The 102,359-nt window shown below is 56.1% G+C and carries 85 protein-coding genes; 62 read left to right on the forward strand and 23 right to left on the reverse strand.

Annotated features, from left to right (window positions below):
* Nucleotides 1-369: 369 nt before the first annotated feature.
* The 11 genes from H5T67_05405 to H5T67_05455 all read left to right on the forward strand — a co-directional run bounded on the left by H5T67_05405 (nt 370) and on the right by H5T67_05455 (nt 18,678).
* Nucleotides 370-2,394 carry a glycosyltransferase family 39 protein gene (locus tag H5T67_05405; GenBank protein MBC7244753.1) on the forward strand — a complete coding sequence of 675 codons (2,025 nt, stop codon included), beginning with the start codon at nt 370-372 and terminating at the stop codon, nt 2,392-2,394.
* Nucleotides 2,395-2,869: 475 nt separating this feature from the next.
* Entirely contained in the window at nt 2,870-3,073 is a 204-nt protein-coding gene (locus tag H5T67_05410) for a hypothetical protein (protein MBC7244754.1), read from the forward strand.
* A 351-nt stretch (nt 3,074-3,424) separates the two neighbouring features.
* Nucleotides 3,425-4,483, forward strand: coding sequence for an amidohydrolase family protein (locus H5T67_05415; protein ID MBC7244755.1), 1,059 nt, complete (start codon nt 3,425-3,427; stop codon nt 4,481-4,483).
* A 48-nt stretch (nt 4,484-4,531) separates the two neighbouring features.
* Nucleotides 4,532-5,518, forward strand: coding sequence for an aspartate carbamoyltransferase (pyrB, locus tag H5T67_05420; GenBank protein ID MBC7244756.1), 987 nt, complete (start codon nt 4,532-4,534; stop codon nt 5,516-5,518).
* A 19-nt stretch (nt 5,519-5,537) separates the two neighbouring features.
* On the forward strand, nt 5,538-6,983 hold the full coding sequence (gene pyrF / locus H5T67_05425) for an orotidine-5'-phosphate decarboxylase (GenBank protein MBC7244757.1): 1,446 nt from the start codon (nt 5,538-5,540) through the stop codon (nt 6,981-6,983).
* A gap of 59 nt (nt 6,984-7,042) precedes the next feature.
* Complete coding sequence (locus H5T67_05430; GenBank protein ID MBC7244758.1) at nt 7,043-7,972, forward strand: dihydroorotate dehydrogenase; 930 nt, start codon at nt 7,043-7,045, stop codon at nt 7,970-7,972.
* Complete coding sequence (locus tag H5T67_05435) at nt 7,959-8,801, forward strand: dihydroorotate dehydrogenase electron transfer subunit (GenBank protein ID MBC7244759.1); 843 nt, start codon at nt 7,959-7,961, stop codon at nt 8,799-8,801. Before H5T67_05430 ends, H5T67_05435 begins: the two co-directional genes overlap by 14 nt.
* A gap of 193 nt (nt 8,802-8,994) precedes the next feature.
* Nucleotides 8,995-9,912, forward strand: coding sequence for an ABC transporter permease (locus H5T67_05440; protein ID MBC7244760.1), 918 nt, complete (start codon nt 8,995-8,997; stop codon nt 9,910-9,912).
* Nucleotides 9,913-9,972: 60 nt separating this feature from the next.
* Nucleotides 9,973-12,432, forward strand: a complete 2,460-nt coding sequence (locus tag H5T67_05445; protein MBC7244761.1) for a M28 family peptidase — start codon at nt 9,973-9,975, stop codon at nt 12,430-12,432.
* A gap of 105 nt (nt 12,433-12,537) precedes the next feature.
* Nucleotides 12,538-13,725 (forward strand): PD40 domain-containing protein, encoded by a 1,188-nt coding sequence (locus H5T67_05450; GenBank protein ID MBC7244762.1) that lies wholly within the window; start codon nt 12,538-12,540, stop codon nt 13,723-13,725.
* Between the two features lie 75 nt (nt 13,726-13,800).
* Nucleotides 13,801-18,678, forward strand: coding sequence for a M20/M25/M40 family metallo-hydrolase (locus H5T67_05455; GenBank protein MBC7244763.1), 4,878 nt, complete (start codon nt 13,801-13,803; stop codon nt 18,676-18,678).
* Between the two features lie 115 nt (nt 18,679-18,793).
* Here the strand turns inward: H5T67_05455 and H5T67_05460 are convergent, their stop codons facing one another.
* From H5T67_05460 to H5T67_05485, 6 genes are read right to left on the reverse strand one after another with little or no spacing between them, the layout of a single operon-like run.
* Complete coding sequence (locus H5T67_05460; GenBank protein ID MBC7244764.1) at nt 18,794-20,074, reverse strand: efflux RND transporter periplasmic adaptor subunit; 1,281 nt, start codon at nt 20,072-20,074, stop codon at nt 18,794-18,796.
* A 57-nt stretch (nt 20,075-20,131) separates the two neighbouring features.
* The gene (locus H5T67_05465; protein MBC7244765.1) at nt 20,132-21,442 is read right to left on the reverse strand and encodes an efflux RND transporter periplasmic adaptor subunit; all 1,311 of its coding nucleotides are present in this window, start codon (nt 21,440-21,442) and stop codon (nt 20,132-20,134) included.
* Between the two features lie 55 nt (nt 21,443-21,497).
* On the reverse strand, nt 21,498-22,469 hold the full coding sequence (locus H5T67_05470) for an ABC transporter ATP-binding protein (protein MBC7244766.1): 972 nt from the start codon (nt 22,467-22,469) through the stop codon (nt 21,498-21,500).
* Nucleotides 22,460-23,428, reverse strand: coding sequence for an ABC transporter ATP-binding protein (locus H5T67_05475; protein ID MBC7244767.1), 969 nt, complete (start codon nt 23,426-23,428; stop codon nt 22,460-22,462). The genes H5T67_05470 and H5T67_05475 overlap by 10 nt, the downstream gene beginning before the upstream one ends.
* 25 nt (nt 23,429-23,453) lie before the next feature.
* A complete protein-coding gene (locus tag H5T67_05480; protein MBC7244768.1) occupies nt 23,454-24,584 on the reverse strand; it encodes an ABC transporter permease in 1,131 nt (376 codons plus the stop codon).
* A gap of 10 nt (nt 24,585-24,594) precedes the next feature.
* On the reverse strand, nt 24,595-25,209 hold the full coding sequence (locus H5T67_05485) for a helix-turn-helix transcriptional regulator (protein MBC7244769.1): 615 nt from the start codon (nt 25,207-25,209) through the stop codon (nt 24,595-24,597).
* 312 nt (nt 25,210-25,521) lie between these two features.
* Between H5T67_05485 and H5T67_05490 the strand changes: the two genes are divergently transcribed.
* The 17 genes from H5T67_05490 to H5T67_05570 all read left to right on the forward strand — a co-directional run bounded on the left by H5T67_05490 (nt 25,522) and on the right by H5T67_05570 (nt 44,705).
* Nucleotides 25,522-28,575 carry a hypothetical protein gene (locus H5T67_05490; protein MBC7244770.1) on the forward strand — a complete coding sequence of 1,018 codons (3,054 nt, stop codon included), beginning with the start codon at nt 25,522-25,524 and terminating at the stop codon, nt 28,573-28,575.
* A gap of 57 nt (nt 28,576-28,632) precedes the next feature.
* Complete coding sequence (locus tag H5T67_05495) at nt 28,633-29,550, forward strand: diacylglycerol kinase family lipid kinase (GenBank protein ID MBC7244771.1); 918 nt, start codon at nt 28,633-28,635, stop codon at nt 29,548-29,550.
* Between the two features lie 27 nt (nt 29,551-29,577).
* A complete protein-coding gene (locus H5T67_05500) occupies nt 29,578-31,308 on the forward strand; it encodes an alkaline phosphatase family protein (protein ID MBC7244772.1) in 1,731 nt (576 codons plus the stop codon).
* Nucleotides 31,309-31,392: 84 nt separating this feature from the next.
* Nucleotides 31,393-32,220: a dTDP-4-dehydrorhamnose reductase gene (gene rfbD, locus H5T67_05505; protein ID MBC7244773.1), complete on the forward strand. Its 828-nt coding sequence runs from the start codon at nt 31,393-31,395 to the stop codon at nt 32,218-32,220.
* Complete coding sequence (locus H5T67_05510) at nt 32,213-33,163, forward strand: glycosyltransferase family 2 protein (GenBank protein ID MBC7244774.1); 951 nt, start codon at nt 32,213-32,215, stop codon at nt 33,161-33,163. The genes rfbD and H5T67_05510 overlap by 8 nt, the downstream gene beginning before the upstream one ends.
* 118 nt (nt 33,164-33,281) lie before the next feature.
* The gene (locus tag H5T67_05515) at nt 33,282-34,103 is read left to right on the forward strand and encodes a glycosyltransferase family 2 protein (GenBank protein ID MBC7244775.1); all 822 of its coding nucleotides are present in this window, start codon (nt 33,282-33,284) and stop codon (nt 34,101-34,103) included.
* Entirely contained in the window at nt 34,090-35,634 is a 1,545-nt protein-coding gene (locus H5T67_05520; protein ID MBC7244776.1) for a glycosyltransferase family 39 protein, read from the forward strand. Before H5T67_05515 ends, H5T67_05520 begins: the two co-directional genes overlap by 14 nt.
* A gap of 42 nt (nt 35,635-35,676) precedes the next feature.
* Nucleotides 35,677-36,624, forward strand: coding sequence for a ribose-phosphate pyrophosphokinase (locus tag H5T67_05525; GenBank protein ID MBC7244777.1), 948 nt, complete (start codon nt 35,677-35,679; stop codon nt 36,622-36,624).
* Nucleotides 36,625-36,628: 4 nt separating this feature from the next.
* Complete coding sequence (locus H5T67_05530; GenBank protein ID MBC7244778.1) at nt 36,629-38,176, forward strand: radical SAM protein; 1,548 nt, start codon at nt 36,629-36,631, stop codon at nt 38,174-38,176.
* Between the two features lie 55 nt (nt 38,177-38,231).
* Complete coding sequence (gene add, locus H5T67_05535) at nt 38,232-39,251, forward strand: adenosine deaminase (GenBank protein MBC7244779.1); 1,020 nt, start codon at nt 38,232-38,234, stop codon at nt 39,249-39,251.
* Nucleotides 39,248-40,030: a peptidoglycan editing factor PgeF gene (gene pgeF, locus H5T67_05540; GenBank protein MBC7244780.1), complete on the forward strand. Its 783-nt coding sequence runs from the start codon at nt 39,248-39,250 to the stop codon at nt 40,028-40,030. The genes add and pgeF overlap by 4 nt, the downstream gene beginning before the upstream one ends.
* Before the next feature lie 215 nt (nt 40,031-40,245).
* The gene (locus tag H5T67_05545) at nt 40,246-40,695 is read left to right on the forward strand and encodes a hypothetical protein (GenBank protein ID MBC7244781.1); all 450 of its coding nucleotides are present in this window, start codon (nt 40,246-40,248) and stop codon (nt 40,693-40,695) included.
* Nucleotides 40,696-40,801: 106 nt separating this feature from the next.
* Nucleotides 40,802-41,977, forward strand: a complete 1,176-nt coding sequence (locus H5T67_05550; protein ID MBC7244782.1) for an FprA family A-type flavoprotein — start codon at nt 40,802-40,804, stop codon at nt 41,975-41,977.
* Between the two features lie 73 nt (nt 41,978-42,050).
* The gene (locus H5T67_05555; protein MBC7244783.1) at nt 42,051-43,037 is read left to right on the forward strand and encodes a hypothetical protein; all 987 of its coding nucleotides are present in this window, start codon (nt 42,051-42,053) and stop codon (nt 43,035-43,037) included.
* A 212-nt stretch (nt 43,038-43,249) separates the two neighbouring features.
* Nucleotides 43,250-44,074, forward strand: a complete 825-nt coding sequence (locus H5T67_05560) for a pyrroline-5-carboxylate reductase (GenBank protein MBC7244784.1) — start codon at nt 43,250-43,252, stop codon at nt 44,072-44,074.
* Entirely contained in the window at nt 44,071-44,325 is a 255-nt protein-coding gene (locus tag H5T67_05565) for a YggT family protein (protein ID MBC7244785.1), read from the forward strand. Before H5T67_05560 ends, H5T67_05565 begins: the two co-directional genes overlap by 4 nt.
* 62 nt (nt 44,326-44,387) lie before the next feature.
* Nucleotides 44,388-44,705, forward strand: a complete 318-nt coding sequence (locus tag H5T67_05570) for a YggU family protein (GenBank protein ID MBC7244786.1) — start codon at nt 44,388-44,390, stop codon at nt 44,703-44,705.
* Nucleotides 44,706-44,744: 39 nt separating this feature from the next.
* Here H5T67_05570 and H5T67_05575 read toward each other — a convergent pair whose 3' ends face one another.
* From H5T67_05575 to H5T67_05590, 4 genes are all read right to left on the reverse strand, one after another.
* Nucleotides 44,745-46,865, reverse strand: a complete 2,121-nt coding sequence (locus tag H5T67_05575; GenBank protein MBC7244787.1) for a PD40 domain-containing protein — start codon at nt 46,863-46,865, stop codon at nt 44,745-44,747.
* Nucleotides 46,866-46,883: 18 nt separating this feature from the next.
* Nucleotides 46,884-48,089 (reverse strand): FAD-binding oxidoreductase, encoded by a 1,206-nt coding sequence (locus tag H5T67_05580; GenBank protein MBC7244788.1) that lies wholly within the window; start codon nt 48,087-48,089, stop codon nt 46,884-46,886.
* Nucleotides 48,090-48,172: 83 nt separating this feature from the next.
* Complete coding sequence (locus H5T67_05585) at nt 48,173-48,958, reverse strand: hypothetical protein (GenBank protein MBC7244789.1); 786 nt, start codon at nt 48,956-48,958, stop codon at nt 48,173-48,175.
* Nucleotides 48,880-49,542, reverse strand: a complete 663-nt coding sequence (locus tag H5T67_05590; GenBank protein MBC7244790.1) for a rhomboid family intramembrane serine protease — start codon at nt 49,540-49,542, stop codon at nt 48,880-48,882. The genes H5T67_05585 and H5T67_05590 overlap by 79 nt, the downstream gene beginning before the upstream one ends.
* Before the next feature lie 118 nt (nt 49,543-49,660).
* Between H5T67_05590 and miaB the strand changes: the two genes are divergently transcribed.
* From miaB to H5T67_05605, 3 genes are all read left to right on the forward strand, one after another.
* On the forward strand, nt 49,661-50,926 hold the full coding sequence (miaB, locus tag H5T67_05595; protein ID MBC7244791.1) for a tRNA (N6-isopentenyl adenosine(37)-C2)-methylthiotransferase MiaB: 1,266 nt from the start codon (nt 49,661-49,663) through the stop codon (nt 50,924-50,926).
* 121 nt (nt 50,927-51,047) lie between these two features.
* On the forward strand, nt 51,048-51,545 hold the full coding sequence (locus H5T67_05600) for an aminoacyl-tRNA deacylase (GenBank protein ID MBC7244792.1): 498 nt from the start codon (nt 51,048-51,050) through the stop codon (nt 51,543-51,545).
* Nucleotides 51,546-51,598: 53 nt separating this feature from the next.
* Entirely contained in the window at nt 51,599-52,333 is a 735-nt protein-coding gene (locus H5T67_05605) for an HAD family hydrolase (protein MBC7244793.1), read from the forward strand.
* A gap of 49 nt (nt 52,334-52,382) precedes the next feature.
* On the opposite strand, the gene H5T67_05610 is transcribed toward H5T67_05605, so the two are convergent.
* Nucleotides 52,383-53,552, reverse strand: a complete 1,170-nt coding sequence (locus H5T67_05610) for a galactokinase (GenBank protein MBC7244794.1) — start codon at nt 53,550-53,552, stop codon at nt 52,383-52,385.
* A 156-nt stretch (nt 53,553-53,708) separates the two neighbouring features.
* Between H5T67_05610 and H5T67_05615 the strand changes: the two genes are divergently transcribed.
* The 4 genes from H5T67_05615 (at nt 53,709) to H5T67_05630 (ending at nt 58,526) form a co-directional block, all read left to right on the forward strand.
* The gene (locus H5T67_05615) at nt 53,709-55,961 is read left to right on the forward strand and encodes a S8 family serine peptidase (protein MBC7244795.1); all 2,253 of its coding nucleotides are present in this window, start codon (nt 53,709-53,711) and stop codon (nt 55,959-55,961) included.
* Nucleotides 55,962-56,116: 155 nt separating this feature from the next.
* The gene (locus tag H5T67_05620; GenBank protein ID MBC7244796.1) at nt 56,117-57,043 is read left to right on the forward strand and encodes a UTP--glucose-1-phosphate uridylyltransferase; all 927 of its coding nucleotides are present in this window, start codon (nt 56,117-56,119) and stop codon (nt 57,041-57,043) included.
* A gap of 7 nt (nt 57,044-57,050) precedes the next feature.
* Nucleotides 57,051-58,121 (forward strand): site-2 protease family protein, encoded by a 1,071-nt coding sequence (locus H5T67_05625; GenBank protein MBC7244797.1) that lies wholly within the window; start codon nt 57,051-57,053, stop codon nt 58,119-58,121.
* A gap of 69 nt (nt 58,122-58,190) precedes the next feature.
* Nucleotides 58,191-58,526, forward strand: a complete 336-nt coding sequence (locus H5T67_05630) for an isoamylase early set domain-containing protein (protein MBC7244798.1) — start codon at nt 58,191-58,193, stop codon at nt 58,524-58,526.
* Nucleotides 58,527-58,905: 379 nt separating this feature from the next.
* On the opposite strand, the gene hxlB is transcribed toward H5T67_05630, so the two are convergent.
* The 4 genes from hxlB to H5T67_05650 form a co-directional block, all read right to left on the reverse strand.
* Nucleotides 58,906-59,460: a 6-phospho-3-hexuloisomerase gene (gene hxlB / locus H5T67_05635; protein MBC7244799.1), complete on the reverse strand. Its 555-nt coding sequence runs from the start codon at nt 59,458-59,460 to the stop codon at nt 58,906-58,908.
* Between the two features lie 54 nt (nt 59,461-59,514).
* Nucleotides 59,515-60,837: an aspartate aminotransferase family protein gene (locus H5T67_05640; protein ID MBC7244800.1), complete on the reverse strand. Its 1,323-nt coding sequence runs from the start codon at nt 60,835-60,837 to the stop codon at nt 59,515-59,517.
* A 75-nt stretch (nt 60,838-60,912) separates the two neighbouring features.
* A complete protein-coding gene (locus H5T67_05645; protein MBC7244801.1) occupies nt 60,913-61,977 on the reverse strand; it encodes an alcohol dehydrogenase catalytic domain-containing protein in 1,065 nt (354 codons plus the stop codon).
* 39 nt (nt 61,978-62,016) lie between these two features.
* On the reverse strand, nt 62,017-62,913 hold the full coding sequence (locus H5T67_05650; protein ID MBC7244802.1) for a DeoR/GlpR transcriptional regulator: 897 nt from the start codon (nt 62,911-62,913) through the stop codon (nt 62,017-62,019).
* Nucleotides 62,914-63,273: 360 nt separating this feature from the next.
* Between H5T67_05650 and H5T67_05655 the strand changes: the two genes are divergently transcribed.
* From H5T67_05655 to H5T67_05690, 8 genes are all read left to right on the forward strand, one after another.
* On the forward strand, nt 63,274-64,053 hold the full coding sequence (locus tag H5T67_05655) for a DeoR/GlpR transcriptional regulator (GenBank protein MBC7244803.1): 780 nt from the start codon (nt 63,274-63,276) through the stop codon (nt 64,051-64,053).
* Nucleotides 64,054-64,077: 24 nt separating this feature from the next.
* Complete coding sequence (locus H5T67_05660; protein ID MBC7244804.1) at nt 64,078-64,893, forward strand: hypothetical protein; 816 nt, start codon at nt 64,078-64,080, stop codon at nt 64,891-64,893.
* A gap of 21 nt (nt 64,894-64,914) precedes the next feature.
* Nucleotides 64,915-65,949, forward strand: coding sequence for an amidohydrolase (locus H5T67_05665; protein ID MBC7244805.1), 1,035 nt, complete (start codon nt 64,915-64,917; stop codon nt 65,947-65,949).
* The gene (locus H5T67_05670; protein MBC7244806.1) at nt 65,946-67,478 is read left to right on the forward strand and encodes a sugar ABC transporter ATP-binding protein; all 1,533 of its coding nucleotides are present in this window, start codon (nt 65,946-65,948) and stop codon (nt 67,476-67,478) included. Before H5T67_05665 ends, H5T67_05670 begins: the two co-directional genes overlap by 4 nt.
* Nucleotides 67,475-68,458 (forward strand): ABC transporter permease, encoded by a 984-nt coding sequence (locus H5T67_05675; GenBank protein MBC7244807.1) that lies wholly within the window; start codon nt 67,475-67,477, stop codon nt 68,456-68,458. Before H5T67_05670 ends, H5T67_05675 begins: the two co-directional genes overlap by 4 nt.
* Before the next feature lie 3 nt (nt 68,459-68,461).
* On the forward strand, nt 68,462-69,502 hold the full coding sequence (locus tag H5T67_05680) for an ABC transporter permease (GenBank protein ID MBC7244808.1): 1,041 nt from the start codon (nt 68,462-68,464) through the stop codon (nt 69,500-69,502).
* A gap of 88 nt (nt 69,503-69,590) precedes the next feature.
* Nucleotides 69,591-70,595, forward strand: coding sequence for a substrate-binding domain-containing protein (locus H5T67_05685; protein ID MBC7244809.1), 1,005 nt, complete (start codon nt 69,591-69,593; stop codon nt 70,593-70,595).
* Nucleotides 70,596-70,688: 93 nt separating this feature from the next.
* Nucleotides 70,689-72,215: a hypothetical protein gene (locus H5T67_05690; protein MBC7244810.1), complete on the forward strand. Its 1,527-nt coding sequence runs from the start codon at nt 70,689-70,691 to the stop codon at nt 72,213-72,215.
* Between the two features lie 93 nt (nt 72,216-72,308).
* Here H5T67_05690 and H5T67_05695 read toward each other — a convergent pair whose 3' ends face one another.
* Nucleotides 72,309-72,593 (reverse strand): hypothetical protein, encoded by a 285-nt coding sequence (locus H5T67_05695; GenBank protein MBC7244811.1) that lies wholly within the window; start codon nt 72,591-72,593, stop codon nt 72,309-72,311.
* Here H5T67_05695 and H5T67_05700 point away from each other — a divergent pair.
* The 5 genes from H5T67_05700 (at nt 72,581) to tsaA (ending at nt 77,615) form a co-directional block, all read left to right on the forward strand.
* Entirely contained in the window at nt 72,581-73,069 is a 489-nt protein-coding gene (locus tag H5T67_05700) for an AbrB family transcriptional regulator (protein ID MBC7244812.1), read from the forward strand. The two genes, H5T67_05695 and H5T67_05700, sit on opposite strands and share 13 nt — an antisense overlap.
* A 20-nt stretch (nt 73,070-73,089) precedes the next feature.
* Nucleotides 73,090-73,602, forward strand: coding sequence for an AbrB family transcriptional regulator (locus H5T67_05705; GenBank protein MBC7244813.1), 513 nt, complete (start codon nt 73,090-73,092; stop codon nt 73,600-73,602).
* Nucleotides 73,603-73,610: 8 nt separating this feature from the next.
* On the forward strand, nt 73,611-75,218 hold the full coding sequence (locus H5T67_05710) for an L-lactate permease (GenBank protein ID MBC7244814.1): 1,608 nt from the start codon (nt 73,611-73,613) through the stop codon (nt 75,216-75,218).
* Nucleotides 75,219-75,349: 131 nt separating this feature from the next.
* On the forward strand, nt 75,350-77,185 hold the full coding sequence (locus tag H5T67_05715) for an alkaline phosphatase family protein (protein MBC7244815.1): 1,836 nt from the start codon (nt 75,350-75,352) through the stop codon (nt 77,183-77,185).
* Nucleotides 77,169-77,615: a tRNA (N6-threonylcarbamoyladenosine(37)-N6)-methyltransferase TrmO gene (gene tsaA / locus H5T67_05720; protein MBC7244816.1), complete on the forward strand. Its 447-nt coding sequence runs from the start codon at nt 77,169-77,171 to the stop codon at nt 77,613-77,615. The genes H5T67_05715 and tsaA overlap by 17 nt, the downstream gene beginning before the upstream one ends.
* Here the strand turns inward: tsaA and H5T67_05725 are convergent.
* The 4 genes from H5T67_05725 to H5T67_05740 are packed head-to-tail and all read right to left on the reverse strand — an operon-like array spanning nt 77,612 to nt 81,007.
* The gene (locus H5T67_05725; GenBank protein MBC7244817.1) at nt 77,612-79,135 is read right to left on the reverse strand and encodes a CCA tRNA nucleotidyltransferase; all 1,524 of its coding nucleotides are present in this window, start codon (nt 79,133-79,135) and stop codon (nt 77,612-77,614) included. The two genes, tsaA and H5T67_05725, sit on opposite strands and share 4 nt — an antisense overlap.
* Entirely contained in the window at nt 79,132-79,710 is a 579-nt protein-coding gene (locus H5T67_05730; protein ID MBC7244818.1) for an NUDIX domain-containing protein, read from the reverse strand. Before H5T67_05730 ends, H5T67_05725 begins: the two co-directional genes overlap by 4 nt.
* A gap of 53 nt (nt 79,711-79,763) precedes the next feature.
* Nucleotides 79,764-80,321, reverse strand: coding sequence for a 2-oxoacid:acceptor oxidoreductase family protein (locus H5T67_05735; GenBank protein MBC7244819.1), 558 nt, complete (start codon nt 80,319-80,321; stop codon nt 79,764-79,766).
* The gene (locus tag H5T67_05740; GenBank protein MBC7244820.1) at nt 80,321-81,007 is read right to left on the reverse strand and encodes a hypothetical protein; all 687 of its coding nucleotides are present in this window, start codon (nt 81,005-81,007) and stop codon (nt 80,321-80,323) included. Before H5T67_05740 ends, H5T67_05735 begins: the two co-directional genes overlap by 1 nt.
* Nucleotides 81,008-81,294: 287 nt before the next feature.
* Between H5T67_05740 and pdxA the strand changes: the two genes are divergently transcribed.
* Nucleotides 81,295-82,263, forward strand: coding sequence for a 4-hydroxythreonine-4-phosphate dehydrogenase PdxA (gene pdxA, locus H5T67_05745; GenBank protein MBC7244821.1), 969 nt, complete (start codon nt 81,295-81,297; stop codon nt 82,261-82,263).
* A 60-nt stretch (nt 82,264-82,323) separates the two neighbouring features.
* Here the strand turns inward: pdxA and H5T67_05750 are convergent, their stop codons facing one another.
* The gene (locus tag H5T67_05750) at nt 82,324-83,328 is read right to left on the reverse strand and encodes a glycosyltransferase family 9 protein (GenBank protein ID MBC7244822.1); all 1,005 of its coding nucleotides are present in this window, start codon (nt 83,326-83,328) and stop codon (nt 82,324-82,326) included.
* A 107-nt stretch (nt 83,329-83,435) separates the two neighbouring features.
* Here H5T67_05750 and H5T67_05755 point away from each other — a divergent pair, with 107 nt between their 5' ends.
* The 3 genes from H5T67_05755 to H5T67_05765 all read left to right on the forward strand — a co-directional run bounded on the left by H5T67_05755 (nt 83,436) and on the right by H5T67_05765 (nt 87,238).
* Nucleotides 83,436-84,185: a CPBP family intramembrane metalloprotease gene (locus tag H5T67_05755; protein MBC7244823.1), complete on the forward strand. Its 750-nt coding sequence runs from the start codon at nt 83,436-83,438 to the stop codon at nt 84,183-84,185.
* 115 nt (nt 84,186-84,300) lie between these two features.
* Nucleotides 84,301-86,793: a penicillin-binding protein 1C gene (pbpC, locus tag H5T67_05760; protein MBC7244824.1), complete on the forward strand. Its 2,493-nt coding sequence runs from the start codon at nt 84,301-84,303 to the stop codon at nt 86,791-86,793.
* 109 nt (nt 86,794-86,902) lie between these two features.
* On the forward strand, nt 86,903-87,238 hold the full coding sequence (locus H5T67_05765) for a nucleotidyltransferase domain-containing protein (protein MBC7244825.1): 336 nt from the start codon (nt 86,903-86,905) through the stop codon (nt 87,236-87,238).
* 74 nt (nt 87,239-87,312) lie between these two features.
* Here H5T67_05765 and H5T67_05770 read toward each other — a convergent pair whose 3' ends face one another.
* A complete protein-coding gene (locus H5T67_05770) occupies nt 87,313-88,110 on the reverse strand; it encodes an MBL fold metallo-hydrolase (protein ID MBC7244826.1) in 798 nt (265 codons plus the stop codon).
* Nucleotides 88,111-88,224: 114 nt separating this feature from the next.
* On the reverse strand, nt 88,225-88,371 hold the full coding sequence (locus H5T67_05775) for a hypothetical protein (protein ID MBC7244827.1): 147 nt from the start codon (nt 88,369-88,371) through the stop codon (nt 88,225-88,227).
* Nucleotides 88,372-88,700: 329 nt separating this feature from the next.
* Between H5T67_05775 and H5T67_05780 the strand changes: the two genes are divergently transcribed.
* The 10 genes from H5T67_05780 (at nt 88,701) to H5T67_05825 (ending at nt 102,271) form a co-directional block, all read left to right on the forward strand.
* Complete coding sequence (locus H5T67_05780) at nt 88,701-89,576, forward strand: energy-coupling factor transporter ATPase (GenBank protein MBC7244828.1); 876 nt, start codon at nt 88,701-88,703, stop codon at nt 89,574-89,576.
* The gene (locus tag H5T67_05785; protein ID MBC7244829.1) at nt 89,573-90,448 is read left to right on the forward strand and encodes an energy-coupling factor transporter ATPase; all 876 of its coding nucleotides are present in this window, start codon (nt 89,573-89,575) and stop codon (nt 90,446-90,448) included. Before H5T67_05780 ends, H5T67_05785 begins: the two co-directional genes overlap by 4 nt.
* Nucleotides 90,432-91,316, forward strand: a complete 885-nt coding sequence (locus tag H5T67_05790) for an energy-coupling factor transporter transmembrane protein EcfT (GenBank protein MBC7244830.1) — start codon at nt 90,432-90,434, stop codon at nt 91,314-91,316. Before H5T67_05785 ends, H5T67_05790 begins: the two co-directional genes overlap by 17 nt.
* A 32-nt stretch (nt 91,317-91,348) precedes the next feature.
* On the forward strand, nt 91,349-91,903 hold the full coding sequence (locus tag H5T67_05795) for an ECF transporter S component (GenBank protein MBC7244831.1): 555 nt from the start codon (nt 91,349-91,351) through the stop codon (nt 91,901-91,903).
* A gap of 17 nt (nt 91,904-91,920) precedes the next feature.
* A complete protein-coding gene (locus H5T67_05800) occupies nt 91,921-92,688 on the forward strand; it encodes a type III pantothenate kinase (protein ID MBC7244832.1) in 768 nt (255 codons plus the stop codon).
* 546 nt (nt 92,689-93,234) lie between these two features.
* Nucleotides 93,235-94,038 carry a type III pantothenate kinase gene (locus H5T67_05805; protein MBC7244833.1) on the forward strand — a complete coding sequence of 268 codons (804 nt, stop codon included), beginning with the start codon at nt 93,235-93,237 and terminating at the stop codon, nt 94,036-94,038.
* A gap of 101 nt (nt 94,039-94,139) precedes the next feature.
* Nucleotides 94,140-100,004: an Ig-like domain-containing protein gene (locus tag H5T67_05810; GenBank protein MBC7244834.1), complete on the forward strand. Its 5,865-nt coding sequence runs from the start codon at nt 94,140-94,142 to the stop codon at nt 100,002-100,004.
* 152 nt (nt 100,005-100,156) lie between these two features.
* Nucleotides 100,157-100,837: a hypothetical protein gene (locus H5T67_05815; protein MBC7244835.1), complete on the forward strand. Its 681-nt coding sequence runs from the start codon at nt 100,157-100,159 to the stop codon at nt 100,835-100,837.
* Between the two features lie 3 nt (nt 100,838-100,840).
* Entirely contained in the window at nt 100,841-101,896 is a 1,056-nt protein-coding gene (locus H5T67_05820) for a flippase-like domain-containing protein (GenBank protein MBC7244836.1), read from the forward strand.
* Nucleotides 101,897-101,998: 102 nt separating this feature from the next.
* The gene (locus H5T67_05825; GenBank protein ID MBC7244837.1) at nt 101,999-102,271 is read left to right on the forward strand and encodes a TMEM165/GDT1 family protein; all 273 of its coding nucleotides are present in this window, start codon (nt 101,999-102,001) and stop codon (nt 102,269-102,271) included.
* The last annotated feature ends 88 nt before the right edge of the window (nt 102,272-102,359 follow it).

Below are 102,359 nucleotides of genomic sequence, written 5' to 3' on the forward strand. Positions count from 1 at the left end.
GCCAGATCGGCCATAGGCGGTGCTCCTCCTGGTGCAGTTGTTTCCACAATTCTTTTACCACAGGAGCACCCCCTTTTGTCAAAATCGCCTGTACCACCTGGTAACGATCTGTTGGCGCAAGCGCACCCGAGTTTTGACAGTAACTGTGCACAATGCCAAAATTCACATCACTTGTTCGTAGTGAGCGCTTCAGCGCTCACTGAACGCACTGAAGTACGTACTACGAACTCGTTCGAATGAAGCGAAATGCTAAGCGCCGCACTTGCTCACCTACTGCACACCTCTTCACTTTGACAACAACCATGTACTCCGCTACAATTTCATTGTGTCTAGTTTTTAGCAAGCGCTTCAGCGCTAAAAGTGTATGAAATGCATACCGCAAACCATCTTGCAAAACCACGCCGCGATCACCAGTTGCTCGTAGCCATCATATTTCTGGCTGCTGTCTTGCGCTTTTATCAACTGGACAGCCAGAGCCTGTGGTACGATGAGGGTTTTAGCGTTGCTTTAGCCAAAGCATCTTGGGCCGAAGCTATTGCCTGGACAGCCCAAGATGTGCACCCACCCCTATATTACCTGTTGCTTCACCTTTGGATTCGCCTATGCGGTGATCACGCATTCGCTGTGCGCACATTCTCCGCTCTGTGCGCTATTGCCACTTTGCCACTCATCTATGTCATGGGCAAGCGCATCCTGGGACAGACAGTTGGCCTGACTGCTGCCTTCCTTGCTACCTTTTCCCCACTGGGGCTCTATTATTCCCGTGAAACGCGCATGTACACCCTCGCTACATTCCTGACCCTCCTTGCGAGCTACCTGCTCCTGCGCATTACCGCAATACCTTGCCCTCGAAAGCAGCGCATCTTTTTATGGGGTGCCTACTTGCTCACATCGCTGGCAGCAGCCTATGTCCATTACTTCGCTTTGCTTGTCCTCGTTGCACACGCTCTCTATTTTGGCGTGTGGTGGCTGTCGGTTGGATATCCCCCCTCCTACTTGCAAGAAGGGCTAGCGGTCCTGCTTTTGGGGATGGCGGGTTACAGCCCTTGGGTCTCGGTCCTCGTCAACCGCTACCTGTACGACACCGGTTACTGGGCAGCGAGCATGCCCTTCTTGGCCGCCTTGCGTCGTGTCCTCATCAGTCTCAGCGTTGGCGAGACCACGCCGGAGCATCTCGCCTGGCCTGTGACCATCGGCTACCTCGTTTTGCTACTCATAAGTGCGCCACAACTCCGTCAAGCACAGACCAAATCTGGTGCGAGACACACGCTACTTTTCCTCTGGATGTACTTGATCGTGCCTGCCCTGCTGATTGCTTTCCTCTACTCGCACAAGCCGCGCATCAGCCCACGCCATTCCATGCTCCTCTCGCCTGCATTCCTCTTGCTCCTCAGCACCACTCTCGTTCAGTTTGCAGCAAGCAAGTTTGTAGTAAGCGCTTCAGAACTCAGGGGGTCAGCATCAAGCGCTGCAACAGTTATAAGGCAAGCAATTAGCCTATTGGTGGCATTCACAGCCATCTGCTTCGTATTGGCAACCTCTGGCTACGCTGCCTACAACCTTTTCTTCAACTCTGCCATGCGCCGACCAGATTTTCGTGGAGCCGTCTCCTATATCCGCGAGCACCGCAAGCCGGACGAGGCAGTCCTACTCATCTCTGGGCACATGTTCCCCGTCTTCGATTACTACTGCCCAGGCTGTGAGCGCTACCCTATCCCTGATGACCCACTGCTGCGGGTGGACCACATGGTAACCCTCCAAGTCATTGAACAGCTAAGTGCTATCACCACGGGGAAAAGCGGAGTGTGGCTGTTGCTCTGGCAGGATCATGTAGTAGATCCGCACCATTTCGTGTCCGATCTCTTGCTCAGGCAGGGCACGGAATTGCGCGTGCCCTCCTTCCATGGTGTTGGCTTGCGCCACATCCAATTATCTCCGGCGGCCAAGTTTGTCTGGGAATCCAACGTTGTCATGCTGGTCAACGCTCGCTGGCGGCATGGCATTACCCTGCTTGAGGCGCGTGTCAACCGCTTGACCTTTCACCATGGGGATACGCTTCAATTAACCCTCTTTTGGCGTGCTGATAACCCAATCAGCGAATCGTACACGGTATTCACCCACGTGCAACGCCTTGAAGCACGCACCCAACACGATGGATACCCCGCCAACGACTCTCGACCAACGTACACCTGGCGTCCAGGGGAAGTCATCGAGGACCGCCACATGATCGAAATTCCGTCCTGGCTCCCTCCTGGGGAATACAACCTGATTGTTGGTTTGTACAACCGCTTTGTCGAGGGCATGCCCCGCTTGGGCGTGCTCGACGAACTGGGCAATGAAAAAGACTGTCTTGTCGTTCTGACGCAGGTAAACATTCTGCCAGATAGGTCATAAACACAAGGGCGTCCCTGCATTCAAGAGCCTTACTCAGCCCCGTGCGCGTGCTGATGGATGAACCACGTGCAGTTTGACAAGCAGTTCCATCCAATGTATTATTGCCCAAATATATTCTATTCATAAGTACCCTCCTAGGCGCACTTTGCCTGCTAGTTTTCCCGCTTTCCTGCCCCGACCCATACGAACCCAACCATAACTTCTCCGGGCAGGAAATGGCACTGGTTATCCACGGTCATGTATAATCTATACCATTCTGGCGGTCCAGGGTTGGCTGGCGTAACCATCCGCTGGGAGTGCATCACCTATCCCGACCAAGCAGACTAAACTGTGACAGATGACAATGGCTACTACGAATTTGACCCCCCATCCCTTTTCGGAGGCCCCAATCCCTGTAAAGGTTTCAGCATCATATCAGGGCTACATATTCGATCCACCCAGAGGCAATTGTATATGGTACCTTGGTGGCTATCAGGTGGTAGAAGCGAATTTCGTTGCCCTCCCGCACACGCCAACACCAACCCCTGTTATCCACACGCCGACACCAACACTGACCCCCGTTCACACGCCAACCCACACGCCCACAAGCAATCGCCCGCCTCCGAGTCCTGCAGGACTGATCTCGCCTGAGCATTGTGCTTTGCTTCCTCTACACCGATCCATTGTTTCTTACCGCTAGTCGTAAAACAGTAGACCAGATGCAATCCAGTCCGATATTTGTCTATTCGCTGCCATTTGTTGACGGTCAAGACTCAACAACTTGCCCCAAAACTGAACTACATCCCCACATAATGCGTCAATTGGACAAATCCAGCACTTTGTGCTATACTTTGCCAAAGTAGGCAATTCGCAGATCCAAACTGAAGGACTGAGCACATGCAATTGTTATACGTTTGCCATGTGCATAGCATGAGGAGCAAAGGAGCACTCGTACGAGTGCTCTCTTTTTGCGTTTCCAACGAATTCACACCCTTCCTATCGGCGGACCCAGTGTCCGCCTTTTTTATGCCTAGTCCCTGGGAGTGTAACTATGCCGATCGTTGAACTGCCCGGGCTCATTGATGCCCACGTGCATTTGCGCGATCCTGGAGGAACGCACAAAGAAGACTTTTACACCGGCACCTGTGCCGCTCTGCACGGCGGGATAGTGGCTGTGCTCGACATGCCCAACAACATACCTCCCCTCACGGATACTTCAACCTTGGCCGAAAAGAAACGCCGCGCAGCAGAGAAAGCCGTCTGCGACTATGGCTTCTTCGTTGGGGCAAGCACGGACAATGCGGATGCCGTGGGTAACTTGCGCGATGCAGTGGGATTGAAGATGTACCTGAACGAAAGTTATGGCCCCCTGCGTCTGGAGCAGCTTCCCTTGTTGATGAAACATTTCCAATCCTGGCCCAAAGGGCGCCCGATCGCAGTCCATGCCGAAGAGCATATGGTCGCCGTGGCCATTGCACTGGGTCAACTCTATGGACAACACGTTCACATTTGCCATCTCAGCCGACGGGCAGAGATGGAACTAGTGCGGAGAGCAAAAGAACGAGGATGGAAAGTAACCTGCGAGGTCACGCCTCACCACCTCTTCTTGAGCGAAGAAGACCAACGAGCACTCGGGGCATTGGCCTACATGAAACCAACCTTGGGCAGCGCTGAAGACCGCCAAGCCTTGTGGGACAACTTGGATATCATTGATGTGGTGGCAACCGATCACGCGCCACATACTTTGGAAGAGAAAAAGAGCGCCCAGCCACCACCTGGCGTCCCAGGCTTGGAGACCATGCTCCCTCTCATGCTCACCGCTGTTGCTGAAGGGAGGCTTTCCCTGGATCGTCTGGTGTCTCTGACCAGCACCGGGCCAGCCAGAGTATATGGACTGCAGCCACAGCAGGACAGCCGGGTAGTAGTAGACACCGACGCCTGTTATGAGATTGACGCCTCCCATCTCTTCACCAAGTGCAGCTGGACCCCCTTTCAGGGCTGGCAAGTGAAGGGCCGTGTGCTCCGCACCTATGTGCGGGGTACCTTAGCCTACGAAGAAGGGCGTATCCTGGTTGCGCCAGGTTATGGCATTCAGATAGGTTTGTACTAACTCGCGCATTGCGCGTCGAGATGAATCCAATATAATTAGGAGGTAAGCATGCAGAACAACGCAAAAATCTACGGACGCCGTGGAGCACTCTCTAACACCTCAGCGCGTGACTATTTCGTCGGCCGGGACATTCTATCCGTGAAGCAATTCGACCGCGATCGCTTGGAGTATTTGTTCGCGCTCGCGGAAGAGATGCGCATCCTGGTGCAACGAGAGGGCTCGTCTAACATCTTGCGCGGGCGCGTCTTGGCCTGCCTATTCTATGAGCCGAGCACACGCACTAGTTCCTCATTTGTCGCCGCGATGTCTCGGCTTGGGGGAAGTGTGATTCCCATCAACGAGGTGCGCTTCTCGTCGGTCATGAAAGGCGAGTCCCTACCCGATACCGTGCGCTCGCTGGAATGCTATGCCGATGCAATTGTCCTGCGTCACCCTGAAGTTGGGTCGGCTCAAATCGCCGCCGACGCCGCGCATAAGCCGGTGATCAACGCAGGCGATGGCATCGGCGAGCACCCGACACAGGCTTTGCTCGACATCTTCACCATCGAAGAAGAGTTAGGCGGGATTGATGGGCTTACGGTGGGCATGCTCGGAGACCTCAAATACGGTCGCACGGTCCACTCGTTAACCCGTCTGCTCAGCCTTTTCGATGTCAAATTGCGCTTTATCTCGCCCGATTCACTACGCCTGCCCAGAGAACTGATTGAGGAACTGGACGCCACAGGCATCCCCTATCTGGAAACTGCGGATTTGAACAAAGTCATAGGTGAGTTGGATGTGCTTTATGTAACGCGAGTGCAAAAAGAACGCTTCGCCGACCCAGCCGAGTATGAGAAAGTCAAAGACTACTATATTATCACACCAGACATCATGCGCCGTGCTAAGGAACGCATGATCCTCATGCATCCCCTGCCTCGGGTGGGGGAAATTGACCCGGAAGTGGATAAAGATCACCGTGCCGCATACTTCAGACAAATGGAAAACGGCATGTATATCCGCATGGCCCTGCTTGCAGCCGTGCTGGGCAAGGGATAGAGTGTAGAAAGGAGAACGGGTGCAGCCAAAAAAATCCTTTCTCGAAAAACTAAATGAACGCATCACAAAAGCCAATTCCCTTCTGTGCGTCGGCTTGGACCCAGATATGCGCCAATTACCCAAGCCCATGCGCCTTGCCGATGACCCCCTCTTTGCCTTCAACAAATGGCTTATCGAGCTGACGGCGTCCTACGCCTGCGCCTTCAAAGTGAATAGCGCTTTTTACGAGGCAGAGGGTGCAAGTGGTTGGCAAACCTTGCAGCACACGATCGCCATCGTCCCACCCGAAATACCGGTCATCCTGGATGCCAAGCGCGGCGATGTGGGGCCTTCATCCGAAGCCTATGCCAGAGCTGCTTTCGATGTGTTGGGCGCGGATGCCGTGACCGTGAATCCCTACTTGGGAGGCGATGCTCTGCTGCCCTTCATCAGCCGTCCACAGCATGGCGTGTTCGTGCTGTGCCATACATCGAATCCTGGTGCTGAGACAATTCAAGGAATGTCATGTCACGGGCGTGCCCTCTACGAACGCATCGCTGAGTTAGCACTGTCGTGGAACACGAACGGCAACGTGGGGCTGGTGGTGGGTGCCACTTACCCCAAAGCCCTGCGCCGATTGCGCGAACTCGCACCACAGATGGTATTCTTAGTACCCGGTCTGGGTGCACAGGGCGGCGATGTCCAGGCAGCCATAGACGCGGGATTGAACAGGAATGGGCGTGGCATGTTGCTTAGCGTATCGCGCGCAATCATCTACGATGCACGACCTGACCAGGCTGCAGCACGATGGCGGGATGCCATCAATGCCGCCTGTGCTGCCAGGCAGATTCGCCCCAGTGTCCCCAAGTTATCCTCGCACGACGAGTTGATACTTGCATTGCACGAGGCAGGTTGCATCCAGTTTGGCACGTTTACATTGCATTCAGGCGAGATTTCGCCCATTTACATTGATTTGCGCCTGTTGGTCTCTTTTCCCTTGCTTTTGCAGCAAGTAGCCTATGCCCTAACCGCTTTGCTGCGCAACCTAGACCATGACCGCATCGCCGCCATTCCCTACGCCGCTCTGCCCATTGGCATAGCCGCGGCAATAGAACTAAATCGGCCACTGATCTACCCGCGTCGCGAAGCCAAGACGTATGGCACGCGACGCAGCATCGAAGGGCAGTTTACCCCCGGCGAGCAGGCGGTGGTGCTGGATGACCTCATTACTACCGGGGACAGTAAACTGGAAGCCATTGCAGCACTGCAATCAGCCGGCCTCCGTGTAAAAGACATCGTCGTGCTGATAGACCGAGAGCAAGGAGGAGCAGAACAACTCGCCCAGCAAGGCTATCGCGTGCACAGTGTTCTGAAATTGAGCCAGGTGCTGCAGGTGCTGGTTGCGCATGGACGCATTAGTTCAGAGCAGTACGAGCAAGTGTATAACTGGCTGGACAAAAGCCGTGGAGCAAAATCTTCTGGCTAAGGCATGAAAATGTAACATCCTTTCTATCTATAGGAGTGGGCATAAAAAAGGAACTAACGATGAATTTATCTGTGCAACTATGCGGTGTGCCTCTTCCCAATCCGCTGATCCTCGCTTCAGGCATCCTTGGCACCCAGGCTGGGCTGCTGGTGCGCGTGGCGCGGGCTGGTGCAGGAGCCGTAACATCCAAATCGTGCAGCCTTCAGCCACGGGCAGGGCATCCCAATCCCACGGTGCTCGATTGGGGTGGGGGCTTGATCAATGCCATAGGATTGAGCAATCCCGGCGTCGAAGCACAAATCGCTGAACTGCGTGCGGCCAAGCAGCAGCTACGGACACTCGGCGTGCCTCTTATCGCCAGTGTTTTTGCTCATACGGTGAACGATTTCGTGGCAGTTGCGGAGCGCATGTGCCTGGCCGATCCCGACTTCCTGGAGATCAATATCTCCTGCCCCAATGTGGAAGCCGAATTTGGTCCCCCCTTTGCTGCCGACCCTCGCATGTCTGCAGCGGTCACGAGCGCGGTCAAAGCCGTCGTCAACTGCCCCCTCATCGTCAAACTCTCCCCTAATGTGTCAGACATTGCCGCAATCGCGCGGGCAGTGGAGGATGCCGGTGCCGACGCCATCGCGGCTATCAATACCCTGGGTCCAGGCATGGTCATTGACATACATTCGGGTGCGCCCATACTCGCCAATAGGGTAGGCGGTGTCTCTGGCCCGGCGATTCGTCCCATTGCCGTGCGCTGTGTGTACGATATCTATGCGACAGTGCGCATCCCGGTCATCGGCATTGGCGGCGTAACCACTGGGCGCGATGCACTGGAAATGATCCTGGCTGGAGCAACAGCAGTCGGCATTGGCTCAGCGCTTTATTACCGCGGTCTTGATGCCTTCCAACTTATCCGAAGCGAGATGGAAAATTTGATGGAAGAATGTAGCTATCGGAATCTGGATGAAATCAGAGGAATTGCCCATGAGCGACCATGAACATGACCATCAAAACTCTAGCGTATACCCTGAATACACAAAGGCCAGGGACATCCTCTCAAAAGCGGTAATGCTGCCGCGTCCGGCTCGTATCCGTCAAATTACACAAGAAAGCACGCGGGTAAAAAGTTTTGTCTTGGAGGACTGTGTCGAGTCCGTGCCGGGGCAATTCGTGATGATCTGGCAGCCCGGCTTGGATGAGAAGCCGTTCAGCCTAGCCAATGATGACCCGCTCACGATTGTTGTAGCCCAAGTGGGTCCTTTCACGACCGCGCTACACAACTTGCAGGCAGGTAACTGGTTGTGGTGGCGTGGCCCTTTTGGACGCGGGTATACGCTGCCTGCCATATATCCCGCCGATTGTAGCGACAGCAAGCAGACACTGTTGCTCGTCGGCGGGGGGTACGGCGTAGCGCCGCTCGCCTTCTTGGCGCGACATGCAAGAGCAGCAGGTTGGCCAGTGACTGCCATTGTAGGCGCGCGGACCAAAGGGGACGTCATCCTGCAAGAGCGCTTCACGGATTTGGGCTGTCAAACGCTCATTTGCACCGATGACGGCTCTACCGGGCAGCAAGGAACGGCTGTGGATCTTGCTGAAAGATTTCTGCAGCAGGCTGAGCGGGACGAAATCAGGATAGTCTATGGTTGTGGCCCCCACGCCATGTTGGAGGCATTGCGCGCCATTTGCTGCGAGCACGCCTTGCCATGCCAACTCAGTTACGAAGGCTTCATGAAGTGCGGCTTCGGCCTATGTGGGTCATGTGCCTGGCAGGGGCTGCTCATTTGCCGAGATGGCCCTGTTCTGGAGTGGTCCCCAAAGAAACCCTAAGGGGTTAGTTTGCACCCCTTAGAGCGTGGGAGGGTGTTGAAAAACCATATGGCAGGGCTATCGCCCAGCCGCAAAGCAGAGATAGTTGCTTCTGCGATCAATCAGCGCACTACAGAACTGCCGCGTGCCTTCGCCTCCCTTGCCAAATCCCACATAATCATTATACTATGCGACACAAAGGAGCATTCCATTCATGACTCGTTTCTTTTTGCGTCGCCTAGGCTCGATTCTGCTCATCAGCCTGGCCATCATATTTTTCTGCGCCCTTGGACTGCAAATGATGCGTCAGCCATTTGTGGCGTCGCGTCAACACAGCACCAACGTGCTGATGCAAGCTGTCCGCGATACCCGATCCTTTATCCATGACATGTTCTCCGGCAACTTGGGCATGGTTCAGCGTGGCAGTGGCCGCACCCGCACCTTCGTGCCGGTAACGACGGTCCTGGCGGATACCTATGTGAAGAGCATGGGGCTGCTTCTCATTTCCCTGCTTTTCGCTGCTGTGCTAGGCATCGGCGCAGGTCTGCTCGCAGCCTATTGGGAAGGCTCTCCGCTGTCACTGGGGCTGCTCACCACCACTTTGCTCGGCATCTCCTTGCCTTCCTTCTTTACCGCGCTGCTGTTGCAAGTGCTCGAAATCACCTGGTATCAGCGCACTAGAGTGCGTCTGGTGCCGGTAGGAGGATTTGGCTGGGATGCACATCTTATCCTGCCTGGGCTGGTGCTCGCGGCACGTCCGCTGGCGCAGGTAGCACGCATCACCTTCATCTCCCTGACCGAAGCTGCCCACCAAGACTATGTGCGCACTGCCCACGCCAAGGGATTGCCCAAACGTCGGGTGTGGAGCGACCACGTGCTGCCAAACGCCGCCGTACCCATCCTCACCGCCTTGGGCGTCTCGTTGCGCTTTTCCTTGGGCAGTTTGCCCGTCGTGGAATACTTCTTCGGCTGGCCAGGACTGGGCGCTACACTACTGACCGCCATCCGCATGCGCCATACGAACCTAGTTATCAGCATGGCCCTAGCACTCGGGCTGACATTTATGCTAATCAACCTATTGCTGGAACTAGCGTACCGCGTGCTCGATCCAAGAATAAGAAGCGAGGGGTAAAGAAAGATTGGAGCACGCTACCTATTTCCGCTTTTACGCTTTGCCTAGAAAAGGATAGATTTGTTTGACCGTCTGAAACGCATCATATCATCTGAACCCGACTTGACCTGGCTGGAGGCAGAAGGGCCCCAGATTGAATCGTTGCCAGAACCGCGTGCTGTCGAGCACCGACAGCCTCGCCCGCGCCTGGAAATAAACGGGCCACTGATCATCGGCAGCCTGATTGTATTCGCGTTGTTCCTCGTCGTGCTCTTTGGGCCACTTCTGGCACCGGAGAACCCGTACCTGGCTGGCCAGCGTAGCTCGATGGTCATAAACGGTCAGTTCACCACGCCGCCTTTTCCTCCTATGCCTGGCCTGCCACTGGGCACGGATGAGTGGGGACGCGACATCCTCAGCATGTTGCTCTATGGTACGCGCAACACGTTGGTTGCTTGCCTGTTTATCGCCATGGCGCGCATCTTGCTTGGTTCTGCGCTAGGCATGCTCGCTGGTTGGAATGAGGGCGGACTGCTCGACCGCCTGGTCATGGGACTAGTGGAATGGACCACTGCCCTGCCGGCGCTGTTGACCGGCATGATCCTGATCCTCGCCCTCGGCATCCAGCGCGGCATTACCGTCTTCATCGTAGCCCTCTGTTTCGTTGGCTGGGCCGAGATCGCCCAATACATCCGCAGCGAGTTTATGGTCGTGCGCCGCAAGCCTTTCATCGAGGGGGCACGCGTTATCGGACTAGATGGACTAGGCATTGCCATTCGCCACATCCTGCCCAACGTCCTGCCGTCGTTGGTGGTCATCGCCGTGCTGGAGATGGGCGCCGTGCTCATGATTCTGGGCGAACTGAGCTTTATCGGCGTATTCATCGGCGGAGGCACCTGGGTACAAGTTGGTGACACCGCAGTGGTCAACATCCCCGACATCCCAGAATGGGGAGCAATGATGGCTGGCGCGCGCCAGTACGCCCGCAGCAAAACCTGGATGGTCTTTTACCCGGCTCTGGCCTTCTTCCTGGCGGTGCTAGGCTTTAACTTGCTAGGCGAAGGCTTGCGGCGCATCGTGCAACAGCGCGGCGTCAGCACCGCCTTCATCCTGAGCAAGCGCATGGTGCTCGTCATCGCCGCCATCACTCTTGCAACGGTGTATATCGTCACTCATGTCGGTCCTGCTCCCTCCTATGCTGGACTCGCGCAGCGTTTCGATGTCCAAAACGCACTGTCCCACCTGGAAGCATTGACCGTACCAGAAATGGAGGGGCGACTGCCTGGTACGCCAGGAGCAGATGCAGCAGCAGCCTATATTGCCCAGCAATTTGCTCGCCATGGGCTGGAAACAATCAAGCCGGGTTGGGACTTTTGCTTGCCTTGGACCACACAGGTGGTAACTCCAGTCACCCAACCACTGTTGGAGATGCTCGACAGCGCTGGACAAGCGCTGCATTCGTTCCGCTACCGTGTAGATTTCGGCGTGGACATCCGCGGCCACGGTGGATCTGGAGAAGTGAATGCGCCAGTGGTCTTGCTCACTTTCGCCAAATCTTCATACAAGGCGGAGGAATTCGCAGAACTCGATCTGCGAGGTCGCATCGCGCTTTGGCTATCTAGCAATGCACCGCCTGGCTTCGTGGTAGAAGCGCTCATCCGCGGAGCTGTGGGCGTGGTCATCATTGACGAGGACATCGCTCCACGGCTGCAACTGGCACGCCAAGAGGCAGAGTATCTACGTCCGGTCGTCCTGCCCATTTTCCACATCAGCCCTGCCGCAGCCGATATTTTGCTTAGTCCAGATGGCCTGAGCATCGCAACGCTCCAAAAGACGTTGGCAGAAACAGATCCCGAAGCAGCACCGTGGACCGCATACGAACTGAGCCATCGCCTGCACATGCAACTGGAACTTTCCGCTCCCCATGAAGTAACGACAGATAACGTGCTCGCTGTATTCAGAGGTGCGGACGCCCAACTGAACAAGCAACTGGTCATTGTCTCTGCGCATTACGATAGTGCGGGCCGCCAGCCGGATGGGACTGTGTTCCATAGTGCTAATGATGGCGCCTCAGGCATTGCGGTGATGCTCGAAATTCTGCGTCTGTGGACGGAAACCGGTTTTCAGCCGCGCCGTACGATGCTCTTTGCCGCTTGGTCAGGCGGAGAATGGGAACACTCCGGTGCTCACGAATACCTTGCTGCCCAAGCACCCTATTCCATACTCAAGACCGTCGCCGTAGTGAACCTCGATGGCCTTGGCCGCGGTGGCAGCGAACTAATCGTCAGTGGTGACGAGAAACTGACCGAGCTTTTCCTACGCACTGCCGAAAGCAGTGGCATCCCGGCCAAAAGCAACACCATGCGCTATCATCCCTACTATACCGCCTTTTCAGCGCCAATGGTAGCAATAGGCTGGAGTGATGACGGCCTGCCGGCAAGCGAAGACACCTTCGACCATATCAACCCATCTCAACTCAACGCTGCCGGCCAAGCAGTCAACCTAGCCCTGATCACCTTAAGCCGTGAATATGAGTATTAGAGGAGGAAGCACGGACCATCAACGAATGCACAACGAATAAACGAATCACAGCGCCCGCCATTCGTTTGTTCGTTGCCCTATTCCTTGATGGCACCATACCCAACTATGAGCGAACGGACACAGCAAATAATCTGGATAACCATGGCTCTTATGGCCATGTGCCTGAGCGCGGTGACCATCTGGCTCTTTGCCAAGAGCCTGCAGATGAGGCCAACCCAGGCCACATCGCCATACCTTATCGCGTACATCTCGGATCGCAACGGGAAGTACCAAATATACCTCTGCGACCTGGAGGGACGCGAAATCACTTCGCCGATGCCATTTCAATCTGGCGATGTCCTTCCCGTTTGCGAGCCCCACCCACGGGCAGGCAGCGGAGGACCACGTATCGCCTTTATTCGCTTCGAAGCGCAGCTAGGAAGCATCAGCGCTACTGAAGTGGGCACACCCGGAAGCATCTATGTCGTCACCTATGGTGAGAACAAAGCGACCAAGATCAGCGGCAAAGTACCGCGTATCCTCGCCGTGGCCCCCGCCTGGTCACCCGATGGCAAGGAACTCGCCTTCGCGGGCGTAGAAGATCTCAACGGAGATGGACAGTTCACCAAAGACGAAGCCGGAATCTACCTCTGCAACGTGGAAAGAGGCGGGGTTAGACGAGTGGCTACCATTTACACCATTGGCACACGCCTTCAATGGTCGCCCGTGGAAGCCTCTCTGATCCTGCAAGCCGAGAAAACAAACGTGCCCCTGCCGGTGGCCCACCTCCTGGACCTGACCAGCGGGCAATTGATTACCAGAGATGACGCCACCATGACGGCTTGTTGGTCCCCAGATGGCCAATTCATTGCGCTCTACTCCCTTGCGGATCGCAAGATTCACGTGCTCAGCAAGGATGGCAGCGAACAATACATGATAAACGCTCCAGGCGAGTTCCTGGTTGAGTTGCATTGGTTGCCTGCTAGAGCCAGCACTCGTGCTGAAGACAAAGGTTATCTCCTAGCAGTCGTGGCGTCATCACCTAGGTCCTATTCGGGTCAACTCTACCTCAGGCCTGCATCCCCCGGAAGTAGCGAGACGTGGAAAGCCCTTACTGCTGCTGAAGCCAGTGCTGCTTATCCCGCCGCATCGCCGGATGGCCGCTACTTGGCCTATACACTGATGGCCGCACACGGCCCCACGTCTATGAGTGTAGACCTCTATGTTCTGGAGCTGGATAAAGCCCAGCCTCGCCATCTGACCAGCGACCCAGGCTTCGAAGGATTCCCAACCTGGATACCAGTGGGGAAGTGATGAGTGATAAGGAATGAGTGATGAAAGTAATGCATGAATAATTTCAGCGAACATTCAGCGCAACAGAGAAGCAGATTGCCTAATCCCAGGTGGATACCTGTCGTTGCCATCTTTTTGATGCTCTGGGCAGTAGCCCTGGGTGTGTGGTGGTCACGGCTGCAAGGAACGCCCATCCTCACACATCTGCAGCCCACGCCAGCAGCAACTGCTGCGGCTCGCCTCACGCCTCAGCCTGGAGAGGCAGCCCAACCCATTCCCGAGAGCACACCGGTCACGGTTCCTGTCGTACGCGAGGCCAAGCAAGTTGTCCGTGACGAGGATTGGATTACCCTGGCGAGATCTTTTCGCGTGGAACATGCCCTGTCCGACATTGCCGAACTCATCAGCCCGAAGTACGCTGGTCGGGCTGTCGGTTCCCCCGGGGGCAAACTGGCAAGCGAGTGGATTGCGGCCCGCTTTGCGGAATACGGGCTACAGCCAGCAGGCGACAACGGCACCTATTTCCAAGAGTTTCCCGTTCCCTATGCTGAATTAACTGCCATGCCCACCTTCCAAATCGTGGATGAGCGCGGCCAAGTGGTCGCGGAGTACCATCTTCGCGACGACTACACCATCTGGCTGGGCGGCTATGCGGATGGAGGACAAGCCGAAGGGCCTGTGATCTGGGTCAGTGATGGCAGGCACGAGGATTACAATGGGCTAAACGCTGAAGGTGCCATTGTGCTTTGCCGTTACAGATACCCAGTGGATGACGTGCTCCGTCAAGCGTTAGAGCATGGTGCCAAGGCCGTGCTGCTGGCTCGTCCGGAGAGCACCAGCTTTCCAATGCGCCGACAGGCTCATCAGGGGCCACTGTTACCTCAGGGCATACCCACATTGATTGTCGGTCAGAGAGTACTACAAGGGCTACTAGCCGACAGTGGCATGACTCTGGAGGACCTGACAATCCAATATCAATGGCGTCCTCTATCCACCCGTGTGCGCCTTAATGTGCCCCTGCGCTACGAAAAAACCGCAACAGGGCGTAATGTGTTGGGCGTGCTTCCTGGCTCCGACCCGGATGGCACACAGCAAGTCTTCATCATCGGTGCTCACTACGACCACCTCGGCGCAGACCCCGATGGCACAGTCTGGGGTGGTGCCAATGACAATGCTTCCGGTGTTGCTGTCCTCCTGGAGATCGCACGGCTGTGGCAGGAGGTGGGTTACGTACCTCAGCGTACTGTGCTGTTCGCTGCTTGGGACGGCGAGGAGATTGGCCTCTATGGCTCCAACTATTATGTCGAACACCCGCGCTATCCCTTGAAAAATACCGTAGGCATGCTGCAATTGGACATGGTGGGCGCAGGCAACGCCAAGTTGCTCATCGATGCCGGTGGCATTGTGGCAGATCAATCCCTCGTCGCCGCAGCACAGTTGGGCATTGAGGTAGAAACACAGTCCATGGGACGCAGCGATCATGCCCCCTTCGTCGGAGCAGGCGTGCCCGCAACGCTCTATATCTGGTGGGATGGGGTTGCTCCTGGGGTCATCTACCATGTCCCCGAAGACAACTTGGACAACATCGAACCAGACAAACTACAAGCCGCAGGCCAACTGGCCCATTTGGTGCTGCTCCAGTTTAGCCATGAGCAAGAGAAACTGGAGGATTTGTTTGTCCAATACGAACAAGCGATTGCGGCACGGGACGCGGATGCTCTGCATGCCATCACCTATGATCAGGATAGAGAGCTCTTGCTCTGGCAGGAAGACTGGCTGAAGGGCTTGACCCTCCGTCAGCCTGCCGAATTTAGCGCTACGGTAGGTTCAGCGTTAGTTGCGACAGATATCGCCACTGCGACGGTTACACTCCGCTATCGCTGGAAGCCCGAGCATTCCCAGGCCATGGCCAGTTTTCCCGCTAAATGGGTGCGCGATGACCATCATTGGTACTACGGCGGCCCAGCATGGGACGCAGTGCAAGGTCAGCATACGCTTGTGCAGCACTTCCAGCAGCCTGACCTAGCCCAGAGCATAGCTCAGGAGGCTGATTCACTCTATGAATTCCTCGTAGATGAGGCTGATCTGGACCTGCCAGACCCGATCGTCGTGGGCTTCTACAGCCAACCTTTCCGCAGCGGTGACCTGGCATTGCCTGGTACAGGCAGTAAGTACTTGCTGCACGCCTTGCATGCCCCACCACCGGGCTATGATGAGGCACCAGGTTGGCCGCTGAGCGACGGCATCGCCCTAAGCGACCAGGCAAGCCTGCCCACGCTCCTCTTCGAGTTTGCCTTGCAGCATACGGGCTGGCCCACACAGACCACCAGTTGGCTAGCCCAGGGTTTGTCAGATTGCCGGCGCGCTATGAGCCCAATGCTCGAAGAACAGCTCCAAAGCGAGTATATACCGCTGCTCCTTCAGGCAAACCGCAGCGGTACGCTGTGGACTGCCCAGGAGATGCCCACCCGCTATCAGATCAGTCCCCCAGAAGGGAGACTGTGGGTTGCCCAGTCCTGGGCCATGGCTCACTATCTCCTGCAAACTCATGGCTGGACGGCACTGCGATACCCTACTGCAATCAATATGGAGAGTTGGCGCACCGCTCTTCTTGCCCCCTGGCAACTGGCTGCAGAGGGCATTGAGCAGACCCTTGCAGAACGCCGTAACGCCATTCTCGCCCGTGACCAAGCAGCTTTCTTGGCTACGGTTGACCCACAGAATACCACGCTTTACCAAGAAGAAACGCACTGGTTCGAAGACCTACTGGAGCATCCGGTAGCCGAATTTGCCTACGAAAGCCAATTGCTGTCACTAACTGATCATCAGGCTACAATAAGACTCACTGCCAAATACAAACTGGCTGAGCCAGATGCATCCTCCATGAGCGTTACCTACAATGCCCATTTTGTACACAAGGACAACCGTTGGCTCTACGCGGATGTTGCTTTCATGGAGCAGCGCAGCGAGCATTTTGTGCTCAAATACCAACACCCTGACCAAGGTCGTTATGCCACCACATTGCTCGATGAAGCAGAACGCGCCTACGACCTCGTCACTGCCGATTTGGACTTTTACCCCATTCAGCCCATCGAAATCAAAGCCTATGACGACAACAGTACATTCCGCTATTCCATCTATCTGTCCATGCCCTATGCTCAGGGCTGGACGGAGCCTGGCGAGTCCATCAAGTTGGGCATTCCAGACTGGAGACAAAACGGATACAACGGCGTGGGGCGCATTATTGCGCACGAACTGACTCATACTGCCCTGTTTGCAAAAGGGGTTCAGCACGGGGGTGTGCACGAGGGTGCCGCGCAGTACGAAGCAACTCGCTACGATCCACAGTGGTTCAACCAGGAGGTACGCAAATGGCGCCGCCAAGTGTACGATTTGGTGCGCAGCAAGCGTCCTCTCACTCTAGCAGATTTGGACAACTGGCGCGAACTATCCAAGGATGATCTCCAGTTGCTCTACAGCGTGGGTTGGGACATTGTCAGTTATTTCCGGCAATGCTATGGCCGCGAAACCTTCCTGGAATGGCTGCGATTGCTGGGCACAGGCCTATCTTTCGGGGATGCCTTTGTCCGCACAACCGGCACGACATTTGCCGATTTCGACGCAGCATGGCGCGAATCCGTCTTACGAGGGCACATCTCCCCACAACTCATTGCCCTGTCATCCGAATTTGATGGCGAACTTGCGCTGCAGCATGTCTATACACTGACTCAAGCAGCATGGACAGGGCGCGAGGCAGGAACCCTCGGCAACGATGCCGCTGCCCACTACATCGCCGAGCAATTTGCTGCATTGGGACTGCAACCCGCTGGGGATAACGGGACCTACTTCCAGACCTTTGCCTTCACTCAGACAGCACTGATAACTACACCCCAATTGACCTTGATAGGACAGGATGGCCAGACACATACCCTGCAGTACCGAGTGGATTTTCGCGAATTGTTAGGAGGATGCGCAGGAGGCGGTCAGGCGGGAAGCAGCATTGTGTATGTGAAGGATCTGAAGAACGAGAATATACAACTGGGTGGGCGAGTGGCGTTGGCCCGTGCTGGTCCAGACCCGTGGACAGATGCTGAGAATGCCTTATCCCGTGGTGCTGGCGGGCTATTGCTCATCACCGACAAATGGCCCAAGGATATGTCCATCAAGACGGATGACATACACAGCCTGAGTACACCGACAATTCCGGTTTTTGAACTGACGAGGGAAGCCTTCGACTTGCTCCTTACTATCGCTGGCTATCGATCTGCGCAGCTTGAAAAGTCCCCGCCCGCTTTGCCCTTGCCCCTATCAGTGCGCATGTCCGTGCAAATAGAGAGCGCGCTGAGCAGTGCATCCAATGTCTTGGGCGTACTGCTTGGCAGTGACCCGGAACTTGCTGATGAAGTGCTGATCCTGGGAGCACACCTCGACCATGTCGGCATTCTGCCCGATGGCACGCTCTACCCCGGCGCCAATAATGACGCCAGCGGAGTCGCCGTCCTGCTGGAACTCGCCAGGCTCTGGCACGAAGCAGGCTACTACCCACGCCGCACTGTTCTGTTTGCTGCCTGGAACGCTGCTGAGCAGGGCTTGCTCGGCTCTAGGTATTATGTCGCGCATCCAGTTTATCCTCTGACCAGTACAGTGGCAGCCATTCAACTCGACATGGTTGGTCAGGGACGGGGCTATTACATCGGCGTCTATGCCGAGGAGCAACAGGATGCCATCATCCTGGCACATCTGGATAACGCCGCCACGCAGGTCGAGGGACGGTTAAACTTCAGCAAGTACGAAGGCAATAGCGATCACGAGACCTTCCATGCACTAGGCATCCCGGCGGTCAAGCTGTCCTGGGAGCGCCCCGATTACGTGCACATGCCTGGCGATACCCCAGACCTGATAGACACCCGCAAACTACAAGCCACGGGACGTGTGCTTGCCCTAACCATCATGACCTTAGCGGATCATGAATAGCCCCTACTAATCTTTCCTGACAGGAGAGATTGAATTCCCCTTTCCTAGTTTTTAGGAAAGAGATCCGGGGGGTGAGGCCCTTCCCTCTCCCCCAAATCCCTTTTGGGAAAGAGGGTTAGGGGGTGAGGCCAAACACCGCATCCCCTGCCATGCCTGGCTTGATCAGTCCCTCTGGGTTGGGCAAACGCACCTTCACGGCATAAACAGTGTTGACTCGTTCCTCCTTGGTTGCTACGTTTCGCGGCGTGTACTGTGGCTGGTCAGAGATATACACCACCCTTCCCTCAAAGCGTCTTTGTGGGAAACTGTCCACCATCACATCAACTTTCTGCCCCAGATGCACCTCCCCCAGTCGGTGCTCCGGCACATAGACGACCAGATTCACTTCGTCCAAATCCGCTAGGGTCAATAAGGTGACCCCAGGCAATACTGTCTCACCCACATTGATCATGCGCGCTACCACAACTCCATTTACCGGCGCACGCAGGGTCAACCGCTCGAGTTGCATTTGAGCGAGCCGAAGTTGTGCCTGCGCCAATGCTAGATTTGCCTCGGCTACAGCCACTTCCTCTGCCGTTGCCCCAGCCAGCAAATCGTCCAATTCAGCCTGCCCTACCGCCATTGCTGCCTCCGCCACGTGATACTTGCCTTTGGCAGCATTAGTTTTGGCCCGGTATGCAAGTGGCCTCTGCTGCATATCCTCTAGGTGCTGTACCACTGCCTTGGCAGCACGTTCATCCGCCTGGGCTGCCGCCAGCGCTGCCTCTGCCGCTTTCGCTTGAAGTTCCAATACCTGACGTTCAGTGCTGCCCCATTCAGCGTGATCAGCCTTGTATCGCGCACGATAATAATTTGCTTTAGCCTGTTCTACGTTCTGTTCAGCAAGCGCCAGTTGCGCCCTGGCTTCCAGAATTTGCTTCTGTAATTCCTGCAGCTCCTCCAGCTCGCGCTGTGCTGCCTGCCAAGCGACATATGCTTCATCCCGTTGCGCCTTTGCCATGGTCACCTGCGCTTGCTTGATAGACACTTCCTCGGCTTGTGGTTTGTTCCAGATCAACCCCAGATCAGCCTGTGCTGCCTTCACGGCAGCCTCAGCCTGGCGCACCGTCGCCTGTATAGATTGGCTATCCAACACAACCAGCATCTGCCCGACGCGCACCGCCTCTCCTGCTTGTACCCCTACCTGAACGACAGTCCCCTGGAATTCAGAAGCGATGCGCACTTCATCCGCCTCAATCACCCCACTAACTTCCAAGGTATTCTTGGCTTGCGTGCGTCCGCTACTGGGAACTATCAAGGCAACAGCCCAAACGAATAGAAAACCTGCCATCACCAGACATGCAGCACGCAACACGGAACACGCAACACGCAACACGGAGCACGCACTACGCAACACAAAAAACACCCTTCCCCTCACTTTACTCCTCACTCCTTACTTCTCACTTCTCACTTCTCACTCTTCAAACCTCGCATCTGCCGCCATGCCCGGCTTGAGCAGCCCCTCTTCATTGGACAACTGAATCTCCACTGCATAAACGGTATTGACCCGCTCTTCTTTGCTAGCCACGTTGCGCGGGGTAAATTGAGCCTGGTCGGCAATGCGCACCACTTGCCCCTCGAAAACACGCCCGGGATAAGCATATACACTCACCCGCACTTTCTGGTTGAGCGCGATCTCGCCTAGGCGGTTCTCAGGCACATACACCGTCAGCTGCACCTGCGTCAGGTCTGCTAGCGAAAGCATATTGCCTCCCGGTGCAACTACTTCGCCCACATGAACCGCGCGAGAGAGGACAACCCCATCTATTGGCGCCACGATGACCATCTGTTTCCTTTGAGCCAGCAACGCATCCAATGCTGCGCGCGCCTGCTCCACTCGCGCACGGGCAGCAGCCAATTGTTCTTCCGTAGCACCTGCCTCGTAAGCGCGCAGTTGCGCCTCTGCTAGTTCTACTGCCGCTTGGGCTTCTGTAACCGCTGCCTTGGCGGTGGCCACCTGTGCCTCCAACTGCACTGGATTCTCTAGCACAGTGCGCCAGTAGGACAAGCGCGCCTTGGCTTTTTCCAGATTGGCACTGGCGGCATTAACCCCTGCCCATGACTGCCACCAATCATAGGGTGCCAACTGCAACTCCTGTGGAAGTTTGGGCGGCGGTACGGGATACGACCAATTGTGTATCTGATCCTCGGAGTACTCCATCACATTCTTGGCCACCTCTGCCGCATCCTTCAAAGCCACCGCGCTTTCTAGGCGATGCTGGGCAGCATCAATCTGAATCTCACTGATAGCAACTTGCATCTTCAACTCCTGTGGATCATCCCGCAGCGCCTGAGCATCCGCGAGCCCCTGTAATGCCGCCTCATACGCTGCTTTTGCCTGTGCCACACGCGCTTTTGCCGCCGCAATCGCACCAGGCCTTGCCCCTGCTTCTATTTGTCTCAGCGCCGCCTGGGCCACCTCCACTTGAGCACGCACAACCTCAATCTGGCCATCTAACAGGCTCGTATCCAACGCTACCAACTCTTGCCCTACTGCTACCACATCGCCTTCGTTGACTGCAATGGACGCAACTCGCCCTCCATAGAGCGATGAGATGGCAATCTCTTCTGCCGCAATTACTCCGGATGCCTCCATGACCCCAGGCGCTGATCGCATCAACAACCCCGCATCTAAGGATGCCCTGCCTTGCAAGATGACCACCACGAACACGGCCAACAGAGCCAAGATCAATAAACTAACGATTCTGCGCTTACGCTGGGTCATACAAACATCCTCCCTGCTCATGATATCTACAAGCCATCCTCTTCTCACTCTTCTCTCAAAGTATCACAACTGGCTTTCGCTTTTTGCGCATGTTCGCAATAAATACATCCTCTAGCGAAGGCGCAATCCAATCTATGCTTTGCACGACAATGCCTTTCGCCTGAAGCAAAGAAGCAATGGCAGGCATTGCTTCCCTGGCATCTTCCACCACTGCATGTACTAACGCACCATAAAGCGCCACTTCATCGAGCGGCAATAAGCCTTGTTGTTGGGCTCCACGAAGCACTCGCATAGCAGCTTCGGCATCGCTACAAGCGATCTCTACGACTTGCCCGCGCATTTGATTGGCTTTCAGGTCAAATGGAGAGCCCAAAGCGATCAACTTCCCCTCGCTGATGAAGCCGACGCGTTGACAATGCTCCGCCTCATCCATGTAATGCGTAGTGACAAAGACAGTGGTGCCTTGCCTGGCTAAATTATAGATGAGTTCCCAAAAAGCACGCCTTGACAGTGGGTCCACACCTGCAGTTGGCTCATCCAGGAACACCAGCGCTGGTTTGTGGACGATGGCACAACCTAGCGCTAGGCGTTGCCGCCAGCCTCCAGAGAGATTTGCTGTCAGTTCGTTCTCCCGCCCCTGTAACCCTGCCATAGCCACGATTTCTTTTCCCCGCCGCTCGAGTTCCTGGGCACTTAGTCCATACACCCGCCCATAAAACTGGATGTTCTCTGCTACAGTCAAATCTCGGTACAATGTGAACAACTGCGACATATACCCGACATGAGCCTGCATTGCTTTCGCCTCCCTGGCTACGTTATATCCCAACACCTCAGCCTTGCCACTCGTGGGAGGCAACAAACCCAACAGCACACGGATCGTAGTCGTCTTTCCCGCACCATTCGGTCCCAGGAAGCCAAACACCTCCCCACGCCACACGGTAAAGCTGATGTCGTTCACTGCTGTGAACGCCCCAAAGCGCTTGGTCAAGTTCTCCACAACGATGGCAGGAGTTATGTTCATGGACATGCTCCTTCGCTAGTTGTTCGCTGGCGCTTGATCAGGAATACAAAGACTTGTTCCATGCGTGGGGCAATCCGCCGCAGGCCACTGACCGTAATACCTTGTGCTGCCAACGCTGCTTCTATCTGCGGTATCCGTCGAGCAGCATCATCCACAAAAACATGCAGCAAATCGCCATAGGTCTGAACTTCCAGCACGCCATCCAATGGGGTGATGATATCCCTTCCCACATACAGCATAGACGGCCGCAATTCGATCAGCTCTCCGGGCGCCATGCGCTTGATATCCTCTGGCGTGCCACAGGCAATCAAACGTCCCTCGTGCAACAATCCAACACGGTGACAACGTTCGGCTTCATCCATATATGGTGTGCAAACGAAGATGGTCAGCCCCCTTTCCGCACGCAAATCGGACAACAGATTCCAGAATTCGCGCCTGGAGACTGGATCAACGCCAAGTGTAGGCTCATCGAGAAACACAATCTCCGGTTGGTGCACCAGCATACAGGTCAGAGCCAGTTTTTTCTTCATCCCGCCAGACAGATGCGCCGCTAAACGCCCCTGAAACTCTTCCAAGCGTGCAAAGCGCAGCAAGCGCGGGATGCGCTCTTGCTCTTGTGCCTGTGTCAATCCATGCACGCTGGCGAAAAACTGCAAGTTTTCCAACACAGTCATGTCGCCATAGAGAGCAAACTGCTGGGGCATATAGCCAGCTCGCAGATGTATCTGCGAGAATTCCCTGACGGTATCGAAACCGGCCACTTTGGCCTCCCCTCGATCGGGGAGCAAGAGCCCATTGAGCAAGCGCAAAGTGGTCGTCTTCCCCGCTCCATCTGCTCCGAGCAAGCCAAACGTCTCACCGCGCTGCACCTCAATGCTTAATCCGTCCACCGCGCGGTTTTTTACTTTCCCGCGGCCAACAAAAGTCTTGCACAGATTGTGAGTTTCGACCATAGGCTCGCTCATAATAGTGCCGCCATTTGTTGACTGATTACTCCAGCCTCTCCTTGAACGCAGCCTGGCTGAGCCCAAAGACGATCAGCCCGTAAATCACCAAGATCAATACTTGTTGCCGGAAGAAATAGAAACCGACGCCTTTGGTCATAATGCCACGCGAAATCTGCAGAAAATGGGTGATTGGCAACAGGTCGCCTGCCAACTGTACGAGCTTAGGCATCATCGAACGTGGGAAAACATAGCCGGAGAGCATCACGCCCGGCAATAGGATCAGCGCTGAAAGTTGCTGCGCTTGCCGTTGGTTCATGGACACGGTGCTGACCAGGATACCCAAGCCGAGCGAGGAAAAAACAAATAGCAGCGACATCAGGAAATAGAGTCCCAAACTGCCCTTAAAAGGCACGTCGAACCAAAACACACCCAAAGCCAAAATGGTGCCCATGTTGATGAAGGCGATAACCACGTTCGGCAAAATTTTGCCTAGCATCAATTCCCAAGGCCTTATTGGCGTGACCAGAATCTGCTCTATCGTCCCCAGTTCGCGCTCGCGCACGATGGCCATCGCCGTAAGCATCACCGTTTGCTGCTGCAAGATCAAGCCGATCATGCCCGGCACCATGAAAACGAGGCTGCGGATGTCTGGATTGTACAGCACACGCGTGCGTACATCCAGGGGAGCAAGGGAAGAACCACTCTGCAGTCCAGAGCGTTCCAATTTCTCCGTCAACAATGTAACCGCATGAGCCTGACCCACCGTGACCGCCGCATTGAAAGCTGACTGCACCGTCATGGCATCGGAGCCATCCACTACAATAAGTGCTTGCGCATTACCGCGTTCGATAGCAGCTGCAAAGCGCGGCGGAATGACAATGGCCACACGCGCCCGCCCCTCATCAATGGCTCTGATTGCTTCGGCTTCGCTTTCTACATAGTATTGAATATCAAAGAAGCCAGAGGTCTCCATCGCTTCCAGGAACTTCCAACTGTACTGATCCCGGCTATTGTCCACCACCACTGTTGGAATATGGTCCACCTGGGTCTCTACAGCATACCCAAACAGAAAAAGGAGCACAATGGGCAAAATGAGCACAATAGCCAAGGTGCGCCGATCGCGCACCGTCTGAGTGAATTCCTTGCGGATGATCGCACGCAGCCTTTGCCACATAGCCCCCTCCTTATACCTTGAGACCCTGAAGCAATACGCTGACCAGCAATTCGGCCTGTTGGTGGCGTTGCTCTGGTGAAGGCATGGGTTCAATGCCCTGTATGTAGGGCATAGTCAGATAAATCACCATCCCCATCACCATGCGTGCGACAATGTGCACATCACAAATGCGGATTGCACCCGCCGCCATCCGCGCCTGCAAATAGTTTTCGACTTCTGCGATCAACCCCCTCGCGCCGGGAAGAAGATATCCATGAAAACCATAGCCTTGATCCCAAAGCGCGGTCAGCAGCCCCTTGATCACCACTGCGTTTTCCGCAATAGTAGCCAGCACCTCTTCTACCGCCTTCACGATCACCGCGCGGTCATCTCCATTGGCAGATGGTTTTGGGACGATGGCCGCGAGTTTGTCCTGTATCATTTGCGCCAGAGCCATGAGCAATTGCTGCTTGCTGGCAAAGTAGTTGTAGATGGTGCCCTCGGACACCTCTGCCTCCTGAGCGATTTCGCGCGTGGTTGCTTTCTCAAAGCCTTTGCGTGCGAAAATAGAGGCAGCAGCCTCGAGAATGCATCGTCTTCGCTCTGAAATACGCCGAGCCCGTCGCTCATCACCTTTGTTGCCCATATAACCCTCCTCGACAGGCAAACGCCAAATATTGAGTGAGTGCTCACTCAAATATACACCTTTGCGCTTTTTTGTCAAATCGTGCACACTGTACCATTCGTGGAGATCTCGCTTGGCTTAAAGTGCCAAGAAACAGGGACTTATCAAAACTATCCAATTTGACCACATCGCTCCAATGGGCTATAATGAGTTCATGATCGCCCATTTGGATCATATCCCAATGCACATCGTACAGCGCAAAACAATCTGGCAGCGCTATGGAGAACTCTTCAGCCTGAATGCTCCTCAAATTCGCTTATGAAAGGATAGATTATGATTCGTCGCTTCGTGATCCTCTCACTCGCTCTCCTATGCCTTTCCCTGCTATGGATTCTATTGCCAGGGCAGGCTTTTGGCTACGTGCCTGCTGACATTCAAGCACCACAGCCATCTACTTCAGATAGCCGCCCGGTGTTGCAGAAAGCACCCACACGTCAACTGCCTGCACAAATGCCTCCCTCGCGTACCGGCTACCTACCACCATCGCTCGACTTGAGCCATTTGAAGGGAAATAGACTACCATTAGAAGCCAGAGCACTATCCCTGCCCACTAGGTGGGACTGGCGTGAACAGGGTAAGGTCACGCCGGTAAAAGATCAGCAAGCGTGCAAAGCCTGTTATGCTTTCGCTGCCGTTGGCAACTTGGAATCCCGTATGCTCATTGATGGAGCTGGCCTCTATGACTTTTCGGAGAACAATGCCAAAGAATGCAATTGGGAAGCAGTGAACGACATCGGTGGCAGTTGTTTGGGCGGAAATGCTCTCATGGTGACCAATCTGTTCTCCCAAAAGGGAAGCGTCGAGGAATCATGCGACCCGTATATGGATTTCCAAACCGACTGCAATCTCTCCTGCCCCTATCAGAAAACGCTATCGGATTGGAGTATCATAAGTGGCGAAGTTCTTCCCGATGCCAATGTATTGAAATGGTATCTCTACAATTACGGTCCGTTGCAGACTACCATGTACGCAGGCTTCGGCGGAGATAATTGGGAAATCGAATTCTCGAATTACGATGGCTCCTACACTTTGTATTACCCAGGAACAGAGCCACCTAACCACAGCGTCCTGATCGTTGGTTGGGATGACACACTTGTTCCCCGCGATCGTCCCAGCCTACGAGGCGGCTGGATTGTGAAGAACAGTTGGGGCTCGGCAGGTTGGGGCGGCACTTGCGGCTACGGCTCCGAGCGTGGATACTTCACCATTGCCTATGGCTCAGCCAGCATTGGGATGAATTCCTCCTTTATTCAAGGGTGGCAGAACTATGACCCTGCAGGGCAGCTTTTATACTATGATGATGCCGGCTGGAATGAAGCCTGGGGGTATGGCAGTACAACCGCCTGGGCCTTGTGCAAATTCATCCCCGCCAGCGATACTTGGGCCAGGAGCATCGAATTCTGGACAACCGATGCAACTACCGATGTAGACCTCTATCTCTATGACACGTTCGATGGTGATAGGTTAAGCAATCTGCTCTATAGTAGAGAGAACCTGTTCTTCACCGAGGCGGGATACCATTCGGTGCACATCATACCACCTCTCCGTCTAACGGGCACCAATGACATAGTGGCGGTCGCCAAGTTCACCAATGCCGACTACGCTTACCCGGTGGCAGTTGACGCTCAGGGACCTTCAGAAATAGGCCGCACTTATCTGAGCTTCAATGGCCAAGACGGATGGTGGGAAGATGCGGGGCGGGCAGGCGCTGATGTGGGCATCCGCCTGCGCACTTCAGCGCAACCTGGTGTATATCTCGTGCTGGTTCCGCTTGCCTCCTCTGTTGCGAAGGACCAAATTTTCACCGTGGATATCCAGATTGCCGCTGGTGCCGAGCAGATCATCGTTGCGATGTTGTACCTCGATTTCAATCCGCTGTATTTGCAAGTAGTAGATGCTAGCGGGAACCCCGCGAGTGCTATTGAAGTCAATGAGGACTACTTTGACTATGTTACGAAGAATTCTGCAAACAACACCACAGGCCAGATAGATTTGTGGGCAGGTGTTGGTGTGACCAAAGAGCCACCGAGTGGCACCTTTCGTGTGGCGACGATACGCTTCAAAGCACTGTGGGGCACCGGCGGATTGAGCACGCCATTGACCTTTGTTTCGCGTAATGGTGATCCACCAATGGTATATAACCTGAATGGCGATGAAGTGCTGACAGGGGTGCAAAACGGCACAGTGACTATCAGCGGCCCAACTCCACCCGTGCCTGGAACCTTTCAGGATCCTTTGCCCATTGGTTGTGGGCAATCAACCTCAGACGATAACGCAAACTACCCAGCCAACATAAGCGATTATGGGGAATGCGGCTCTGATTTCAATGCGTCCGAAGTGGTGTATAAACTGAGCATTGACACGCCAACGACATTGAACATCACCTTGACCACAACGGCAGAGCTAGCGATGTTCCTGCTTTCTGAACCCGATCCCAACACTTGCTTCGATATGGGCGCGTACATCGAGAGGGATGTCCTTCCAGGTACGTATTACCTGGTCGTTGATGGTCTAGAAACGGGCGACTATGCCATTGACGTCCAGTGCCGTGCTTGGCAAACGCCCACGCCAACTGAACCATTGACGCCAACGCCAACCGAAACACTTACGCCGACACCAACTCATACACCAACTTCAACGCCAACGAATACACCCACACCAACTCCTACCCAAACACCAACTCGTACTGTTACACCTACACCAACCAGCACTCCTATTCGTTTCAAACTTTACCTGCCATTGGTGAGGGGAGGTTCTGGCATCTTGCTGACGCCTACTCCGACAGCTACGGCGACACGCACGCCAACCCAAACGGCTACTCCCACTTCAACCAACACACGGACTGCTACTCCTACGCCCACAACTGGGCCATCGCCGACTCCGACCGCCACCCCTGCCGGGACTTTCGAAGATCCAATCCCGGTTGCTTGCGAGGGCTTCTACAGCAACAATACCGCTGGGCATCGGGCAGTCATCAATGACTATGGTAACTGCGGCACAGGACAAGTCGGCCCGGAGGTCATCTACACGTTGCAACTCGATTCCCCATTGGCTCGCCTCGAGATAAGCCTTGGTGCATCGGCAGACCTGAGGATCTTTCTCTTCATCGGAGACAGTCCGGCCAATTGCTTTGCCGTAGTCAGCCCAGGGCTTGCACGTATACTTTATGATATACCGCGGGGCACGTACTATCTAGCCGTTGATGGCCCCACAGCCGGCAGGTACAGCATGGCCATCCATTGCACACCATTAACAGTGCACCTGTCGAGCCCTGGCGGCATTGCCTCTGTGCCTTGGCTCTTGCTAGAGCGCCCCTTGAGCAACTAAAGAAGGGGCAAGGCCGCAGGCAATTGCCCTGAGCCTTATACATGCTTGGGAGGGAGAATGAACAGAGACGAGGCCAAGATCATTGTGAACCCCGTCGCCTCAGGAGGCAAAGTAGGCAAAGCATGGCCACGCATTCAGCAAGTGCTTGCACAAGGGGGTTTGCAGTTTATCGCTGAGTTGACTCAGCACCCAGGACATGCCACGGAAATCGCGCGCCAGGCTATCGAGGCTGGTTTCTGCTATATTATCTGCGTTGGCGGCGATGGCACAGTAAACGAAGTGGTCAATGGCTTGGTTGTGAAAGGGCATGTACCTCCTGACGTAGTGCTCAGCATCATCCCTGGTGGTACAGGTTCGGACTTTACCCGCATTCTTGGCTTTGCGCGCGATCCAGCGCAGTTCTGCCGTGTCGCACTAGGCCACAACACTCGCCTTGTGGACATGGGTGAGATCCGCTGTTTCCGCGATGGGAAACCCATCACCCGCTATTTTGTCAATGTCGCCGGACTCGGTTTCGATAGCGAGGTTTGCGCCCGTGTCAATCGTATGAGCAAGCGCGTGGGTGGCACAATCCCCTACCTGACCGGTTTGGTCACCACGCTGTTCTCGTACACCAACAAAGATGTACAACTTACCTTCGACGGCGAACGCCGAGAAGGACGCTTCAACTCCGTGATCATCTGCAATGGGCAATACTTCGGCGGGGGCATGTGGATCGGTCCAAAAGCGGCCGCAGATGACGGTATCTTCGACATCGTAGTCCTGAAAGACCTCAACAAACTAGAGTTCTTAATCAACGTTCCCCGCGTCTACAAAGGCACCCATTTGACTCATCCCAAGGTGGAATCCTTTCAGGCCAAAGAAGTGCATGTGGAAGCCAGACAACGCATGTTTATTCAGGCAGAAGGCGAACTTGTTGGCGAAGCACCAGCCACCTTTCGCATCCTACCCGCTGCCTTGAACCTGCGCGTTTAGTCATTCAGGACTTGTGCCGGAGATGACATGCGCAAAGCAGTCCTGATAGTGCTCAGCTTGCTCCTATTATGTGCTGCGGGTGTTGCATCCTACAAGTGGATCAATGCCTTGGTCCTCTCTATGCATGGCTATCGCTCCCCCTTGAAAGGCAATCTAGCGCTCAACGAAGATAACACCCGTCCAGTTACCTCACAAGTCGTGGTAGTTATGGTAGACGGATTGAACTATAACGCCTCATTTCAAATGCCCTACCTGAACAGTCTGCGGCTTCGCGGTGCACATGCCAGGATGCTCGGTTACTCCCCATCGAACCTGCAAACCGCATGGACCACCCTCCTCAGCGGCGCCAGCCCCGAGCTCAACGATGCCCCGCTTTTCGACCGTAGTTACGAAGTGATTACGCCCATTGCCGTAGACCATATTTTTGCCGTATTGCGCCGCGCTGGCCTCTCTGCCGGCATTGCTGGCTTCTATTGGTGGGAAAAACTAGTGCCACCTGAATTTCTTTATGTAAAATACTATGTGGACAGCGAGGATGATGCAGGAGATCGCCAAGTCGTGGAGCGTGCCATCACGTTCCTGCACGAATTCCACCCCAACTTCCTGCTAGTGAACTTGCGTCAGGTTGATGTGGCTGGGCTACAGTATGGCGCCAATAGCGATGAATACCGACAGGCCATGCTCCGCTGCGATGAATACATCCACACCCTGGCAACAAACATGAATTTACAGCAAAGTGTGCTGATCATCCTCTCCAGCCACGGCCACCTCGACGAAGGCGGCTATGGCGGCAACGAAACAATTGTCCTCAACACGCCATTTGTCATCGTTGGACAAAACATAGTAACTGGCGATCGCGGCGTTCTGTCTCAGACTGATCTCGCCCCCACTGTTGCTGCCTTGTTGGGTGCGCCCATGCCCAACATCGCTCAGGGTCTTGTGCGGACAGAAATACTGAAGATGGAGCTTGTGGACAAGGCGGAGAAATGGCTCGCTCTTGCCCATCAAAGATATCGCTTGAGTAGCATGTACCTCTATAGCATAGGCCAGGGTTTGCTCAGTGAAACCGTCCAAGGGGATATGCTCGTCGCATATAGCTCACTGCAGGTAAAGAACTATGAAAGCGCTGCCCAATTGGCTTCGCTATCCGTAAAGCAAGCGGATTTCGAAATGATGCGGGCACGTCGTGCGCGTCTGTGGAAAGAAAGAACCAAACGCGCCGTTCCCCTTGCCTTTTTCATCTTGCTCCCTCTGTGGCTTACATGGCGGAAGCGAAGTTGGCGCACGGTCTGGATTTTTTTGGCATCCCTTCTCGCTGCTGCACTGTACCATGTCTTGTTTCTACGTCAAGGCAACGTCTATTCTTTCAGCCGCATCCCCGCCGAGGGACTGGCAGGCACGCTGCAGCCGAGCCTTAGGCGGGCGGCTCTCTGCTTGGCTATAGGGGGGCTGATCGTGGTCTGGCGCACCTGGCATGAGCGCGAACGCTCTGGCTTCGCCGTAGCCCTCTCCAGTTATGGCTATGCGCTCTTGCAACTGTATTTTATCGGCCTCTTGCTGGGTGCATGTACCCTGTGGAATGGGCTATACTTCACCTGGTATGTGCCCCATTTGACCATTGCATATATACAATTTGTAACCCTAATGCAGGCCATGCTCATCGCGGTCTTGTCCATCGCCCTGCCCATTCCCGTCTTGATCCTGCAAAAAGCACTCCTGGCCCTCACCGACAGGCTCACAAGAAGACGGCACACGTGAGCCATGTGCCATTCCATATTGTGCAAGCATCTGTGTATAATGGTATAATGCATTATGCATCACCTATCCCATCCGGAGGCACAAATGCGCATTGTAATTACTGGTAGCGCTGGACAATTGGGGCAGGCCCTGCAGCATGTACTGCATGGCGAAGATCTGTTCCTTCTCGACTTGCCTGAATACGACATCACCAACTATGCCCAAGTGCGACGCGCCATCACTTCGTTCCGCCCACAAGTAGTCATTCATGCTGCCGCTTTCACCGATGTAGATGGCTGCGAATTAAATCCCGAGACAGCCTACCGCGTGAATGCCTTGGGCACACAGAATGTCGCCCTATCTTGCCAGAGTTGCGATGCGGCTATGGTCTATATCAGCACCGATTACGTCTTCGATGGCACAAAGAGCGAGCCATACTGGGAATGGGACCGCCCCAATCCACAGAGCGTCTATGCACGTTCCAAATTGGCAGGCGAGTACTACACCCAAACCCTCCTGTGCAAGTTTTACATCGTGCGCACGGCTTGGCTATACAGCCGCACGGGCAAGAATTTTGTCAAAACAGTGCTGCGCCTGGCCGATGAGCACGACGAACTGCACTTTGTAACGGATGAGGTTGGCTCGCCCACTTACGCTCCTGACCTGGCCGAGGCACTGCATCGTCTGATTGCTCATCCTCTCTATGGCATTTACCATCTCACCAACGCTGGCGTGTGCTCGCGCTACGAGTGGGCAAAAGCGATTCTGGAACTGGCTGGCCGTCCAGACTATCCCATTTTCCCTACCCAAGGCTACGTGCGCCCAGCCAAAGTACCTGCGCGGTGTGAACTGCGCAATTTCTGTGCAGCCACTCAGCTCGGCATCACCCTACGCCATTGGCGAGAGGCATTGGCAGATTATTTTCATGGCTGAGCACTTCTCCATCATCATCCCCAGTTGGAATGGCATGCATTTACTACCTGCTTGTCTCGACTCGCTGCGAGCACAGACGTACCGAGACTTTGAGGTGCTCGTCGTGGACAATGCTTCGACCGATGATACGGTAGGCGTGGTGCGGCGCGCTTACCCGGAAGTAAGGCTTATCTCTCTGTCGGAGAACCGCGGCTTCACCGGCGCGGTCAATGCAGGTATAGCGCAGTCCCGTGGCTCGCTTATTGCCTTGCTGAACCAGGACGTAGAAGCGGATCCATACTGGCTAGAGGAAATCGCCCGCGTTGCCCATGCCCATCCAGAGGCAGGAGCCATTGCCTGCAAGATCATGCTCTACGACCAGCGCGATCATTTTCACTCAGCCGGAGATGGCTATCGTCGCGATGGCATCCCAGTCAATCGTGGGGTCTGGGAAAAGGACGTGGGACAGTACGATAGCGAATGCATGGTGTTTTCCGCCTGTGGCGGTGCCGCTGTATATCGCCGCAGCGTCCTGGATGAAATCGGATGGTTCGATGAAAGTTTCTTCATGTACTGCGAAGATGTGGACCTGGCCTGGCGCCAGCAATTGGCCGGCTGGCCCACCATCTACGCTCCTCGCGCCGTTGCTTTCCATCACCTGAGCGCCAGTGGCGGTGGCGTGACCGCTAGTTACTATACAGGTCGCAACACCATCTACGTCATTGCGAAAAACGTGCCAGGCCCTCTGCTGCGCAAATACTGGCCAGCCATGCTCGCCGCTCAATGGCGCATTGCCAAGGATGCCTTGCGCTCCTGGCGTGGCGCAGCAGCAAGGGCACGGCTGCGTGGACAGTGGGCCGGCTTGCTGACTTGGTCGCGCATGCTGGGCAAACGACGCGCCATACAACGCTTGCGCCGCGTTTCCATCGCATACTTAGAAAGCCTGTTGGATGTGGTTGACTAACTGTTGCTTCCCTGCTATCATATATAGAAACTCAGCAAAGTTTATAGCAAGCGCTCGAGCAGTCTGATGTTTGTAGTAAGCGCGTCAGCGCATTGAAACCCAACATAACCACGGTCAAATGGAGCATACCACGAACAGCCAATATCAGGACACACGCAAATCCGAAACGACAGAACCCACGGCCGTCCCGTACTTGAGCATTGTCATCCCAACTTGGAACGAGGCAAAGCGCCTGCCCCAAACATTGCAGAAAATCATCTCCTATCTGCAGGGCAAAGGCTATCCTGCTGAGATCATTGTCGTGGACGATGGCAGCACGGACAGCACGGTGCAGGTGGCACAGGAATTTGTCCAAAAAAGCCCTTTTGTCCGCCTAATCCGCAACGACCATCGGGGCAAGGCCTATGCAGTCCGCACGGGGATGCTGACAGCCAATGGACAGTACATCCTCTTCACCGATGCCGATGGAGCCACCCCCATCGAGGAAGTGGACAAGCTCCTGCCTCGCCTGGAACAGGGCTATGACGTGGCCATTGGCTCGCGCGAGGGCGCAGAGGCCAAACGCTTCCATGAACCCTGGTATCGCCACCTCATGGGGCGAGTCTTTAACTTCATCGTGCGCCTTCTCGCCTTGCCTGGCATACAGGACACTCAATGCGGCTTCAAAGCCTTCCGTCGCGCAGCAGCTCACGACCTGTTTGAGCACATGCAGCTCTATGGTCCCAAGGCTGGCGTCGTCAAAGGCGCCGTGCTCACCGGCTTTGACGTGGAGATCCTATTTCTGGCCCGTAAATGGGGCTACGAGATCGCCGAAGTCCCTGTGTACTGGTACTATGGCACGGAAAGCAAAGTCCATCCCCTGAGGGATTCATGGCGCAACTTGCGCGATGTCCTACGCGTGCGCTGGAACGACATCCGGGGCTATTATGAGCGCCGTTAGCCATTCTGACCTGTCAAAAGATGACTGGCCTATAGCACGGAACAAGTCCATCCATCCCTTCTTCCTCTTGATCCTGCTCTTTTACCTTGCTGTGGCCACTCTCTATGCCTGGCAGACGCCCAAATGGCAAGCTCCCGATGAGCCGGCTCATTTCAACTATATCCAGTATGTCGCAGAGCAGCACCAATTCCCCGTACTGCAGCCAGGCGATTATCCCGCTCAATATCTAGAGGAGATCAAGACAAACAAGTTCCCGCCGCACATGTCCATCGCCCCCATCCGCTACGAATTCCACCAGCCTCCCCTGTACTACGTGCTGGCAGCTATCCTGTACCGCCTTACAGCAGGCCTGCCCTTCGCGGCACAGTTCCTAGCGTTGCGGCTCTTTTCCGTCGCTACAGGGGCAGGCATACTATTGGTTACATACTGCCTGATCCAGGCTATCTTCCCCCGCAGCCTATTCATTCCCTTGGCTGCCACAGCCTTCGTCGCCGTTGTGCCCATGCACTTAGCCATAACCGCCGCGATGAACAACGATGCCCTGGCTGAGCTTCTCATGCTGTTGATGCTATACCTGTCCGTGCGTACCATCCAGGAAGGGCTTGCACCCAGACGCGCTTTGCTCACCGGCATCCTGCTAGGACTAGTGCTTCTGACTAAGACTACGATTTACCTGCTGGCCATAGGCGCAGTTGTTATGTCCATTCTGTGGCAGCAGGAATCCCCATGCGCACTTTCCGTCACAAAACCGCTGGCGAAAGGGCGCTACCTGCTATATGTGTTCGCACTCGCCCTGCTCATCGCTGCGCCATGGTTTGTGCGCAACGCATTGCTCTATGGCGGAATGGACATCCTGGGGTGGCAACGGCATGACGCCATCGTAGCAGGACAGTTGCGCACTGCAGAGCTGTGGGCGCAAATAGGGCCGCTGTCCTTTGCTCAGCGCTTCATCCGCACGACCTTCAACAGCTTTTGGGCTCAATTTGGCTGGATGGGTGTGCCCGTTGACGAGCGTATCTACTTAGCGCTGGCGCTGTTCACGGCCGTGATCGGAATCGGCTGTGTCCTCTTCCTCATCCGGCTGAGACAAGGACAAATAGAATTGACCCCAGTTCAAAAAAACGCATTGCTGTTGATGGCGGTCGTCGCTTTGCTCAGCACTTTGACCTATTTTGCCTATAACCTCAAGTTCGTACAGCATCAAGGTCGTTATCTGTTCACCGCTGTGGGTGCACTGTCCCTGGGAGCAGCCCTTGGCCTGCAAGAACTGTTGCGGCCATCAACTGCGCGCTGGTTGACCATTGTTTTGCTGTTGATCAGCTTGCTTCTGCTCATTCAAGGACTGCTGAGTGGGGATATGCACAAGTGGACTCTGGCCGTGCTCGCGCCGGCCATTGCCTTTTTCGCTGCCGCTGGCTGGTTGCCCACCCGTTGGCAATGGCTGCCGCCCGTGCTGCTCTACACGGCATTCCTTGGTTTGGACTTGCTCTGTCTGTTTCGTTATATTATCCCTGCACTGAAAATAGCATGATCCTATGTGCGTCAGCACGCTCTGGCTAGAAAGGAGGCGATGATGGAAAGCGACATCTGTGTCTTTAGCGGAAGCGCACACCGTGAATTGGCTGAGGAAATTTGTTCCCTGCGTGGCATACCTCTGAGCCCTTCGGTCACCCGTCATTTTCACAATGACAACCTCTACGTCCAATTACAAGAGCCTGTGCGCGAGCGCGATGTTTTCATCATCCAACCCTTCTACCCACCCCCGGTGAGCGACCGCGTTCTCGAACTGCTCCTGATGCTCGACGCTGCCCGTTCTGCTTCGGCCAAGCGCGTTACCGCCGTTATACCCTATTACTCTTATAGCCGCTCCGACAAGAAGGATGAGCCGCGCATCTCCATCGCTGGTCGGCTCATCGCAGACCTGCTCGTTACCGCTGGCGCACAGCGCATCTTGACCATGACCCTGCATTCCCCACAGGTACATGGCTTCTTCAGCGTGCCCACGGATCACCTCAGTTCCATGCCGGTATTTGCCAGCTACTTCCGTGATAAAGACCTAACCGACACAGTGATCGTCACTCCAGACATCGGGCACGCCAAAAGAGCTGCTGAACTAGCGCGGGAATTGCACTTGCCTGTGGCTGCTGTCAGTAAGAAGCGCATTGATGACACCACGGTAGTAACAGAAGGGCTGATTGGCGAAGTGCGCGGCAAGAAAGTCATCCTCATTGATGATGAAATCGCCGTAGGCACATCCATGATCGAAGCAATCAAACTGTTGCGCAACTATGGCGTGGAACAAGCCACACTTGTCTGCACTCACGGCATCTTCTGCGGCCCAGCGATCGAGAACTTCAAAGCCATGCCTGAAATCAAATCCATCGTTACCACGAACACCGTCCCCATCCCGCCAGAGAAGCGCATCCCTTGTATGGAAATCCTATCCGTAGCTCCGCTCTTCGCCGAGGCCATCCGCCGCATCCACGAGGGAGAAACCATGCAACCCCTCTTCGCATATTAGCGCAATGAAATGGGCAGCGATCGCAGCAACAAAGCGCATATTGGCTCTTGAGCAGGGAGCAGCCATCAAAGATTGGGGTGGCAAGCTCCCTATTGCTCTGCTCTACCCCAATACGTACTACGTGGGCATGTCCAGCCTAGCCATGCATGCCCTCTATTACATGCTGAATACACGTCCCGACATTGTCTGCGAACGCGTCTTCTGCGGTTACCGGCGGCTGCAATGCATGCCCGCTCCACTCTCCCTGGAAACCCAACGACCGCTGAACGAATTTGCTGTTATCGCAGTTTCGTTCTCCTTCGAACTGGATTATCTCAACTTTGTCGCATTGCTGCACAGCAGCAGCATTCCTCCATCAGCCGCCGAACGCGACGAGAGTTTCCCTCTCCTGCTTGCCGGGGGGCCTGCTGTGTCGGCCAATCCCGAGCCTTTGGCTGAACTGTGCGATGCGTTCGTCATTGGTGAAGTAGAGGAGATTCTGCCTCGCCTCCTGGATGCGCTGCACATAGGCATCACGGGCTGCCGAGCCGCATTGCTGCAAGTGCTGAGCGAGATACCTGGCGTGTACGTGCCAACCAAGCGGGATGCCAGTCCTCCCGCACTCCGTATCCAACGCCAATGGGTGCGCAACCTCGACCTCTACCCGACCCATACGCGCATCTTCACCCATGCCACCGAGTTTGGCGACATGCACCTGATGGAGATTGCCCGAGGTTGTGGACGGGGCTGCCGCTTTTGTCTGGCAGGCTGTCTGTACCGACCGCCCCGTGAGCGCAGTGCGGCAAACCTGCTCGAACAGGCGCGCTGGGGGCAGAGATTCCGCACCAAAGTCGGCTTAGTCAGCGCCGCAGTATCCGATTATGCACAAATTGAGGAACTGGTGAGCGGTTTGCAAGACATGGGCATGCAGCTCTCTGTGTCTTCGCTGCGTGTTGACCCACTGCCCGAAGCGCTGCTCGCAGCACTGGCAGCCAGTGGCTCTCGTACCCTCACGATAGCGCCTGAAGCAGGTTCGGAGCGACTGCGCAGAGCCATCAACAAAAGGATCCCCACCCAGGACATCTTTTATGCTACGGAGCAAGCCTCGCGCTATGGATTCAGTGAATTGAAGCTGTACTTCATGGTGGGGCTTCCTGGCGAAGAGGAGGAAGATATACAGGCCATTGTCTCACTGGTGCAGCAAGTGAGCACTGCCTTTCGCGGGCGTGTCCTAGTCAGTGTTGCACCCTTTGTGCCCAAAGCCCACACGCCTTTCGAACGGCAGGCTATGGCCCCCACCACTACACTGCAACGCCGCCTGCGCTGGCTCCAGAACGCCTTACAGGACATCAACGTGCGCATGGCATCGGAGAGCCTGGCTTGGGCTACGGTACAAGCCGTGCTGGCACGTGGCGACCGGCGACTTGGCGCGGTCTTGGCTTCCTTACACGCGCCATCGCTGTCCGATTGGAAAAGAGCCTTGTCCGAACATGGCTTGCAGAGCGAGCACTACACCCGTGCGCGCCAAGCCGATGAACCTCTACCATGGAGCTTTATCCGCATGCAGCCATAACACACGCCTTCCGTTTTCCTATGCACTTTCTCACACAGGAGCATTAATAGAAACCATGACCCTAACCGAAGAAACCATCCGCTATCTACCCAAAATTGAACTGCACGTGCATCTCGACACATCCGTTCGCCCGCAAACAGTGCGCGAACTGGGCGAAGAACAGGGCATTGACCTGCCAGACGACCTGGAGGCAGCGCTCATCGCACCCCCTATTTGTGAAAACCTGGCTGATTATCTGACGCGCGTAGTGACAGCGCTGCAAGTGCTGCAGACAGCCCCTGCTCTGGAGCGTGTGGCCTACGAACTGGTACAGGATATGGCAGCAGAGCACATCGTCTATGCCGAGATCCGCTATGCCCCTCAGTTATGCATACGACGCGGCCTTTCCATGCAACAAGTCATTGATGCCGTCGCAGCAGGGCTTCAGGCAGCTCGCACGGACTTTGGCGTACGCACGGGACAAATCATCTGCTGCCTGCGCCATGACCCATCGGCACTGAGCCACGAAGTAGCCCAGTATGCCATCCAAAACTGGTGCCCGGGCAAAGTAGTAGGGCTGGACCTGGCTGCTGATGAAGCGGAACACAGTGGCTTTCCTCACCGTACCGCCTTCCGCCTGGCACGCGGCGTGGGCATGCCACGTACTGTCCACGCTGGTGAAGCTGCTGGAGCAGAGAGCATCCGCGAAGCCATCCATCTGCTGAGGGCGCAGCGTCTAGGCCATGGCGTCCATCTGGAAGAAGACCCCACGCTGTTCGCCCCGGTGCGGGAAAACCACATCAGCCTGGAGATGTGCCCCACCAGCAACGTGCAAACACGCGCCGTGAACAGTTTAGCCGAGCATCCTATTGACCGTTACCTGAAACTTGGCCTGCCCGTTACCGTGAATACCGATGGCCGCACTACTTCCAACACCACGCTGACCCAGGAGTATGGAAAACTAGTCAGGCAATTTGGTTGGGGTTTGTCAGAAATTCAGCATACCGTGCTGACTGCCGCACGCAGCACCTTCGCCAGCGAAGAAGAAAGACAAGAATTATGTCGCATCATCCTCGACCAGTGGCCGCAAGCATGATTCGACGCATAGCAAACAGCATCGTCTTCTATCAATTTGCTTCCTTGACCCACTACGAAGAACTATTGCACGCTGTCTTCACACGCATAGGCGGGACCAGCCAAGGCTCATTCCAGAGCCTCAACGTGGGGCATTTCATCGGGGATGATGACACAGCCGTGCAGTCCAACCATGAGCGCATCTTCCAGACCTTGGGCATCAAAGCGGACACCGTCGTTACTGCCCGCCAAGTGCATGGCGAACACGTAGCCGTCGTCGGTGCTGCCCAGTGGGGGACCATCATGCCGGCAACCGATAGCCTCGTCAGTGCGGAGCGCGGCACTGCCCTCTTGCTGCGCTTTGCTGATTGCGTGCCGTTGATGCTCTACGATCCATCACGCCACGCCATTGGCTTGGTGCATGTCGGCTGGCGCGGCCTATTTGCTGACGTAGTGTTGAATACCGTGGCAGCATTGCGGCAGGCATTTGCCTGCAACCCATGCCATCTCGTTGCCGGCATCGGCCCAGCCATCGGCCCTTGCTGCTATGAAGTCGGTCCTGAAGTGGTGGCGCAAGTCGAGCAAGCCTTTGGGGCTGGCAGCGACCTCCTGCTACCCCAGCCAAATGGAACAGTCCATTTCGACTTGCCTGGGGCAGTGCGTCGGCAGTTACAAGACCTAGGCGTGACACAAATCGAGGATAGCGGACTGTGCACCAGTTGCCACACCGCCGAATTCTTCTCCCATCGTGCGGAGCATGGCCGTACCGGTCGCTTCGCCGCCATGTTGGCTCTACGCTGATGTCCCTCTGCTTTTGACGCATCTTCATTCCTGCCTTATAATAACGAAAATTAGGAGCATCTTGACAACCAATGCACATAGTTGCAGAGCAAATTGAATTCCACACACGTGTCCTTCCAGCAGGAGAAACGGATTGCGTAAAACATTATGTAGCGAGTCGTTAGCAACCGTAGTTTTGGAGGCCATAAGGAGGGCCAGCCAATATGGAAACTCAAATGAATAAGATTGTGCAAGGCATGACCCAGATCAACCTGCTCATCGTGCAGTTAGGCGACTACTACATGTCCCATCCCACTCCCCAGAACGAGATACTCCTCAAGGTCTCGCTGTTCCTAGGGGCTTACAACGCGGCCCTCGACTATCTTGTGCGCGCACCTTCTTTTGGCGAGGCAGAGATCAACGATCTCATCGAGATCCTTCAGCCCCATGACCCTGATGAGGCAGCCCTCCTGCAGCAAATTCTCCCTCAGCTTCAAGCCGTCGTCCTGCCCGAACATCGCCAGGAACTCCGACAGGCGTATGCTAACCGACTGATGAAGTCCCTGAACATGAACTTTGATCTAGGCAGACAGTTGCTGCGTGCCAGAGAGATGAGAGACCAGGGCGCGTCCGATGCGGAAATCGAACACGCTATCAAGTCCGCCATGCCGGACAATCCGTTCTAAGTGAACAAATATGAATAGCCAGTCCGACTCAAATGGATTTTCGTCCGAGTTGGAGAGCAGGCCTGGCTTCGCTATTAGATCAACTATGTGCAATAGGAGGCACATAATGAAAGCAAGAAAGATAAGGGAGAATCTGTATTGGATGGGAGCTGTTGATTGGGACCGCCGGCTCTTTGATTCCTTGATTCCCCTGCCCGACGGGACCAGTTACAACGCCTATCTAGTCCAAGGAAGAGATAAAGTAGCACTGCTGGACACTGTTGACCCGACAATGACGCACATCCTCATGCACCAGTTAGAAAACGTGCCACGCCTGGACTATGTCGTCGCACACCACGCCGAGCAAGATCACTCCGGAGCCATCCCCCACGTCCTGGATAAATACGAGAACGCCCAAGTCGTTACCACGCCCAAGGGCAAGGGAATGCTTGTGGATCTCCTCTGCATTCCAGAAGAAAGAATCCTCACCATGGAAGACGGTGAGACTCTATCATTGGGTGGTAGGACACTGGAGTTCATTCATACGCCTTGGGTCCACTGGCCAGAGACGATGGTGACCTACCTGCCGGAGGAGCGCATTCTGTTCACCTGCGATTTCTTTGGTTCGCACCTCGCCACGACTGACCTGTACGTCACCGATGAGTGGCGCGTCTATGAAGCAGCCAAACGCTACTATGCAGAGATCATGATGCCCTTCCGCAAGGTCATCCGCAAGAATCTGGAGAAGATTGAGGGGCGTGATATTGACCTGATTGCCCCCAGCCACGGCCCAATCTACGACCGTCCGTCTTTTATCCTGGATGCATACCGAGATTGGGTTTCAGAAAAGCCTAAGAATATCGTGGTCTTGCCTTACGTCTCCATGCATGGCAGTACTAGGAGGATGGTGGAACACTTGGTCGGTGCACTGGCTGAACGAGGCATCACGGTACACCAGTTCGATCTGGCCGCCACCGACATCGGCAAGTTGGCCATTGCCCTGGTGGACGCTGCCACCATGGTCATCGGCACACCCACGGTGCACATCGGTCCACATCCCAATGTATTCTACGCTGCCTATCTAGCCAACGCACTGCGACCCAAACTGAAATTCGCGACCATCATTGGTTCTTACGGCTGGAGCAGCAAGGTTATCGAACAAATTGCCGTCTTGATCCCCAACCTGGAGGTCGAGGTTCTGGATCCTGTCCTATGTAAGGGATTCCCCAGGGAAGCAGATTTTCAGGCTTTGGATAGACTGGCAGCCACTATTGCGGACAAACACCGAGGTCTGAACCTATAAAGCAATAGGGGCGCGGTTCCATCGCACCCCTAGAGAAGCAAGCAGCCATTTCTGAGCGAGGAAACGTCCTATGATCCGTATTCTATCCCGTCAAGATGTACAACGTGCCGTAACTATGGCTGAAGCCATTGATGCAGTCCAAACAGCCTATATCCAACTATCGCAGGGCGAAGCCACTGTTCCCGTGCGTCTAGCACTTCACGTACCAAAGCAAGAAGGTGTCGTCCTGTACATGCCGGCTTACCTGGCGCGTACAGATGGTCTGGGTGCCAAAATTGCGACTGTGTTCCCTTATAACATCAAAATGGGTTTGCCAACCATCCATGCTCTTGTCATCGTTAACGATGCCCAAACTGGCGCACCCATAGCCGTGATAGAAGGGGGATACCTGACTGCCCTGCGCACCGGTGCTGCTTCAGGAGTAGCCACTCGTTTGCTGGCTCGCCCTGATGCCCGCGTAGTCGCCATCTTTGGTGCAGGAACACAGGGACGAACCCAGTTGGAAGGAGTCTGCGCGGTGCGCGATATCCAAGAGGTCTGGGTCTATGACCTCAATCCCCAGGCTGTCCAACGTTTCATCGCTGAGATGTCCACACGTGGTGGACACATCCCTTCTCACATCCGCACCGCCTCCTCGCCATATGAAGCGGTGCGCGAGGCTGACATCATCTGCACCGCCACCACGAGCAAAACTCCCCTCTTTGACGATGCCCATCTAAAACCCGGTGTGCATATCAACGGCATTGGTGCTTTTACCCCGGAGATGCAAGAGATTCCTGCTGCGACCGTCCAACGCGCACGGGTTATCGTGGATAACGTAGATGCCTGCCTGGCTGAAGCCGGCGATTTGATTATCCCTCTGAACCAGGGGCTGATCACTCGCGAGCATCTCGCCGCCGAGATCGGACAGGTGGCGGCGGGTATTCGCCCTGGTCGGACGGATCCCCAGCAGATTACCTTTTTCAAATCGGTGGGCAATGCGGTGCAGGACATTTCTGTGGCGCAACTGATCCTACAACGCGCCGCTGAATTAGGCCTGGGTATCGAGGTGGTGCTATAATGTACCTCGCTATATCCATTTCGCATCTCGAGGCCAAATGTGACACCTGGTAAAAAACCACCGCATCTATCAGGATTGATACCTGGTCTATTTATCGCAAGTCTCTGCCTTGAACGAAGCAGATCTGCATCATGGTCATCGCGGGGGAGACCGCTATTCAGCACAATGCTGTGCCAATGGATGCCAAACACTACAAATAGGGGTACAGAAAGATGCTGAACAATTCCAACCTCGCCTTCATCGGCAGCGGCATAATGGCTGAGGCCATGATCAAAGGAATCTTGACCCAGAAGTTGCTCTCGCCTGACCGCATCATCGCCAGCGGCCCGCGTGCAGAGCGTGGCCGTGAACTCCAGGAACGCTACGGCATAAGAGGAACCACTGCCAACCGAGAAGCCGCCGCACAAGCGGACATCGTTATTCTGTCGGTCAAACCCCAGGTTTTGCCCAAAGTCCTCGGAGAACTGCAAGGGCATATCCCACCCAGAAGCCTTGTGTTGTCCATCGTCGCGGGAGCCAGGATCAATACCATTCGGTGTGGGCTATCCCACGATGCCATTGTGCGTTCCATGCCCAATACTCCGGCGCAAGTAGGAGCGGGCATGACAGTCTGGACCGCCTCACAACAGGTCAGCGCAGAGCAGCGGGCTCAGGCACGATCCATCCTTGCTGCACTAGGCGAAGAACTGTATGTCGAAGATGAGGACTACTTGGATATGGCCACCGCCCTCAGTGGCACTGGCCCTGCTTATGTCTTCCTGTTCATGGAGGCGCTTATAGACGCCGGTGTGCACCTTGGCTTTTCGCGGCGTGTTGCTCAGCAACTCGTACAACAGACGGTCCTAGGCTCAGCGCTATTTGCTAAAATGTCGCAAATGCATCCTGCTGAACTGAGGAACATGGTTACTTCTCCGGGCGGAACCTCAGCCGAAGCACTATACCAACTGGAGAAAGGCGGGTTGCGCACCGTCGTATCGCGTGCTGTGTGGGCTGCTTACCAGAAATCACGCATTTTGGGAGGAGTGAACGAAGCATGATAAGCCTATATCGCCTCATAAACATGGTCTTCTGGGTGCTTGACTTGGCCATTCTCCTGCGTGTGCTCTTTTCTTGGATCAATGCTGATCCAAGCAATGTGCTCGTGCGGCTCGTCTATCAGATCACAGAACCAATCCTGGTTCCCTTGCGGCGTTTGATCCCGCCTGTTGCCGGCCTGGACGTCACGCCCATCATAGCACTCGTCCTACTCGAGTTGCTGCAGCGTTTCATCACTTCGCTCATCTTTTGAGCGCTGCTCACCTCTCATGCTGAACACAGCGAAGCATGAACCATATGGGCAGGACGCTCACAATGAGCAAGGAGACTCTAGGGCAAATCATTCGCGAAAGCCAACAAGGCGTCATCGTGGCCGTTCACGTGGTGCCACGCTCGCCCAGGGATGAAATCGCTGGCACATATGGCAATGCGCTGCGCATACGCCTAAAGGCGCCACCCGTGGAAGGCGCCGCCAATGCTGCCCTGCTTGCCTTTATGGCGCAGGTGCTGGACATCCCCCGACGTCAGGTAAAAATCCTCTCCGGACAAACCTCCAGACACAAACTCCTGGTCATCTCCAACCTGACCAAAGATCAGGTCCAGCAAAAACTAATCCCAAACCTCCCCCACTGACCCACCTACCTCACGCCTTCCGTTTTCCGTTTTTACATCTTATCCCTTCTCATTCCAAACCGGCCTTTGCTCCAAAGCAGGGCTCAGCGTCAGGTTGTCCTTCTCCGTCCCATCCGGTCTGATGGAGAAGATATCCCACCCTCCATCGCGGCTGGAGTAGTACAATAGCCTCGTGCCACGCCTGGCCCACGCTGGCCCGTGCTCGTTTGAGTAGGGGTCGTTGGTGATATTGCGCTGCTCCGAACCATCGAGGGACATGAGGTAGATTTCCATGTTGCCATCGCGGTAGCTCTCGAATGCAATCAGAGTCCCATCCGGAGACCAGGCTGGAGAAGAATCCGTGGCTTCGTCCTCCGTGAGGCGTTGCAATCCTGAGCCATCGCGGTTCATCACATAAATCTCCCAATTGCCATCGCGGTTCGATTGGAAGGCGATCTTTTGCCCATCTGGAGACCAGCATGGCGCATAGTCCGCTGCCGTGTTCCGCGTCAAACGCTGCACATTTGACCCATCAGCCTCCATGACATAGATCTCCCAGTTGCCATCGCGATAGGAAGCAAAGGCGATGTGCTTCCCGTCTGGCGACCAGGAAGGCGTCCAATCCTCGGAGGGATGTTGCGTGAGGTTGACCTGCTGCGTGCCATCTGCCTTCATCACATAGATTTCCTTGTTGCCCTCCCGATCCGAAACGAAGGCAATGTATTTGCCATCCGGCGACCAGGTCGGAGCCATATCGTTCGCTGGGTCATCGGTCAAACACCGGGGATCGGACCCATCCCCACGCATCACCCAGATGTCCCACGTTGCATCTGGATTGCTCTTGGCCATGTAGGCAATGCGTTCCAAAGCAGGTCCAATCTCCAAAGTGGCGCGCGTGGCGAATGGAAGAGGAGTAGCGGTGGGCGACGTTCCCATAATCATCCGCTCAGCCGTACCGCGCATGTTCCACAACATAACCACACCGATCACCAGTGCCAAACCAGCCAGCCATAATGCAATGGTGCTCCATTGGAAAGCAGGCCAGGGACCGGAACGCCGCGCCGCCAAGGTGAATTGCCTTCCCTTCCCTGTCAAAAGCAGCGGATATGTTTTCTCCTTGCCTATCCAGAGGCGAAACAAATCTAAACTGAAGCGGTAACTGTCCGCGCTAAGACGCTGCAGGATACCCCTGGCCAATAGCTCAGCCACACCCCTTTCGAACACCGCATCAGACAATTCCAATCCCTTTTGTTGGGCCGCATCGTGCCAATCTCGTTGCATGACAACCCCGTGACGCCCTCGCAACTCGTTTGCAAGAGCGACTAGAATCTTGGCTTCGGGCGAGCAACTCTCCCACATGCGCTTCATGACTGCCTCGCCAGCAGCCAGCACATCCGGTATAGCCTTTTCCACGTCGTGCAATCCCAAACGCCCTCTGCCTGAACGAGCCTCAAACAGCACATAACCAAAGAGCTGCACAAAATAAGGATGGCCTGAAGTCAATTGCCAGATGCGACGCGCTGCCTCAAACTCATAGCTCATCTGGCTTTGGACTGGCTTCAGCAGCAACCTCTCGGTTTCATCCAAACTCAGCCCCTCTAACTCAAACGAGGGCAACGACGACAACGCCACATTGTTAAAGACCCCGGCCTCTGGCCTGACTCCCTCGATGGCTAGGACACAATGCAGAGCGGGCATGGCATTCATCCACTCCTGCCAACGCGCTACCCACTCCATGCCCGCCTCGCCGCTCAGGTCAACCACGGACAGGCCATCGGTCAGGATCACTACTTTGCGCCCCTGCATGGCACTGGAAGAGGGAACAGCGCCTTCTCCTGTCGCGCTTCCATTGCCACCATCGGACGAGCCAAGAGCCGCCTGCTCCGACGCTTTGCCCAGTTCCCCCTCCACCTTAGCCCGGAATTCCTGGATCGCCTTCTCTGCACTGCCATCCTTGGGCCAACTCAGATTCACGTATACCGGGACGAAATCAGGAGCCAGTTCCTTGGCCAACTGCCAAAGAAAAGAGGTCCGGCCCATACGCGTCGGTCCATAGACCAGGACAAGCCGCCGTCCCCTTTTCAGCGTCTGTACGACTCCCGCCAATGCCTCGTAGCGACCAACAGAGAGGTCACCCTCCGTCAGCGGGCGTTCCACAACGTATGGATTGCCTAAAGCCATCATCATCCTATCACGGGTTCAAATGATCATGCACTCTGCAGAAATGCACGTGCCTTCCTCGATAAATCGCTCGTAGCGGAAGGGGTTTCGGGCATTGGCAGCAGGATCGAGGATCAGATCCACCAGCAGCCTTGCCCCACCTGCGCTGGCCATGATGCCATGTCCGGCATACCCAAGGTTGAAATACAACCCAGGAATGTCTGGGCATGGCCCGATAATCGGCTTGTTGTCCGGTGTACAAGTGTATTGCCCTGCGCTCAGGAACACATTCTCGCGCGTCAACTTCTCGGCCACCTCCTGCCAAAACGGCACAAGTCGGGATACGCCGTCCAGGACAACAGCCGGAAATGTCCAATCTGTAGGCACCTGCTCCATCGGTTCGCTCGGCTCTTCAGGCAAGGCCCAACCCAGCGCTGCCCCTCCCACCTCTGGCCGCCAATAGGGCCCCATATCCGCATCAATGTGCATCGGGGCATCGCGCGGCACAATAGGGAGATTCCCTATCACGACCTTCTGCCGGCGCAGGTTGGTCAGGGGTAGCTGTAACCCCACCCAGGAAGCCACGACCCCCGAAAATGGCCCAGCGGCAATCACGGCGCAACGAGTTGCGATTTCTCCACGCGTTGTCATCACCGCTGCCACCCCCTGCCCATCCAAGCGAATGCCTGTAGCCTCTGTGCGCAGGGCAAAAAATGCGCTGCTGCCCTTGGCAAAACCATAGGTCAATTCATGAGCGGATAGCCATCCATCCTTGGCCCGAAAAGTCGCTGCCAACACATCAGGCCCTACGTAAGGAAACCGTCGTCTCACCTCGTCCCCTTCGAGAAACTCCACATCCAGCAACCCGATGCGGTGTTGATGCTCCACCCGTTTCCTCAGCAATTCCACCCTGTGCTCTTCCATGGTCAAGAACAGATAGCCTTGCTGATGAATATGGATGTCGCAATCCGGGACGCCCACCACATCGGGAAAATTCTCGAACACTGCGATGCTTTCCTGCATCATTTTCACGTTCTCAGGCTCATCAAACTGCGCCCGGAAGCACTCTTCCGAGGCCGCCGTAGTCAATGTCCCAAGGCCATCCCTGCGTTCCAGAACCACGGTATCAAACCCTGCCCGAGTGGCATAGAACGCCGTCGCACAACCAATGATCCCCCCACCAATGACGACGACATCCGCTGAACGCGGAAATTCATCTTTCTGCGGCACAATGATTCGATGCATCTTTTTACCTCCACGTAATCATTTACCCCGTCGTAAATGAACCGGGATTTACCAACAAGCCAGGCTTTTCTGCTGGCTTGATTTCATCCTTCCACAACCAGGATTCGCCCACAATTCGTGCAGGTGACCAACTCCTGACCCCGCCGCACTATTTGTGCTTTGCTGGTTGGTACCATCACACGGCAGCCCTGGCACATCTGATCCACCATCAAGACAACTGCCCGTCCACCCTTCTTGCGCAGCAATTCCTCGTACAGTGCACGCGTAGCCGGCTCCAGGCATGCTATCAGCGTTGCCCGCTGTTTCTTCGCTGTGGCGATCCTGCCGCGCAACTGCTTAATTTGCTGCGACAAGTGCTCTTGATCCGCCTGCCACTTAGCCTCAACCGCTTTCCATCGTGCTTGCGATTCACGAACTTGCTTCTCCAAATCGTCAACGCGGGTCATGGCCACCAGGACATCGTCCTCCAACTTTTGCTGCGCACGCTTCAGGTTTTCTTGATCCTGCTGCAGCCCACGCAGCTCTTTGGGATTGGTCACCTGCCCTCCGTACAAACGCTGTTCGGTTGCAGCGAGTTTCTCGGTAAGCCGATGCAGGTCGAACTCCAAATCGCGGAGCCGGCTGCGCCAATTGCCCAATTCTTGATTCGCCTGTTCATAAGCCTTGCGTGTCGCAATCAGTTCTGCGCTCTCCCCAAGCATTGCCTCGGCCTCGCGCAGTTTGCTCGATCGCTCAGCAAGCTCCGTGTCCAGAAGTTGCAATTGGTACAGCGTATGCCCCGCTTTGACCATTATTCCCACCACCGCTTTCGTCTGAACAAACCCACCAACGCCACGCCAGCAAGGAATCCCCCGATATGCGCAAACCACGCCACGCCTCCTGTGGCTTGCATGCCCAGGGACAAGACCCCGCTCAGCAACTGCGTCACAATCCACAATCCAAGCACGATCAACGCTGGCATCCTGACCAGGCGCATGAAGTACCCAAACAGGATCAATGTCTCAACCTCTGCATGGGGATAGAGCATCAAATAAGCCCCCAGCACTCCCGAGATAGCACCGCTTGCCCCAACCATGGGAACCGTGGAAGTCGTATCCATCAGCACCTGCCCCACAGCCGCTCCCACGCCACACAACAGGTAGAAAATCAGAAAGCGCAAAGGCCCAAGCGCTGCCTCGATATTGTCGCCAAAGATCCACAGATAGAGCATGTTGCCTGCCAGATGCATGAAACCTCCATGCAGAAACATGGAAGTGAACACGGTCAGAATCGCAGTGAAATCGAGCTGGGCCAACCGATAGGGCACCAAACCCCAGGTATTAACCAGCGCCTCAAGTGCTCTGGCAGAGGGCAACGTGAACTCATAGAGAAAGACCAGCACATTGAAGAAGATAATGCCAAGCGTAACAAACGGGAAGCGACGTCTGGGGTTGATATCGCGTAATGGAATCATGGACATCCTCCACAAAACCGTTTTCGTCTCAATTGTACCACAACCGCGTCAAAAAACGAAAACAATGCTACCGAACTAACTCTTGACAAATCGCCTAACCCCCGCTAAATTACGCTCTATGAAACGCTACTATCTCTGGACCATCGGCTGCCAGATGAACGATTCCGACGCCATGCGCATTGAACATGGCTTAGCGGAGATGGGATTCAGTCCAATCCCACAACCCACCGAAGCAGACTTGGTGATCCTGCTTACCTGCGTCGTGCGCCAAAGCGCTGAAGATAAAGTGGTTGGTCGGTTGAGTTCCCTGAAGCACCTGCGGCGCAGCAACCCGCGCGCTTGTATCGTGGTCATGGGCTGCTTCGTCGACAACGAACAAACCCTGTCTGCTCGCTTCCCCTACGTGGACGCCTTCTTCAAACCCTCGGACATCGAGGGGCTGCTCCAATTCGCCCGCCAGTCCCTGGCTGCCGTACCAGAGCCACAGGCATATCCCCTTGCTCTGCCGGTTTGCGCCTACGTCCCTATCTCCTATGGCTGCGACCACCACTGCACCTACTGCATCGTGCGCCTGCGCCGTGGCAGACAACGCAGCCGCCTCCTGCCGGAGATTGTCGCCGAGGTATGCGGGCTGGTGCAAAATGGCGTGCGCGAGGTCTCCCTACTGGGACAAAACGTGGATGCCTATGGACAGGATCTGCCTCCTGGTGCACCAGATTTGGCCGATGTCCTCGTTGCCCTCGAAGAAATACCAGAACTCTGGCGCATCCGCTTTCTCACCTCCCATCCCGGCGACATGAGCCAGAAATTGATCGAAACCGTGGCCAATTCCGCCAAGGTCTGCCCCCATTTTGAACTGCCCGTGCAGTCCGGTGACGACCTCATCCTGCAACGCATGGGTCGCCACTACACAGTGGCGCAATACCGTAGCCTGATCGCCGCCATTCGTGAGCGTATACCAAGCTGCAGCATCGCCACCGATGTCATCGTGGGTTTCCCCGGCGAAAGCAACGCACAATTCCAAGCCACTTGCGATCTGATAGCGTCTTTGCGCTTTGACGCCGTGCATATCGCCAAGTATTCCCCACGACCGGGGACGCCCGCCGCACGCTTGCCCGATGACGTGCCGCCCGAGGAAAAAGAAAGACGGCGCGCTTTGCTGGAAGAACTGCAGACCCAAATCTCCAGCGAAATCAACGCTGCCCTGCTGGGACAATGCGTAGAAGTGCTGGTCGAGGAACAGCATCGTGGCCGATGGAGAGGGCGCACTGTAACCAATAAGTTAGTTTTTTTCGCGGACGCTGCTGACCGCCGTGGCCAGTTGGTAACGGTGGAGATCACGCATACTGGCCCCTGGTCCCTCCTGGGCAGGATTGTGCGCTAGCGCTACCCAAGAAAACCAGGTTTCTTTCCCATTTGCACCTGCTTTCTGCTTCCGATATAATCCAGTAGTTGAAAAAGCCATGCCTACTGCTCGGGCAATGCAACGGAGGTCAGAGCCGGCTATGAAACAGAAAACCAACTCCATGCGCTTTTTGGAAGCGAGAAAGATCCCTTACGAGGCGCATGAATTCTCGCCCGAGATCCGTTCCGCCGAGGAAGTAGCTCAAGTCCTCCACCTGCCAGTCAGCCAAGTGTACAAGACGCTCGTAGTCGTCCGGGAACGGGGACGCCCCTTGTTGGTCATGGTACCCGGAGACAAGTCCTTGGATTTGAAACTGCTGGCCAAGCAGGTCGGGGAGAAAAAATTACGCATGGCGACGCACAGAGAAGCAGAAGCGCTCACCGGGCTCCAAGTGGGAGGCATCTCGGCACTCAGCCTCCTGCACAAGGGCTTTGAGATCTACGCTGATGCTGCGATCCTGGGCTTGTCCAAAGTGTGTATCAGTGCTGGCTGTCGTGGCATTAATCTCAGTTTGAGCCCCCGTGATCTGCTCCAGGTCACCGGGGCACGCCTGGTCAACCTGGAAGAATTGGGGGAAGAAAAGGAGGTAACGCTATGAGTAGGGCATCCAGTATGAGAAGGAAGGCTCCGCTCAAGAGTTATATTATTGATATGGATGGCGTCATCGTCTCAGGGAATACCGTGATTCCCGGGGCCGAAGATTTTATTAACCGACTCATCAGCCGTGGACACAAATTCCTCATCCTGACCAACAACCCCATTTACACCCCGCTAGACCTGCAGCATCGCCTGCAAGCACTGGGGCTCAACATCCCTGCCAAGCGGTTCTTCACCTCGGCCATGGCCACGGCGCAATTCCTGCACTCACAGCGTCCCAGGGGCACTGCCTTCGTCATCGGCGAAAGCGGACTGACCAGCGCCTTGCACGAGATTGGCTACATCCTCACTGAGCACAACCCAGATTATGTCGTGTTGGGCGAGACGACCGCCTATAGTTATGACAAAATCACGCAAGCGGTGCGCTTGGTCGCTGCAGGAGCACGCTTTATCGCCACGAACCCAGACGTCAGTGGCCCAGCCGAGGGAGGCATCGCTCCTGCCTGTGGCGCCATGGCTGCCGTTATCGAGAAAGCAACAGGCGTCCAGCCCTACTTCATCGGCAAGCCGAATCCATTAATGATGCGCAACGCCCTGCGCTACCTGCAGGAACACTCCGAAAACACCATCATGGTTGGCGACCGCATGGACACGGACATTATCGCTGGCATCGAGAGCGGCATGGAAACCATCCTCGTTCTGAGCGGCGTCACCAAACGCGAGGACATAGACCGCTACCCCTACCGCCCTACCCACATCCTTCCTTCAGTCGCCGAAATCGAACTCTAAAGCCACTCCCCGTCCTTTCCGGAGAGAAGGGCTGAGGGCGAAGCTGGGATCAGGATGCGAGGCTACCTGCCCCTGCGCTAGCCTCGCACACGTAAATCTCCGGCATCACTCCCATTTCTTTCCGATAACCCTCTGCCACCTGCTGTGCAAAGGCCGCCGTTGCTTCCGTTCGCACCAGATTCACCGTGCATCCCCCAAAGCCTGCGCCGGTCATCCGCGCTCCCAGGCAGCCCGGGGTTGCATGGGCTAACTCGACCATGCAGTCCAATTCTCGGCAACTCACCTCATAGTCGTTGCGCAGGCTGACATGGGATTGATCCATCAGCCGACCGAATTCTGCCACTCGCCCTGCCCGCAGCACGGCGACAGCTTGCAGCGTGCGCTCGTTTTCGCTAACTACATGGGCACAGCGCTTGCGCACAACGGGCGGCAAAGACTGACCATAGCGTGCCAGGTCCTGGCTGCTCACATCCCGCAATGCCTTTATCCTGGGCAAATACTGCCTCAAGATGGCCACGCCCTGCTCGCATTCCTGCCGCCGTGCATTGTACTCTGAATCCACCAGGCCGCGGCGCTTCATCGTATCGCAAACCACTATCGCAACCCTCGCTGGCAGGGGCACTAACTCGTAGCCCAGGCTGCGGCAATCGATCAGCAGGGCATGGTTGCGCTGTCCCAACACTGCAATGAACTGATCCATGATGCCACATTTCATGCCTACGAACTCGTTCTCCGCTCGTTGACAGAGCAAAGCCAATGCCACTGGCGCGATGTCCAAATGGCACAGGTCGCGAAAAGTTACCGCCGTAGCCACCTCGATGGCGGCCGAAGAGGAAAGCCCAGAACCAATCGGCACATTCCCCGCAACTACGGCATCCATGCCTCGCAGCGCAAAGCCATCTCGCTGCAGCATCAAAGCCACTCCGCGCACATAATTGCTCCAGGGCGCAGACGGCTCAGGCACAATGTCGTCCAGCGAGAACTCGCTGCCCTGTTGGAAATGGAGCGACCACAGCCTGACCTGCCGATCCTCCCGCGCCCGCGCCGCGAGCACTACTTGGCGGTCAATGGCCACCGGCAACACAAAGCCATCGTTGTAATCGGTGTGTTCGCCAATGAGATTGACCCGACCTGGCGCCTGAAAAATGCGCGGTGGTGCGCCAGGAAAACGCCGTGCAAAAGCCTCCTGCACCTCTCGGTAGAGATCTTGTACGCTCATGCCGCAATGCCTCCTCCTGCAATGGCCTGTGCCTGCCGCAAAGCATACCACAGCGATGATAGAATGGCAAGTATGTCTATTCGTCACGACCCTGCCCACCATTTGGACAGTATCCAGTTTACAGTTAGAATACACTTGCCCATGGATAAGAGCCGCGTGAATTCTAGACCTCTGATTCAGCGAAATATCCCGCACTGGCAGCCCAGCAGGCTGTATCCGATCCTTTTGTTCATCCTGGTCCTGCTTGGCAGCGTTGCGTCTCCGCTGCTCCATGCCCAAGAGCCCGAAGACCACTACGTCCTGGACTCCACGCTGCGCTTGCTACGCTCCATGCGTGCCGCAGGGAATGCCCCACCTCGCCTGCGCGACCTCCTGCAGTCCGAAAAGGTGGAAGTGAGCATCCGCTTCCGCTCCGGTCTTTGGCAACCCAACCTAGCGCAGATGGAGAAGCAACTCGGTGTTGAGTTCGCACGTGCGCAGGGCAAAATCGCTCGCATCGGCACGATATACGGAGCACGCGTGCCTTGGGATGCGCTGGAGCGACTGGCTACGTGGCCGGGAGTGGAGCGCGTAGATTCCACCTGGAAACCCGCCGTCGCATCTGCACTGGACGTGAGCATTCCCGAGATCCGCGCCAATCAAGTTTGGAATTTGCTCGACGCCAGTGGTTGGCCATTGACCGGCCGCGGAGTTACCATCGCCGTTTTCGATACGGGGGTGGACTTCTTTCACCCTGACCTGTGGCGCGCCGATGGCGGGACATATTCCTGGCTGGATGTGAACAGCAATGGAGCCTTCGATCCTGGTGTTGATGCGGTTGACCTCAACCGCAATGGTTCAGCGGAGGCTATAGAACTGCTCAATTTCGTGGACGCCGCCTCTTTCTCAAGCGACAACATCCCCGGTACCAACGATAGCACCTTTCACGCTGCCACAGACTGGCTGTACAACGATGCCAACGGCAATAGCCAAAGGGATTTTGGCCCCTTGCGCGGGTTTGTGGAGAGCGACCCAACCTATGGCGAACGCCTCTTCTTGCTCAACGACAGCAACGGCAACGGCACAGTAGACATCGGAGAGGTGTTGCTCGCCTTGGGCTCCTGCAAAGTACAAAAAGTGCTTGGCCCAAACGGCAGCGAATACACCCGTGGTGTAAACCTAATCGAAGCCCCGCCTGACCGGGATGGCCATGGCACCCAAGTATGCAGCATCTTGTCGGGCGGCATTCCCGGATTGCGTCGCTACGTCGGCGTAGCGCCGGATGCCAAGCTGCTGATGGCGAATCGGGAGAAGAACGACCACAACACCTACATCCAGTGGGCTGAGGAAAATGGCGCTCAGGTCATGCTCTATGCATTTGGCAGTTGGATTCAGGAATTCATGGATGGTTCGTCCAATCTAGAGCGAGCGCTCGATATTGAAGCAGCCAAGGGCATCATCCAGGTCGCGGCTGCTGGCAATCTCGCTGAAAGCCGCAAACATGCACAGCGCATTCTGAGTGGCACTGCACAAGATAATATACGCTTCGCCGTCCCTCCTGGTCTGGGCTTGAAGGAAGCCTACCTAAGCATCCTTTGGCGTGCTCCACTGGATGCAGTGAGCGTGCAACTTGTTACACCGTCCGGCACCACCGTGCCCCTGCCAGGGAATAGCACCTTCGTGCTCGCCGATGGCCACTACATCTACAGTGCGTGCGATCGCTCTACCGCTACCTCTCGCTTCGACATCTGGATACAACGCAGTAACACCTATATTGCATCAGGTAACTGGACCTTGCGCCTGCGAAACCATACCACCTCTTGGGTCAATGTCCATGCCTACGTAGCAGATGACGTCTCCAACTGGGAAGGCGGCATCACCTTCCTAGACTACGTGGATGCAACGTGCACGGTGACCTCACCAGGAACTGCAAACAGCGCCATCACTGTAGCCTCCTACAGCACGCGCGCTAGAGAAGGCACCACCCTTCCCGGGGCATTGTCCCCCTTCAGCAGCCGAGGTCCGCGCATTGATGGCGAATGGATTATGGATGTAGCTGCTCCCGGGCACTATTCGGACATCGCCTGTGCCAGTTCCAAAGACGTTGCCGGTGCAACCTTCGGACAATACGCCTGGTTCGGTGGAACAAGCGCAGCAGCCCCCCACGTCGCCGGAGCCGTTGCTCTCCTGCTGCAGAAGAACCTATCACTCGGTTCGGCGCAGATGATGCAACTGCTGCAGAGCACAGCACGGCAAGACGCCTACACCGGCGTCAGAAACGAAAACTGGGGCTATGGCAAACTGGACGTCTTTGCCGCATTGAACGCCATCCCAACGCCCACGCTCACACCTACCCCTACGCTGACTCCCACCATCACGCCCACTCCACGTGCCCGTCTCTTCCTGCCCCTGATCATGCGCGGATTTTGACCCTATTGGGCAGATGAGCAAAGAAACCAGGCCTGTGGGCAAAACCTGGTTTATTCATGGTCCTGTTGGGCCAATGGTCCCTGTTCACTTGCCTACCCAGCGACTTTGCGTTACAATACGCCTACGCTCCACAAGACCGTGAGAAAGGAAGAATAATGAAAGTCCAGGACGTTTACAAAGCGGTGATCCCCGTGGGTGGCCTGGGGACACGCCTCTTGCCTGCCACGAAGGTATTGCCCAAGGAATTGCTGCCGGTGGGACGTCGCCCTATGGTCCAGTATGTCGTCGAGGAGATGCGCGCCGCCGGCTTGGAGAACATCTGCTTCGTCACTGGTCGCAGGAAGACGCTCATTCAGGAGCATTTCGACCACGACCCCGAACTAGTGCGTCACCTCCAAGACCGTGGCCTCGATGAACTCTTGGCCGAACTGGCTTACCTGGAATCTGGCCTGCATCTCACCTACATTCGGCAGAGCGGGCCACAAGGTCTGGCAGATGCGTTGAGCCTGGCTGAGGATTTTGTCGCAGGACAACCTTTTGTGCTCGCTCTGGGAGATTCCATCATCTGCGAGGCAGAAATGGGTTCCTTGCTGCGCAAGATGATCGAGGAACACCTCGAACGAGATGCCGCGGCGACGATAGCGGTCGAGAATGTGCCTCCCGAAAAAACCAAACCGTACACCTTTGTATGCCCTCAGGAGGGTACAACGACCAAAAACAAGACATTTGACATCGCCGAACTGAGCGACAAGCCCCAGCCCAACCAGACCACAGGCAATTGGGCCATAGCAGCGCGCTTTGTCTTCAGTCCAGATATTTTCGCTGCGGTCCGCCGCTCCAGACCAGCCCGCAGCGGTGAACTGCGCCTGATTGATGCCATTCGCATCTTGTTGCGCCAAGGGAAGAAGGTGCAAGCAGTGCCTCTTTTGCCCGGTCAACGACGCCACGACATCGGCAGTTTTGGCGGCTACTTCCGTGCCTTCCTGGAATTCGCTCTCATGGATCGCTACTTTGGCGACGAGGTACGCCGTTATCTGAAAGAAGTGCTGACGAGGGAAGATGACTGGCCCCACGAGGATTGAGAATTATATGGATATCGCACAACAACTGGCTATGGAAATTCACTCTGTTTTCGCTGTAGAAGCCCTCACCACCGAGCTGGATGGGCGAACTATCAGATTGCAAGGGCAACTTCTCACTGACTCTGAGACAGCGTACGCACATATTGCCGAACGTTTCAAAATCTATGGATACACCCCACTGTTGCGCAAACAAAAGGATCGCTTCGTAGTGAGTGCCGTGCCCATCGTCTTCAGCGCTAAACCAACCTGGGACTATGGCGCTATCGTGCTCTTTGGACTGACCGTCCTTTCCGTGCTCTATGCCGGTGCCCTCATGCAAGCGCCCGACTTCACCTGGCCACTGCTGCATCCTCTAGCCGGATTGCCCTTTGCCTTTGGACTGCTCACCGTCCTCGTCGCGCACGAATTGGGGCATTACCTGACCGCACGCCGCCTGGGTGTGGCCACAAGCCTGCCCTACTTCATTCCCATGCCGCTGCACTTTTTTGGCACCATGGGCGCCATCATCCGCACGCGGGCTCCTATGCGCAATCGCCGTCAGGTGCTGGCTCTCGGCGCTGCTGGCCCCCTCGCCGGACTCATCGTAGCCATCCCTATCCTCGTCTTCGGCCTGATGCAATCGCAAGTGCTACCCATCCCCAAGCGCCCTGGTATCATTATAGAAGGCAACTTCTTGCTCTACGCTCTACTGAAATTTCTGGTGTTTGGACGATTCCTTCCCAGCCATGGCTACGACGTCTTCTTGCATCCGACCGCTTTTGGAGCATGGGCCGCTCTGCTCGTCACTGGCTTGAACCTGATACCTGCAGGGCAATTGGATGGGGGGCATGTTTCCTACGCTTTGCTGGGCAACAAGGCGCGCTGGCTGAGCCGTCTGGCCGTTATCGCTGCGCTGGTGTTGGGCATGCTCTGGTCTGGTTGGCTTCTGTTCGCTTTGCTCCTCCTAGTGCTTGGACAGCGCCACGCGGAGCCTTTGGATGATGTGACCTCGCTCACGACCAAAGAGAAACTTTTTGCTATTTTTATGTTGCTGGTATTCATCATGCTTTTCACTCCCGTACCATTGACCGTTCAGTAAGGGATCGTGTGAGTGCGCAAGCCGAGCGAGTGCCAAAAAGCATCGCTCGCTGTGCAAAGGAGCACGAGCATGATTTACAAAAGAGCCTCGACGGATCCGAACAAAATCATCGTGAGGTTCGAATTGCCTTCCGCTATCTGGGCTGATTCCGTCCACCTGGTGGGCGATTTCAATAATTGGAATGAATCTTCGCATCCCATGATCCGTGACCGGGATGAAGGCACCTGGTACATCGTCCTTGAACTCGAGCGGGGAAAGGAGTATCAATTCCGTTACCTGGTCAACGGACGCGAATGGCACAACGATTGGAAGGCAGACAAATACGTGCCCAACCTTTACGGCGGCACAAATTCGGTCGTGTGCGCCGAACTACCACCAGCAGATGAGAGCGTGGCCGGGGAATGAATTCCCCGGTTGAATGTGAGAAGCCCATGAAGGGGCTTGGCTTTTTTAGCCAGGGATTTCCAATCCCTGGCATCTGCCCCGCGTGGGCAACAGCCCGCGCCTGGAGCATGGCTCATGCGCGCCCATGCCTACTCTCACTGCTGGAAACGCAGAGGGCATTGGAAAAGAGGGCGGCTAGAAAAGCCACCCCATGGGCTGCGCTCGCAAGGACAGAATGTGCAAAACGAGCGAACGAATCGCCGGCGCAGCCCATTCGTTTATTCGTTCCCCAGCGGTGGCTTGCAATAACAGGGAGGAAACATCATTGCGAGGGTACTTCGCTCGAAGCAATCGAAATGCCTCAAGACCTCAACTGCCCTCGCAATGAGAAAGATCTGATCTACTCTAGATTAGCATGGCGAGTCATCATGCTCTCGTTACTCTGACCCAAGCGCTCCGCCAGCCTTGCTATCACACAGTCGAGCACGATGAGCATCGCCTGCTCCAGGATGGTGGCCAGGGGCAACTTGCTTTTCTGTTCCATGCTCACCTTAGGCGTTTCCCCAGGGACGAGGAGCGTGTGCTCCGCCAGTTGACTGAGTGTCGAACCGGAGCGCGAGACAACCGCAGCGACTTTCGCCCCAAGTTGTCGCGCCTTGCGTGCCGGGGTCAATGCCCCTGCCGTCTCCCCACTGCCTGAGCATGCCACCAGCAAATCCCCAGCGCCGATGGCCGGTGTCGTCACATCGCCGACGACATGCACGGTCAAACCCAGTTGCATCAGGCGCAGTGCAAACATCCTCATGAGCAATCCGGATCGGCCCTGCCCGACAACGAAAATCCGTCGCGCGGCGAGGATCAGGTCGCAAAGCCCCTCTACCTCCGTGCCTTGCACTCTTGATAGAACCCCCTGGAGCTCTTCTAGATCGGTGCGCAGCCACCCATTCCAATCCATCGCATCCCTCAATTCCGGTCTGCTGTTTGCTTTGTGATAAACCATTGTGGCTCGCTAGGGCGATAGCATGGCCGTGATTTCCTCGAATACCTCCAGCACCCGCTCCACCTGTGCATCGGTGATCATAAAAGGAGGCTTGATCTTGAGCACATTGCCCAGCCCCATGTAGCGCGATTCGCCAAACAAGACACCACGCTTGAGCGCCTCGTCCACGAAGCGATTCGTCTCTTCAATAGCGGGCTCTTTCGTCTTGCGGTTGCGCACGAGTTCGACTCCGAGCATCAAGCCCGGCCCGCGGATATCGCCAATGAGTTCATACTTGTTCTGCATCTCGCGCAAGCGCTGGGTGATGTACGCCCCCACCCTTGCCGCCCGCTGTGGCAGTTGCTCTTCCTGCAGGATCTGCAACGTCACCACTCCCGCAGCCATCGCCACTGGGAAGTGACTGAAGGTGAAGGAGTGATCTCCGGGCCCAAAGCCATCCAAATCGTCCCGCACCAATGTGCCTGCCAGTGGGAACCCACCGCCAATGGACTTGCCAAAGGTGAGGATGTCTGGCACGACACCGTAAAAATCCGCGGCGAACATGGCACCAACGCGCCCGAAAGCGGTCTGAATTTCGTCCCAGATCAACAACATGCCATAGTCATCGCAAATTTTGCGTATTTCATGATAGTACTCGCGCGGATAATCAATCATCCCACCGCTGCCCTGCACCGGCTCCATTATCAGAGCGGCCGGCTCGCCATCTATGGCGAGCTCAATCAACTGGCGCAGAAACTTGGCGCACTCCAGCCCACATTCGGGATAGGTGCGCTCAAAGTAACAGCGGTAGCAATAGGCGTGAGGAAAACGGACCGCATTCTCCATATAGTTCAGGAACCTGTTATTGGGATGAGGCCAACTGAGCGCCATCGTAGCCAGCGTGCGTCCCGCATAGCCAAGCCATGGCGTCAGAAAGTAGCGTCGCCCAGGGCAGTTGCGGATGGCCAGCTTGATCGCTCCTTCGTTCGCCAGCGAACCATGCAGGCAAAAGTTTACTTTCTTCAGATTGCCCGGCGCAATATCCGTCAAGCGCTTGCACAACAAGAACTTGGGAATCGTGCCAAAACCGGTCCGCACGTGTGTGGCGTGCTTGATCTGCTCGGTTACAGCCGCAATTACTTTGGGATGGCACGCGCCAATGCCCAGGCTCCAGGCTTGTGACGTGCAGTCAATGTATTCCCGCCCCTCGGTATCGGTGAAGGTAGCACCCTTCTGATCCACGATGGTGATGGGTTTGCCTGTGGCCACACTGCCGCCAGCCAGAGCCCTGTACCCTGCGACTAGATCCTCTTCCGTATACGGTCCAAAGAATTCTTCCATGTATTTGCTCATCCTTTTCCCTCCAGATTCATGCATGAATTTACTGCTATCATCAGCAATACATGCTGACTTTTCGTGAACCAACTTCTATTCCCCAGCATTGCTGCCCATGTCCACCAACACCCTCAGGGCAGCTTTGCCGGCCATCAATTGATAGCCGTCCAGTATCTGTGCCAAGGGCACGCGGTAAGTAACCAGTCCCTCCAGCGGTAGCCCTTGCGCGATGTCCAACGCTTCCCGGAATTCTGCTACGGTGCAGTTAAAAGTCCCAATGACCGCCAATTCACCATAATGAATTAAGTTTGGCTCAATCTCAACTGTGCTGCCGCGAGGCACACCGCCAAAAACCACCAGACGGCCACCTCCGCGCACCAAAGGCAACCCATCCTGAAGAGCCTGGGCATTGGGCACGGAGACCATGACCAGATCAGCGCCCATGCCTTCAGTCTCATCGCGCACTATTTGCAGCAATGGCTCTATATGCGTGTTCACCGTGATTTGTGCCCCCCAACGTCGCGCCTGAGCCAGGCGCTCATCGTGATGCCCCGCACAGATCACCTTGCCGGCGCCTAGATGACTTGCTAAGGCTACCTGGATAAGCCCTAGCGCTCCATCGCCAATGATGACCACAGTTTCCCCTTTTTGCAGCCGCCCATGCGTGCGTAGACCCCGCAAGCACGTCCCCACTGGCTCGATCAGCGCAGCCTTCTCGTAAGACATCCCTGCGGGGATGGGTACTACTCCACCTTGCGCCACAAGCTCGGCAGGAATCAACACATATTCGGCTTGCGCCCCATTCTGCGTCGTCCCAAAATCAAGCATATTCACACACAGGGTAGGCGAACCCCGCTGGCAATAGAAACAATGCCCACAGGCAGTAGCGGGAGCTACTGTAACCCGATCGCCAGGCTGCAATCCCCTGACTCCGCTACCTACCTCTGCCACCTGCCCGGCAAATTCGTGGCCTAGCACGCGCGGGATGGGGAAATTCCCTGGCGGAGAGCCGCGCTGATAACTGCGCGAGTCGGAACCGCAGATGCCACAATAACGAACCCGCATCAGGACTTCCCCTGCCACAGGGACAGGCTTCGGCACCCGCTCGACGCGGATGTCGCCCTTGCCATAATACATCGCCGCCATCATCGTCGCCATCGCTTTCACTCCTCATCTATTACTCCAAATGACTTTCCATTACGTATGAACAATGTCCGGCAGTTCAATCGCCCCTGGTAGCGAAAAGGTATCAGTAGCCGGCCTTACCGTGATCACCTCAATGCCAAGTTCCTCCAAGGCATTTTTCATCTCGGGCGAGATCCCTGTATCCGTAATGACTCGGTGCAATAGGGTCACGGGACCAGCAATAGATGGTGCTACACGTCCAAATTTGCTGTGATCGGCAAGGAGGATTACCTCTGCAGACAATTCCATCATCAAGCGCTTCAACACCGCCTGTTCGATTAGGCTGTTGGACAAACCATCCGCTATCGTGATTCCCGTTGTGCCCATAAAAGCCTTGTTGGGGCGAAAACGGCGCAGCATTTCTTCCGCCAGGGGCCCAATCAGAAAATGATCTCCATGACCAAACTCGCCATCCATGGCCGGCGCAACTGTACCGCCGGTAGAGATAAGCGTAATGCCAGGCGAATCGCACAATTGATCTAAAACACGCAGCGAGTTGGTGATCACGGTGATATTGCGCCTATTTTTCAGGGCTGCAGCAAGTTGCGCTGTAGTCGTTCCGGCATCAATGACGATCGTCTCACCCTCCTGCACCATTTCTGCCGCGGTGCGTCCAATGGCCACCTTCTCCGCCACATGCAATTGTTCGCGCTGGCTATAGTGGATATCCCGCGTCAGCATGCCATGCACGCTGACCGCCCCGCCATGTGTCCGCTGGCAGAGTCCCATCTTCTCCAGGCGGATCAAATCACGGCGCACCGTCATCTCCGAAACGCCCAGCATTTCGCTCAGGCTGCTGATGGATACAGCGTGCTGAACGCGCAATTGTTCATTGATCCGTTGTAAGCGCTGCTCGGCAATCATTTTCGTGCTCTCCAAGCGCATCTTTCCCAGCAGTGTTTTGTCCAAGAAATGAGAATGGCTTCTCTGATGCCTCTCTATTACATTCCACCCTCATCATAGCACAAAAACGCTATTTTGTCAAGATTTGATAATTTCTGTCATTTTTTGTTATTTTCTAAATAACCTATCTAAACAGGGCCAATGGTTTATGGAAACAAACAAAAAGTATTTCCTAATCAAACATATTGGGTTACAAAATTGCTCAAAACATCTTGACAAATGATACAAAATATGCTATAATTACAAAAGTAATGAGTACTTACGGTCTTGTATCGAGCAACTAGGTTATCCCTCTTGACCTGATTGCTCCTAGGGCAGGATTTAACACCCGCTGAGGGGGAATTATCTGTGGTACTGGGGACAGCAATGGAGCTTTCTACTGAGGTTCGTAGAGCACAGATCGTCCAATGGGCCAATGTCGAGGGCTGGGTCAGTGTCACCGAACTAGCCGATCATTTCCATATTTCAGAAGTTTCCATTCGCCGCGACCTGGAGGAGCTGGAGAAACAGGGCTTTTTGAAGCGTGTGCGCGGCGGTGCACTGCCCGTTACCAGCCATTACCGGGACGACGTCTATGCACAGCGTGCCGCCAGCAATGTGGAACAAAAGCGCCGCATTGCCCGTGCTGCTGCTACGCTCATCCAGCCCAACGATCGCATCATCCTCGACTCTGGTTCCACTGTCGCTGAATTAGCCCGGCTCATCCCCATCCTAGTCCCCCTTGGTCAACATCTCCGCATCATCACCGGCTCATTGCCGGTTGTCGAAGCCTTGACGCCCTACCCGCAAATTCAGTTGCTCGTTCTCGGTGGAATCTATCTGCACCAATACCGTACGGTTGTCGGTCCCCAAACCCTAGCCAGTCTGCAGGGACTGCATGTGGACAAAATGTTCCTCGGTTCAGATGGGCTGACCTTGGAGACGGGAACTACCACCGCCAATGTCCTGGAAGCAGAGGTAACTCAGGCCATGGCCCGCGCTGCGGATACCGTCATTGTGCTCGCTGACTCTTCCAAAATCAACCAACAAGGTTTCACTACCGTCATGCCATTGCAGGATATAGACATCCTGATTACGGATACTGATGCGCCAGCGGACTTTGTCACAAAGATACAGGCGCTGGGCGTAGATGTACGCCTGGTTTGATAAATCTCTGCTGAAGGAGAATCCATGGACGGCAAAACAATCCGTTTGAGCAGGCTCTTCCCCGATGGAAAGCCGACCGTCATCGTAGCCATTGACCATGGGCAAACTTTCGGCCCCTTGCAGGGCATCGAGGATTTTACCGCTGCCACGGCCAAGTTGACTGAAGCCGACGGCGTGCTCATGGCCCCTCACATGATCCGTTTCTCTGGTAATCTGTTCCTTGGCCGCAACCACCCCGTGGTAATTGCACGTTTAAATTGGAACACCGTTCACTGCTATCCCTGGAATTACCACGAAGGCTGGGCAACGCAGGCTATCTCGCCCAGTACAGCCGTGGCCCTTGGCGCTGACATCCTTCTAGCCAGCCTAGTATTACAGACCGGCGATGAGGCCCATGATGCGGAAAACGTTGGCTTGTTTTCAGAACTGGCTGAAGAATGCCACAAACTAGGTGTCCCGCTCATTGGCGAGATATTCCCCGCCGGCGGCATAGAGGCGGAGCACGACCTGCAGCGCCTTCATCCTTATGTCAAAATCACTTGCCGCATCGCCGCTGAACTGGGCGCCGACGCCATCAAGACCTTTTACACAGGACCGCGATTCACCGAGATCGTGCAGGGTTGCCCCATTCCCATCTTTTGCCTTGGCGCAGAGAAACTGGAAAACGAATTGGAGGCGCTAAAACTAGCCCAACGTGAGATTGCCGCGGGAGCGCGTGGCGTGGTCTTTGGTCGCAACGTCATCCAGGCACACGATTCGGCCAGGCTCCTCCGTGCACTGAAAGTAGTTGTGCAGGAAGGCGTCAAACCAGAGGACGCTGCCGCGCAGTTTGGGCTTTGAGGCAAGCGCAAGGAGGACAATTTGCTCATCAACGATGAATATTACCAGCGCGTTGACTTGAAAGTTTATCAGGAAATCATCTTCCCGCTTTTAGGCGCTCAGATCTTGGATTTTCACGCTCATGTATGGGATAAACCACCCCCAAGTGGCGAATTGGCCCAATACCCCGAGTACAACCGAAACCCTTATACCGTTGAGGATTTACTTACAGCCGGCGCATTGATGTTCCCGCGACAAACGTATCACGCCGTATTATTCGGTGCCCCTGATCCTTATGGCTATGACTGCAACGATTACGTCGTAGAGAAAAGCCGTCAGTACGAGCACCTCTATCCCCTGTACATCCCGGACATGCGCGCCACAGAGGAACAAATACGCGAGACAGTGCGTAAAAACGGCTATTATGGCTTCAAGCCCTACTGGAATTTGGTGACGTGGAAACCACGTCAAGACGATGTAACAGTCATGGACATGCTACCAGAACCCTATATGCGCGTCGCCAACGACTGGGGACTGATCATTATGTTGCACATCCCAGGCAGCCAGCGTCTGGCGTCTGAGCACAACATTAGAGATATCCAGACCCTCGCACAGCAATACCCTAACGCCAAGATTGTCATCGCTCATATCGGACGTTCCTATGACGTGCGCTTCATCAAGGGCAAAATCGAGCGCATTTGCCACCTACCCAATGTCTACTTCGACACGAGTTTTGTCATGGACTCGCTGGTCTACAAAATCTTTTTCGACCACGTTGACCCGACTAAGGTGATGTATGGCACTGACTTGCCCATCTCCGAAGTGCGTGGCAAACGCGTTTGGATCAACAACTCTTGGGTGGATGTCTCGCGCAATAAACTGAGCTGGACCGCTTCGCGCGACCCAGCGCACCCGATTGAGGCTACCTTCATGACTTATGAAATGATCCGTGCCATGCGCGAAGGGGCGGAAGAGGCAGGGCTTTCTACCGAGGACCTGCGTCCAATCTTCTTCGAAAATGGCATGCGTTTGATTGCCGATGTACAGGCTAGGCTGAAGCACTTGTGGTCGAAATGATGGAGAAAGGATTCAACTTGACAGACATTGTGCTAAGACTAGAAAACCTAACGAAACGTTTCCCAGGTGTAACAGCTCTGGATCGTGTCTCGATGGAGGTACAACGCGGCGAGGTCCATGCTGTGATTGGCGAGAATGGCGCGGGCAAAAGCACATTGATGCGCATACTGGCTGGAGCAGAAACGCCCAACGAGGGACGCATTATCTTCGAGGGCCAAGAAGCACACTTCCACAACCCCCTTGATGCTCAACGTGCCGGAATCGCCATCGTCTATCAGGAATTGAGCGTTTTCCCCAATCTGAGCATAGCCGAGAACATTTTTGCCAATCGTCAGCCATGCACGGTAGATGGATACATATCACGCCGCCTGATGCGCGACAAGTCCTGTGAACTGATGGACATCTTCGAACTAGAGTTCGAGCCCGATGTATTGGTACGCAATCTGAACATGGCTGATCGACAAATGGTGGAAATCTTGCGCGCCATCTCGCTCAATCCCAAACTGCTCATCCTCGATGAGCCTACTTCTTCTTTGACCATGTCCGAAGCAGAGCACCTCTTTCAGTTGATCGAGCGGTTACGCGAACGGGGCATTACCGTCATGTACGTTTCGCACCAACTTGGTGAAGTACTGCGCCTGGGCGACCGCATCAGTGTTCTGCGCGATGGCACTTATGTCGGCACGGTGACGCGCTCAGAGGCAACCGAGGAAAAACTGGTGCATATGATGGTAGGAAGAGCGGTAGACCTATACAAAAACTATGGAATTCGTGTCGCACACCCCCAGCCCACCCTCCGCGTGAGGGGGCTAACATCGGAAGGGGTCTTTTCCGACATCAATTTTGACTTGTATGAAGGCGAGATCCTGGGCTTTGCTGGGCTAGTCGGATCTGGACGCACTGATGTCGCACAAGCATTGTTTGGCCTGCAACCTATCACTTCGGGAGAGATAGAACTTCTGGGCAAGCCCTATATCCCACGCGAACCTCGTGATGCCGTTGCCAGAGGGCTAGCCTATGTCCCCGAAGATCGCAAGACTGTGGGGCTTTTCCTAGAGATGACTCTCACTGACAATATCATTGCCCCGCAACTGGATCGCTTCACACGTATGGGCTTGCTAGATGACCGTTCCGCTCGCCAAACCACAGAGCAGTACATCGAACAAGTAGGCATTGTGGCTCGTGGACCCAAGCAGCGTGCTATGACGCTCAGCGGCGGCAACCAGCAAAAGTTGCTGCTTGCGATGTGGTTGGCTTCGAAACCCAAAGTGCTGATTGTGGATGAGCCAACACGCGGTATTGATGTCGGCGCTAAAGTCGAGATACATGATATGTTGCGCCGCCTGGCTGATGAGGGCATGAGCATTATGCTCATCTCCTCTGAACTGCCCGAGATCTTGACCATGAGCGATCGCATTGCGGTTATGCGCGAAGGAAAACTGGAAGCAATTATCCCGCGGCAGGAGGCAACTCAGGAATACATCATGGCCATTGCCTCAGGCGTCGTAGCAGGAGAAAACAACCAATGACTCGTTCTGCAAGCACACAAGAAAGGAATCTGCGTAGCCCCTATCTGATACTCGTCGAGCGACGCGATATCACCTTGCTCATCACCATTGCCTTGATGGTGCTGGCATTCACTCGCATTACACCGCACTTCTGGACAGCCATGAACCTGGGCACACTGGGATTGGCCACGGCCTTCAATGGCATTGTGGCCATTGGCATTACCCTGCTGATGATTAGTGGCTACAACGACCTAGCAGTCGGTGCCACCTATGGCTTCTGTGCTATCACCGTTGGCTTGCTCATTTCCCGAGGCTTCCCTGTACTTCCCGGTATCTTCATCGGACTGCTACTTGCTGTTGGAATCGGCTTGGTCAATGCATTCCTCGTCATCCGCTATAACCTCCCGCCATTATTGGCTACGTTGGGTACACAAAGCGTCATTCGCGGAGCACTGTGGCTCATCTCCGGTGGACACAGCGTTGTCGGATTGCCCGATTCCTTCAGTCGGCTTGGGCAAAACAAGTTATTGGGTCTGCAATGGCCAATCTATATTATGCTGATCACTGTAGTCGTGTTCGACTTTCTGCTGCGACGCAGCACATTCCTGCGACAACTGTACTACATTGGGATCAACAAAAACTCCGCAAGATCAGCAGGCATTCCCGTCACGCGGGTCATTAGCATAATTTATGTCATTACTGCGGTATTGGCAGCCATCGCGGGCATCTTGGATGGTGCTCGGGTAGGAGCAGTGTATGTCATGTCCGGCACGGGTTTGGAATTTCAAGTGATTACCGCCGCCGTGATCGGTGGCACTCCGCTCACCGGGGGCAAGGGTACCATACTGGGCTCGCTGCTAGGGGTGATCATCATGGCAATGCTCACCAATATTTTGAATCTAGTTGGTGTAAACATGTACTGGCAAAACGTCATGGTAGGTCTTATCCTGGTCGCAGTGGTGGCATTGGATCGCATCGTCACGCCCAAGGAGATACGGTAGGATATGGACAACACAGGGAAGACAACGATTCAGCGACTCTTTGCTTGGTTAAACGCTAGGTCCAAAAGACTATCCCCACTGCTTGGTACCCAGGTAGGTGTCCTAGCGTTGCTTGACTTGGCAATCGCTCTTGCCATTGGCACGATGAGTCCTATCTTCTTCACCGGTGCTAATATAATTGCAATGGGCGTGGCCATGGCTGGCAATGTCCTTGCCTCCATGGGTTCGACGGTGGTTCTATTGTCAGGCTGTTTCGATTTGTCGGTCGGTTCCAGTTATGGGCTGGCTGGCACCATCGCGGCAACAGCTCTCCTGCGCGGCGTGCCACTGTGGCCAGCGCTTTTCCTGGGCCTGTGCACAGGTATGTTGATGGGACTGATCAACGGCCTGATTGTCACCAAATTGGAAATCAACCCCTTTATCGCCACTATCGGCACGATGACGGTAGGGCGTGGGTTGATCAATATCCTCACACGGGGCTACAGCATCTCGGGGCTGCCACCAGAATTCATGCGTCTGGTCCATGCCAAAATCTTGGGATTGCCGCCGTCTTTCGTCTTCATGTTGGCAGTTTTTGTATTGACCGACCTTGCTTTGCGCTACTGGCGTCCGATGCGCCAGGTCTACTACGTGGGTGGCAACCCCTCCTATGCCAGACTTGTGGGCATTCACGTGACCCGTGTACGCATTCTGGCCTTTGTCTTCTCCGGTGCAATGGCGGCTCTGGGCGGCCTGTTGTTCACCGCGCGCACAGGCGCTGCCTCGCAGCAAGCAGGCATTGGACTGGAAATGATGGCTCTGGTTGCGCCATTCCTGGGTGGCGTGGGATTTGGTGGAGAAGGATCGGCATTGGGTGCTTTCTTAGGTGCTCTGCTCATCGGCCTTATCACCAATGCCATTCAACTGCTAGGCATTGCTGTTCTTTGGCAGAACGTGATTATCGGCACTTTCCTCATCATCGCCGCTTTAATCGGAATGATCAGGGTTCAACAAGCGTCGAAATTCGTGCGCCGCGAAAGGAGGAAGAAAGAGAGCGAAGTCTGATAACGCGTTGACAGAAGCAAAAGGCGCTCGCCGTGGTGCTTTTTGCAAAGACCTTCACGGCTCATATCAACTCAAGGAGGAAAATAAAATGTCGAAAAACAAGCTGTTCCTGCTGTTACTGCTGTCCACAGCTATGCTCATCACCAGTTGCGCAAAAGCTACGCCTGCCCCAACCACAGGTGGCCAAAGCACAGCACCAGAAAAAGTCGAAGAGTATGTAGTCGTCGCGCTCAACTGGCAGCACCCTTACTGGATTGACATCAAGACCGGCGGCACCTATTTCGAACAGGCCATGGAAGGCAAGGTCAAGGTCACCTTTGCCGGCCCAGAGGGCATTGACTTCCCCGGCCAGGTAGATGCGATCCTGCAACAAATTCCCAAAAAGCCAGCGGGTATGTTGGTGGCTGCCTTCGATGCCGGTGTAGTTCCTGCCATCAACCAGGCTATCGAAGCAGGCATACCGGTGGGCACCTTCGAAGCCGATTATCCCCAGGGCAACAAACGCTGGTTCTTCGTCGGTGTCAACCCCTACAAAGCTGGCTGGGCCATGGGTCCCGAATTGATCAAATATGCCGGCGAGTCGGGCAAACTGATTATCTCGACGAACATTGGTGCGTCCAACTCGGAGGAAAAGATCCGTGGCTTCAAAGACTTTCTGAAGGACTACCCAGGCTGGCAAATCGTTGCTACGGTGGATGACAAGACCCTTGTGCGCGAAGGTGCTGATGCCCTCAAGCCCGTGCTGCAAGCCAACCCCGATGTAACAGCGATCATCGGTGTCAATGCTGGCTCGGGCGGTGCAGCTGCCACCGCGGTGAAGGAACTGGGCCTGACCGGCAAGGTCAAGATCGTCTGCCAAGACCGCGATGACATTACGCTCAAATTCATCCAAGAAGGTGTCATCAACTCAACCATCGTCACCCGCACTGCGCTCAACACCTACATGGGCTTGTTGCTGCTATACCAGTACAATCACTACGACGTACCCATTACCGCAGACAACAAGAAGAACAACATCATCTGGCTGCCCAGCGAGGTAGACGTTGGCACAGTGGTGGTGGACAAGAACAACGCCGCAGCTTTCTTCCACTAGACCTATCCCAAGGAGCCAGGTTTCACCAAGAAACCTGGCTCCTATATCTTTCCCACTGTTGCGTCCAGCCTTTGTAAGTACAGGAGGTGTAAATTGTCGAGCCAATACGTGTTGGGCATAGATGTGGGCACCTCAAGTGCTAAGGTGGGGCTGATAGCGCCCGATGGCACGATCTTGCGTCTAGCATCGCAACCGTATCCCATATCCACTCCGCATCCTGGTTGGGCTGAACAAAGCGCAGAAGACTGGTGGAAAGCCATGTACTATGCCGTGCGCGAAGTGATCAGCGATGTAAATCCTGCTTCTGTTGCTGCTATCGGCATGTCCAATGCAGGGGGCTCTATGGCACTCCTCGACCAGGAAGGCAAAGAGGTACGTCCAGCAATCGTCTGGATGGATGCACGTGCTGGACGCCAGGCAGAACAACTCCTCGCACAGAAAGGGCAAGATTTCTGGATACGTCACACTGGCAGCCCCTTCCTGCAATTCTGGCCTGTATCGAAACTGCTTTGGCTGCGTGAGAACGAGCCGCACAACTTCGCTCAAGTAGTTTCTGTTCTTCACCCCTCTGATTATGTTATTCTTCGCCTGACCGGGCATAAGGTGACAGACCGTTGCACGGCGTGCGCCACTGGCTTCTACAACCTCCAGAGTGGTACGTGGAGCAAGGAAATCGCCTCGCTTGTGGGCATCTCTACAAGCATGTTACCAGAACTGGAGGACTCGGGAGCCATCGCTGGCACCTTGACCGAGCAGGCAGCAACCCTGTTGGGTTTACGTCCAGGCATACCTGTGGTGCTAGGCGCTTGGGACCAAGCCTGTGCTGTGGTTGGAGCAGGGGCAATCAGTGGGCACGATATCCTGCTCTCTACAGGGACTGCTTGGGTGCTAACCAACGTCATGCCCGAACTACACGTGGATCCATTGGCACGAGGCATCACGGTACAACACGCTCGACGCGGGCAGTATTTGTTCATGCTGGCCATGTCCAATGGTGGCTCCATTGTGGAATGGTATCGCCGCGTTTTCTCCGCTATAAGCGGCGAGGAAGAAGCCGATTTGGCTGAGAGTGGTGGACTTGGTGGGCTCCCAAGTGGCGTAGGCAAGGTACCACCCGGATCAGAGGGCTTGTTGTTCTTGCCTCATTTCATTGGCGCGGTTGGCGCCCATCCCGACCTGGATTACAGCGGCTGCATCCTCGGTCTGCAACATGGCACAGGCCGCGCTCAGATCTTCCGTTCCCTATTGGAAGCAATTGCCTACGAGACGCGCTGGGGATTGGAAGTCCTGAGCGAATTCGGCACCTTGGCACCTCGCTTGCGCATGATTGGCGGCGCCACCCGCAGCCCTATCTGGCCCCAAATTGTGGCTGACGTGACTGGTCTGCAAGTCGTAATTCCATCTCAAACAGAATGCGCTGTGCTCGGTGCTGCAAGATTGGCACAAGAAGCACTCGGGATACAAGAGCAGCCAGCCCATAGCATCCTCATTGCACGAAGCTGCGAGCCAGATATTCACTCCCATGCCATTTACAACGACTATTATACCCTTTACCGCCAGGTCCACCTCCCCCTGAAAGAAACCCTCGCGCACCTCAGGCAATTGCGCTCTACGCACTAGGGGAACATCCTTGCGAGGGCGCCCTGCGCCCAAAGGCCGGGGAATGAATTCCCCGGCTCAATGCGAGAAGCCCCTTCAGGGGCTTGTCCTTTTTTAGCCAGGGATTTCAATCCCTGACGTTCCTGCTTGGCGTGGGCAACAGCCCACGCCAGGGATGACGGCGGACTGTTGTCCGCCTGGAGCAAACCCTGCCGCCTGCGGCGGCGTGGGAGCCGCCTCTGCAAAAGCGCAGCAGGCTGGGCTCCCATGCCCAGCGAAGAGAGGATGCCGTGCAACTTGCCGACTGCCGATGGCTTGGTTATAATGGACTTCTAGACCTGACAAGTCTTGAAGACCCGTCAGGCTGGATGACAGAGGAGGACACAATGAAAAACGCATTCTACTTCCTCGCCATTGGATTGGCCGGCGCCCTGGCCGCGGACTGGCTGGGCATCCCGGCCGGATTGCTCATCGGAGCCATGCTGGCCATCGCGATAGTCAAGCTGGCCGGCTTCGATCTGGGCAAAGTGCCTTTTATCTACGACGAAGGCGGCAAGATACTGCTCGGCACGGTCATCGGCGCCACGTTCAACCGTCGGGTGCTGCTGCAACTGGGAACCCTGCTGCCCTCAGCCATTGCCGCCACCCTAGCCATGATCGCCATTGGCCTCGTCCTCGGCTGGCTGCTCGCCAGGACCACCCAACTGGATACGGCCACAGGCTTGTTCAGCCTGACCCCGGGCGGCATTGCGGAGATGGTCGCCGTAGCGCAGGAAATCGGCGCAGGTGCCACTATCGTCGCTACGCTGCAATTCCTGCGCCTATCGAGCGTGGTCATCCTGGCGCCTGTCATCATCCACTGGTTCTTCTCCTGAAAGGCGGTGACTCCTTGCTCATGCACATCCTCGTCTTGTTGAGCGTTGGACTTGCTGGTGCCATCGTAGCGCGGCGTATTAGGATGCCTGGCGGCACATTCCTCGGCGCGATGATCGCCACCGGCGTCTTGAGCCTCCTTGCTCCCGATTCCCAGCCCCTTCCCGAGGGTTTTCGCTCCATCGCCCTCGTGTTATTGGGCATCAGCATCGGCGCATCGGTGGATCGTGCAGCTCTGTTCAGTCTGCGCCGTGTGCTGCCTTTGGCGGCAGCGCTGATTGCCGTCCTGATCGCTGCGTCCATCGGTCTGGGGTGGATCGTCTATACCCATTTTACTCAAGACATCTCCGCTGCAACGATTCTCCTTGGCATCATGCCGGGCGGAGCCAGCGGCTTGTCTGCGGCCGCCCTTGACCTGGGCGCGGAGGCATCCATCGTGGCCTCGCTGCACTCGGTGCGCCAGTTTATCGTCTTTGGATTGTTGCCTTTGCTCCTGCGTTGGTTCGCCCAATCAGGAAGGAACAAACACAACTGAGGTTCTTTATGCCTACTATCGCAAATACGCTACCTCCACCATCCATACTCCTGGACGCATTGCTGGCCAGCCTGCCCATCCTGGCCGTCCTCGTCCTGATGCTCCGCTATCGTTGGGGCGGGGCACAGGCTGGAGCAATTGGCTGGGTCTTGACCCAACTCATCGCCTTGCTCTTCTTCGGCGCTAGTCCATCCGTCTTGTTCTACGCCCAATTGAAGGGCATACTTCTGACCATCTACGTGCTGTACATCATCTGGGCGGCGCTCCTCTTCTACCGCGTGACCGACGAAGCTGGCTTGGTGCGCGCTATCGGTTACTGGCTGCCTCGCCTGACCCCAGACCGAGCGCTGCAGGCGCTACTGCTAGGCTGGATCTTCAGTTCCTTTCTCCAAGGCGTGGGCGGCTTTGGCGTGCCCGTAGCCGTCATTGCGCCACTGCTGGTAGGCTTGGGGTTCTCACCTACAACTGCCGTGGTCATCCCATCCGTCGGACACGGCTGGGCCGTCACCTTCGGCTCGCTTGGTGCTTCGTTCTATGCCTTGATTGCCGCCACCGGACGCAACGGCAGCGAACTAGCGCCACCCGCGGCACTGTTCCTCGGGTTGGCTTGCTTTTGGTGTGGCGCAAGCGTATTGTGGGCGGCAGGAGGGAAACGCACCCTCCGTAGTGGCTTGCTTCCGCTGCTGGCCATCGGATTGACCATGTCCATCTCGCTTTTCCTCGTCGTAGCGCGTGGATTGTGGGCTTTGGGCAGCACCATCGCTACCTTGCTCGGATTGGGAGTAGCCGTCGCCTGGTCGCGCTGGCGTCAGAGCAACGAGGCAGCCACTCGCAGCGCTGACAATCCTCCTACAGCAGGAAACGCCAGCGCCATCATACCACCTGGCTGGGCACTGCTCCCTTACCTCTTGCTCATTGCCATCGTATTGGCAGCCAACCTGCTCACGCCGGTAAGCGATTTCCTGGGGCAGGTAGTTATTCGCTTCGACTTCCCAGAACTAACTACTGCGCGCGGCTGGGTCACGCCCGCAGGCCCTGGTCGCACCATTGACATCTTCGGCCATGCAGGCGCGCTGCTGGTGTACGCTTCCTTCATCAGTTATGTCGTGTTGCGCTGGCGAGGCTATCTAACTCCTGCAGCCATGCCACGCATCCTGCGCGGCGTCATCAACGGAGCACTGCGCTCCAGCCTGGGCATCGCTGCCATGGTCGGCATGGCCGCCACCATGGAACATGCCGGCATGACCTACCTCTTGGCCAGCGGGATCGCACGGGTAGCAGGGAGCGCTTTCCCCATGGTTGCCCCGTTCATTGGCGCACTGGGCGCTTTCATGACCGGCTCCAATACGAACTCCAACGTAGTCTTCGGCAGCCTGCAGCAACAGATCGCTCTCCTGACGCATATCAGCCCAGTGATTATCCTGGCTGCGCAGACCTCTGGCGCCGCCATCGGCTCTATCTTCGCTCCCGCCAAGATCATCGTCGGATGCAGCACGGTAAAGCTGGGCGGCAAAGAGGGTGCCGTTTTGGCAGACATCATGCGCTATGGGCTGCTCATGCTCGCCTTTCTGGCTCTGCTGACCACTGTCGCAGTCTATGCCTTGTCAGCCATGTAGGGACGAACCTTGTGTTCGCCCCTGCACGCCTCATATGCATGGACGAATCATGATTCGCCCCTACTTGGCGAAAATGGATTCCACCTGTATAATCGGCGTCAATCGCAAGACGAGGGATTGAGGCTATAGCCATGAGAACGATCCATCGCTGGTTGACGCGCATAGCGGCTTTTCTGTTCGATGCTCTTGCCGTTGTCACGGGCTTTTACTATTCCAAGAAATACACTGCCACCTTGAAACGGCTTGGGCTGCGACCGGAAAGCGACAACGCCGACCAGCCCGGGATCATCATCGTGCAAATAGACGGCCTGTCCTATGACCATCTCCTGCAAGCGCTGGCGGATGGGCGTCTCCCTTACGTACGGCGCATGATCAAGCGCGGCGATGTCGCCCTATCCCGCTGGCGCTGCGGCCTGCCCAGCACTACCCCAGCAGCCCAGGCCGGCATCATGTTTGGCAACAACGAGGGCATTCCTGCCTTCCGCTGGTACGACAAACAACGCAGCGCCTCCTTGGTCTGCAAATTGCCTGGCACAGTGGCATCCCTGCAGAGCCAACTAGCACAAAATCCCGGCATCTTGACCCAAGGTGTAAGTTATGTCAATATCTTCGACGGGGGCGCTGCCAACTCTTTGTTCACCCTGAGCACCTTGCAACCGCGCCATCTGTTTGCTGGCGTGCAGGGGCTTGGCTTCATCGCACTCTTCCTGTTGAACCCCATCCGTGCCTTGCGCATCCTCTACCTAGTGCTGAAGGAATACTTCACCGATGCCTTGCAGCGGCTGTCCTCCCGCCTCAAGGGGCAGCCCTACCTGCCGTTCATTGGCATTTTCCCTTTGCTGCGCATCTTCAGCAACGTTATCTTCCGCGAAATCGTGACCTTCGCTGTGCTGGTGGACATTTACCGCGGTGTGCCGGCCATCTACGCCACCTACTACGGCTATGACGAATTGGCTCACCACTTTGGTATCCATTCCATTGCCACTCACCAAGCCCTGCGCGATGTGGACGGTTGCATCAAGCAGATAGACCGTCTGCGTCGGGTTGGCCTCAGCCGACCCTACGCCCTTTTCGTCCTCAGCGACCATGGCCTCACGCCATCGGTGCCCTTCGAGGAACGCTATGGGCAAAGCCTTGGGCAATACATTGCCCAGCAAACTGGCCAGGAGGTCGTGCTGGTGGAGCATGCCGGCGGCGAGGAACAGTACCTAGCCCAGACGCGCTACTTGCTCGACGAACTGAAGACGATCGAGGACAACCTCTCGCCAGCCGCAGCCCGCGTGGCACGCCGTATCCGCCTTCTGGTTCGGCGCCGCCTGTCCCTGCCCAACAGCGAGTTGCCCGCTTGGAATGTGCAGCGCCGTCACGATGTGGTGGTCAAATCCTCGGGCTCGCTAGCCCACGTGTACTTCAACATCGCCAGCCAGCCCCTCGACCTGAGCGAGGTTTCAGCCGCATTCCCCGATCTGGTCATCAAGTTGCTCGAACACGAGGGCATCTGGTTGGTAGTGGCAAGGGAGCGCGAACAGGTCTTGATCATGAGCCAGCAGGGCATCCTCACGTACGATGCGTCAGGAATGCCTTATATAGAAGGCGAGAACCCCCTGCTGAGACTGCCTGAGCCGTGGCATGCTGCTGAGCAGATACGGCGTATCGCCTGTTTCCCGCAAAGTGGGGACTTGATCCTCTTCGGCAACTATGACCCGGAGAAGGACCTCGTCATCTGCTTCGAAAGACAACGGGCCTCGCATGGCGGTGTAGGCGGCGCACAGGATTATCCCTTCATTCTCTATCCACGTTACCTTAACTGGGACCTGTCCGCCGTGCAGAATGCACGCGATTTGTATCCCCTCTTTGCCAGGCAACGCAATCTCATGCCTGGCAAAGGGATAGAAAGCGATTATTTGGAATTAAGCACTGCCGCGAGTGGACAAAAACAAAGGGACGAGCATGTATGCACAGTTTGAACCAATCGGCGTAATCCAGAATGAGTTCCTAGACCACGTGCCAGAGGGTTGGGAGAGCGCTTTGCACCGCATCATCATATCGGAGAAATGGGCACCAGCTCTGGACGGTATCGAGGCGTTCTCGCATCTCTACGTTCTCTTCTGGCTGCACGACCTCAAGGGCGAGGTGTCCTTACATGTCCATCCACAGGGTCGGCAAGACCTACCGGCTGTGGGGCTCTTCGCCACGCGCACCCCTTATCGTCCCAATCCCATTGGCTTACAGGTCGTTGAGCTTATCTCCCGCGAGGGCAATGTGCTCACTGTGCGCGGGCTGGACGCACTCAACGACAGCCCCGTGCTGGACATCAAGCCCTACCTGCCGCGTGGCGATAGCATCCCCGAAGCCAAAACTCCTGCCTGGCTCAAAAAACTATGGCCTGACCACTAACTCCTCATTACTCGGTCATTAGTCATTTGGTCATTGGCCATTCGAGCCGCAACGCTCTGCAGCATCTCCACCGCCTCTTCCCTCGTGCGCACCAGCCCTTCTGCCTGTGCGAGGCGCACCTCCTCCAGCAGACGCCCTACCTCCGGTCCTGGCGGCAGACCTAGCAAGGACATCACGTCGTCGCCTGTCACTAGTGGTGGGGGAGACACAACCTCGCATGGATGGTGGAAATAATGCTGCAGCATCAAGTTCACCAGTTGCAGATACCTCAGCCAGTGCTCCTTCTGGCTTGTCCGCAGCGCCTCGCCACGCGTAGCCAATTGGTCCGCCAAAGCGAGGATCAACACGTCAACACCGGCATCGCCCGTATCGCGAAAGAAGTGGTAAATCGCCTTGCGCGTGATGGAGGGCTGCTTCAGCAGCCAACTTGGACGCATGTGGTGCTTGACAATCGTGTGTACCAGACGGATCTCCTGGACGGAGAACTTGAGGCGAGTGAGCACTTCCTTGGCCATCTCCGCTCCAACATCTTCGTGTCCTAGAGTGCGGATGCGCCCACCCAGCTCCACCGTGCGGGTTTCAGGCTTGCCTAGGTCGTGGAAAAGAGCAGCAAACTTGAACAGCGTTGCGCGCGTGCGTCCTTCGCAGATAACGGGGGCAAAATGCGCCTCCAACTCCGCGGCAAAGGGGCTGAGGAACTCCTGCTCATCCGCCTCAAGATGGGCACCCGGCCATGCACTTAGCCGCTCTGCCTCGGCAACTGTGACCAGCGTGTGCTCGTACACCTCGTGGATATGCGGCTCGGATTGTGTTACTCCCTTGAGCGCAATCACTTCCGGCAAGATGCCCTGCATCAAGCCCAACTCTTCCATTCGGCGCAAATGCTGCGCTGCATCCGAAGCAGCCATGATGAGCGCCAGTTCCTGGCGGATCCGCTCTGCCGAAGGACGGACAATCAACGGGGCATCGCGGCGCAGCCAGGATTCCGTCTGCGGCTCGATGCGCAAGCCCAGCGTGGCGGCAAAACGCAACGCGCGGAGCAGGCGCACAGCATCCTGCTGAAAAGCCTGCTCGCTGGTTGCCCTCAGAATGCGGGTGGCCAGGTCAGCTTGCCCACCACAGGGGTCGAAGATATGGGGCTGCTCGGCATTGCATTCGCGCACGTCCACCGCCATGGCATTGATGGTAAAGTCGCGCATCTGCAGGTCAGCGATGATGTCCGCACCGCGCATCGCAGCCAGATCAACCGTCAGTTCGGAAGGCGTGCGATAGACAATGCGCGCGGCTTCCGTCTCCTCATCGAGCACATAGAATGCGCCACCGGTTCTGTTCGCAATGCGTCGGGCGAGGGGAATGGCTGCCCCGGCCACCACAATGTCTACGTCCTTGCCTGGCTGACCCAGGAGCCATTCGCGCACGTACCCCCCTGCAATGTAACACGGCATGGGCTGGCTGCGCAACAAATCTATAATGCGTTTCAGCAATTCATCGTGCACAAACGGCAATGGGCTACACCTCATTTCCTGTCCCTATGCAAGGCAAGATGTTGCAACGCGATGATCGTCTTCGCGTCTCGGATGATCCCCCTGTCCACCAAATCCAAGGCTTGATCCAAAGGCAGCACATGCACACGGATGTCTTCTCCTGCCCCAACTCCTCCCCCAGTCCCAACTTGCGCGCCGGAGGTGATGTATCCGATATAGAGATGAATGCGTTCCGAACAGGCTCCTGGGCTGGGATAAAAGGTCGTGATATACTCCAGTTCCTTTAGCGCATAGCCCGCCTCTTCCAGCAACTCGCTGCGCGCTACGTCCTCCGGACTGCGCCCATGGTCTATCGTGCCCGCCACGATCTCCAATAAGCACCCCTCGGGCATTTCCCGCATGTAGGCTGGATAGCGAAACTGCTCCACCAGAACCACAACATCGCGCTCTTTATCATACAGCAAGACCGCCGCCGAATCGCCGCGCTCGAAGACGATGCGCTGTATCGGTTCGCTCATGCGCCCATCAAAGCGCTCAAAGCGCAACACCACGCGCTCCAATTTGAAAAAGCCGTCATATTCGCGATGCTGTTCCAGCACTTGCACGCGCATTTCCACACCTCCGCTATAGGGCACGATGCCACAGTGCAATGCCCTTTTGCTCCCTACTCCCTGTCTGAGGTTTTTTGCCTTTCCCTGACAAACGCCAGGCCTGCGCGCAGGGCTTTCACGTTCATCTCTTCACTGCCTCTAGGCGCCCTTGCCGTTACCGCCGCCTCAATCGCCTCTATAGATACCACGCCAGTCAACCCCACGATCAATCCCAGTGCGACCATGTTCGCGGCAACGGATTTCCCGGTGGCTTCTTCAGCTATCTTGGTGATGGGCACCTGCCAAGCATCCGCCGTTGGCACGCGCTCCACATTCACAGAATCCACAAGCAAGAGCCCACCTTTCTTTAGGAAAGGGAAATATTTATCGCAAGCTTTCTGGCTCATGGCCAACAACAAATCCGCTTCGACAATGCGCGGGTAATCAATTTCCTCATCGCTGATGATCACCTCGGACTCGGTCAGGCCACCGCGCGCCTCCGGTCCGTACGAAGCCGATTGAGCCACGTTCTTGCCTTCGTGTATGGCCGCAGCCTCAGCCAAGATGACTGCAGCCAGGACTACGCCCTGCCCCCCTTCGCCTGCCAGTTGAATCCCGTACCGCTTGCTCATCATTCTTCTTCCTGCTGGCAAATTAGCAAGCGCCTTTGCCATAACTCTTGTTCCAGGGTACAGTCCTCAACACGTGCCAAGGCCTGGTTCAGGGCGGCTTTTGCCTCCTCGATAGCCTCCTTGAACTCACGCAGTTCCTCCTGCGCGCGCTGTTCCGAGTCCTGCCACTCGCGATGAAAGCCCCAGGCGGCAAAGAGCAGCAAAATGGCAATGGCCAAGCCAGCATACCATTGAGTGCCAGCCAGTACAAAGACTACCAGCAGCCACGCTACAGTTGCCAACAGCCCCGCAGCATAGGTGCCATTTTGCATGGGGGCAATGCGCTTCTGCACCTCTGCAACGGTCTCGCGATAGACTGACCTGGCCTCCCTCAGTTCCACCTTCCTGGTTTCCACTTCTTCCTCAGCGTTGGTAAGCGCCTCATCCAGTTCCACCAGATGTTGTTCTACCTCTTCCAAGCGTAATGGCTGCATCGTTCTGCTCAGCACAGCATCGAAACGCACAGGATGCGGTTCACCCGTGCTGGAGCGTTCTACGACAAATTTGGAACCACAATATGCACATTGGCAGTACTTACGTTCTGCCGAGATAACAAGAGGAGCGGAACATTGAGGACAATCCACACGCTGCGAGGTCATTTCTGCTGTCATCTTCATGGCCACCTTTCGTTCATCCAAGATTGACACGCCCTCACCTGTAACTGCGTCATCAGCGCAACGTCTATAATTGTACCACATTCTGCTCATCACCCAAACTGCGCCTGGCGGATCACAACTCAAGCCTCGGAAACGAGGGCAAATCATGGACTGCCCAAAGCGAAACGATCTGTCGCCCAAGTGCGTTTGATCAATTGACATGAAGAACGCATGCTCTTTATAATACAATTGAATGTAAAAAGACCCTTAGAGTCTTGTAGAGAGGAAGAAACGTGAGACAAAAAGCGACGAAACACAAACCCATCATCGCCATCTCCATGGGCGATCCGGCAGGGGTGGGGCCGGAGGTGACCGTTGCGGCATTGGCTGAACAAGAGCTCTACCACCTGTGCCGCCCGCTGGTGATTGGTGACGCACGGGTGCTGACTAGGGCCGCTGAACTGCGCAGACTGCCGCTGATCGTGCGCCCGGTGGCCAAGGTGTCCGAGGCACGCTTTGCCTACGGCACGGTGGACGTGCTCGACCTGGCCAACGTCGAACTGGAGCGCCTGCAAATCGGCCAGGTCTCGGCGCTGGCAGGCAAGGCGGCAGTGGAGTACGTCATCAAGGCGGTGCAACTGGCACAAGCCGGTGAAGTGGACGCCATTGCCACCGGTCCGCTGAACAAGGAAGCGATCAACCTGGGCGGGTACTCCTACATCGGGCACACCGAACTGCTCAACGACCTGACCCACACCGCCCGCACCAATACCATGCTCGTCGCGGGCAACCTGCGCGTGACGCATGTTACGCGGCACGTGCCGCTGAGCGAGGTGGCTAGCCTCATCACCAAGGAGCGCGTGCTGGAGACGATCGTGGTAACGGCGGAGGGCTTGCGTCAGTTCGGGCTGGAGCGTCCGCGACTGGCTGTGGCGGCGCTGAACCCGCATGGCGGCGAAGGGGGCCTGCTGGGACGAGAGGAGATGGAGCAGATCGCGCCAGCGGTGGCGGAAGCGCAGCGCATGGGCATTGACGCGCAAGGGCCTTACCCTGCGGACTCCGTCTTTTTCCGCGCCATCGCCGGCGAGTTCGATTCCGTAGTGGCCATGTACCATGACCAGGGGCACATCCCCGTGAAAACGCACGATTTCGAGGGCAGTTTCACCGTAACCCTAGGCTTGCCCATTGTGCGCACCTCCGTGGACCACGGCACAGCCTTCGACATCGCCTGGAAGGGACTGGCCAGCCCGCGCAGCATGATCGCGGCCATCAAGGCCGCCGCAGGAATGCAGACCCTTAGGGTTTAACCCAAATCCTAAGGGTCTGCTATTGACAAAAAAGCAGCATGTAATGTAAGATCGCGTTAGTTAGCGCAGCCTTGAAAGTACAGCATTATCCCCCAGCGCCTCCAACACTGCCTCTACGGACACCCCCTCCAGACATACCTGCCGCGGGCAACTGCGCCGCTGCTCCGCCGTGCATGGTGCGCAGGGTACAGCAGCGCACACCACCCGCACCGAGGCGCCGCGCGGCGCCCAGACCGTTGCATCCGTGGGTCCAAAAATCGCCACCACATGCGTGCCCACCGCTGCGGCTAGGTGGCTGATGCCGGAGTCGTTCCCCACGTAAGCCCGGCAACGCGCCAGAACCGCCGCCAGAAGGGGCAAAGGCAACTCGTACAGCAGGATATACCCTTGTCCACCCAAGCCTTGCTCCACCTCCGCCACCGCAGCCTTGTCCGCCGGGCCGCTCACCAGCAGGATTGGCATTCCCCGCTCATCGCGCAGATGCCGCGCTAGCGCTGCAAAGTGCTCCGCCGGCCAGTTCTTCGCCGCGCTTCCGCTCCCAGGATGGATCGCCACAGCCGCCCGCTCGCCTAGTCCATGCTCCTGCCACCATTGCGCGGCTGCCTGGCGATCCTCCTCTGTCAGCACCAGGCGAGGCATGTCGTCGCTCACGGCCACGCCTAGTTCCCGGAGCGGTTGCTGCAAGTAGGCACTTATGTGCATGGACACATCCCGTCCCGGACGGGCATCCCACGCCATCACCCTGCCCCGCGCCAGGCGCATCAGGTTGAGGGCAAAGACATGCTCTGGCGGAGTCGCATACGAGAGGATGAAATCGAACTGGTCGAGATAACGCTGCAGGCTTGGGCTGGGCAGTGCATCCGGTTGAAAGAGCGTGGTCAAATCCTCGCGGTCGAAGGAAGACGCCGCTTGCACCACGCTGCGCCCAACCAGCCATTGCAGCACCGACCCATTGCCCATCACCTCGATAACCGCCTCGGGGAAGTGCGCTTGTAACGCTTGCAGCGCAGGCAAGGTCAACAGCATATCTCCCAATGCCCCTGGGCGCAGCACCAGAACGCGCATCTCGTTTGACTCTCTCCCTCACATCTGTTATACTGGCACTGAGCCATAGCCATGCCTAATTCATTTTACCAGAGAAATGGTTACTGTAAACAGATCAAGGGAACGGATTGAGCGAATTCCATAGCGAACAGCAAATCAATAAATCCCCATGGCACTTCCTTCAATTACCCTGGACCTGGCGCGACATCGTCGGAGCTATTGTCCTGGGCGTTGTTGCCGTCCTTGGTCTGCTGCTGTTCCTGCTGCTGGGATTGGTCTTCTACCAAAAAGCCATGGGCATCTCTCGGCCCTCGCAGCCCCTTGCCTTTCTCACCGTGCTGGCCGAAGCGGGTTTGCTGCTGCCCGTCTGGTTGTTCGGTGTGCGCAAATACCGCCTGTCCTGGCGTGAGATTGGGCTGCGCCAGTTCGACCTGTCGCGTAGTTTCGGCCTGGGTTGCATCTTCCTGCTTATCTCCTTCGCGGTCAACTTCACCTGGGCGTTGTTCCTCTCGCTCTTCACATTGCGCGTCCAACCCGACGTACTGCCCGCGTTTGGCAAGGGCATCGCGGGGTTGATCCTAGCGCTGCTGGCAGGCGGGGTGGTGGCACCCATCGTAGAAGAGATCTTCTTCCGCGGCTGCCTCTTTGCTGGACTGTACCGCCTCGTTGGACTGCGCCGTGCTGCTGTGCTCAGCGCTGCGCTCTTCGCCTTGGTACATGTCCTGCCCACTTCCTGGCCACCCATCTTCGTGCTGGGGCTGCTCCTTGCCCTGCTCTACGAACAGACTGGCTCCATTTGGCCCGCCGTGATCGTACACAGCACCATGAACACCCTGGCTTTCCTGGCTTCCTACCTCGCCCAATGGATAACCGGTTAAAGGAACTGATTGATCAATCCAGGTTTGCGGGAACCGAACTTGAGCCGAGAGCGTCTCTATTATGTAGTATGAGAGGGAAAAGCAGCAGCAACTATGCGCAGATGGTGCTAGAGTTATGTCTTCTAAAACTTGTAAGAAACGAACCCCAAAGTGTCTCCTGCTTGCGTTGCTGACGCTCATCGCCTGCGCGTGGGGCCTGCGCACATGGCTGTTGACGGACCTGCCTTCTCAGGACAAACTGCCTGCCGGCACCGTCGCCCCCAGCACCATCCTCTACGACCGCCATGGGCGTGTATTATATGAAATCATAGACCCGCATGTGGGGCGTCATCAACCCGTTCCCTTGGCGGAAATCCCCCTCTACCTGCGCCAGGCTACCGTTGCCACGGAGGACGCTAGTTTCTACCAAAACCCCGGCGTGGACCCCCGCGCCATCATACGTGCCATCTACATCAACCTGCGCGGCGGCGAAGTCCTCTCTGGCGGTAGCACTATCACCCAGCAACTGGCGCGCAATCTCCTCCTATCGCCACAGGAACGCGCCCAACGCACGCTGACGCGCAAACTGCGCGAGTCCATCCTGGCCTACCGCCTGGCACGCACCTTCAGCAAGGATCAAATCCTGGAACTGTACCTCAATCAAACTTATTATGGCAATTTAGCCTATGGCGTTGAAGCAGCCGCGCGCAGTTATTTTGGCAAGGCGGTACGCGACCTCGACCTAGCCGAATGCGCACTCCTGGCCGGACTGCCGCAAGCCCCTGCCACCTACGACCCGCTCACGAACCCCCAAGCCGCCAAGAATAGGCAGCGCATCGTGCTCAACCTCATGGTGAAAAACGGTTACATCAGCGCAGAGCAAGCCGCTGCCGCCTCAGACGAAGAACTCGCCTTTGCTGCCACCCCCTTCTCCATCCGCGCTCCCCATTTCGTCATGTATGTTTGGGAGATCCTGCGCCGCGAGTACGGCGAAGAGATGTTATACCGTCGCGGACTCCGCGTTTACACCACCTTAGACGTGGACTTGCAAGATCGCGCCCGTGACATCGCCCGTTACCATCTGCAGCAATTGGCCCAGTCTCGCTCTGGAGAGCCATCGCACAATGTCACCAATGCCGCACTGGTGGCTCTTGACCCCCATAGCGGTGAGATATTGGCCATGCTGGGCAGTCTGGATTACTTCGACCCGAGCATTGACGGTGCCGTCAACGTCGCCCTCATGCCGCGCCAGCCCGGTTCGGCCATCAAACCGCTCACCTATGCCGCCGCTTTTGCCCGTGACTACACGCCAGCGACCATGCTCCTAGATGTACGCTCCACGTTCATCACCCGCGAAGGCGATGCCTACGTGCCGGTCAACTATGATCGTCGCTACCATGGCCCGGTACTGCTGCGCGAAGCCCTCGGCTCATCGCTCAACGTCATCGCCGTCAAGGTCCTGGAGCACATCGGCGTTCCCGAACTCGTCTCTCAGGCTCAGAAACTGGGCCTGACCACGCTGCAAGATCCGCAACGCTTTGGATTGGCATTGACCTTGGGCGGAGGGGAGGTGCGCCTGCTGGAACTCACCGCTGCTTACGCCGCCTTTGCCAATGGTGGACTGCGCGTAGAGCCACGCCCTATCCTGCGCGTGGAGGATGCCAGCGGACACGTCCTGTGGACCTTGCAGCCCTCCGTCGGACCTCGCGTGCTGGATGAACGCATCGCCTACTGGATCACCGACGTCCTATCCGATGACAGCGCCCGCATACCTGCCTTTGGTGAAGGCAGCGCCCTGGCTCTCTCTCGACCAGCCGCAGCCAAAACTGGCACCACCACCGACTGGCGGGACAATTGGACCATCGGTTACACGCCCGATTTGGTGGTTGGCGTATGGGTGGGCAATGCCAACAACTCGCCCATGGTGAACGTCTCCGGCATCAGCGGCGCAGCGCCCATCTGGCACAACTTCATGGAAGAGGCCTTGAAAGGCAAGCCTGTGCGGGAATTCGTGCGTCCATCGGGCATGATTCAGGTAGAGATATGCGCCGATTCGGGCATGTTGCCCAATCCCTACTGCCCCCACCGTCGCTTCGAGTGGTTCATCGCGGGACGCGAGCCGCGGGAACTATGCTCCATGCACCAACTCATCAAGCTGGACCGCCGCACCAACGAACCCGCTACTGCTGATACACCCCCCGAATATGTCTCGGAAACAGTGGGCATCTTCTTGCCAGCCGAAGCGGCCGAGTGGGCGCATGAACAGAAAAACGCTTTTGGCATCCACTACATCATCGCTTCCTCTTCGTCAGAAGCATCTTCGGCCACAAGCACCATCCAACCAGGCATCATCCTGACCAGCCCGAACCCGCGTGCTACCTATCGCCTCGTGCCCAATGTCCCTGCTGCTAACCAGCGCATTGAAATCAGCGCACTGCCCGTGGGGCTGCCCGATCTCGCCCAGGTCAAGCTGTACATAGATGAGCAGCTTTGGGCTACCCTCGACCAACCACCCTATGCCGTCCTATGGCCATTGCAGCCAGGTCAACACACCTTCCGTGCCGAAGCGATGGCATCCTCCGGCCAGACCTGGCACAGCCCACCTGTTCAAATCACCGTCCTGCAATGAGCTAGCCTTAGAGTTGCGTTTGACCCGATAAACCGCTTATGGTATACTGATTTTCAAAGGACGATCCTTCTCTTGGGGAAAGCCAAAGAGCAGAGCTACGGGGGAGCGCATGAACAAGAAAAAGGGTATCCCAAGAACCGCGCTTGAACGCGTGATCAGCCAATTTCGGGGAAAAGTCGAGACCGCTCTCAATTCTTCAGTACAGGTAATCCTCTACGGCTCTTATGCCAGAGAGGAAGAGACCTGGGACTCGGATGTAGATCTCCTTGTTATCGTTCCTAAGCTAGACAAAAGCGCCTTGGACAAGATTCTTGAGGCTGCCTGGGAAGTAGGCTTTGAAGCAGGCGTAGTTTTGTCCGTCATCCCTGTCGCCCAGGAAGAACTGAAAACGCTCGCAGCATCCCCATTCCTACAGGCAGTTCAGAGCGAAGGGATACCGCTATGAATGAGGAAAAGAAGGCGCTCATTCTAGACCGACTAGAGATGGCTCGAGCTATCCTTTTGACCACGCTCTCTGTCTCATTTGCCAGACTGTCCTCTATACACATAGAACTCCCCGGGCGCCAGCACCACAGGCCGGGCATGGCTTCCGGTAAGCCCCAGGGCAGTGACAAAGCGCGCCGGGTCAACGGTATTCTCAGCAACCAAGCCCCAGTGCATGGGAATAGCCACCGAGGCCTCAATCTCATAGGTCAGTTGAGCCGCTTCCTCTGTGCTCATGTTTCCGTACTGCCCATTGATACATGGCAGAACAACCTGCGGCTGCAGTGCTTTCACCCTTTGTAGATTCGGGTGATACAGTGTATCGCCAGTATGGTAAATGACCACTCCGTCCAAATTCAAGACATAGCCCACAGCATCCGGCGTTTGCGCTCCAGCCGTGGATATATGATGGGCAAAGACCGCCGAGACAGGCACACCCTGGATGACGCAGCTCTCGCCCCGGTTGATTTCCACCACGCGTTCCGCAGGTATTCCCCATCCTCGCATAGCAGAAACGCAATTAGTTGGCCCAGCAAACACTGCCTGGCTTGCTGCCGCCATGGCTGGTATCGTCTCCGGATCCAAGTGGTCGTCGTGCGCATGAGTCACCAACACCAGGTCAGCCTTGACCTCACCAGGGGCAAAGGGGATGGGAGACAGGGGCAAACGCTTCCATGAATAGAAGCGATCTAGGCAATCTGAGAGATACGGGTCAATGAAGACGATCTTGCCCGCAGCCGTTTTGAACGCAAAACCTGCTCCTCCCAGCCAGAAAATCGCCACATCGCCAGGGCTAACAGAGATTTCCCGGATATAATTTGCGAGACTACCCATTTCCATTGCCCTCCATTACGTTATCCTTTATCGAGTGCCAAAGACAACTGGGCTGTGTGGAAAGCAGCCCAGTTGTCGCATTGCCGCAGCGAACTATGCCGCTACCCGGCCATATCATGTGCGCGGTCTGGTTCGGACTATGGCTTTCCCACGCCCTGTCTCGATGCGCTTCCAGGCCGTCACCACCGCCACGACGATGATCGCCGCCACAATCGCCTCGGGGATGCCATGCGTCACGGCAATGCCCGAACCTGGCATCATCCTGACCCGCCCAGAGCAAAAGGTAACCTACCGCCTTGCCTTGTAATAGCACGGGCGGACTGTATCCAGCAATTCTTGTTTGCTCTTGTAGCTCATATGCCCCATTTTCTTCCCAAGTATCTGCTTTCAGGTGCAAATACTTGGAATTTATCCTCAGGCAACGATTCGCGCAAACTTGGGTTGATGATAAGTCAATTCGAGGATTTTGACAAAATACTCCTTATGGTTTATAATAACAATTGCTTGGATCGCTTGCGACCGAGACAACCGGGATAGAACGACGTCGTTCTTCCCATCTGGAGGCTGAATTGACCAGGGCTGAAGAGCCCATTATCCGAATAGAGGGCCTGCACTATACGTATCAGGCTGGGACCCGAAAACCTATCCCCGCTCTGCGCGGCATTGACCTCACCATAGAGGCTGGAGAATACGTAGCCATCATTGGCGCCAATGGCTCCGGCAAATCTACCTTGCTTCGTCACCTCAATGCTCTCCTCTTGCCTACCGAGGGCAATGTCTGGATAACAAACTGGAACACGCGGGCTCGGGAACACCTGCGCCATATCCGTAGCACGGTGGGCATGGTCTTCCAGGTGCCCGATGACCAGATTGTGGCTAGCACTGTGGAAGAGGATGTCGCTTTCGGCCCAGAAAACCTGGGAGTCCCCAAAGATGAGCTTCAGCAGCATGTAAACTGGGCCCTAGCCACCGTAGGATTGAGCGAGCTAAGACACCGTGCCTCACGCCTCCTTTCTGCAGGGCAGAAACAACGCTTGGCAATTGCAGCATCTTTGGCAATGCGTCCCCGTTGCTTGGTATTGGATGAAGCCACTGCCATGCTCGATCCCGCAGGCTGTGCCCAAGTTCAGGAAACGATCCGTCAGTTGCATCGCGATGGCATGACTATCGTAAACGCCACGCACAACATGACCGAAGCAGCCCAGGCTCAACGTGTAGTGGTCCTATCGGAAGGGCGCGTCGTAATGCAGGGCCCTCCCCGCTTTGTCTTTGCTCAGGAAGAAGCACTGCACGCTTTGCAACTAGATTTGCCCTATCCAACTCGCCTCGCGCGCATGATTGCAGCCTATGTCCCGGGGTTCCCAGCGAGCGTGCTGACCGTGAACGAGTTGGTGGAATTGCTCACCGTGCATCTTGAGCTAGCCCTCTCCACCCAATCCAAGCTTATTACAGGAGCAGGTAGATGAAAGCCCCCATCGTACCATTGATTGATGTGCGTGGCTTGGCTCACACCTACTTGCCAGGCACGCCTCTGGAAACCAAGTCCTTGCATGGCATTGACCTGCAGGTGTATGCTGGTGAAACAGTCGGCATCGTAGGGCCAACAGGCTCCGGCAAATCCACCCTGTTACAGCACCTCAATGGCTTATTGCGTCCTCAACAGGGTGAGGTTCGGGTCAATGGCTTTTCCCTCCTCGACCCGGCAACAGACATGCGTCTGATTCGCCAACGCATCGGCCTTGTCTTTCAAAACCCAGAGGACCAACTGTTCGAGCGCTATGCCGGCGATGACGTTGCCTTTGGTCCCCGCAACCTCGGCCTGCCTCCCGATCAGGTGCGCGAACGAGTGCGCCAAGCGATGGAAATGGTAGGGCTGCCCTTTGCCTACAAAGACAGGCTAACTGCAGAACTCAGCCAGGGAGAGAAGAGGAGATTAGCCTTGGCTGGCGTGCTGGCTTTGGAACCCCAAGTGCTGGTTTTAGACGAACCTACTGCGGGGCTCGATCCGCGAGGACGGCATGAACTACTGCGGATCCTTCTTGAATGGCGTGCTCAAGCAGAGCGAGCTATTGTATTGGCATCTCATAATATGGAAGACATCGCCGAATTGGCTACCCGCGTCTACGTGCTCGTAGGGGGACGCATCATACTTCATGGCTCCCCTCGCGAAGTATTCGCACAGCACGGAGTACTGACTCAGCATGGCTTGACTGTCCCTGTGGCGATAGAAGTTATGCTTCAATTGCACGGATATGGATTCCCGGTATCAACCAACGTGCTGAGCCTCAACGAAGCAGCACAAGAAATTGAGGAGTTGCTCTGTGACCGCTCCAACTGAATTCGAATTCATGGGACGTGTGACGATTGGGCAATACCTGCCCACGGGTTCAACGCTGCACAGTTTGGATCCACGAGCCAAACTGCTCATGGGGTTGCTTTTGATCACTGTGGTTGTAATCTGCCAAAGCTTAGCAGGTATGATCCTTCTATTTGCAGCCGTGCTGATAGGGCTGGCCTGCGCCCGCATCCCGCTGCGCTTTGCCTTGTCTGGCTTGCGTTCCATGCTTCCTTACCTCTTACTCTTAGCTCTATTGCAGGTCTTTGCTATACCACAGTATGCATCCAATGCCACGGTGCTCTGGCATTGGACCATCCTAACCATGACCGATCGCAGTCTCCTGGCTGGCATCTTGCTTATCACCCGCTTCTCGATCCTGGTCCTGGGGCTTAGTTTATTCTCATTCTCAACCACCACCACTGAACTAACTCACGGCATCGAGCATCTGCTCAACCCATGGCAGAAGCTGGGCATTCCAGCACATGAATTTGCTCTTGCAGTAAACATTGCCCTCCGCTTCCTGCCTATTGTCGCTGAGGAAGCTGAGCGCTTGATGAAAGCCCAGGCTGCGCGAGGCGCTGATTTCGGCTATGGTCGGCGCAATTTTATCCAGCGCACACGCAAGATGCTGCCACTCCTGGTACCGTTGTTCTTGGTAAGCCTGCGCCGAGCGGAACATCTCATTGAAGCCATGGAGGCACGCTGTTATCTCGGCGGCAAGGGCCGCACTCACCTCATTCACCTGCAGGCCCATAGGGTGGATTACGTCGCATTGTGTATCGCCTTGGCATTTTCGATGTTCACTTTGACGCTGAATGCTTTGCGTATAGACCAGTTGCTATGGCACTGGATTACCGCACATGGATAAATAATAAATTTGAGGAAGGAGGAAATCAAAACATGAGCATTACTGTCCGCAAGATCGTAACCACTGGCGTAATGGGCGCTATCTCCATCTTTCTTGGCGCATCTCACCTGGGATTTATACCCTGGCTAGCTGGCGCCGCGCTCACTATCATGCATGTGCCCGTCATTATTGGTGCAGTATTGGAAGGGCCACTAGTTGGGCTGCTCATTGGGTTGATCTTTGGGGCATTCAGCCTTTTGCAAGCGGCTATTGCCCCAACTGGTCCGGCCGATGTGTGGTTCACAAACCCTTTGGTGTCCATTGTTCCCCGGTTATTCATTGGCCCTATGGCATGGTTAGCCTACAAAGCGTTGCACAAAAACAACGAAGCGCTGGCTCTAGCTCTATCTGGTGTAGTAGGTAGCCTCACGAACACCGTGCTAGTACTAGGCGTGCTTGGTCTGTACCGTTTCCTGCCCTGGGTGCTTATTGGCACTATTGCCGTAACCAATGGCCTGCCCGAAGCTATCATAGCGGCCATTATCACCCTCGCTGTTGTGGCAGCATGGAAACGCATAGAGACCGGCCGTCGCGGCTCAACAGTGTAAATGTAAAGGGAACGAACGTGCTCCTATGTATTGACATAGGAAATACCCACATTACGCTAGGAGCCTGGGACAAAGACAAGTGCCTGGGGCACTGGCGAGTGCGCACCGTCCGTGACCAAACTTCTGACGAATATGCTATCTTGCTCAAATCCCTGCTGCGTGAGGGAGGCTGCAAATGGACCGCCATCAATCGAGTAGCCATCGCTAGCGTCGTACCCCCGCTGACTATCGTCTTTAGCGAACTTTTTCGGTATTACTGGGGCATTGAACCGCTCATCGTGGGGCCAGGCGTGCGCACTGGCCTACGCATTCGCATTGATAATCCCGTGGAACTAGGAGCTGACCTAGTGGCTGATGCCGTGGCAGCTTACCACCGTCTCCGCAACGCCTGCATCGTAGTTAACTTTGGCACTGCCACCACTTTCAGCGCCGTGTCCAAAACGGGTGACTTTTTGGGAGTGGCTATCGCCCCAGGGCTGGAGCTCGCAGCCGAAGCACTTGCTTCCTTTACGGCGCAGTTGCCGCGCGTTGCCCTTGTCCCGCCACCAGCTGCCATCGGCAAGAACACCGTCCATTCCATGCAGTCGGGGCTCATCTTTGGCTACGTAGGGCTGGTGAAGGAACTCCTGCAGCGCATCCGCGCAGAACTGGGTGGGCAGGCTGTGGTCATTGCCACCGGCGGATTGAGCAGCACCCTGGCTCCGCTGATCGAGGACATCGATATCGTAGATCCTTTGCTAACCCTGGAGGGACTCCGTCTCATCAGCGAATTGAACGAAGCGTGAGATCCCATCCCTGGCGCGCACAAATTCATCCCCCCAACTGCTCCAGGCTGACCGTCACACCGCTCCAGGCGGACAACAGTCCGCCGCCTTTTGGCGCGGGTTCGTAGTGAGCGCTTCAGCGCTCATGCCGTCTCCTGGCGTGGATTCGTAGTGAGCGCTTCAGCGCTCATGCGCACTGCTGCGCGGGTTCGTAGTGAGCGCTTCAGCGCTCATGCCGTCTCCTGGCGTGGGTTCGTAGTGAGCGCTTCAGCGCTCATGCGCACTGCTGCGCGGGTTCGTAGTGAGCGCTTCAGCGCTCATGCGCACTGCTGCGCGGGTTCGTAGTGAGCGCTTCAGCGCTCATGCGCACTGAAGTGCGCACTACGAACCTATCTCACTGCACTCCTCACTCCCGAGATTGCTTTGGGCGTATGGCGCCCTCGCAATGACATCTTTACACCAGAAACCAGGTTTCTTTTCTTCCGCCACTTTGACAGAAACCCCCTTCTATCCTATAATTTATAATGCCCTTGCACCCTGCACAAAGGAAAAACGGAGATGACCCAAATGGCTGCCACTCCTGCCCCAAAAGAGAGGAAAAACAACCTGCTGTGTCTAGACATTGGCAACAGCAATGTGGTCTTGGGTCTGTGGGAGAAAGACCAATGGCTTGCGCACTGGCGCGTGCGCACCATCCGCGACCAAATGCCCGATGAGTACGCCGTCCTGCTCAAAGCACTATTGCGCAATAACGGCTATGATTTCAAGAATATCACGCGCGTAGTGATGGCCAGCGTCGTGCCTCCCCTCACGGTGGTCTTCCAAGAACTTTTCCAACGCTACATGGGCATCGAACCCCTCATCGTCAACTCCGCTGTCAAGACAGGATTGCGCATCTGCATTGACAATCCGCCCGAACTCGGCGCTGACCTGCTCGCTGACGCCGTCGCCGCCTATCACCGTTTCCGCGGCGCCTGCATCGTGGTTGACTTTGGCACGGCCACAACCTTCAGCGCCGTGTCCAAAGAGGGTGATTTTCTGGGCGTTGCTATCGCCCTGGGCTTGGGCGTAGCCGCCGAAGCGCTTGCTGCTCATACCGCCCAGTTGCCACGTGTCGCCCTCGTGCCGCCTCCGGCTGCCATCGGCAAGAACACCGTCCACTCTATGCAATCGGGGCTCATCTTTGGCTACGTGGGGCTGGTGAAAGAACTCCTGCACCGCATCCGTACCGAGCTGGGAGGAGCAGCAAACGTGATTGCTACGGGCGGATTGAGCAGCGTCCTAGCACCACTGGTGGAGGAAATTGACGCCGTAGACCCCTGGCTGACCCTGGATGGACTCCGTCTCATCAGCGAATTGAACAAGGCGTGAGAATTCTACCCCTTGTGCGCACAAATTGGGAACCTGATCGATGGCGCTGTCGTCTATAAATTAAACTGAAAATTATTTTGTCTTGGAGGGAACCTGATATTATGAAACGCCATCCTGTCCTTTTGTTTATCTTGCTTTTGCTCTGCATCTCGCTCGTGCTCGTCGCCTGTGGGGCACCCCAACCAACCGCAACCCCCGCCCCAACGTTCACGCCTTTGCCCCCGCAACCCCCAAAGGTCATCCTGCGCCAACCGGAACGGGGACAAGAGCACGACATCAAAACGCCCATCGTCCTCGCCTTCGACCAGCCCATGGACCAAGCCTCTGTGGAAAAGGCATTTCGCATCTCACCGCAGGTGACCGGCTCCTTCCGCTGGGAAGGGACAAGGCTCTTCTTCACGCCCTCCGCAGAAGGATTTGCCCGTGCCGCATCCTACCGCGTGACGTTAGACACCACTGCCCGCAGCGCCGCTGGATTGGCGCTGCCGGATACATTCAGTTTCAAGTTCAACACTGTGGGCTATCTCGAAGTGGCCACGGTCCAGCCAGCACCGGGCACAACCAATGTGGCGCCTGATGCCACCATCACCGTGATGTTCAATCGCCCTGTCGTGCCCTTGAGCGACATCCAGTCCCAGACGGGCTTTGCCCTGCGCCAGCCGCTCCAATTTGTACCAGCGGTTACCGGCAAAGGCGAATGGCTCAATACCTCCATCTACACCTTTAAGGCAATACCCGATTTCCTCCCAGGCACTACCTACAAAGTTACCGTGGATCCAGAGCGCCTGGCCGACATCACCGACACCGTGTTGCCTGAACCGTACACCTGGGAGTTCACCACGGCGCTCCCTGCAGTTGTGGGCATTACCACCAGCGACCCCGAGGGATATATTGGCCCTTCGCCCACCATTACGCTCACCTTTAACATCACCATGGAGCATGCCTCCGTGGAGCAGCGCTTTGCCCTACGTCCCGCAAGCGGTGGGATCTCCATACCCGGCACCTTCTCCTGGGACGGCAAGGCGCTGGGCTTCAAGCCCTCTATCCCGCTGCAATTGGATACGGATTATGTTGTGTCCATGGCTGCAGGAGCCCGCGCCAGCATCGGCGGAGAGGGCATGGCGCAGGCATTTGAGTGGCGCTTTCGTACCATCCCACCCCCGCGCATCGTCCGCACCACGCCAGCAAACGGTGCCACGGGTGTAGAGCCCTATACCGGCGTGGAAATCTCGTTCAGCAGCCCTATAAATCGGGGCTCGCTGTCAGCCAACCTGACCATTTTGCCCAAACCAACGGAAGTGTACACCTCTTGGTGGGATGCAGATACACAGTTGTACCTTTCCTTCGGAGCCAAACCCTCCACTACCTATACCATCACCTTCGGAGCAGACTTGGAAGGGCGCTATGGGCACAAACTCGGACAGCCCTATCGCCTCACCTTCACCACCAAGGCTCTGCCACCTTCGCTCTATTTCCCAATGGACCGCGTGGGCACTTACAACGCCTATACCACGACTGCCGTCTATGTGCAACACGTCAACATATCCGAACTTAATCTCTCCCTGTACCGCATGGACCGGCCCGAATTCATCCTGCTCAATGGCAGCAACTGGTGGGCTCGCTGGGAAAAATACCAGCCAAAAGCCGAGAACCTGATCCGCAAATGGACCATGACGGTCGAGTCCCCGCTCAACATGTATCAGGCGACGACGATCCCCCTGTCTGTTGATGGCAAGAGCCCGCTGCGGCCAGGCTTCTACTACCTGGAGGTGCGGGCGCCTGGCGTGCGCGAGCCAGCACGGCACATGATGGTCGTGTCTTACGCCAATGTCTTGCTCAAGGTAACAAGCAAGGAAGCCCTGGTTTGGGTAACCGATTTGAACAGCGGTCAGCCCATTCCCGGAGTGGATGTGGCTGTCTTTGGGCCGGAGGCGCAGGTTCTGGCCTCGGGACGCACCAACCAAGAGGGCATTTTCTTCTCGACATTCGCGCTGGACATACCAATTGAACCGTGGAAGCCTATCCTGGCCATCGTTGGCCCAGAGGAAGCTGCGGCTGCCGCTTCGACCGATTGGTCAAGCGGCATCTCCCCTTGGCAATTCAACATCCCTACCGAGGAGTATCTAGAGCCCTATCGTGCCTATTTCTACACTGACCGTTCCATCTACCGTCCCGGCCAGACCGTCTATTTCAAAGGCATCCTGCGCCACGATGACGATGGACGCTACAGCCTGCCCAGCGCAGTGAAAAGCATGACTGTGGTGGTGACCGACGATGAAGGCAAGGAAATCTATCGCTCGGACCGCCCACTGAATGACATGGGCACCCTGGAGGGCGAGTTCAAACTCGCTGACGAAGCCAGCCTAGGCAATTACTATCTCTACGCCCAATTGGGAGAACAATCTTTCAGCACGAGTTTCCAGGTGGCGGAGTACCGCAAGCCCGAATTTGTCGTCACCGTCACTCCCGACAAGGATGAATACATCCAAGGCGATGAAATCACCGTGGACATTGCCGCCAGCTATTACTTTGGAGGCCCTGTAGCCAATGCCCAGGTCACCTGGCGGCTGATGAGCCAGGATTACTACTTCTACTGGACGGGCAAAGATTACTACGACTTTACCGATGCCGACTACGAATCGCGGGGTGTACAGACTTTCTATGGCAAACTCGTCACCGTTGGACAAGGGCGCACCAATAGCGCAGGGCGCCTCGTGGTCAAAATCCCGGCCAACATAGCCACGCGCAAGAACAGCCAGGTCTTCACCATCGAAGCATCCGTTACCGATCCGAGCAACCAGGAAGTCAGCAATCGCAACAGCGTCATCGTGCACAAGGGGCTTTTCTACATCGGACTGTCCCCTCAGGAGTACATTGGCTACGTCGGTCGCGCGAGCAAGATCAAAGCCATTACCGTGGACGCCAAGAGCAATCCAGTGCCCAACATCCCGCTTACCGTGGTCTTCCTAGAGGAGAAATGGTACAACGTGCAGAAGCAAGCGGATGATGGACGCTTCTATTGGGAATGGACGCTGGAGGAAACGCCTATCTACACCACCACTGCGACTACCGATGCTTCTGGCTTTGCCCTTGTCTTGTTCACGCCGGAGAAGGGCGGCGCCTACCGCGTGCGTGCTATTGCCCGTGACCGTCGCGAAAACGAGATCCGCAGCTCCACGTACCTGTGGATCAGTAGCGGTGAATTTATCCCTTGGCGGCAAGAGAACAACGACCGCATCGAACTAGTCACGGATAAGAAATCCTACCGTCCCGGCGAGGTCGCCCGCATTCTCATCCCCTCGCCCTTCCAGGGACAGGTGCGTGCCCTGTTGACCGTCGAACGCGGGCACATCATCAGTCATCGCCTGCTCACGCTTACCAGCAACAGCGAGCAGGTGGAAGTGCCCATCCTGTCTGAGTACGCCCCCAACGCCTATATTTCGGTGGTGATCGTCAAAGGAGTGGATGCCACCAACCCCGTGTCTTCGTATCGCGTTGGTTATGTAAATCTGGACATCTCCACCGAGGAAAAAGAACTGAAGATAGAGATCATACCGGACAAGAAAACGCCCTACCTCCCTGCCAGCAAGGCTACTTTCGACCTCCAGGTCAGCGATTACCGCGGACAAGGCGTACAAGCCGAGCTGTCCCTGCAACTGGTGGACCTGTCTGTGCTCGCTCTGACCGACAGCAGGCAGGGCACCATGCTGGATAGTTTCTACCGCAAACGCGGCCTCGGCGTGCGCACTGGCAGCACCCTCGCTATCTCCGTAGACCGCTACCGGCAACAAGCCCAGCCACCTACCGGCAAAGGTGGTAGCGGAGTAACGCCTGGCCTGGAAGACGCCATCCGCAAGCGCTTCCTCGACACCGCCTACTGGAACGCCCAAATCCGCACCGATGCCCAGGGTCACGCGAGGGTTACTATTGACCTGCCCGATAACCTCACCACCTGGCGCGCCACTGCCAAAGCCCTCACGGCGGACACGCTCGTGGGCGATAGCAATGCCGATATCGTCACCAGTAAGGACCTGTTGGTGCGCTCTGTCGCTCCGCGCTTCTTCGTCATCGGCGACCAAGCCCAGATTGGTGCCGTGGTGCACAACAACACCGACCAGGATTTGACTGTGGATGCCTCTTTAGAGGGGCAAGGAGTGGCCATCGAGAACGCGGCGCAGCGCCTCCAGATCCGCGCACGCAGCCAGCAAACCGTCAACTGGCCAGTGAGAGTGATCGGAGACGAGTCGGTAGTGCTCACCTGGCGCGTGTCCAGCGGCAACCTGAGCGATGCACTGCAATTGACCTTGCCTGTTTATCACTACAGCACTCCCGAAGTCGTCGCCACCGCCGGCCAAGTGCCCAGCGGCGAGGCGCGTGTGGAGACCGTGCTCTTGCCCGAACGCCTAGACCCAAGCCAGGGTGAACTGACGGTGCAGCTCGATCCCTCCTTGGCAGCGGGCATGCGCGATGGGCTCAAGTACCTGGAGACCTACCCCTACGACTGCATCGAGCAGACGGTCAGCCGCTTCCTGCCAAATGTCATCACCTACCGTGCCCTGAAGAGCCTGGGCATCACCAATGCCGAACTGGAAGCCAAGTTGCCGCAGTACGTCAGCCTCGGATTGCAGCGCATCTACGCTCTGCAGCATTACGATGGCGGATGGGGTTGGTGGCTATCCGATGACAGCAATCCCTTCATCTCCGCTTATGTCCTGCTGGGCATGAACGAAGCTGCCCGCGCCGGCTTTGCTGTGGACAGCAATGTGATGGCTCGCGCTGCCAAGTACCTACAGGGCACTTTGGATTCCCTCCAGACCGAACGCGAATACAGCGCCAATACGCGCTCCTTCATCCTCTACGTCCTGGCCGAATACGGACAGGGTGATCTGGGACGCACCGTCGCCCTCTTCGACAAACGGGGCAGTTTAGATAATTATGGCAAAGCCTACCTGCTCATGGCCCTGCGCCTTTTGCAGCCAGAAGAGCAAAGCCGCGTCAAAACCTTGCTCAGCGAACTAACCAATGCCGCCATCGTGAGCGCTACCGGAGCGCATTGGGAAGAAGAACAAACAGACCGCTGGACTATGAACACGGACACCCGCACCACAGCGATCGTGCTCCAAGCCTTGTTGCGTGCTGACCCCGCCAATGCGCTCATTCCGAACACGGTGCGTTGGCTGATGGCCGCGCGGAAGCAGGGACATTGGGAGACGACCCAGGAGACTGCCTGGGCCATCATGGCGCTCACCGACTTTATGGTGGCCACTGGCGAACTGCAAGCCGACTACGATTACCGCGTCACCGTGAACGCCAAGCGGCTGGGACAGGGCACCGTTACCACGCAAGATGTGGGCGAAACGCGCAAATTGGTTGTGTCCATCCAGGAACTGCTGCGCGAGGAGAGCAACCGCATTGTGCTGGAAAGAACCACGCTAGCACCGCAGACGGGCAAGGGGCAACTGTACTACTCCCTCTACCTGCGCTACTTCCTGCCCGTGGAGGACGTAAAAGCCCTCAACCGCGGCGTCATCGTCTCCAGGCAGTACACGCTCCTCGACCAGCCCGGCAAACCCATTACCGCGGCCAAGGTGGGCGACGTCATCCGCGTTAAACTGACCATCATCGCCCCCAACGCCCTGCATTTCCTCGTCGTGGAAGACCCGCTGCCCGCAGGCTGTGAAGCGCTGGACACGAGCCTGAAGACCACCAGCGCTGCCTACCAGATGCCAATCTTAGAGGGTGAGGAAGGCTGGCCGCCCTACTGGTGGTACTTTACCGAGAGCGAGCTGCGCGATGAAAAGGTCGCCCTCTTCGCCACGTATCTGAACAAGGGCACCTACGAATACACCTACCTCATCCGCGCTAGCGTTCCGGGACGTTTCCTGACCATGCCCACCTATGCCTATGAGATGTACTTCCCAGAGGTATTTGGGCGCAGCGATGGCGGCGTGTTCACCGTCGAATAAACAACGCAGAAACCAGGTTTCTCCCAGAAACCTGGTTTCTGTTTATCCGTAGAATTGACTCCTTGCTATACTTGCGCTACACTACGCCTGATTTCGACGAGATGAGCAACGGTTGAAAGAAGACGGCATCCTAGCCAGAAAGGATACAAGCCATGAAAGCCATTCATCAACCTAAACCTGCTATTCGCCTGACCCTAGTCATTGCAGTGCTAGCCCTCCTCGCCATACCCACCACCTCTGCCCAAGCTCCGAAGCGCTTCGTTGCCCAACTGGGTGGCGCAAGCTATGCCATTGCGGCAACAGATACACTAGTATGCGCAGGCGTAGGTCCTAACCTAGCTGTTTTCTCTGCAGAGAGCACCGAACTGAACCTGTTGGGCAGCGTGTACCTGGGCGATATCGTGCGTGGCTTGACAATTGATGGCAATTTGGTTTATGTCGCTGCCAGCGGACAAGGGCTGCGCATCGTGTCCCTAGCCAATCCTGCCGCTCCATTGGTCATCGGCGGCAGGGATGAACTCGGTTCAGTGCTTGCTGTAGCCGTCGCCAACGATTATGCCTATGTAGGCAATGAGAACGGCACTGTTCACGTTCTGGACGTTCACGATCCGGTCAAACCTGTTTGGACAGACTCTGTTGCTACGCCGGGGCAGGCCCTTGACATTGAGACCGCCAATTCTTATGCCTTCGTCGCTGACGGTAGGAGCGGCCTCTACATCCTGAGGAATGCGCTAAATCAGAAATGGTTCGCAGTGCGCACCTTTCGTGCGCCAGTGCACAATACGCGCCTCCAGTGCGCGTGTAACGCTGAAGCGCTCACGATCAACAACTAACCTATGGCAAACAACAACCATAAATTCCGGCAATGGTCGCCCTTCCATCAACTTGGTAGCACTCCGCTCAAACGCGCTGCTATCATCTTGCTGTTGATCGTTGGCACATACCTGCTTATCCCGCGCCTGGCAGGGTTGACCGAGACACTAGAACTCATCCCCAAAGCAAATACCGTCTACCTCCTGGCCGCCCTGGCCTCGCAAATTGCCAGCGTGCTCTGGGGTGCTTACATCGTACACCGAATGCTGCCGGTTTTTGGGCCACTGCTAAGCTTTGCACGTGTCCTACACATAGTCCTTGCTTCGAGCTTTGCCAGCCTATTCATCCCTTCCGCTGGCTTGAGCAGTCTGGCCGTGCGTACCCGCTACCTGGGTGAGGACGGCTGCAGCGTAGAGGCAACCTTCTTGACCTTTGCCCTCGAAACGCTGGGGCAAGGCATTGCCATCTCCATCCTGGTGACCTTGGCCTTGCTTCAAGTCGCCCTGACTGGAGCAGATGCCCCATGGTGGATTGTGGCTCTGCTGGCAAGCACCGTGCTGGTGGGCATTGCTGCCCTTGCAATTTTGCTGTCCAGACCGCACGAGGGTGATTGGCGCTATCGCTTGCTGCACTGGTTGAACCAAAGGCTTGCCCGCCGGGGTGCGGCTCTGTTTTCTGCCTCAAGTCTGGAACACCGTCTGGCTGCCCTGCGCCAGGGTGCGCTGGCTCTGAACACACAGCGGCGCTGGCACCTGCTGCTGGGCAGCCTCTCCCGTGTCCTGACGGACATGCTCTGTCTGCAGATGACGCTTTATGCCTTTGGGCGAAGCGTCGCGCTTTCCACCACAATCGTCAGTTATGGACTCTCCTCCATCTTGGGCTTTCTCTCTTCCTCACCCGGTGGGCTGTTCGTCACGGAGGGCTCTCTGTCCGCCATCCTTGCGAAGCGCGGCGTGCCCTTCCCCGTCGCCGTAGCCGTGACACTCACCTACCGTTTGCTCGCCTTCTGGCTGCCCCGCCTCAGTGGCTTAGTCAGTTGGTACGTCCTCCAGCGCCAGAGTTCGCGCCCGCTTTGGTAAACCGTTACGTTTCCTGTTTCCCTTATCCCGTATCCCATTTTGGCATTACCCAACAATCCGTATAAAATCACTGTAGCAAGATCATAAACTCGGAGAGGCATTATGGACTGGAAAGTATTTGCTACCACTTTCATCGTATTGTTGCTGGCCGAATTGGGCGACAAGACTCAACTGTCGGTCATTACGTTGACCTGCAAGCACCAGCGCCCATTGCCCGTTTTTCTGGGCGCGACCATTGCCCTGACCAGCGTTACCCTGCTCGGTGTGCTGGGCGGCGAAGCGGCCTTGCGCCTGGTATCCGCGCAAATTCTGCGCAAACTGGCTGCCATCTCCTTTCTCATCATGGGACTGCTCATGTGGTTCGGGATCCTGTGAATGAAAAATGGTATTATGATATTGGACGGCGCCATTGCCGTGGGAGATGATGTATGGGGGTGGGGCGTAGGGGCGTGTTTGGTAGGGG

The organism is Chloroflexota bacterium (assembly GCA_014360905.1).
GTDB lineage: Bacteria > Chloroflexota > Anaerolineae > UBA2200 > UBA2200 > JACIWX01.

What these genes read in the sequence shown, in the direction of transcription:
- H5T67_05405 (MBC7244753.1), top strand. Translation starts at nt 370, where the DNA reads ATGCATACCGCAAACCATCTTGCAAAACCACGCCGCGATCACCAGTTG.
- H5T67_05415 (MBC7244755.1), top strand. Translation starts at nt 3,425, where the DNA reads ATGCCGATCGTTGAACTGCCCGGGCTCATTGATGCCCACGTGCATTTG.
- pyrB (MBC7244756.1), top strand. Translation starts at nt 4,532, where the DNA reads ATGCAGAACAACGCAAAAATCTACGGACGCCGTGGAGCACTCTCTAAC.
- H5T67_05430 (MBC7244758.1), top strand. Translation starts at nt 7,043, where the DNA reads ATGAATTTATCTGTGCAACTATGCGGTGTGCCTCTTCCCAATCCGCTG.
- H5T67_05435 (MBC7244759.1), top strand. Translation starts at nt 7,959, where the DNA reads ATGAGCGACCATGAACATGACCATCAAAACTCTAGCGTATACCCTGAA.
- H5T67_05440 (MBC7244760.1), top strand. Translation starts at nt 8,995, where the DNA reads ATGACTCGTTTCTTTTTGCGTCGCCTAGGCTCGATTCTGCTCATCAGC.
- H5T67_05450 (MBC7244762.1), top strand. Translation starts at nt 12,538, where the DNA reads ATGAGCGAACGGACACAGCAAATAATCTGGATAACCATGGCTCTTATG.
- H5T67_05465 (MBC7244765.1), bottom strand. Translation starts at nt 21,442, where the DNA reads ATGACCCAGCGTAAGCGCAGAATCGTTAGTTTATTGATCTTGGCTCTG.
- H5T67_05470 (MBC7244766.1), bottom strand. Translation starts at nt 22,469, where the DNA reads ATGTCCATGAACATAACTCCTGCCATCGTTGTGGAGAACTTGACCAAG.
- H5T67_05475 (MBC7244767.1), bottom strand. Translation starts at nt 23,428, where the DNA reads ATGAGCGAGCCTATGGTCGAAACTCACAATCTGTGCAAGACTTTTGTT.
- H5T67_05480 (MBC7244768.1), bottom strand. Translation starts at nt 24,584, where the DNA reads ATGTGGCAAAGGCTGCGTGCGATCATCCGCAAGGAATTCACTCAGACG.
- H5T67_05485 (MBC7244769.1), bottom strand. Translation starts at nt 25,209, where the DNA reads ATGGGCAACAAAGGTGATGAGCGACGGGCTCGGCGTATTTCAGAGCGA.
- H5T67_05490 (MBC7244770.1), top strand. Translation starts at nt 25,522, where the DNA reads ATGATTCGTCGCTTCGTGATCCTCTCACTCGCTCTCCTATGCCTTTCC.
- H5T67_05495 (MBC7244771.1), top strand. Translation starts at nt 28,633, where the DNA reads ATGAACAGAGACGAGGCCAAGATCATTGTGAACCCCGTCGCCTCAGGA.
- H5T67_05500 (MBC7244772.1), top strand. Translation starts at nt 29,578, where the DNA reads ATGCGCAAAGCAGTCCTGATAGTGCTCAGCTTGCTCCTATTATGTGCT.
- rfbD (MBC7244773.1), top strand. Translation starts at nt 31,393, where the DNA reads ATGCGCATTGTAATTACTGGTAGCGCTGGACAATTGGGGCAGGCCCTG.
- H5T67_05510 (MBC7244774.1), top strand. Translation starts at nt 32,213, where the DNA reads ATGGCTGAGCACTTCTCCATCATCATCCCCAGTTGGAATGGCATGCAT.
- H5T67_05515 (MBC7244775.1), top strand. Translation starts at nt 33,282, where the DNA reads ATGGAGCATACCACGAACAGCCAATATCAGGACACACGCAAATCCGAA.
- H5T67_05520 (MBC7244776.1), top strand. Translation starts at nt 34,090, where the DNA reads ATGAGCGCCGTTAGCCATTCTGACCTGTCAAAAGATGACTGGCCTATA.
- H5T67_05525 (MBC7244777.1), top strand. Translation starts at nt 35,677, where the DNA reads ATGGAAAGCGACATCTGTGTCTTTAGCGGAAGCGCACACCGTGAATTG.
- H5T67_05530 (MBC7244778.1), top strand. Translation starts at nt 36,629, where the DNA reads ATGAAATGGGCAGCGATCGCAGCAACAAAGCGCATATTGGCTCTTGAG.
- add (MBC7244779.1), top strand. Translation starts at nt 38,232, where the DNA reads ATGACCCTAACCGAAGAAACCATCCGCTATCTACCCAAAATTGAACTG.
- pgeF (MBC7244780.1), top strand. Translation starts at nt 39,248, where the DNA reads ATGATTCGACGCATAGCAAACAGCATCGTCTTCTATCAATTTGCTTCC.
- H5T67_05545 (MBC7244781.1), top strand. Translation starts at nt 40,246, where the DNA reads ATGAATAAGATTGTGCAAGGCATGACCCAGATCAACCTGCTCATCGTG.
- H5T67_05550 (MBC7244782.1), top strand. Translation starts at nt 40,802, where the DNA reads ATGAAAGCAAGAAAGATAAGGGAGAATCTGTATTGGATGGGAGCTGTT.
- H5T67_05560 (MBC7244784.1), top strand. Translation starts at nt 43,250, where the DNA reads ATGCTGAACAATTCCAACCTCGCCTTCATCGGCAGCGGCATAATGGCT.
- H5T67_05565 (MBC7244785.1), top strand. Translation starts at nt 44,071, where the DNA reads ATGATAAGCCTATATCGCCTCATAAACATGGTCTTCTGGGTGCTTGAC.
- H5T67_05570 (MBC7244786.1), top strand. Translation starts at nt 44,388, where the DNA reads ATGAGCAAGGAGACTCTAGGGCAAATCATTCGCGAAAGCCAACAAGGC.
- H5T67_05575 (MBC7244787.1), bottom strand. Translation starts at nt 46,865, where the DNA reads ATGGCTTTAGGCAATCCATACGTTGTGGAACGCCCGCTGACGGAGGGT.
- H5T67_05580 (MBC7244788.1), bottom strand. Translation starts at nt 48,089, where the DNA reads ATGCATCGAATCATTGTGCCGCAGAAAGATGAATTTCCGCGTTCAGCG.
- H5T67_05590 (MBC7244790.1), bottom strand. Translation starts at nt 49,542, where the DNA reads ATGATTCCATTACGCGATATCAACCCCAGACGTCGCTTCCCGTTTGTT.
- miaB (MBC7244791.1), top strand. Translation starts at nt 49,661, where the DNA reads ATGAAACGCTACTATCTCTGGACCATCGGCTGCCAGATGAACGATTCC.
- H5T67_05600 (MBC7244792.1), top strand. Translation starts at nt 51,048, where the DNA reads ATGAAACAGAAAACCAACTCCATGCGCTTTTTGGAAGCGAGAAAGATC.
- H5T67_05605 (MBC7244793.1), top strand. Translation starts at nt 51,599, where the DNA reads ATGGATGGCGTCATCGTCTCAGGGAATACCGTGATTCCCGGGGCCGAA.
- H5T67_05610 (MBC7244794.1), bottom strand. Translation starts at nt 53,552, where the DNA reads ATGAGCGTACAAGATCTCTACCGAGAGGTGCAGGAGGCTTTTGCACGG.
- H5T67_05620 (MBC7244796.1), top strand. Translation starts at nt 56,117, where the DNA reads ATGAAAGTCCAGGACGTTTACAAAGCGGTGATCCCCGTGGGTGGCCTG.
- H5T67_05625 (MBC7244797.1), top strand. Translation starts at nt 57,051, where the DNA reads ATGGATATCGCACAACAACTGGCTATGGAAATTCACTCTGTTTTCGCT.
- H5T67_05630 (MBC7244798.1), top strand. Translation starts at nt 58,191, where the DNA reads ATGATTTACAAAAGAGCCTCGACGGATCCGAACAAAATCATCGTGAGG.
- hxlB (MBC7244799.1), bottom strand. Translation starts at nt 59,460, where the DNA reads ATGGATTGGAATGGGTGGCTGCGCACCGATCTAGAAGAGCTCCAGGGG.
- H5T67_05640 (MBC7244800.1), bottom strand. Translation starts at nt 60,837, where the DNA reads ATGAGCAAATACATGGAAGAATTCTTTGGACCGTATACGGAAGAGGAT.
- H5T67_05645 (MBC7244801.1), bottom strand. Translation starts at nt 61,977, where the DNA reads ATGGCGACGATGATGGCGGCGATGTATTATGGCAAGGGCGACATCCGC.
- H5T67_05655 (MBC7244803.1), top strand. Translation starts at nt 63,274, where the DNA reads ATGGAGCTTTCTACTGAGGTTCGTAGAGCACAGATCGTCCAATGGGCC.
- H5T67_05660 (MBC7244804.1), top strand. Translation starts at nt 64,078, where the DNA reads ATGGACGGCAAAACAATCCGTTTGAGCAGGCTCTTCCCCGATGGAAAG.
- H5T67_05670 (MBC7244806.1), top strand. Translation starts at nt 65,946, where the DNA reads ATGATGGAGAAAGGATTCAACTTGACAGACATTGTGCTAAGACTAGAA.
- H5T67_05675 (MBC7244807.1), top strand. Translation starts at nt 67,475, where the DNA reads ATGACTCGTTCTGCAAGCACACAAGAAAGGAATCTGCGTAGCCCCTAT.
- H5T67_05680 (MBC7244808.1), top strand. Translation starts at nt 68,462, where the DNA reads ATGGACAACACAGGGAAGACAACGATTCAGCGACTCTTTGCTTGGTTA.
- H5T67_05685 (MBC7244809.1), top strand. Translation starts at nt 69,591, where the DNA reads ATGTCGAAAAACAAGCTGTTCCTGCTGTTACTGCTGTCCACAGCTATG.
- H5T67_05700 (MBC7244812.1), top strand. Translation starts at nt 72,581, where the DNA reads ATGAAAAACGCATTCTACTTCCTCGCCATTGGATTGGCCGGCGCCCTG.
- H5T67_05695 (MBC7244811.1), bottom strand. Translation starts at nt 72,593, where the DNA reads ATGCGTTTTTCATTGTGTCCTCCTCTGTCATCCAGCCTGACGGGTCTT.
- H5T67_05705 (MBC7244813.1), top strand. Translation starts at nt 73,090, where the DNA reads ATGCACATCCTCGTCTTGTTGAGCGTTGGACTTGCTGGTGCCATCGTA.
- H5T67_05710 (MBC7244814.1), top strand. Translation starts at nt 73,611, where the DNA reads ATGCCTACTATCGCAAATACGCTACCTCCACCATCCATACTCCTGGAC.
- H5T67_05715 (MBC7244815.1), top strand. Translation starts at nt 75,350, where the DNA reads ATGAGAACGATCCATCGCTGGTTGACGCGCATAGCGGCTTTTCTGTTC.
- tsaA (MBC7244816.1), top strand. Translation starts at nt 77,169, where the DNA reads ATGTATGCACAGTTTGAACCAATCGGCGTAATCCAGAATGAGTTCCTA.
- H5T67_05725 (MBC7244817.1), bottom strand. Translation starts at nt 79,135, where the DNA reads ATGAGGTGTAGCCCATTGCCGTTTGTGCACGATGAATTGCTGAAACGC.
- H5T67_05730 (MBC7244818.1), bottom strand. Translation starts at nt 79,710, where the DNA reads ATGCGCGTGCAAGTGCTGGAACAGCATCGCGAATATGACGGCTTTTTC.
- H5T67_05735 (MBC7244819.1), bottom strand. Translation starts at nt 80,321, where the DNA reads ATGAGCAAGCGGTACGGGATTCAACTGGCAGGCGAAGGGGGGCAGGGC.
- pdxA (MBC7244821.1), top strand. Translation starts at nt 81,295, where the DNA reads ATGGGCGATCCGGCAGGGGTGGGGCCGGAGGTGACCGTTGCGGCATTG.
- H5T67_05750 (MBC7244822.1), bottom strand. Translation starts at nt 83,328, where the DNA reads ATGCGCGTTCTGGTGCTGCGCCCAGGGGCATTGGGAGATATGCTGTTG.
- pbpC (MBC7244824.1), top strand. Translation starts at nt 84,301, where the DNA reads ATGTCTTCTAAAACTTGTAAGAAACGAACCCCAAAGTGTCTCCTGCTT.
- H5T67_05765 (MBC7244825.1), top strand. Translation starts at nt 86,903, where the DNA reads ATGAACAAGAAAAAGGGTATCCCAAGAACCGCGCTTGAACGCGTGATC.
- H5T67_05770 (MBC7244826.1), bottom strand. Translation starts at nt 88,110, where the DNA reads ATGGGTAGTCTCGCAAATTATATCCGGGAAATCTCTGTTAGCCCTGGC.
- H5T67_05775 (MBC7244827.1), bottom strand. Translation starts at nt 88,371, where the DNA reads ATGATGCCAGGTTCGGGCATTGCCGTGACGCATGGCATCCCCGAGGCG.
- H5T67_05785 (MBC7244829.1), top strand. Translation starts at nt 89,573, where the DNA reads ATGAAAGCCCCCATCGTACCATTGATTGATGTGCGTGGCTTGGCTCAC.
- H5T67_05795 (MBC7244831.1), top strand. Translation starts at nt 91,349, where the DNA reads ATGAGCATTACTGTCCGCAAGATCGTAACCACTGGCGTAATGGGCGCT.
- H5T67_05805 (MBC7244833.1), top strand. Translation starts at nt 93,235, where the DNA reads ATGGCTGCCACTCCTGCCCCAAAAGAGAGGAAAAACAACCTGCTGTGT.
- H5T67_05810 (MBC7244834.1), top strand. Translation starts at nt 94,140, where the DNA reads ATGAAACGCCATCCTGTCCTTTTGTTTATCTTGCTTTTGCTCTGCATC.
- H5T67_05815 (MBC7244835.1), top strand. Translation starts at nt 100,157, where the DNA reads ATGAAAGCCATTCATCAACCTAAACCTGCTATTCGCCTGACCCTAGTC.
- H5T67_05820 (MBC7244836.1), top strand. Translation starts at nt 100,841, where the DNA reads ATGGCAAACAACAACCATAAATTCCGGCAATGGTCGCCCTTCCATCAA.
- H5T67_05825 (MBC7244837.1), top strand. Translation starts at nt 101,999, where the DNA reads ATGGACTGGAAAGTATTTGCTACCACTTTCATCGTATTGTTGCTGGCC.